Source organism: Acinetobacter sp. MYb191, assembly GCF_037572605.1.
Taxonomy (GTDB): Bacteria; Pseudomonadota; Gammaproteobacteria; order Pseudomonadales; family Moraxellaceae; genus Acinetobacter; species Acinetobacter johnsonii.
Genome location: NZ_JBBGZP010000008.1, coordinates 1 through 115343, shown reverse-complemented (window position 1 = coordinate 115343; position 115343 = coordinate 1). Strand labels below are relative to the sequence as shown.

Sequence of the window (115343 nt, the reverse complement as noted above, 5' to 3'; positions counted from 1 at the left end):
ACCAATCTCTTTTGCTCTCACAGCCTAAATCTTGTAGCTGATCACCTTTCAATGCCGTGAGTATCGCATTGCCCTGCTCATCGACTTTAAACTCAGCATATTCTGCCTGCTGATAACAATCCGCTAAACCTTCTGCAAATAAGAAACTTCTCGACGCAGGATAAAGCTCGCTATAGCGATTATTCGGGTTTTGTAAAATCAGTCGAGCTGTACGAACATTTTTCGGCAACTCAAAATAGCTATGGATCACGCGCCTCTGTGAATCGAGTTCAACATAAGTGAGCACCGAAGATTTGTTCTTAATCACTTCATCAAAATAATGACCTGAAAAAATCTGATCTTCTTGATTGCTGTTGGCTTGGCTGGTGCTTTCTGGACTCAAATGTTGAGGCGCAAAATAAAGTTGATAATTTAGGGCCATATAATCCCCCTGAATAATCGAACGCGGGTCTACAGGTTGCAAGCGCACATACATGGTTTGACTATTGTTTAAGTGCCATTCATTTTTAAAAATTAAGCCTAAAAATACCGCAATACTCAATAATGCCAAAGCAAGAGGAATCATTTTCTTCATATGCCGAACTCCTCTTTTTGCTTAAATATCGTCAAGCTCAATGTCAGCAAAAGCAACATCAGGCCAGACAGGAACATGCTTAAACTTTTAATCAAAAAAGTTACATCGAGGGAATAATATAAAAAACCTAAAATTACAGCGAAAGTTGCCAGCGCAAATCCATAGATCACTTTATCTTGTGTTTTTAATGCCCATGAAATGATGGCCAAACAAATAAAAATATCGAAATAACCATAAAAAATCAGTCCTGCTGTAAAAGCAGTCAAAATAAAATGCGCAAATAAATGAAACTGCTTTTGAATATGTAGAAAGACAAACAGTACAAACCATAAAATCGGTAAGCCAAAAGCCAATATCGGAATGTGCTCAATTTTCGCTAATTCGTATTTCCCAAATAAAGTATAAAAACCCATGGAAAATAGAATAATCCCAAGTGCCGCAAGCAATAAACTGCGTTGATATTCAATTGGCTGTATGAATTTTATAGCCAGAATTCCCAGATAAAAAACATAATTCCACAGTGCTAAATAAACAAAATTTTCAACAATATTGCGCCAACTGAGATGTGCATTAATATCCCAAATACACGCCACACCTGCCGCATATAAACCGAAAATTTGAACAAAGACAAAGAACCAATGTGTTCGCATGAAATAAGCGAGTGCTAGAATCGCCAATTGTAAAAATAGAATAGGAAGAATTTGATTCATTAAATCAACGGTATGAAAGATCACCGCAATTTGTCCTGCAACCCAGAGACAATAAGCGAATTGTCTTAAAAATAAACTTTGTTTGGCTTTTAACAGATAAGCCGCCAAAGCCACAAAGACAACGCCCATAATCAAAGAGAAATTCCCCCAAAAGGTCAGCATCAATGTAGCAAAGACGATGCCCGCAATCCAAGCTCCCACAGCAAGTGGAATAGCATTGAACCGACTATGTGGAATAAATTTAATCAACATGTAAGTGATGAAAGCAAACCACGCAAAAATAATCAGTGCGATAAAAAATAATTCAAAAATTTCATTATGACCAAACCACTCCGTCACCGTCTTCACAATGATCAAGGTAAAGCTAATGCCCAAGCCAACGGCTGAAAGTGCACTACACAACTGATCTTTATTTTGATAATAGTAAGCCAGTGAAATGCCCAACAAGATAAAAGACACGATGAAATAAAGCATGCTTTTATCCGCATAGAGATACATCGCCATATGCCAAATCGAGAGAATGGCAAACCACAGTAAGAATAAATAACGGAGTTTCGAATAATATTTATTGCAGAAATAGAATTGAATCAGTGCAAATACATGAATACTGATTAAAAAGAGATCTGGATATTGATCCCCCCAAAAGGTTTGTATAAAAAACAGAAACAATGCTAATTGGCTGGTAATACATAAAAGGAAAAATACACCGATATTCGGACGATATAACCACGGTAAAAGCAGCACAGACCAAAGTAAAAATAATAAATAGCTGTCAGCACCCGTTTGATAAATTTGACCAATCACAGCCAAACTTAAACCAATCATCAAAGCACAGATACTTTGTAAACATTGCACGAGAAAATCATGTTTTGTCAGCCACAGGCTAATAACTGCGCTGAGTAATAATAACAACTGAGGAATAGCCAGCTGAATAGTCTGTGGCAACATAAACCAATTAGCAGCAACCAAATACAACATACTGACCGCAATGAGTGTAAAACCAAAAACTTGCAGATGCTTTATAAAGGATTCAGCACTCCAAGGGTAATCATATTGTTGAATTTTGATCAATTCTAACTCCTCACTCTTATTTTTATCTTGATCATTTCAAACCATTCAAACTATAGAAAAACTTCTTATTAATGTTTATGGTTTTTCTCAGATATTCTTTTTTGAACATTAAACTCATACTAAATGAAATCATGCGCAGAGAGTGTTGGTCTTTAGCAAAGCTATAGCAAAAATTATTCTATGTATAAAACTGATCATTCTAAAACTCCCCCTGTTTTTCTAAATGTTTAGCACTATAATGGAGTTACATCGCTTCAGGGCGGGGTGAAATTCCCCACCGGTGGTAAGTTCAGTTGATGACTCAGACTGAATCAGCCCACGAGCTAGCCAAGCAAAAATAATCTGTTTGGCTCGCAGATTTGGTTTAATTCCAAAGCCGACGGTATAGTCCGGATGAAAGAAGACGACGTGACCAATAGAATCTCAGGTACAAACCTATGAGGATTTATTGCTACGCCAATTTTTCAAAGTCCTGAAATGTTCAACCGTACTTCAATTTTACGCGAGCGTTTCAATGTCTAGTTTGATTCAACCCGAAATTTTCTTTTCAGCCCTTTCTCCAGCTGAACAACGTATCCAACAAGCTTTAGAAGATATCCGCCAAGGCAAACCTGTTTTGGTGATGGATGACTTTGACCGTGAAAACGAAGCCGACCTCATTGTAGCTGCCGAAACTCTCACCGTCGAAACGATGGCACGCATGATTCGTGATGGCTCTGGCATTGTCTGTTTATGTCTGACCGATGAATTGGCCGATCATTTAGACCTTGTGCCTATGGTGTCAGATAACTCAAGTCAGTTTAAAACAGCATTCACGGTGACCATTGAAGCTGCAACTGGTGTGACTACTGGTGTGTCTGCACAAGATCGTACCACCACAGTCAAAGCAGCAATTAAAGATGGGGCTGTTGCCAGCGACTTAAACCGCCCTGGTCATGTATTCCCGCTTCGTGCACGCCAAGGCGGTGTACTCACCCGTCGTGGTCACACCGAAGGGACCATCGATTTAGCACGTTTAGCAGGCTTAAAGCCAGCAGGTGTCTTGTGTGAACTGACCAATGCCGATGGAACTATGGCCTCTGGCATTCAAGTGTTGGCATATGCGCAAACGCATCAGTTGACTGTGATCACCATTGAAGAATTGGTGCAGTATCGCATTAAACACGGAGTCTAATTTTTACGCTCCCCCATCAAAAAGCCTCCATATTGGAGGCTTTTTGATGCAGTACCATCAGCATCAAGCAAACACAGTATAAATACCGTAGAGTGCAATACTGACCAATATCGCACCACAAACGCCTAATAACTTATTGTACAAAGCGGACTGCGATAGTTTATTAAAACCCAAATAAACCAAAGACAACGTGCTGAAGTCTAGAATAATCCAGAGAATGGTCAACAGTACAAGGCTGACATCGACATCACTGGTTACCCCAATGAACTGTGGGAAAAATGAGGCAAAGAAAATAATATCCTTCGGATTTGAAATACCCACCAAGAAACCTTGCTTGAAGCCCCCCTGCACCGCCTTTAGTTGTACAGGCGATGTTTCTGTTCCTTGTGCAATTGCTTCTTTTAAAATTTGAAAACCAAGATAGGCAATATATACGCACCCTAAAATCTTAATCGCATTTAACCAATGCTCTGCAATGTTTAAAAAGCCTTTTAAGATGAGCACAGATAGTACAATAAGAACCAAAGAGGCTAAATTCGTCCCAAAAATGGTTTTTAAGGCTTGTTTATATCCACCTTTTAGACCTGCACTAGCAACCAACAACATCACTGGGCCAGGTGTTGCAATCATGACCACCACAGCCGTACAGTACAACGCCAGTTCAAATACATTCACCATCGAAAAACCCTTTTCCCCCAGTCACTCTCGCAAATAGCTTAGATATGCGGAGTATTCTTTTTATTCAAACCAAGAGGACTTATTCGTCCTCTTCCATATGGATGAGATGTTGTCGAATTGCATCAGCACGCAAAAATGCCAAATCATAACTGGCTGTAGCAAGTGCAAGAACACGGCGCTCAAACTCTTGCCAAATCGGTTTCACTTGGTGCGCTTGAATACCTAAACCACTTTCTTCGGTAAAGTTCTTATTTTTTTCACATACTTTTAACGCATGATAAAGCTTCCGCCCTTTTGATGCATCGGGACGTAAACGAACACGTTTAGATAAAACAAAAGCTTCTACCTGCTGCACATCAGCAAAAGGCAACATAGGCACTAAAATTTGATCTAGTTGTGCATCTAAGCGTTGCCAAACTGAACGATGCTGCTCTGAAGTGTAGGTATTCCACTGAATCACTTCATGATTAAAACGACGACAACCACGACACACAGAATCACCAAATACCGTTGAACAACGCCCTGCACATGGGGTCAAAGAGGCAATTCGACGATCTGTACTCAAAACATACTCCTGTTAATAAACGCACCAAAACAAAACGGATTTTGTCTTTGGCAACTGAATATACACGCTCCCCTACCACTTGAGAAGCCATTTAAAATGTTTACTTATCTCGCATCTTGATTCAATTCCATGTAAAATGTGCGCCTTAAAATTATCTATCAAAATACATTGGAGTACTCCATGAACGCTACTGTAGAACAGCTTGCACCTGTAGAACAGCAAGCGACGACTGGTTGGGTTGTTGCCGCACTTTATCAATTCAAAGAAGTTCAAGATCCTGCTGATCTTCAACAACGTCTTTTAGACTTGGTAAAAGCCATCAACCTATGTGGTACTCTGATTGTAGCGGGCGAAGGCATTAATGGTACGGTTGCAGGCGACCGTGCCGCGATCGATATGATTCATCAATTCCTTCTGAATGAAGGTTTTAAAGAAATGGAATACAAAGAGTCTGACAGTGCAGACAAACCATTTCGTAAAATGAAGATTAAACTTAAAAAAGAGATCGTGACTTTAGGCGTTGAAGTAAAGCCACGTGATTTAGTCGGTCACTACCTTGATCCGAAAGAATGGAATGACCTGATTGCTCGTGATGACGTCATTTTGATTGATACCCGTAATGACTATGAATACAAAGCTGGAACATTTAAAGGTGCTATTGACCCGAAAACAGAAAGCTTCCGCGAATTTCCAGAATACGTTAAACAAAACCTTGAACAGCACAAAGATAAAAAAATTGCGATGTTCTGTACAGGCGGTATCCGCTGTGAAAAATCGACCTCTCTTCTTCTTCAAGAAGGTTTCAACGAGGTTTATCACTTAAAAGGCGGCATCTTAAAATACTTAGAAGAAACTCCTGCTGAACAAAGCATGTGGGAAGGCGAATGTTTCGTTTTTGATGGCCGTACTGCTGTCACTCATGGTGTTGAAGAAGGCCTTAACATTAAGTGTCATGCTTGTGGTTGGCCACTCCTTCCAGCTGAAGCAGAAGAACCTAGCTATGAACATGGTGTGTCATGCAAATACTGTATCGACAACACCACAGAAAAACAAAAAGAAGGCTTCCGTATGCGCCAATCACAGATTGCTGCGGCTAAACGTAAACGCCTTTAAAATCATTCAGATGATTTAAGTCAAGAATAAGCCCTCAAATGAGGGCTTATTCTTTTATGCAGTTCGCGTTTTTTAAAAATATTTAACAATTTTGTCACAACATTGAACTCAATCTGAGCCATACTGTATAAATAATAAGCTAAAGTGGTGCCCTGAAGGTCTCCACATAACAATAAAAATGACATGCCTAAACGACGAAAATAGGATGATTGCCATGCATAAAATAATCATGCCACGCCATCGCACACTGATTCGCAATGCCGCAGCAAACCGTATCGAGCAATATCACAGTACCAGCTTCAACCAAATCAAAGCCAAGCTTGAACAGCGCACGCATTTATTTATCGTGGTTTTGGGCATGTTGATTGGTTCAAGTATCGCGCTCGGCATTGGTTACCATCTAAGCTCAAATCTTTTAAATTATACATTGCTCAGTTTAATCCCAGTTGCGCTGGCCTATAGCTTACGTAAAGTCTATATTCACACGCTAACCCATACCCGTTTCGATGAATAGAAAACAATACATTTCAATTCTTTACCCACATGCGATAAGTCCTTAAGATAACTTATCGCATTTATTTTTATGGTCTATATGAACCTCACTGCATGGATCATCTCCGTCATGGAACAATTGGGTTATTGGGGAATAGCCTTACTCATGTTTCTTGATAATGTTTTTCCGCCCATTCCTTCTGAAATTATCATGCCTTCGGCAGGTTATGCCGCATCACAAGGCGAGTTGGTTTTAATTGGGGTCATTATTGCAGGATGTATTGGTTCACTCTTTGCCGCAGCAGTGCTGTATTGGATCGGTTATCAATTTAAACAAGAGCATATTTTCAGATGGGTCGACCGCTATGGTAAATATCTGTTTATCAAATCTGCCGATGTGAAAAAATCCTTAGATTGGTTTGAGCAGTATGGTCACCGTATTGTATTTTTTGGTCGTATGATTCCTGCAGTGCGTTCACTGATTAGCATCCCTGCGGGGATGAGCCGTATGCCCTTTTGGAAGTTCATGTTTTATAGTGGACTCGGTACAATTATCTGGACAACATTTTTAGCAACAGTTGGCTATTACTTTGGTGAAAACCAAGCACTGATGCATCAAATTTTTAGCAAAGTCGGTTATGTCATTATTGCCATTGTCGCTGTGATTATCCTTTGGTTTTTATATCGCAGGCATTTGCGTAAAACACGCGGATAATAATTTATTTTGGGGAAATACATGAAACACTATTTACTGCATTTTGCGGCGGTATATAGCATTGCTTTGGTGCTGTTAATCACCGTACTGGTCTTTGGTTTAAACCTTGGCGGTTTAACCTTAATTCCGACCTTAGTGGCTTGTGCACTAATTGGTGTCGGGCACTTCGTAAAAAAAGAACACCGTGTTCCAAACAATCATGAAAAAATTCAACTGGTTTGGGGCTCCAGTGCTGTCGCAATTATCATCGGTAGTTTCTTTGTACTTTTTTTAGTACTAATGAATCCCAATGCTGAAGCGATTATGAAATCCGTCGATAATGCCGGCATTGGACTCACCGCTGTCGTTATGCTGTGTATGGTCGCGATTCATGGCGCTATTTTTCATATTGCCTATGGTTGGTACGCAGACTATTGTTTTAAAAAGTTACCATAAAAAAAGCACCTCGTTTGAGGTGTTTTTTTATGCTTGATAGATAACGATCAAATGCCGCACGTGATTAGTGCTTTTGAGCGGAAAGTGCCATTAACTTTGTTTGGCTGGCTCTCATTTCTTCAATCAACCAATCTTTAAAAATGACTTTATTTGGATCATCCTCAAAAGGAGATGCAGAAAGTAAATAATAAGCAGAGCCATCTTGCACAATCGGGCTAAGCATATCTAACATTTGAAAATCGAGCTCTTTTTCAATCACATAAGCTGAAACTACTGTTGCACCCAACCCTGCTAAAGAGGCCTCTATACATAAATAGAAATGTTCTAATGCTACTTTTTGAAAATGCGTAAACTGAGCTTTATATGCATCCTTAAATTGTGTCCAAAGTTTAGGTCTCGAACTGGAAATAAACAGCTGAGACATCGGGGCTAAATGATTGTGACGCGATACACAAACCATATGCTCATCTGCCATTTTTTCGCTATAAATGGCCTTGCCCCAGTCAAAATCATTGCGCCTTAAGGCCAAGTCGATGTTTTGCGCTTTAAAATCCGCTTCTCCACCCGCTGTTAACAAACTGATATCAATCTCAGGATAACGCAGCTTAAATTGGACTAAGCGCGGAATCAGCCATTTCATGGCGATGGTCGGCTCACAGGATAAGATTAAAGTCTTCTTCTCATTCTTCTTTTCTCTTGTCATCTGCACAAGACATTGGTCAATCTGAGGAAAGATCTGCTCACAACAATCAAACAGTGTTAGACCATCCCCCGTCAGCTGTAACTTTTTGCCGTCGCTAATAAATAAACGACGTCCCAGTGCCTCTTCCAAATTTTTTAACTGCTTACTGACCGCCCCTTGAGTGACAAAGAGTTTTTCAGCAGCGACGGTTACACTGTCATAGCGAGCGACATAATAAAAAAACTTAAGAGAATTCAGTGATAAGCGTTCAATCATTCCAAAAACTCATCAATAGCAAAGAATTAAAATCGATTTTCACTATAGCAAATATATGAAAAATATATAAATCCCTTTAATTCAACCCGAACAAGGATCAATGAGTGAATGAAATTATAGCGATTGTAGTTATCACCCTACTTGCAGTCATCAGTCCTGGTGCTGACTTCGCCTTGGTCAGCCGAAATAGTTATCTGTATGGGCGTAAACAAGGGATCTATACCGCATATGGTATTGCTTGTGCTGTATGGATCCATTTTAGCTATAGCGTACTGGGGCTCAGTTTCTTAAAGCACTACATTCCGAACCTATTGCATATCATTCAGTATATTGGCGCGCTGTACCTGATGTATATCGGGTACAAAACATTTACCCAACAGCAAATTAGTGACCATGCCACTCATACCTTGCTGCGCACACGGCAAGCATTTATACAAGGTTTTCTAGGCAATAGCTTAAATCCCAAAACTACGCTATTTGTGATGAGCATCTTTGCACAGTTACTGCGAGGCAATCATGGTCTGATGCATTTAATTGGTTATGGCATGTTTATCTCGGCCAGTCATCTACTATGGTTTTTGCTCATTTCACTATTCTGTTCAACCCCAGTGATCCGAAATAAAATTTTACGCAAACAAGTGAGTATTAACCGTGTCATCGGTACCGTACTCGCAACTTTAGGACTTTGCTTATTACTCACAAACTAAGCATGAGTAGTACCTGCGTTTAAACACTAAAATTTGAGCATAAAAAAACGTCCTCTAGGGACGTTTTTTTATTTGCTTACTAATGCCTACGTCGCTGATGTCACGACGCAAGAACAATTATGCTGGCGTATGATACATGAGATAAAGTTCGTTTAAGTTCTCTGGAATTTCTTCTGCAAGCTCATCCATTAACTGACCGTTACGACGGAAAGTTTCCATTTGCGGATCTTCTTCATCAATCCCACTAAATACCATAATTGGTAATGTAAGATCGACCAGTTGCTCTTCAAACTCAGGCGTGAACCATGCATCTTCATTGAGGAACATTGCATCGACAAAACCAACGCTCCAATCCCCTAAACTTGACTCAACATCTGCCTCTTCAATTTCAAAAGGAAATTCAATCCCTTCTTCATTGGCAAGGTTTTGACGAATAGACTCAAGCCAAGCTTTCACTTGCGCGATGATCTCGGCAGGCACTTTTTTTTGATTATTATCAAAAAGTTCATCCAACCATTTTGCAAAAGTAGGACCAACTGCAATTGCACACAAGAAACCATGAGTCGCTGCAAAATCTAGACCATACTCATTTTGGTCACCATCTAGATATTCACTCAATAAGTCTAAATCTAAAGCACTCATTTCAAATCCAAATTCAGAAACTGATTAGGGCATTAGCATAGCATTTTCAGACACGATGCTACATCTGATTTTAGTCTTCTTCGTCGTCAAAATCGTCGTCATCGTCGATGTCGTAATCAAAATCTTTAAGCTCACGTTCCAAACGGCGCTGTGCAAGAAGGTCATCAATCAGGCGACGTTTTTCTAATGATTCTTTCGCACTAATTTTACTTGATGACTCATCAAAATTAACATCATCATCAGCGTAGTTATCATCTAGTTCAAAATCTGTAGAAGACACTAAAACTACCTCATAGTGAAAAAATGTGAAGGGTCTTAGCCGCTATTTATATGGGTTACAGAACCTTGTCAAGTTTTATTTGCATTTAGAGCAATTAATTTGATTTTTAGTCTTTATTTCTAACCAATTTTTATGGCATGATATAATCCACCCTGCGTCTTTGTAGTTTACGACTTTAAATGGTCACATAAAATCCAAATCTTTTCAGATTTCAAATTTGGGTTTTGAACTTGAGTACGCTCGGGATGAACTTGAAAACAACAAATTCACCCCCATCTAAATCACTGAATTTATATTTTTAATATTTTATCAGGCAGCTTTTGGCTGACTATCCCTGATGGAATACGCAGTTATTTACAAATAAGTTTATGAAGCGAATTGTGCCCAGATGCACAATTTTCCACTGCCACAGATTCAACGAAGAGTAAGCAAAGATGAGCGATATGACTTCCCCTACTTCACAAGTAGCGGCTCTGATTAGCCGAGGCAAAGAGCAAGGTTACCTAACTTACGCTGAGGTTAACGATCATCTCCCAGACTCGATCACTGAAAGCGAACAGATTGAAGACATTATTCAAATGCTTCAAGACGTCGGTATTCCTGTGCACGAACGTGCGCCTGAATCTGATGATGCAATGTTTGAAGGTGGTAATGAAGCTGCCGATGAAGTTGCTGAAGAAGAAGCTGCTGCTGTTCTTGCCTCTGTAGAAAATGAGCCTGGTCGTACCACTGACCCTGTCCGCATGTATATGCGTGAAATGGGTACTGTTGAACTGTTGACGCGCGAAGGCGAAATCAGTATTGCAAAACGTATTGAAGAAGGGATTCGTGACGTTCTTCACTCGATTGCTTACTGGCCAAATGCGGTTGAAGTGGTATTACAAGAATACAAAGATTATGAAGCAGGCGAACGTCGTCTTGCAGACATCCTTTCAGGTTATTTAGACCCTGAAACTGATGAAGCTATTCCCGAAGTCCTCGAAGAAGAGTCTGAAATTGATGAAGAAGATGATTCTTCAACCAAGTCTACCAAAGATGTGAAATTGGATGACGACGAGGAAGAAGAAGAGTCTGAAAGTGATGATGATTCTGAAGGTGAATCTGGCCCAGATCCTGAAATTGCCAAAGCGCGTTTTGACGAACTGACTGCGGCTTGGAAAAACACCCGAATCATCATCGAGAAACATGGTCGTTCAAGCAAAGAAGCAGAAGACGCTTTAGAGTCACTTGCAACTGTGTTTATGATGTTCAAATTTACACCACGTTTATTTGACATCATTTCAGAAATGATTCGTGGTACACATGAACAAATCCGTACCTCTGAACGTGAAGTAATGCGCTATGCAGTACGTCGTGGTCGTATGGATCGGACTCAATTCCGTACCTCTTTCCCAGGCCAAGAGTCCAACTTTGCTTGGTTAGATGAACAAATTGCGAAAGCTTCGCCAGACCAAAAAGGCTATCTTGAAAAAGTACGTCCTGACGTTTTAGCGTTCCAACAAAAAATTGCAGACATTGAAAAAGATTTGGGCCTTGATGTTAAAGGCATCAAAGAGATCTCAAAACGTATGGCTGTAGGCGAAGCGAAAGCACGCCGCGCGAAAAAAGAAATGGTTGAAGCAAACTTACGTTTGGTAATTTCGATTGCGAAAAAATACACCAACCGTGGCTTACAATTCTTGGACTTGATCCAAGAAGGTAACATTGGTTTGATGAAAGCGGTAGACAAGTTTGAATACCGTCGTGGTTATAAGTTCTCAACTTATGCAACGTGGTGGATTCGTCAGGCCATTACTCGTTCGATTGCCGACCAAGCACGTACCATTCGTATTCCAGTACACATGATCGAAACCATTAACAAGATCAACCGTGTATCTCGTCAACTTCTTCAAGAAATGGGCCGTGAACCAACACCTGAAGAACTCGGCGAACGTCTGGAAATGGATGAAGTTAAAGTGCGTAAAGTGCTGAAAATCGCCAAAGAACCAATTTCGATGGAAACACCGATTGGTGATGATGAAGATTCGCATTTGGGTGACTTCATTGAAGACAGCAACATCACCTCACCTGTCGATGCTGCAACGTCTGAAGGCTTAAAAGAAGCAACGCGTGAAGTGCTTGAAAACTTGACTGAACGTGAAGCGAAAGTCTTGAAAATGCGTTTTGGTATCGACATGCCAACGGACCATACTTTGGAAGAAGTAGGTAAACAGTTTGACGTGACGCGCGAACGTATTCGTCAGATTGAAGCGAAAGCACTGCGTAAATTACGTCACCCTTCTCGTTCTGAACACTTACGTTCATTCCTAGAAAACGACTAATTGATACCGATACAATGGAGACTTGAAATTTAATCACGAGTCTCCATTAAGTATTTAAGAGCAACACCTAACGCCTGCAGTTTCGCAGGCGTTTGAAATAAGGGGGACTGACGCTCATGACTATGTTAGACCGTACACCATCACGTGAATTACAAGAACATCTTTGGGTATTTCCTATGGACTACCCAATCAAACTCATTGGCTTTGCCAGCACTGAGTTACATGTTGCAGTGGTTGAAATTTTAGTCAAACATTTTCCAGAGTTTGATGGTGAATCGATCCAAGTCCAACCATCACGCACAGGTAAATACCATTCTTTAACTGCCCAATTGCGTTTTGAAGAATTAGAACAAGTTCATCAACTGTATGCAGACCTTGCGGCTTGTCCGTTAATTAAAACGGCGCTGTAATTCAAATGATGTATCAATGAGACACGCTTACGAGCGTGTTTTTTTGTGCTTAAATTTTTGATCTATTGAATTCAGCTTATTCACTGAAGAAATCCCCCTACGCTCTAGATCTTTTCTTTATAATTTCAGACATACTTTTTGTTTTATAAGGACGCAAGTGCCGTGTCAGATGCCGTTCTCAAACCACAACTCATTATTCGCCAGTTTGATAATTTAACTTCATATGCTGACCGCTTTGTAGAAATGAAAGCACTGACTGAACAACGGGATGTAGACACACCAGATGAACTTTGGATTTTGCAACATCATGACGTGCTCACCCAAGGTCAAGCTGGAAAACCTGAACACATCCTCATGAGCAGCAACATTCCCGTGGTACAAACGGATCGCGGAGGGCAAGTCACTTGGCATGGTCCTGGTCAGTTGGTTGCCTATTTTATGTTTGACCTCAACCGACTTGGTTGGAACGTCCGCACCTTGGTGTCTTATGCTGAAAACCTAATGATTGAGTTACTCAAAAAATATGAGATTGAAGCCTATGCCAAACCTGATGCACCCGGAGTGTATGTCGATGGACGCAAGATTGGCTCATTGGGTTTTAAAATTCGTAAAGGCCGCAGTTATCACGGTTTATCCTTAAATATTGACTGTGACTTATTTGGGTTTCACACCATTAATCCATGCGGCTATGCAGGCTTAGAAATGGTGCGTATCTCAGACCTCAAATCAGACTACCCGCGTTTTGAAAACTTATGTGCTGACATTATTGAAACTTTACAGCACAGCGGTTACTTTAAAGAAGTTCAAGTACAGCATATATAAAGGCTTTGCTTTTCATGGAAAAATAAATTAGAGTATTTACTCTAAACTAATAATTATTTTTAGAAAGGACAACAGCGAGTGATTAACGTAAATTCAGTGAAACCCGCTCTGCAATTGACCTATGTCAAACTTATGATGGATGTGATTGGCCGAGGATTGGTCATGGCCAGCCAAGTCGATAGTGAAATTCAGCAGGAAGTTGCCAAATTTCCAGCCAATTTCACCTTATCGATGAATGTTTTTCCAAACGGCCCGGCTTTTTTAGCCAAAGTGACCGAAAATCATCAACTCGAATTACTTACTCCGGGAAGTTTAAAGGCAGATTTAACCATCACCTTTAAACATCTAAGTCATGCCTTTTTGGTGTTTTCATTTCAAGAAAGTACAGCACAAGCTTTTGCGCATGACCGTATGATTGCAGATGGCGATATTTCCTATGCAATTCGCCTCGTCCGCTGTCTAAATAAAATGGAATCCTTGATTTTGCCAAAAATGGTTGCAGAACTTGCAGTCAAAGAATACCCAACTGAATTGGGCTTAAAAGAAAAACTCACTGGTGCTGCAAATATTTATCTCAAAGTAGCCCAATCATATTTAAAACGGAGTGCATAACATGGCGAAGCCTTATTACGAATTTTTCTGTCCTGTAAAAGTGATCGCTGGTCATGCTGCTTTAGAACACATTCCGTTTGAACTGGCAACATTAGGCGCAACCCGACCTTTAATCATTACCGACAAAGGTGTTCGTGCCAACAATTTACTTGCACCCATTGAAGCGGCTTTTGAGTCTACCGATGCGGTGATTGGCGCAATTTTTGATGATGTTCCACCTGATTCAAGCTTAGAGACAGTACGTAAAGCGGCCAACTTATATCGTGAACACCAGTGCGATGCGATTATTGCTGTCGGTGGCGGATCGGTGATTGATACCTCGAAAGCCACTAATATTTTGGTGTCTGAAGGTGGTGATGACTTACTCAAATACTCTGGGGCACACAACCTACCTAAACCACTCAAACCCTTTTTTGTGATCCCCACCACGTCAGGTACAGGTTCTGAAGTTACCATGGTTGCGGTGGTGTCTGATCCAGAGAAAAATGTCAAACTGCCATTCGCATCGTACTATTTAATGCCACATGCTGCGATTCTCGATCCACGTATGACCCAAACCCTGCCACCGCACTTAACCGCGATGACCGCAATGGATGCCATGACCCATGCCGTTGAAGCCTATACATGCATGGCACACAATCCGATTTCAGATGCCTATGCTACGGCTGCAATTAAGAAAGTCAGCAACTACTTGTTTAATGTGCTGGATAATCCAAACGATGCCAACGGCCGCTTAGAATTGGCTCAAGCCTCAACTATGGCTGGCATTGCATTTTCAAACTCGATGGTGGGCCTTGTACACTCACTTGGACATGCCTTAGGTGCAGTGGCACACTTGCCGCATGGACTATGTATGAACCTGTTCCTCCCTTATGTCCTTGAATTTAACAAGGAAGTGAATGGAGACAAGGTTGCAGAGCTCCTGTTACCACTTGCAGGGCCAGACATTTATGCGCAGACTCCTGCCCACTTACGTGCAGACAAAGCCATCAGCACATTACTCACCATGCGTGATCGCTTATTTACCCTAACCAAGTTACCCCGTACCTTGAGTGAAACAGGAAAAGTGACCTTAGAACAACTCGATGAGGTGGCAGAAAAGGCCCTCAACGATGGTTCAATCATTTACAACCCGAAAGAAGCCAGCTTAAAAGATTTAAAAGCAATTTTAGAAAAAGCTTGGTAATTCATAAAAAATCAGCCAATATAGCGACAATCTTAGCCTGATGCTTTTTTAAACATCGGGCTTTTATTTGCCATAAGGAATAATGCTTTCCTTATACCTATTGGCATAAAAACTGCTAAAAAATCTGAAAAAGTTACTGACAAAAGCGGCCAAATTAATGTAGATTGGCGCACTTTTGAAATTAAACACAGGGGGGATCGTTCGTCTCAAACGATCCTTATTAAACATGACTGATCCTTGATCAACGATTAAGAGGATAACGCCGTTGACTAATATTTCTGGGACTCAATCGGCAGCTAAACTGCAAAAAACGCTAGGTCTCTGGCACATCATTATTATTGGTTTAGCTTATATTCAACCAATGACATTATTTGATACTTTCGGTTTAGTATCAGAAGAAAGTCATTATCATGTGCCAACGTCATATATCATTGCTTTAATTGCAATTTTATTCACGTCGATCAGTTATGGTCACATGATTCGTCGCTACCCTTCCTCGGGTTCAGCCTATACCTATGCGCAAAAGTCCATCCATCCGAATGTCGGATTTATGGTCGGTTGGTCATCATGGTTAGACTATTTATTGTCTCCAATGGTCAACATCATTCTTGCCGTGATTTACCTTGAAGCCTTATTCCCTGATGTAAACCATTGGGTCTGGGTGGTTGGTTTAACTGCATTTATGACCGCGGTCAACTTACGTGGTGCACGCTTCGTTGCAAACTTTAATGGTTTGATCGTTTTTGTGCAGTTGGGTGTGATTGCTTACTTCACGTGGATGGTTTACAGCTTGCTTGCTGGTGGCGTCAACGCAGATGGTACTTTGGTCAATGCTAAATATCAGTTATGGAGTTTAGAGCCATTCTGGAATGAGCTTACTTCACTGGGTGCCCTGATTACAGGTGCAACTTTACTGTGCTTCTCATTCACAGGTTTTGACTCGCTCAGCTCGCTGGCAGAAGAAACAAAAGATACCGAGAAAACTCTACCTAAAGCGATTTTCTTAACGGCACTCTTGGCCGGTGTGATCTTTATTATCAGCACCTACTTCATGCAGATTTACTTCCCGAACGATCCAAAGACTTACTTTGAAGATGTTGCTGCAACACAGCCTGACATTTTACAAGCCGTCGGTGGCGTTGCGTTTAAAACGGTGGTGTTGTATTTCGCAATTGTAACTGTTATGGCATCGGGTATTTCGGCACATGCAGGCGTTTCACGCTTAATGTATGTGATGGGCCGCGATGGCGTGATTAACAAGAAGATTTTTGGTCATATTAGTCCGAAAAGCTTCACACCGTCTTATAACATTCTCATTGTAGGTGCTGTAGCATTAACCGCTGGCTTCATGGACTTAGACATCGTCATTTCGATGATCAGCTTCGGTGCATTAACTGCATTTACCTTTGTAAACTTATCGGTGATTTCAAGATATGCACTGCGTGATGGCCGTACAAAGAATATTAAAGATATCTTTAGCTTTGTGATAATTCCAATGTGTGGATTCCTCAGTATCTTTGCCATGTGGCTAGAAATTGAAGAAACCGCGTTGAAATTCGGTTTATGGTGGGCAATGTTTGGTATTTTATACTTAGGTTATAAAACCAAAGGCTTTAAGCAACCTGCACCACAACATAATTAATTTGACGATCCGCTCTAATCTTTCATTCAAAAACAAAAAGACGCCAAGTGCGTCTTTTTCTTTTTTAAACTAGAGCTAAAAAACTAGCCCTTAAATTGTTTAGTCATTTTAGCAATACGTTGTGCATAGGCTTTTGTGGTTTCGAGATCCCCGGCTGGGATTTCATCCGTACTTGCATCCGATGGTGATTGCACCAACAAGCCTACAGAACCACCCAAATTATTTACATCTTGACGGGTTGCCGCTTTACTATTGGCAGGCAATAAACCCAAGCTTACCCAAATACCGCCATGCTGCGATGCAAGTGTTTGTAGTTGAATTAAGGTCACTTGCTTATCACCATTTAAGCTTGCGCTATTGGTAAAGCCACCGAAAATTTTATCTTGCCATGCGCGAGTAAACCATTTTTTTGAAGATGCATCGGCAAACTTTTTAAATTGCCACGGCGCAGTGCCCATATAAGTTGGTGCACCAAATACAATTGCATCAGATTGATCCAGTGTCAGCCAATCTTGCTCTGGAATGTCTCCATTTGGGTCAATCTCCACCAAATTTGCACCAATTTCTTGCGCAAAAGTTTGTGCAATCACTTTGGTATGTCCATAGCCTGAATAAAAAACCACTGAAATATTCGACATTTTAGTTTCCTCTTTTGAATTAGTTGATTGGCATCGCTGCGTCAATCATGATGCTGTGCCACGTAAACCATTAAAAATAAACAGTATGAAATATCTTAAACACTTGCCTGATCGGGCTTAAGTTTCACATAACTTGCAACTTCATCGCTTAGGCCCTGCTTCAACTGCTGGGTCTTTTCACCGACCAAAACTTCATACGCATTTTGCTCGATGCCTTGAAAGATTTCTTGAGCCACTGTTTCCGGCGCAATCTTCGGAATGGGTAATGAACGAGTCAGATCGGTGTCAATAAAACCCACATGCACCCCCATGACCTGAATATTAGATTGAGACAACCACTGACGACTTGAGTTGGTATATGACCATGCTGCTGCCTTGGAAATGGCATAACTGGTCAAAACAGTGCTTGGCTCCCAGGATACATCCGAGAGAATATTGACCACATAAGCCTGTTGTTTCTTTTGCAAGATCGGAGCAAAAATTTGCGTCACTCGCATCAAGCCCAACAAATTGGTTTCCAAAATCTTTTGCGTAGTCGTGATAATATTGGCATCGACAGGATGTTCATTCAAAAGCGCAATGCCCGCGTTATTCACAAGAATTGTGGTATCTGCGCACTGTTCTGCTGCCTGCTGAATAGATGCTTCATCATTTACATCCAGTTGAATCGGGATAAGCCCCTCTTCCTGAAAGTTACCGATCTGGCGCATACCCACATAGATCTTTCTAGCACCCTGACGACGTGCCTCCCGAGCGATGGCAAGTCCTAAGCCACGATTCGCACCCGTAATAAAAACAACACCCTCTGAAACTTTCATCATGTGATCCATCCAATTGCCAGTATCTTGCGAAAGCGTAGTCTGATGACAGTGCTGCATTAAGTCTGTATTCATGATACACTTATGAAACCTAGTATCAATTAGTTACCACTTGGTAACTGGTCTGATTGATTGTTTCAAATTAAGATAGAATGTAAAAGGAGCATGGTTAGAAATGAATAAGCCAATGAAATTTAATATTTTTCATCCAGATTGTCCTGCTCGTCTTTTTTTTGAAAAATTTGCAGACAAGTGGATTTTATTGATTGTGTATACGCTGGATCAAGAATCACAGCACTTTAATGAGCTTAAGAAAAATGTTTTAGGTATTTCACCTAAAGTGCTGTCACAAAAATTAAAGATCTTAGAGCGCGATGGTTTTTTGACGCGAACCATTCATGAAGACAATGTGATTCGAGTGGAATATGCGTTAACTGAAATTGGCAAAGACTTTGCTCAAAATGCCTATCAAATGAAAGATTGGGTCGAAGCCAATATGCTTAAAGTTTTAAAATCCAGAGCTGGATTCGATCAAAAGCTAGAAAAAACAGAGCCCGCTTAAGCGGGCTCTGTCACAGTAATTTGATTAGGCTAAAGGCTTAAAACCCTGCTGACGCCATGCTTCATACACAATCACGGCTGTCGCATTGGATAAGTTCAAACTGCGCGAGTTTTCAGCCATTGGCAAACGAATCCAATGCTCTTTTGGAAATAACATACGAACCTGTTCAGGCAGACCACGCGTCTCAGGTCCCATGAGTAAAGCCACGGGGCGATTCAAATCCGAAGTATGCGGGGTTTCCGTTCCTTTGGTGGTTAGAGGATAAATCGCGTTTATATCGACACCTTTTTCAGCTAAATTTGCTAAACACTCATCGAATGTTTCCCAAATTTGCATGCGCGCCCACTCATGGTAGTCCAAACCTGCACGTTTAAGTTTTTTATCATCCAGTTCAAAGCCGAGAGGCTTAACCAAATGCAGCTGCGCTCCAGTATTGGCACATAAACGAATGATATTGCCTGTGTTTGCAGGAATTTCGGGCTCGTATAAAACAACATGGATCACAGCTTTTCTCTACTCTTTCAATATGGCAAAAGTTAATCTTGCCACTGTAATTGTTCACGCAAGCTTACTACATCACCAATGATGGTCAATGTAGGCGCTTGAATATGATTTTCTTCAACTTTTGATGCGATATCCGCTAAGGTCCCGACCACCACTTTTTGTTCTGGCGTGGTACCTTTCGAGATCAAAGCAACGGGCATGTCTGGGCGCTGCCCATGCTCAATTAACTTTTCACAAATTTTTTCTAAACCAACCAAGCCCATGTACAGCACAAGCGTTTGATTCTGATAGACCAACTCATCCCACGGTAACTCAGGCGAACCTTCTTTTAAATGTCCCGTAAGGAAACGCACGCTTTGCGCATATTCGCGATGTGTCAGTGGAATGCCTGCATAAGCCGAACAACCCGACGCGGCAGTAATCCCTGGCACCACTTGAAATGGCACACCCGCGGCAAAAAGCTCTTGAATTTCTTCACCACCGCGACCAAAGATGAAAGGATCACCGCCTTTTAAACGGCAAACACGTTGACCTTTTGAGGCATATTCTACCAACAAAGCATTGATGCCTTCTTGCGGTACAGCATGGTTTGAGCGAGCTTTACCCACATAAATTTTTGTTGCATCGCGGCGGCAGAGTTCCATAATCGCGGGGGAAACCAAACGATCATAAATCACCACATCGGCTTGTTGCATCAAACGCAATGCTTTGAGGGTCAGCAACTCAGGATCACCTGGACCTGCACCAACCAAATATACCTCACCTTTCGGCGTTTTCCACTCCAACAGCGCTTGCTCGATTAAACGATCTGCTTCTACAAGATTGTCATGAAAAACCTGTTCTTTCAGGGGACTTGCATATAAGTCTTCCCAAAAAACACGGCGCTCGTCAGGATTGGAAATCTTCGCTTTCACCGCTGCACGCCATTTTCCTGAAAACTCAGCCAGCTTACCCATCCCATGTGGAATACTGGTTTCAAGCTGGGTTCGAATTTGGCGAGATAAGACGGGGGATGTACCATTGCTGGCCACTGAAATCACCAAAGGCGAACGATCGACAATCGCAGGAACCATGAAACGGCAATGCGGTGGATCATCCACACTGTTGACCAGTATTTTCAGCGCTTCACAGTCATCAAAGACTTGAGTATTCACCGCATAATCATCTGTTGCAGCAATCACTAAACGGTAGTCATTGAGTTGAATCTGCGCAGGATATAGCGCTTGGATATATTGCCCTTGGCTTTCTTCAACCAGTTGCAATAAATTTGCTTCAATATCAGGAGCAATGATATGAATCACCGCTCCTGCTTTATGTAACAACACTGCCTTACGGTAAGCAATATGCCCACCACCGACAATCAGACAAGGTTGCTGTTGCAACTTTAAAGAGATTGGAAAAATATCCACACACGACCTCAATGAGTTTTATCTGACTGTCTTAAAGCAATTATTGTGCACAAAACTGTGCAGTACATCGACTTTATTAGTCAATGTACTCAGCGCCGCCCATATAAGGACGAAGCACGGTCGGAATTTCAATCGAACCATCAGCACGTTGGTAGTTTTCCATGACCGCAAGTAAAGTACGGCCCACAGCCAAACCTGAACCATTCAGCGTATGCACAAATTCAGTTTTCTTTTGGTCTGCACGGTAGCGTGCTTTCATACGACGCGCTTGGAAGTCACCCATGTTTGAACATGAAGAAATTTCGCGGTAAGTATTTTGACTTGGTACCCAAACTTCAAGATCGTAAGTTTTAGTTGCACCAAAGCCCATATCACCACCACAAAGAATGATCTTACGGTACGGTAAACCAAGTGCTTTCAAGATCCCTTCAGCATGACCTGTAAGCTCTTCAAGTGCTTGCATTGAGTCTTCAGGTTTAACAATTTGCACCATTTCAACTTTGTCGAATTGGTGTTGACGAATCAAGCCACGCGTATCACGCCCATATGAACCTGCTTCACTACGGAAACATGGGGTATGCGCTGCATATTTCAATGGTAAACGGTCTGCATCAATGATTTCATCACGCACAAAGTTGGTTACAGGGACTTCCGCAGTTGGGATGAGGTAATACTCTTTTTCACCTTGTAATTTGAATAAGTCTTCTTCAAATTTAGGCAATTGGCCTGTACCACGGAGTGAGTCAGCATTGACTAAATACGGCACGTAAGCTTCGGTATAACCATTTTCCAAAGTATGTGTATTCAACATGAACTGTGTAATCGCACGTTGTAAACGAGCAAGTGGCCCTTTGAGCACGCTGAAACGAGAACCTGTCAATTTGGTCGCTGTTTCAAACTCAAGACCACCCATCCACTCACCAAGGTCAGTGTGGTCTTTAATTTCGAAGTCAAACGTACGCGGGGTACCCCATGTGAGGATTTCCACGTTATCGCTTTCGTCTTTTCCTTCAGGAACAGACTCATCTGGCAAGTTTGGAATGCTGAGTGATTTCGCTTCGAGTTCAGCTTGTAACTCAGACAAAGCGACTTCTGCAGCTTTGATTTCATCACCAATCGCTGACATACGCGTCATAATTTCAGATGCATCACCACCAGCTTTTTTAATTTGGCCAACTTGTTTTGCACCCGAATTACGTTCAGCCTGAAGAGATTCAGTTTTGGATTGAATCTCTTTACGGCGAGCTTCTAGTGATGCCCATTCTTCAACATTCAGTTGTACACCACGTTTTGCTAAGGCTAAATTTACAGCCTCAATATTATTTCTGAGTAATTTCGGGTCGATCATAGCCAATCTTTTGCAAAGAAAAAAACTGGCTATAGTGTAAGCGCTTCAGGCCGAAAAATACAGTCACGCGATCACTAGCTGTGGCTTATTACAGCAATTTTCATGGCTTTTCTTTGCTCGCTTTTTCTCGTTCAGCTGCATAATCGACAAAACTTGGCAAATATTCCGCCTTAATTAAGCCGCTGGCTTGTTGATACGGTAAAACCAATTCAGACATCCCTTCTGCATAAGATGCTAATTCATATAAGGGATAGACAAATACCACACCTTTGGCACTCATATAATAATTGTCGGTCAGCTTCAATTGCTCGCGTGAAATATTATGATCGGACAGCCACATGCTATTGGCACTATACAATGCATCTAATAATTGCGATTCAGTCTTGTCCACCACAATGTCACTCAGCGCAACCCGTTTTTTCGTTGCCAAATCTAAGGTGATGTATTCATTGTGATACATGCCATGTGCGGCACGCGCTGGGTAGTGATAATACATCAAGACAAAATCAGCATATTTTCCACGCTGCGCCACATAACGGACATCAGACAAAGTTTCACTGAGCATGTTTTCATCAATCTGTGGCTTAGCCTGCTTCGAGCTTTCAAACGCCACAGGATTGGCTTTTTTCATCCGCTCATCAAAATATTGATTGATCCATGGGACATTGGTTTCCAAGCTGTACAGTTTGTATTGGGTACATCCTTCCTCATCACAAGCAATAGAATGCGCCAATTTTAATGGTCGAACTTTTGCCTCTATCAATGGCAAGGTCTGCGCGACTTGAGCTGGTTTAGTTGTCTCTTCACTTTTTGCAGCGTTAATGTCATTTTGTGGCTGACATGCGCTGAGCAATCCCGCGCACAACATCATTGCGAAGACAGATCCAATTTTATTGTTATGAAGTAATATCATGATTTACCCGCAGTTAAGTATTCAATAGCACAGACTATACAAAGCACAGCCATAACTTCCCACCACGTTATGTAACTGAACTTGATCCAATAAAAAACCACCCGAAGGTGGTTTTGAACAACAGACTCATATTATTGGTCAATTATGTCTGTACCTTTAGGCGGAGTAAAATTAAAGGTTGAAGCTGGAATATTGGTATTTACCTTGGTGTTATTAAAACGCACATAGGTTGTTTGTCCCAAAGAATCCTCTAAGATCATTAGCGTCGGTGCATTTTTCGCACCAAAACTGATCGTTAAACTTTGAAACGCACCATCATCGCTTTTTGGGTACAAGGTATAGTAGGTTTTGCTCTGATTTGGTTGCGTAATACGGTATGACTTACGAATCTGCTCCGTATTCCCTGACAATAATAGTGCAGGTGTATTCGCCACCTGTTCATCTAAAGTTTGACGAACCGCTTGCTGTAAGTCTGGATCATAAATCCATACCGTTTTACCCGAAGTTACAATGGTTTGTTTCGCAGGGCTTGTGGTTTCCCAATAGAATTTCCCTGGACGCTCAACTTTCATCACCCCTTTAAAGGTCTGATTCATGTGCTGGGCTGATAAACCTTGTTTCTTCGGCGCTTTAGATGAATTGGTGACTTTGGTGGTTTGTTCAAAGTTAGAACTGATACTTTGGATACCACTCAACTGTTTCACTAAACTCGTCGTCGCTTGTTGCTCCGATGCTGCAACCGGAGCTGCAAATACTGTACTGCTCATAACAGGGCCAAGTGTTACTACCCCCACTGTCATTGCATATAAAGTCTTACGAAGCATTTTCATAATCTCACCTTTTATAATTTGCGCAGTCGCAATTCGTTAGATGAGCTATCTTAAATCAAATTTTATGGCTAATAATTGAGAATATAAGAAGATTTGTATATTTATTAGTGCTTAATGTTGTGAAATATCCATCATGATGAAGATAAGATGTGCTCTTTACATATAGAAAAGCCTCTGAATGTGCAGAGGCTTTTCTAACTAAGGTTAAGAATTATCACTGTCATTTCCATTGCCAACCAATTGCCGCACCTGCGCCGAAATCACCTTCGCTATTGGTTGTTACAGCTACTTTGTATACATATTTGTTACTTTCAGTCACACCACTGAGACCAAAAGCATAACCTTGCTCACCTTCCCATGTACCCACACCAGCACTCAACATGTTGTAGCCAGCATCTGTCGGTTGCGGTAAAGATGCTATTGCGATACTTGATGCTACTGCTGCATAGGTTCGATCTTCAAGTTTTCGCATGTCTCTGTTCAAGGCATTTACACGGCTATCGGTATAAGCATTTGCTTGGTTGAGAGTTTGTTGCCCAACTTGGTTCACATAAGTTTTTGCTTCATTCAGAATGTAGGTGTCAGCAGCATCCATCACTTCTTTAGAAATACCATTGGTACCGTTTGTACCTTTAAGGCTGGCCAACCATTGAGTAATGCTACCCTCAAAGCCATTACCAACTGCAACATCATAAGCACTAAAACCTGTTGCACCTGTCATCCCTGTATTACCCATATCGCCTTTTAAGCTCGCGAGCCATTCAGTGATGGTACCGTCAAAACCATTAACTTGCGCAACTTGATAAGCATTATATCCTGTCGCTCCCGTTTCACCTTGCACACCTTGGATACCTTGCTCACCCTGTAAGCCTTGGAGGCCTTGTTCACCTTGTGCTCCAGTATCTCCTTTCACACCTTGTAAACCTTGTTCACCTTGCGCTCCAGTATCTCCTTTCACACCTTGCAAACCTTGTTCACCTTGCGCTCCAGTTGCACCTGTTGCTCCAGTGTCACCTTTCACACCTTGTAAACCTTGGAGACCCTGTTCACCTTGTGCTCCAGTATCTCCTTTCACACCTTGTAAACCTTGTTCACCTTGCGCTCCAGTTGCGCCTGTTGCTCCAGTATCTCCTTTCACACCATCAAGACCGTTAAGACCATCTACGCCATCCTTACCATCAATACCATTGCTTCCGTTAATGCCATCTACACCATCTTTACCATTAAGGCCGTTAAGACCATCTACACCATCTCTACCATCAAGACCATTGGTTCCATTAATGCCATCTACGCCATCTTTACCATCAAGACCGTTGATTCCGTTAATGCCATCCACACCATCTTTACCATCTAGACCGTTGATTCCGTTAATGCCATCTACACCATCTTTACCATTAAGACCGTTAAGACCATCTACGCCATCTTTACCATCTAGACCGTTGGTTCCGTTAATGCCATCTACGCCATCCTTACCATCAATACCATTGGTTCCGTTAATTCCATCTACGCCATCTTTACCATCAAGACCGTTAAGACCATCTACACCATCAATACCATTGGTTCCGTTAGTGCCATCTGCACCATCTGTTCCTTGCAAACTCTCTAACCATGCCTCCTCTGTACCTATAAAACCATTGTTCACAGCTACCTGATAAGCACTATCACCATCAGCCCCTGCAGGTCCTGCGGGTCCTGGTATTCCACTTCCGGGACAACTACCTGTATCTTGATTAGAGTTACACGAACCTGCAAAAACATTTGTATTCGCTGTCATTAAAATCGCACTTAAAACAAGCACGTTCATAGCAAACCTTTGTAGACAATGGTTTGGCTTAAGTGTTTGTAGATTCATTGCAGCAGAAACTGCAGTACTAATATGAGTATGTTCTTGTTTTAAGTTCTGACCAGAGACTTTCGTTATCTGGCTGTCTGGATTGCCCAAGACATTTGTATCTATTTTGTTCATATCTGTCTGCCTTTCTTTTAGTTTTGTTTTTTTATTACACTCCTATTTTTTGTGATACACATCACCATTTATTGGTATTTAGTGCTTTATTTCAAAATTAAAAATGCAAGAAAAATAAGCTAACCATATGAATAGACGAAAAAAAACCCACAAAATGTGGGTTTTTCTTACTATTAAAACTTACGCTTCAACAGTTACGTAGCGACGGCCAAACTGACCTTTCACTTCGAATTTTACTACGCCGTCAGCGGTTGCAAACAAAGTATGGTCACGGCCCATACCAACGTTTTGACCTGCGTGGAATTCTGTACCACGTTGACGAACGATGATGTTACCAGCAGTCACAGATTGACCACCGTAAATTTTAACACCAAGCATTTTAGGGTTCGAATCACGACCGTTCTTAGTCGAACCACCGGCTTTTTTAGTTGCCATGTCTCATTACTCCTCGTGATTAGCCTGAAATAGCTGTAATTTTCAACTCAGTGAACCATTGACGGTGACCTTGTTGTTTACGGTAGTGTTTACGACGACGCATTTTTACAATACGGATTTTGTCGTGACGACCATGGCTAACTACTTCAGCAGTTACAGTAGCGCCAGCAACAACTGGAGCACCGATTTGAATGCTTTCGCCATTTACTAGCATTAATACGTCATCAAACGTAATAGTTGCGCCAGTTTCAGCTTTCAACAATTCAACTTTAAGGGTTTCACCCTCTACAACACGGTGCTGTTTACCACCGCTTTGGATTACTGCGTACATAATGTACTCCAAACATGCCCGTGTCGTCGTGCCGATAAAGGAAGATATCGATCTTAATACGAACGCCACTGGGGTTAATCAAGGGCAAGGATTTTAAGTGATATTGACTCAAACAACAAGAGATTTGCCGAACTTATTAGACTAAATTAACGATTATTTAATAATCGAGAAAAACTCAATCAACAAATTACAGTTCAACTCTGGCTTGACTTTGCTTACAATGAAATAGATTTTTAAAATCAATCCGCTATAGTATGGATGAATTGATTTTTTAAAATGTAAATAAGCCTACAAATGCAGTACGCTTATACATTGGGGAAATAAGGAACTGTCTTTAGTAAAATATAGCCTCGCACGCTAGCGAGTCTTATTTATGATTGAAATGAATCATTTAGACATGTATCCCTATTTACACAATACTGGTAATGCTGATTTTTATCACTTTATATAGATGAGGCCGCTCTTCAAATGACCATCGACTTTAAGCAAGATATTCTCGCCCCTGTAGCTCAAGACTTTGCCACGATGGACACATTTATTAATGAAGGCATTACCTCTAAAGTGGCATTGGTCATGGCGGTGAGTAAACATGTGGTTGAAGCAGGTGGTAAACGCATGCGTCCCATTATGTGTTTATTGGCTGCCAAAGCCTGTGGTGCAGAAGACCTGGAACGCCAGCGTAAACTTGCTGCCATCATTGAAATGCTGCATACCGCAACCTTAGTTCATGATGATGTGGTCGATGAATCTGGCTTACGTCGTGGTCGCCCAACGGCCAACGCGACTTGGAATAATCAGACCGCAGTACTGGTTGGTGACTTTCTAATTTCACGTGCCTTTGATTTATTGGTCGATCTCGGTGATATGACCTTACTCAAAGATTTTTCTACAGGGACTTGTGAAATTGCCGAAGGTGAAGTGCTACAACTTCAAGCACAGCACCAACCTGAAACCACAGAACAAACGTATTTAGATATTATTCACGGTAAAACGTCACGTTTATTTGAACTGGCAACTGAAGGGGCTGCCATTCTTTCTGGGACACCGCAGTACCGTGAACCACTACGTTTATTTGCAGGCCACTTTGGCAATGCCTTTCAAATCATTGATGATATTTTAGATTACACCTCAGATGCTGAAACATTAGGTAAAAATATTGGCGATGATTTAATGGAAGGCAAACCGACTTTGCCGTTAATCTCAGCATTGAAAAATACAACGGGTGAAGAACATGACATTGTTCGTCGAAGTATTGCGACAGGTGGAACAACAGATCTTAATCAAGTCATTGCTATCGTAAACAGTTCTGGCGCACTAGATTACTGCCGACAACGGGCGCATGAAGAAACCGAAGCCGCACTTCAAGCATTACGGGCTTTACCTGACAGCCAATATCGTCAAGCACTGGTCAATTTAACCCAACTGGCTTTACATCGAATTCAATAACAAATGATGCTTTAAAATGTTTTTAACTTGCCTATGCATATAAAATTTAATGATCTTTTCTCTCAAATGCAGCAACAGCTTGAGCAACCTCAAGCTGTTTTAAATGATCAACTTTTAATTGAGTTGGTGGAACGTATTCGTCCAATAGATGCGTATCAAACCGATGAAATCCATCACAAATTTCAGGCGCTCATTCAAGCATTACTCATTACACCCGATGCCGCATCGACCTTACAAAGCTTTGTGCTGCGGCTTATTTCCCAATATAAACAAACCAGTCTTTATGCCGATACAGGTATCTTGTCTTTAGATGGGTTTTGGAACCAATTGTCACAGCGTTTAGGGGCACATTTTCTCCCGCTGATTAATGACGAAACTCAACTACAAGATTTAGTCCGTCGCGTTTTCCCCAACCGAAGTGATAAATATTGGCTCGATAACATCCGGGACAGTGACTGGCTACAACTGCTGAACCTGCTCAATCACGGGCATGCCAATCAAAAAGAAAAAGTCAAAATTCGCAGTGAAGTGATTAAAGCCATTACGGTGCTGTCTTATCGGATTAGTGGTATTGGTTTATATCCAGAGTTTATTAATGCGCATCCTGAACTGACCGAATATGAATCGCCTTTTTTAGTTCAGAACCGCGAAATTATCGAGTTTATTCAACAGTATAAAAAGGCACATCAAGAGGCAGAAACCTCGAGTGTGGTTGCCCCACCCGACGCCTCTCAAGCACTGGTCATGATTGAGCAGTGTCGTGATGTAGTATTAAAAATTCGCCGTGCGACCAAACGCATTGGGGTCAGTGTCAGTTTAACCTATCTGATTTCCTTACTTGAGCAATGCTTAGACCGCGTCGAATTGTTGCTCAATTTAATTGTAGAAGAAGGCGAAGCACACTATGAAGCGGTGAGTCTGCTCTTAGTCGACATTACGGCTGCGATTTATAGTGAACGGAGTGTACGCTCTTTACTGACGACCAATAGTGAATTGATTGCTTTACAGGTGACTGAAAATGCTAGTAAAACGGGCGAACACTATGTAAGTACAGACAAACAAGGCTTTTTAGCCATGTATAAGTCCGCAGCGGGTGCGGGTGTCATCATTGCAACCATGGCCACCCTGAAAATATTGTCGGCACGGATGATCATGGCACCGCTCATGCAAGCCTTTGTTTACAGCATGAATTACTCATTGGGGTTTATGCTGATTCATGTCTTGCACTTTACCGTAGCAACAAAGCAACCAGCAATGACAGCGGCGGCACTCGCGGCAACCGTACAACAGCGCAAAGGTTCAAAAACAGCGCAAATTGCTGAATTAGCAGCGCTGATTATTAATATTATTCGCACCCAATTTATTGCTATTTTGGGCAATATCTCAATTGCCATCCCTGTTGCCGCGTTTATTACGTGGGCATGGGCAACTGGCATGCATGAACCGCTACTCAACCATGCAAAAGCGGCGAAAGTTTTACATGACTTAAACCCTTTTACCTCTTTGGCTATTCCGCATGCCGCCATTGCGGGTGTCTGTTTGTTTTTATCGGGACTTTTGGCAGGCTATTTTGACAATATGGCGGTTTATCGCAAAGTTGGCCCTCGCTTAAAAGCACACCCTCGTCTCAAAACGATCATGGGGCAAGAACGACTCGATAAATTTGCAGGCTATATAGAACGCAACTTAGGTGCGTTGGCGGGTAATTTTCTGTTCGGGATTATGTTAGGAAGTATGGGAACCATTGGTTATATTTTGGGCTTACCCCTAGATATTCGCCATATTGCCTTTGCTTCAGCAAACTTCATTCAAGGTCTGATGAATATTAATGGTAGTCCTGAGATTGGCTTGATTATTGTATCTTTCCTCGGGGTACTCGCTATTGGTCTGACAAACTTATTTGTTAGTTTTACCCTCACGATTATTGTGGCTTTACGTGCACGTCGGGTACGTTTTGAACAGTGGAAACCGTTAGCAAAATTGGTTTTAACCCATTTTCTAACGCGACCAAGTGACTTCTTTTGGCCACCGAAAGTACCTCTTGAAGTTGATGAAAGTTCGAACAATACAAAACACCATACAAAATGATTTTGTACCGATTTTGAGCTCTTGTTACACTGTGAACAAAATTTTATACATGATTAATCAACACTTGAATTAAAGTGTACTGATGAGTACACTTTAACCCAGTAAATAACCGCGCTTAAATCGGTTGAAATGACACGAGTTCCAGCATGCCTTACTTGTTGCTTTTTATCGGTATTATTTTATTTATAATCAGTGCATTAGCTCTAATCATTCAACCACTCACAGCTTTAGATCTGGCGATGGTCGAATATTTCAGCACATTAAGAACTGAGCCTATAGATAAACTTGCAATACTTTTATCGGCACTCGGTGGCATGCCGTTTGTATTATTTCTAACCACTCTATGGTGTTTCCATCGTGCATGGTATAAAAAGTATAGAGATGTTGTTTTTATTGGTTTAGGCGTTGTTGGAAGTATTGCTTCTGCTTGGTTACTTAAATTTCTAATTTCAAGACCACGCCCACCAGAAATGTTTCACCTAGTGACGAGCTATGGTGCTTCCTTTCCGAGTGCGCACAGTATGTATGCTGCCACTTTGGCGTGTCTTGCCATTTTCTTAAGTCGACCATTTCCTGCACATCGTTATGTTGTATGCATTGCTCTTTTATGGATGCTGATGATGGGAATTTCAAGAGTCTATCTTGGAGTACACTTCCCATCCGACGTTCTCGCAGGTTGGAGCATTAGTATTATCTGGATTTCACTGCTTTACATCTTGTGTGGCAGATATACCCAATTAAATACAAATTATTTTTAGATAAGAATCTAATCGAGGTGGAACAATGATGTCGGCAAAGCTTTGGGCCCCAGCCCTTACCGCTTGCGCATTAGCAACGAGTATTGCACTTGTTGGTTGTAGCAAAGATCCAAAGGATGCGCAGCAAGCTGGCGCTTCTCAACAAATGCCACCTACTGAAGTCGGTGTCATTGTTGCACAACCGCAAAATGTAGAACAATCTGTAGAGTTATCTGGCAGAACCACGGCATTTGAAATCTCTGAAGTTCGCCCACAAACGAGTGGAATCATTCTAAAACGTTTGTTTGCGGAAGGCAGTTATGTACGTGAAGGCCAGGCACTTTATGAACTTGATTCTCGTACCAACCGCGCAACATTTGATAATGCCAAAGCAGCATTATTACAACAAGAAGCGAATTTAAGCACACTCAGAACCAAACTGAATCGTTATCAGCAACTGGTTTCAAGCAACGCTGTTGCGAAACAAGACTATGACGACTTAGTGGGTCAAGTAAATGTCGCTGAGGCACAAGTCGCAGCAGCACGTGCTCAAGTTAAAAATGCTGAAGTGGACTTAGGTTATTCAACCATCCGCTCACCAATTTCAGGTCAAACCAACCGCTCTACAGTTACTGCCGGTGCTTTGGTGACTGCAAACCAAACAGAACCATTGGTGACGATTCAACGTTTAGACCCGATCTATGTTGATATCAACCAATCGAGCTCTGAACTTCTTCGTTTACGTCAACAATTGAGTAAAGGTAGCTTAGACAGCAGTAACAACACCCGTGTGAAGCTGAAACTTGAAGATGGCAGTGACTATCCAATCGAAGGCCGTTTAGCGTTCTCTGATGCTAGTGTCAATCCAGATACAGGGACAGTGACGATTCGCGCGGTATTCCCAAACCCGAATCACTTGTTGCTTCCTGGTATGTTTGCCAATGCACAAATCGTTCAAGGCGTAATCCCGAATGCGATGTTAGTGCCGCAAATTGCAGTCACTCGCACACCAACAGGTCAAGCGATGGCAATGATTGTGAATGACAAAGGCATCGTAGAGCCTCGTCAAATCACCACAGTTGGTATTCAAGGCCAAGACTGGATTGTGACTGAAGGCCTTAAAACAGGTGAAAAAGTTATTGTTGACGGAATAGCGAAAGTTAAAGCTGAACAGAAAGTTGTTGCGAAGCCGTATCAACCTAAAGCAGCAGCACCTCAAGCTCCAACAACGGATGCTAAAAAGACAGAAGCTGGTGCGAAAACTGAACAAAAAGCTACTTCAAACGCATAAGGGGTAGACTGAATGGCTCAATTTTTTATTCATCGCCCCATTTTTGCGTGGGTGATTGCACTGGTGATTATGTTGGCGGGTATTCTCACGCTGACAAAAATGCCAGTTGCCCAATATCCGACGATTGCACCGCCCACGGTGACAATCTCTGCAACTTATCCGGGTGCTTCTGCACAGACTGTTGAAAACACGGTCACCCAGATCATTGAACAACAAATGAATGGTCTGGATGGTCTACGTTATATCTCTTCAAACAGTGCAGGTAATGGTCAAGCGTCTATTAACTTGAACTTTGAACAAGGCATCGATCCTGATATTGCTCAAGTTCAAGTACAGAACAAACTGCAATCGGCAACGGCGCTTTTACCTGAAGATGTACAACGTCAAGGTGTAAAAGTCACCAAGTCTGGTGCGAGCTTTATGCAGGTTCTTGCATTTTACTCTCCAGATGGAAGCCTATCTGCGTCAGACATTAAAGACTATGTAAACTCAAACATCTCTGAACCGCTTAGCCGTGTTGCGGGTGTGGGTGAACTTCAAGTCTTTGGTGGTTCATACGCAATGCGTATTTGGCTAGACCCTGCCAAAATGACCAGCCTACAAGTGACACCAACTGATATTGCAGCTGCGATTAATGCGCAAAACTCGCAAGTGGCGGTAGGTCAGTTAGGCGGTGCACCATCTGTGCAAGGTCAAGTGCTGAACGCAACAGTGAATGCTCAAAGCATGTTGCAAACCCCTGAACAATTTAGAAATATTTTTCTAAAAAATACAGCTTCAGGTGCTCAAGTTCGCTTGGGTGATGTTGCGCGTGTTGAACTCGGTTCAGATAACTATCAATTTGACTCTAAATTTAATGGTAAAGCTGCGGGCGGTGTTGCCATTAAACTGGCAACAGGCGCTAATGCACTAGATACTGCTGCGGCTGTTGAAGAACGCTTAAGTGAACTACGCAAAAACTATCCAGATGGTTTAAAAGATCAACTGGCTTATGACACTACACCGTTTATTAAGTTGTCGATTGAAAGTGTTGTACACACATTAATTGAAGCTGTCGTGTTGGTGTTCATTGTCATGTTCTTATTCTTACAGAACTGGCGTGCTACGGTTATTCCAACATTGGCTGTTCCAGTGGTTGTCTTGGGTACATTTGCTGTCATTAACATCTTCGGTTTCTCAATCAACACGCTCACCATGTTTGCGATGGTCTTAGCCATTGGCCTTCTGGTCGATGATGCGATTGTTGTGGTGGAAAACGTCGAACGTGTCATGCAAGAAGAACACCTCGACCCTGTGGCTGCGACCGAAAAATCAATGCAACAGATTTCTGGTGCCTTGGTCGGTATTACCAGTGTATTAACTGCGGTATTCGTACCGATGGCATTCTTTGCGGGGACAACGGGTGTTATTTACCGTCAGTTCTCGATTACGCTAGTTACCGCAATGATTTTGTCACTGATCGTGGCATTAACATTCACCCCTGCCCTGTGTGCAACCTTGTTAAAACAACATGATGCAAACAAGCCAGAAAGTAATAATATTTTTGCGCGATTCTTCCGTTGGTTTAACAGTAGCTTTGAAAAAGTTGCCGTGAAATACCAAGGTGGTGTCAACCGCATGACGCACCATAAAATATTCTCTGGTGTGGTTTATCTACTGGTGCTTGCAGGTTTATTCGGTCTGTATAAAGCCTTACCTTCTTCATTCTTACCAGATGAAGACCAAGGCGTCGTCATGACTTTAGTTCAGCTTCCACCAAGTGCAAGCCTTGAACGTACAGACAAAGTCGTGTCTAGCATGACGGATTATTTCCTGAATAAAGAAAAAGAGCATGTAGAGTCGATCTTTACAGTTTCTGGTTTCTCGTTCACAGGTGTCGGTCAAAACGCGGGTCTTGCCTTTATTAAACTGAAGGACTGGAGTGAGCGTACGACACCTGAGTCGCAAATTGGTGCCATCATTCAGCGCGGCATGTCATTAAACATGATTAAAGATGCATCTTACATCATGCCATTACAGTTACCTGCAATGCCTGAGTTAGGTGTGTCGGCTGGTTTTGACATCCAGTTGAAAGATGCAAGTGGTCAAGGTCATGAGAAATTGATTGCTGCACGTAATGCTATTTTAGGTATGGCTGCACAAGACAAACGTCTTGCAGGCGTCCGTCCTAATGGTCAAGAAGATACACCACAGTACCAAATCAACATTGATCAAGCGCAAGCGGGTGCAATGGGTGTGAGTATTGCGGATATCAATACAACCATGAGCATGGCTTGGGGTGGTACCTATATCAATGACTTCGTTGACCGTGGTCGTGTGAAAAAGGTATACGTCCAAGGTGAAGCAAATACACGTATGATGCCTGAAGACTTGAACAAGTGGTATGTGCGTAATAGCAGTGGCACGATGGTTCCTTTCTCAGCATTTGCAACAGGCGAATGGACTTATGGTTCACCACGTCTAGAGCGTTATAACGGTGTATCTTCTGTAAACATCCAAGGTACTCCAGCACCGGGCGTAAGTTCGGGTGATGCGATGCTCGCGATGGAAGAAATTATTGCCAAGTTACCGTCTATGGGCTTACAAGGTTTCGACTATGAATGGACAGGTTTATCTTTAGAAGAACGTGATTCGGGCAATCAAACAGGTCCGCTCCTTGTTCTTTCGATGCTTATTGTCTTCTTATGTCTTGCCGCATTGTATGAAAGCTGGTCTATCCCTGTTTCAGTATTGCTAGTTGTACCACTAGGTATACTTGGTGCATTTGCATTGACATGGTTAGGTATGATCATTAAGGGCGATCCAAACTTATCGTTTAACATCTACTTCCAAGTTGCAATTGTTGCCGTGATTGGTCTTTCTGCGAAAAATGCGATCTTGATCGTAGAGTTTGCAAAAGAGTTGCAAGAACAAGGTGAAGACTTGTTTGATGCAACCCTTCATGCTGCAAAAATGCGTTTACGCCCAATTATCATGACCACCCTTGCTTTCGGTTTTGGTGTCCTTCCGCTTGCCCTTTCAACAGGCGCTGGTGCAGGTAGTCAACACTCGGTAGGCTTTGGTGTCCTTGGTGGTGTAATTAGTTCTACACTGTTGGGTATTTTCTTCATTCCAGTATTCTTTGTTTGGATTCGTAGTATTTTCAAATACAAACCTAAGAAACAAAATAATCAGGAGCAAACATCGTGATGCAAAAAGTATGGTCTATTTCAGGTCGTAGCATTGCGGTATCTGCACTTGCGCTTGCTTTGACTGCATGTCAAAGCATGCGTGGTCCAGAACCCGTCGCTCAAGCGGATATCCCAACAGGATATATTGGTTCAACGACAGGTCCATCTGTTGCAGAACAAGGCTATAAAGACTTTTTTGCTGATCAGCGTTTAGTCCAAGTCATCGAGTTAGCACTAGCCAATAACCGTGACCTCCGTACGGCGACTTTAAATATTCAACGTGCTCAGCAAGCGTATCAAATTAGCGAAAACAACCAACTGCCAACCATTGGTGCAAGTGGTAGTGTGCTTCGCCAAGATACACTCAGCAGCAACAAACCCATGACAACGTATAATGTTGGCCTTGGCGTAACTGCGTATGAATTAGACTTTTGGGGTCGTGTTCGTAGCTTAAAAGACAATGCTTTAGACAGCTATTTAGCGACTCAAAGTGCACGTGATGCAACACAAATTTCGTTGATTGGTCAGGTTGCACAAGCATGGCTGAGCTATTCGTTTGCCAATGCCAACTTAAAACTGGCAGACCAAACCTTAAAAGCACAGCTTGAATCATACAATCTGAACAAAAAACGTTTTGATGTGGGTATCGACAGCGAAGTCCCTGTACGTCAAGCGCAAATTTCGGTTGAAACCGCACGTAATGACGTTGCGAACTACAAGACTCAACTTGCACAAGCACAGAACTTACTCAACCTGTTGGTGGGTCAACCTGTTCCTGCAAACTTATTGTCTCCTCAACCTGTGAAACGCATTACCCAAAGTACGGCGTTGACAGCGGGCTTGCCAAGCGACTTGTTAAATAACCGTCCTGATATCCGTGCTGCGGAATATCAATTGTCTGCTGCGGGTGCCAATATTGGTGCTGCAAAAGCACAGTTGTACCCAACCATCAGCTTAACAGGCACAGCGGGTTATGCATCGACAGATTTAAGCGATTTGTTTAAATCAGGTGCCTTTGTCTGGTCACTTGGCCCAAGCTTGGATATTCCAATCTTTGACTGGGGCACACGTCGTGCCAATGTGAAGATTTCAGAAACTGACCAAAAAATTGCGTTGTCAGATTATGAAAAAACCATTCAAACCGCTTTCCGTGAAGTGAATGATGCCTTGGCAGTACGTGAAAATATTGGTGACCGTCTAGCAGCGCAACGTCGTCTGGTAGATGCAACCAACACCACCTATAAGCTTTCAACGGCCCGCTTCCGTGCAGGTATCGATAACTACCTCACCGTACTTGATGCACAGCGTACATCGTACTCAGCGGAACAAGGTTTGTTATTGCTTGAACAAGCAAACTTGAACAACCAAGTTGAAGTGTATAAAACCCTCGGTGGCGGCGTAAAAGCTAATACGTCTGATCAAGTGGTGAAACAACCTTCATCTTCAGATGTGAAATACAACAAAACAGCAAACTAAGGTTTGCAACATCAAAAGCTCACTTCGGTGGGCTTTTTTATTGCTTTTTGCTGAGCAATTTCCTATCTTCAAAGATAATCAAATCATTTGAATATTGAACATTATGCTTTTAAGTAACCTTGAGTCTGTTCCTGGACATACCATTTCTCAACAACTGGATGTGGTCTATGGCAGTACGGTTCGAAGTAAACATGTCGGGCGCGACTTTTTGGCAGGGTTAAAAAATATTGTCGGTGGTGAACTCACTGCCTATACCGAGCTTTTAGAAGAATCCCGCCAAGAAGCCATGAATCGTATGATTGCAAAAGCACAAGGCTTAGGGGCCAATGCCATTGTAGGTATTCGTTTTTCAACCTCAAACATTGCCCAAGGTGCCTCTGAGTTATTTGTTTATGGCACTGCGGTCTGTGTCACGCCGTTAGACAACCATCTCCCCGATCCATTTCCAACACAGGCCTAAGCGATGGAAAGTTTAGTTTTCCAACTGCTGATCTTTGCGGTGCTGTTTAGCGTCGGTTTTGGCTTTGGTCGTTATAACGAGCGCAAACATTTAGCGGAGCTTGAACAGAATGAGAAACGCCTCGCCTACATTACCATGGGGAACTTACGCAAAGTAAGCTTCGAGCAGTCTGGGCACATGATCAGCAGCAATGTGGTGATTTCTCATGATTATTTCAAATATGTACTGGCTACCGTGCAAAACTTTTTGGGTGGTAGACTCACCAGCTATGAAAGTGTCGTCGATCGTGCCCGTCGTGAAGCTATTGTCCGACTCAAACTTGAAGCGGAAAAACACGGCGCAACGCATATCGCTTGTATGCGACTGGCGACCACAGAAATGGGCATGCAAGGTGGTATGGTCGAAGTCTTTGCTTATGGGACTGCCATTCAAAATCCTTAAACAGCCACTATTAGCCAATCATCCATTCACTAAACTCAAACAGCATGAGCGTTCAAAATAGCTCATGCTCGCTCACCTTCTATCGTACATTCGGATGGCAGATTGCTCACTAGAGCATAATTCTCTACACTGAACACAATAAAAATGGACATTACCTACACTGTAAATAGGTCACAGATAATGAAATCTTTAGCACTGAAAATAAGTATGGCTGTACTCAGCATGATTCCACTTGTAGCCAAAGCTGAATTAATTGTACTGGCATCGCCTCAAAGTAATGATGCGTACTATGCAAAAATGATTGATGATATTTTTGATTTTCACGTCGATTATGCAAAAAAAATTATTAAAAATGGAGACAATGTCGTTGTTCTGACGGACAAAGGCCTCTACCCCGACTATGTCAAAGCCTTGGGCAAAAAGCATGTGGCAATCGCACCGATGCATGACATTTGGATGCGCGACTTCACCAGTGCCAATCCAGCTCAACCCGTCATGTTCCGCTACACGGCGGCAGGACAAGGTGGCGCTAAAAAAGGTCAGGCCATTTCAGATGAAGTGCAAGACGAATTTAAATACTACAGCCAAAAGGCTGGCTTACAGTTTACGCAAAGCAAACTGTTGAATGATGGCGGAAACTGGGTTGAAGATGGTTATGGTAATGTCGTCCTCAGCACCAAATTCCTAGCGGATAACGAGCTCACCGAAAGCGAAGCCCGTAAGAAACTCATGGCGCTGACGGGTGCAAAGCAGATTGCGTTCATTGAAGCCGATGAACAAGGGGGCTTGGAACATGCCGATGGCGTGGTCAGCTTTGTTGACCAAAACACCTTGGTGATTAACTCTTACCCTGAAGATCCCGACTATGCCAAGCAACTCAAAGCAGATTTAAAGCGCGGCATTCCCAATGTTAAAATTCGTGAAATCATCACCCCTTATGATGGCAGCGAAATCTACGATGAAAAATTTGGTTCTGCATGTGGCCTATACACCAATATGCTGGTGACGCCTGAACGGATTTACTTCCCGCAATTTGGGATTAAAGAAGATGCTGTCGCTTTACAGCAAATTCGTAGCGTAACCAAACGTACTGTTGTTCCAGTACAGTCTTCTAATGTCTGTCATATGGGCGGCGGTGTACGTTGTATGTCTTGGCAAGTTCGTGGGAAAAATGCGGAATTGTTCTTAAACTATTTAAATAAAATCAGTAAGTAGTACAGTGCGGCTCCCCTATCAATACATGGGGGGATGAGATATGTGAACATCATGATCCCAAAAAGCAGGTGGAAGTGACTTTCCTCCTGCCTTTTTCAATTTACTTCACTTTCATCTTACGAATCATTTTATACAACGTTGTAGGCGATAAACGAGACACCAGAACACCCATTTTCTCTTTGCGACCGCCGACTACGATGTATTCTTCACCTTTAAGTAATGCACTCACCACCGTTTGCGCAAAAATATCGGGTTCTAAACCATTTTCAATCGCTTCGTCTTGATGACCCTGTGGTTTACCCTCGCCATTTAAAGCATTAAACGAGACATTGGTTTTAACAAAGCCAGGGAAAATCACCGATACATCTACGCCCTCATTGGCCACTTCGGCACGCAGGCTATTTGCCCACATATGAATGGCAGCCTTGGCTGCTGAATAGCTGGCACGGTACTGCGTCCCCAACAACCCCGCAACACTCGAAACAAAAGCAATACGGCCAGATTTTTGCGCTAAAAATGTCGGCAGAACGGTTTTGGTTAAAAACACTTGTGAGAAATAATCCACTTCCATAATCGCACGTTCAGTCTGCATGCTGGTGTCAGCAATCAAGGCACGCTGGCTTAACCCCGCATTATTAATCAGCCAATCAATTCGACCTTTTTTCTGTAGCACTTGCTCATAGGCATGGCGAACTTGAGCTTCGTCGGTAATGTCGGCACAAATGGAAATGTGTTGATCCGGATTCAGCAGCCCGACACGAACTTTTTCGAGTTCGTCAAACCGTCTTGCCGTGAGTACCACCTCTGCCCCTTGTAAAGCACATTCTTTAGCCAGTGCCTCACCTAACCCTGAAGATGCCCCCGTAATCCACACCACTTTAGCGTCTAAACTGTTTAACTGTGCCATGTCCTTATTGCCTCATACCGAAGTTTTATTTGCAGATTGATCATTTAAAAAAGTCAGGAAATGATCGAAATATTGACTCATCATCTGCGCATCATAGATACGCCCTAACTTATCAAAACGTTTATAGCCCAACTGAGTCGTTAAGTTAATCACCCCATTTAGTGTTTTATCGACCACCAGATTAAATTTAAGCATTTTTTTCGGTTCACGGACCAGACTGGTCACCCCTTGATCGACAATTTGCGTAAACACCTTCAAAGCTGGAGCAACATAACTGTTATTGCCTTTCTCCATCTGTTCCGCACAACCCAAAAGTTCAGTGACTAAGGTTTTTTCGACTGGGTAGCTTAAAAAATGTGTGCTCTCGGTGTCATACATCATTTGCTCTAGATAATTCACCATTGGAATTAGACGGTCATTTGAAAAAAAAGACACGGACCACGGCATGTACTTACGCATAGTGTCCACAATGTGCTGAATAATTTTCTCAGACTCCCCATCGCCTGAGGTAGACAAGCGTGCAAGATCGCCAAAGACTTGATCAATCACTTCACATGAAATATCCGCTAAAACCTCACCCAAAGGTTTGGCAAGACTTTGGCTTTCGCCGGCATTAAGCTGTTGATGAATGTGAGCAAAGCGTTGGTGAGTTTCAGGTTTTAATTTTAATGATATTTGATAAGTCATAGTGATCCCCCCTTTTTTTGATTTTTACTGCGAACAAAGCGCACTCTAGGTTTAGACACATCATAAAGCGCTCTGCATCATGTCGCAATTGCTAGATCAACGCATTTGCTTTACATGCCCCCATTTGCGATTTCTTTGCTACAATAGATGCAATTTTTTATCTACTTTTGAACTGTTTGAACTATGACTGATTCAGCGCAAAATATCGCTACAACTTACGATCCGACCGAGATCGAGAAAAAATGGTACCAAACTTGGGAAGAGCGTGGCTATTTCAAGCCCTCTGAAAAAGGTGAGTCATTTTGTATCATGATTCCGCCGCCAAACGTCACCGGTAGCTTGCACATGGGTCATGGTTTTAACAATGCCATTATGGATGCCTTAACACGCTACAACCGTATGTCAGGTAAAAATACCTTATGGCAACCGGGTACAGACCATGCGGGTATTGCCACGCAAATGGTGGTTGAACGTCAATTGGGTGCTCAAGGTGTCAGCCGCCATGACCTTGGCCGTGAAAAATTCATCGAAAAAATCTGGGAATGGAAAGAGCAATCAGGCGACACCATCACCCGTCAAATCCGTCGTTTAGGTTCATCAGTCGATTGGTCGCGTGAACGCTTCACCATGGATGAAGGTCTATCGAATGCCGTAAAAGAAGTGTTCGTTAAACTGCACGAAGACGGTTTGATTTACCGTGGAAAACGCCTAGTAAACTGGGACCCGAAACTACAAACCGCGCTTTCTGACTTAGAAGTTGAGTCGGATAAAGAAGAAGCAGGTTCCCTGTGGCACTTCAAATATTTCTTTGAAGATAAAAATCTACGTACCCATGATGGCAAAGACCACATCGTTGTCGCAACCACACGTCCTGAAACATTGTTGGGTGATACTGCTGTTGCTGTGGCACTAGATGATGAACGCTATACGCACCTTGTAGGTCAGAACATTATTCTACCAATTACAGGTCGTGCTGTTCCAATCGTTAAAGATGAATATGTGGATAAAGAATTCGGTACAGGCTGTGTGAAAATCACCCCTGCACATGACTTTAACGACTATGAAGTCGGTAAGCGCTGTGAACTTCCAATCATCAACATCTTCAATAAAAATGCAGAAGTATTGGCTGAGTTTGAATATATCGCGAAAGCGGGTGAACAAATCTCGAAAACCATTGCTGCCCCTGCGGACTATATTGGTTTAGAGCGTTTTGAAGCACGTAAAAAACTGGTTGAACAAGCAGAAAGTGAAGGCTGGTTAGATCAAATTCAACCATACACCTTGAAACCACCTCGCGGTGACCGTTCAGGTGTGATCGTTGAACCATTATTGACGGATCAATGGTATGTAAAAATTGCACCATTGGCGCAACCTGCCATTGAAGCGGTTCAAGACGGTCGTATCAAGTTTGTGCCTGAGCAATACAGCAACATGTACATGGCGTGGATGAACAACATTCAAGACTGGTGTATCTCTCGTCAACTTTGGTGGGGTCACCGTATCCCCGCTTGGTACGATGCTGAAGGCAACATCTATGTGGGTCGTGACGAAGCTGAAGTCCGTGCCAAAAACAACATCCCTGCTGATGTTGTGCTTAACCAAGACGAAGACGTACTCGACACATGGTTCTCTTCTGCGCTGTGGACATTCTCAACTTTAGGTTGGACTGGCGATGCCAAGAAAGATGCGGAAAACTATTTCCTCAATACTTTCCATCCAACGGATGTATTGGTGACTGGTTTTGACATCATCTTCTTCTGGGTTGCTCGTATGATTATGTTTACGATGCACTTCATGAAGAATGAAGATGGTACGCCACAAGTCCCGTTTAAAACGGTATACGTTCACGGTCTAGTTCGTGATGGCGAAGGTCAAAAAATGTCGAAGTCTAAGGGCAACGTGCTTGACCCACTGGATTTGATTGACGGTGTTGACCTTGAGACTTTGGTACAAAAACGTACTACAGGTCTAATGAACCCGAAACAAGCGGCGAAGATTGAAAAATCAACCCGTAAAGAGTTCCCAGAAGGCATTCAAGCCTATGGTACGGACGCAGTTCGTTTCACATTCTGCGCACTTGCCAACACCGGTCGTGACATTAAGTTCGACATGAAGCGTGTTGAAGGCTACCGTAACTTTGCCAACAAAATCTGGAACGCAACCCGTTTCGTGATGATGAACTGTGAAGAGCAAGTGATTGGCACTGAAGTTCGTCAAGACCTTTGGGAATTGCCTGAACAGTGGATCGTAAGCCGTCTGCAAAAAGCCGAAGCTGCGGTACAACAAGCCTTTGCAACTTACCGTTTAGACTTGGCTGCACAAGCAATTTACGAGTTCATTTGGAATGAATACTGTGACTGGTATGTCGAACTGACGAAACCTGTTCTGAACGATGAAAATGTATCGGTTGAGCGTAAAGCTGAAGTTCGTCGTGTACTTCTTGCGGTGATGGAAGCCTCTTTACGTCTTGCACACCCAATCATGCCGTATTTGACTGAAGAAATTTGGCAGACGCTTGCACCGAAACTTGGTATTTCTGCTGAAACGATCATGCTGGCGCAATACCCTGTTGCCAACCCTGAGCGTGTAAACGAACAAGCTGAAGCAGATATGCAATGGCTGCAAGGTTTGATTGGTGCAGTACGTAACATCCGTGGTGAAATGGGCTTAGGAAATGCACGTTTATTACCAGTTCTTCTACAAAATACCACTGAAGCAGAAAAAGCACAGATTGCGCGCATTGAACCATTGGTGAAAGCGTTGGCAAAAGTTGAAAGCATTACGTTCTTGGCTGATGCTGAGCAACCGCCATTGTCTTCTTCTTCTGTTGTAGGTCACGTGTCTGTCTTTGTTCCAATGAAAGGTTTAATTGACCCGAAAGCAGAATTGGGACGTTTGCAGAAAGACTTAGACAAAGTGCAAAAGCAACATGACGTCATTGCAGGCAAACTTTCTAATGAAGGTTTTGTAGCCAAAGCACCTGCGGCTGTGGTTGAAGGTGAGAAAGTTAAACTTGCTGAGTTTGCTGACCAATTAGCGAAAATTAAGCAAAGTATGGAGCAGATTGCTGCGCTTTAATTTATTGCTAAGCAGTTAAAAAATAAGCTAAAATCCCCTCGAATTCGAGGGGATTTTTATGCCGATACTTTATAACTTAGAACAAAATAAAAACTTTCTTAAATTTATTGATGATGATTTTAAGCTAGAAGATAAAAATATATATACTTTTTTGGTAGGCAAAAACTCTGTTGGAAAAAGCAGGCTTTTAAGAAGCATTATAATTCACGCTCTTGAAGAAAATAGATTCAATCAAATTATAGCTTTATCTAATACCCAATATCATAAATTCCCCGCATACCATGAATTACCAAGCAAAGATATTTGTATTAATAGCAAATATATAAGACTATCTTTTGAGGCTCGAACACCAATATTCTCGAGTAGATATGATTATAAAAAAAGAAATAACTACATTAATCCACAACTAGAATATATACTCAATTTCTTCGAAAAATATGAAATTAGATTTCGCAGGAATCTAAACACTAACATTAATTTCACTCAATCTATTGAAGCATTTATAACCAAATCCTCTTTGAAAGAAAAAAATTATTATAATCTACTTACCATTCTCGATTTTTTAAAACTTGATCATTATGTAAAATGTACTTTAATACCAATACATGGCTTTTCAAGTAATGAAATTAGTAAAAAAATTGAAAAATATTTTCAAGAATCAACAGATATTTCTATTGAAGAATTTGAGATTTTTCGAAATTTACGTGATAGCTTACATGACTTTAAGAGTTTAAAAACTTTTGATTTACTTCATTTAAGTTCATTCGAATTAAAAAGTATATCATTATTGATAGAATTAGGATTAGTAAGAGTATATAAAGTTTCTTTTTCTAAAAATAAAAACATATTTAATTATAGTGATTTAAGCTCTGGAGAACTTTCAGTTTTAAGCTTGATTTTGGGACTAACAGCTACTATTAAAGACGACTCACTAATTTGTATAGATGAACCTGAAATAAACTTACATCCTCAATGGCAAGAAAAAATAATCGAATTAATTGAACTAGTTTCAGAAAATTATTATGGTTGTCATTTTTTTATAGCCACCCACTCGCCACAACTAATTTCTGGAATTAAACAAAATAATAGTTTCATTTTAGATTTATCAAATAATCAGTTAAAAAATATAGGTACATTTAAAAATAGATCTTCAGATTTTCAATTATCTGAGATTTTTAATTTCCCTGGTAACAACAATGAATACTTAATTAGAAAGTTAATTATTATCTTAAATAAATTAAATACTGAAATTGATTTCTACCTAGATGAAGAAAGCAAAGCCCTGCTCGAACATTTAAGAAAATTAATCAAATATGAAAAAATAGATAAAGAAGATAAAGTATTTATTCTTTTCAATCTTATAGCTAGCTATAGAGGATGAAATGGAAATTTTTGTAATACCTGCAGAACTTAAAAGTTTTATAGATAGCTACGATAAAACAAATTATCAGTTATGGAATGATGAGGAAAATAAGGATATTAAAAATTTTCGTTCAGTAATTCGTAATCACTATTTATCTGAACAAAAACTCACTTGTTTCTATTGTAAGCAATATATTTTTTCTACTAATGGTTTGCATTGGCAAGTTGAGCATATTTTACCAAAATCTTTATTCCCACAATTCCTACTTGAACCTAAAAACTTAATTGTCATTTGTCCTGACTGTAATAGGGAAAAAGGAAATCAAAATCCTCATGTAGATGGTGACAGAGTATGTGGTCAACAAACATATCCAAGTGCCAGTGGTCGTTTTAAAATTATTCATCCATTCTTCGATAATTATGAGGAACACATTAAAAGAACTCGCTCCAATCATTGTGATTATCCAGACCACTACTTTTTCGAAGCGTGCGGTCCAAAAGCAAAAGCTACTTTCAGAATATTTGATTTAGATCGATTTAATAGAAATTTTGCAGGATTTCCAGATATGAGCGGTAAACAAGTTCAAACTATTGACGATCTTATCGAGCTTGACTTATCAACAGCTACATTCGAACAAAAACAAGAAGCTATCCTTAGAATTACCCAATCTATGAGAAGATAATTTATCCCCCACCCCAACCCTCCCCCATAGGGAGAGGGAGCCTCATTTAATTTAATACCAGCATGAATTTCTCAATGGAATTCCCTCTCCTGAGCGAGTTTTAAAGCACTGCTTTAAAACAAAGTGCAAGTGAGGGTTAGGGAGAGGTCTGTTTTAATTCAGAACATCTCCACCACAAGTCCTCCAATACCACATCTGTCCGACTCAAAACATCATAATTCCAATACCGCACCACACTTAAATCCAAAGCCTCTAAAAACTTGGTTCTCTCGGCATCATATTCAATCGCATCATTCGTTCCATGCTGACTACCATCTAACTCAATGACCAAACCCAGTTCATGACAGTAAAAATCTACAATATATGGTGCAATCACATGCTGACGACGAAATTTAAGATTCATAAATCGTTTAGCTCGAAGTAGTTGCCACATAAGTTGTTCTGCATCTGTGGCATTGGTTCGCATGGTTTTGGCGAATTCCAGTAATTTTGGGTCTAGTTTCATTTTTTATTTTCCATTTTAATTACCCGCACCCCAGCCCTCTCCTATAGGGAGAGGGAGCAATCATTTGATTTCATGCCTATGTGAATTTCACAATGGAGTTCCCTCTCCTTTCAGGAGAGGGTTAGGGAGAGGTGCTTTCAAAGGCTTACAACACCCCATGCCCCAACAACATCTCCACCCCACTCACTTTTGTCATATGCTTTAAACGTTCTTTTTCCCACTTCAACTGCTGTTTTAACTCAGCAGCATCCTTATCTATTACCTTATACACATCACTCATTTTGAGTTGCTTGGTATTAACATGACTGCTCAAGTGAAAAGTCGTAAAGATCTCCTCTAACTGACTTTGTAAACTCTGACTCTGCGCTTCCAAAGACAACTGATAAAACTTCACTTGTTCAGAGCTTAAAGGCTTTGAGCTTAAACCCTTATTGGTCTCTAGCTGTAACTGAAGTTTCAATAAATAAAATAAATCCTGCGCTGTATGAGCTGCATTGACCTTCTGCAAAAGTTCGGTCTTCTTCAACTTCTTCGCTTCATCAGGCTCACGGTCAGGATGAATCATCGCAGTAATTTTTAAATATACGGTTTTCAACGACTGCCCTGTCATTTTGGCGGCTTGCTCACGCTTTTCTTGTTGTTTTAACAGCTTGGCACGTTCTCGTTCTGCTTCATACTGGGCAGAATTATGTTCATAATTTTCCCAGTCCAGATCCACGTTTTGTTCTACCGTTTCAGCATCCTCATGAATTTGTATTGAGTTTGCTTTGGCTTTCTTCGCGCGTATATGCTCTGCATGCTGCATATAGAAAGTATCAATTTTCTCTACTTGCTCTTTCTGCGCTGAAGTTAGCATTTGTGATTTTTTTAGCATCTTGGCTAAAGCGGCTATTTTGGTGTCAATCTGCGCCAGATCAACTTTGCTAAAGCCATCGCTGGCTAAGTGATTCCACAGGGTTTCGAGCTGTACAAATAACACCGTATGTAACTCTCTATAAACAGGTAAAAGCTTGCTACGTGTATAGTTTTGAATGTCGGCTTGCGCATTTTTCCATGTCGCCAGTTCTTGTTTTTGTTGTTCAATCTGATCAATTAAGCGATTTAATTTTTTCTGCTGCGGGCTAAGCCTCGCCTCTGGCTGAGCCGTCATTTTTAACGCTGAAGACATAACCCATCCAACCCAGTACAAAAAAGAAATTATAGCGCGATCTGAGTGCACAAGCAGTGATCTCTCTTTAAACCAAGTTTAAATCTGAGTGATTCAAATTTTAAATAAAAAAGCCCATCATTCGATGAGCATTTTATTGAGTGAAATAGCTTTACCAATAGTTTTCGACCGCGATATTTCCTTCACCACGGCGGTTCATGGTCAGGCCACGTGCTTTCAGGGCTTCTTTAGTGTCTTCGACCATTTGCGGGTTACCACACAGCATCACATGGCTGGTTTCAGGGTTCAGACTCAAACCAACTGCTTTTTCAAGCTCACCACTTTCAATCAGTATAGGTAAGCGGTCATGTAGTGGCGCATGCGGATCACGGGTAATAATGGGCACAAACTTAAAGCCCGTATGCCCTTCACCAAAGGTCTCTGCAATTTCTTGAATGCGTGTTGCATAGGCCAGTTCAGAGGCTGTACGTACACTATAAACCAGTGTAATGCTCTCGTACTTCGACCACGTCTCAAAGTCTTGCAACATCGAGATAAAAGGTGCAAGTCCTGTCCCTGTGCCCAGTAACCATAAGTCTTTTGGTAACGGCAACTGATAACGCGCCAAGGTCAAAAAGCCGTACGGGATCTTTTCGAGGTAGATCTCATCATCGACTTTTAAGTGTTGTAAATTTGAGGTAAATGCACCTTCAGGCACCACAATCGAGAAAAACTCTAAAGTTTCATCAAAGGGAGAGGACACCACCGAATACGCTCGAACCACCAATTCATCACCCACTTTGATGCCAATACGGGCAAATTGTCCTGCGGTAAACTTAAAATGTGCAGGTCGCGTCATAGTGAAGCTAAAAAGTGTATTGGTCCAACGGTGTACGGATAAAACCTTTTCTAGGCTAAATTTTTCAATTGACATGATTTCAGCGTGGCATCAAAGACGTTGCTCATGTTAGCATGACCACATAATTTGTTAATATTTTTTAAATGTTAAGGCTATATTCATGCGCATGACTTTACGCCAGTTGGCGGTTTTTGTAGCAGTTGCTCAAGAAGGCACAGTAACCAAAGCCAGTGATGCGGTTCGACTCACCCAGAGTGCTGCGAGTATGGCTTTAGCAGATCTAGAAGACGGTTTGGGAGCTCCTCTGTTTGACCGTCTAGGTAAGCGTCTTCAGCTCAATGATCTGGGTCGTTTCCTGCTGCCACAAGCTTTAGAAATTTTGGGTCGCTGTGATGCTTTCGAGCAAGCCGCTAAAGGTGAGTTACAAAGCATTGATTTGCGTTTGGGTGCAACCCTGACCATCAGTGACTACCTCATGCCTGACCTAATGGCTGATTTCTTACAAATTCAGCCTCAAGCCCATTTACAACTGCAAGTTGGTAACACCCGTCAAATGATTGAGGCGGTGAATCAGTTCCAACTAGATTTGGCTTTGATTGAAGGCTCTTGTCACTTGCCGCAACTGCAATGTATTCACTGGCGTGACGATGAATTAGCGGTCTGCTGTGCACCAGATCATCCTTTGGCGCAGTTAAATCGTACATTAACGCCTGAAGACTTTAAATCGGTCGAGTGGATCTTGCGCGAAGAAGGTTCAGGTACGCGTGAAGTATTTGATAACGCTATTTTAAAAGACTTGCCTGATGCCAATATCCGTCTGACCTTGGGTCATAATGAAGCGATTTTAAAAATCGTGGCGGGTGGTTTAGGGATGTCCTGTATTTCAAAGCTGGCAACTGAACCTTTGCGCGAAAAAGGCCAGTTGGTGGTACTTGATACGCCGTTCTGGTCTCTAACACGTCCACTGTTCATGTTGGTACATCGTCAGAAGTACCAAGGCCCAGGACTCAAAGCCTTTATGAAATTCTGCGAAAAATAAGTAAGCAAAAAGCACCCGAGGGTGCTTTTTTTATTTCCCAAATTGGCGCTCACAAGGCTCACCATCATTGTTCCCATCCATTTTGGTATTTGGACAATTCCTTAAGAAATAAACCGCTTCTTCATAAGAACGCATTTGGGAGCAATGGGTTCGTCCATCGCATTTAAACTGTCCAGTGCTGACAGGTAAACGACCATTTTGTTTATCAATGCTCTGCGTCACACGTTCCGAGCGAGGTTGATTGGTCTGATGCAGACCTGCATCTAAATTACGCTTCCCTTGCTCAGATAGGATTTGATCGGGCAACTTTCCTAAAGCTTTACGCTGTTCTTCTACAATCTGTTGCTGCTCAAGCATCAACTGTTCAGCTTTACGCTGTTTTTCTGCACTATAACTTTGATATTTCCCATAGGTCAAAAAGCTCAATACCGCGACGATAATGATGCCAATCACGGTGATGATGGTACTTTTATGTCCCGCCTCATGGTAACGTGGCGAGGCTTGGGTATGCGCTTTTTTCTTATTGGGTGATGTCGTTGCTTTGCTTTCTGAGGACAGACCGAGCCGCTGGATATTGCCAGCCTTAAACTTGCCTTGGTCTTCTACAATCATAAACTGAAGCGCTTCACCAATCTTGGGTTCAATGTTGTGCTGTGGCAAATCTTTGATATGAAAAAATACATCATCAATATCCCCCTCCACCTCAATGAAACCAAAACCACGTGAGGTACTAAAGCTTTTGATTTTTCCTTTCAGAAACATAAACTGCTCTATTCAACTGTATTTTTCGTATTGTAATCAATAAAAAAGAGGCTAAAAAGCCTCTTTTCTTCAAAATGCAAAGATTAATCTTTGCACGATTGAACTCTGAATCAACGCTGACTTAGCGTCTAAAATTAGACAATAAATCCGTGGTAATCGATTTATTATGGCTTGAGACTTTCGATTTCTTGGCTTTAGCAGAGTTGTCTTCAACCCGCTCAATTTTAATCGCTTTATAGCGGTCGCCATTTTCAACCACATTAAACTTCACGCGTTCATTGCGTTTCGGCTCACCTGAGTCTGCAGGAAAATCCGAGATATGAAAAAATACGTCGCCTTCAGGTGAGGAAATAAAGCCAAAACCTTTGTCAGCGTTATATTGTTTAACTTTTCCTTGATATTGCTCGGCCTTCATAAACAGATCCTAATATGTACACGCTGTGTTGTAGTATATAAAAAAGAGGCTATAAAAGCCTCTTTTTGCTGGGGCTCAATCTTAATCTTTTTGAACTGAACCAAAGATTTTATCGCCCGCATCGCCTAGACCTGGCACGATATAACCATTGGCATTTAAGCCTTGGTCAATTGAAGCCGTGAAAATAGTGACATCTGGGTGCGCATCCAAAACACGTTTAATGCCTTCAGGCGCCGCAACCAACACCATCACACGAATGTCTTTACAGCCACTTGCTTTCAATACATTAATTGCAGCAACCAATGAAGAACCCGTTGCAAGCATTGGGTCGATAATCATCGCTAAACGGTTTTGTACATCTGGAACTAATTTTTTGTAATAAGTACGTGCTTCAAGTGTTTCTTCATCACGCTCTAAACCCAGTACAGACACTTTGGCACTTGGAATCAGGTTTAAAAAACCATCCAACATACCAATACCCGCACGTAAAATTGGCACAACCGTGATTTTTTTACCCACAATGCGATCTACCGTTACTTTACCATTCCAACCATCAATTTCATGGTCGCAAACAGGTAAATCTTTGGTCGCTTCATAGGTCAACAGCATGGTCACTTCCTGAGCCAGCTCACGGAAGTTTTTAGTGCTGATATCTGCACGACGAAGAAGACCAAGCTTATGACGAATCAGTGGATGACGAATTTCATGGATAGCCACGGGAGAGCACCTAAAAGGTAAAATAAAATTCCTTACATTATAAAGCTTTTTATCGTGCGATAAAAACAAAAAAGCCCCCAATTGATGGAGGCTTTTTTGTTAAAACGAAACGTTTTTAAAAATTAGTGCTGTTGAGAAAGCATAAAGTGGATTGGAGATAGAATCTCTGACTGGAGTGCTAACTTGATAATTGGATCTGGATAGATACCAATCACAAGCACTGCTGCCGCAGCTAAAAGCACCATAATACCACCCACTTTTTGGCCCCAATGATCCACAGCGTCTACACGAGGTGCATCTGGTGGTGTCATGTACATGACAACCATCACACGGAGATAGTAGTACAGACCAATACCAGAACCAACGATGATCATCGCAGCAAGGAACCAGTGCTGAGTCGTTACGGCAGCCATGACCACAAGGAACTTACCAATGAAGCCCGCTGTCAATGGAATACCCGCAAGCGATAGCATCATCACGGTTAATACGGCAGTCAACACTGGACGACGCCAGAATAGACCACGGTAGTCCGCTAGACTTTCTGCTTCGTCTACGTTGTTGTATGGACTAGACATCAATGCAACCGCACCGAACGCACCAATCGTAGTTAACACATAAGTGATCACATAGACAGATACGTTACCAAGGCTTGCATAAGTCATGCTGATTAAACCAATCAACAAGTAACCAAAGTGCGCAATTGAAGAGTATGCCAAGATACGTTTCAAGTTCACTTGTTTCACTGCAAGGAAGTTACCCACCAAGATCGATAACACCGCAATCACGGTTAAGATCGTCACGATTGAGTCAACAAGAATCGCACCTGAAGTAAGGATGTAACGTACAAACAGACCAATCGTCGCTACTTTTGCAGCTGTAGCAAGGAATGTTGCGATCGGAGTTGGTGCACCTGCATAAACGTCTGGCGTCCATTTGTGGAATGGCGCTAAAGACAGTTTGAATGCCACAGCAAAAACAATCAGGCCTAAACCTAAAAGTACCATTGGCTGTTGGATGTTTTGCATTAACGCTTGAACATTGTCATAGAACGACATTGAACCTGTGTACGCGTAAATATAAGCCATACCCATCAACAACATTGCCGAAGCTGTTGCTGAAAGCACCAAGTACTTCACCCCCGCTTCTAAAGACTTAGAGCGCTGGTGTGTATAGGCCAATAAGCCATATACAGGAATCGACATCAACTCAAGGCTAATGAAGAACGATGCATAGTGAGAGCTTGCTACCATTAACATTGCACCAGTCACTGATGACAACATTAAGATATACAGTTCTTCACGATTATCTTTATAGCTTTCAATATAAGCATGCGACAGAGTACAGCATGCCAAAGCAGCAATTAGAATAATTACTTGGTACAGCAAGGTGAACGCATCCACCATGAACATACCCATCACGTTCGCAGGTTTAAAAGCACCACCGAACATTGTGAATAGTACATATGCTGCTGCAAGGTTTAAGCCCACCACTGATGCTGTCGCAATTATGTTATGGTTACGCTTAATTGCAGTAAGAATCATCACGACGATCGTTGTTAAAGCAACGATCATCACAGGAGCTAAAGGCATAAGCTCAGAAAATGACATTGTGAAGTTCATGACTTATTGCATCTCCACATTTTCGAGTTGAACTGTTGCTTGACTCGCAACGTCAACTACTTCTTGTACAGGAATGTAGCTGTTCGCTAACCACGCCATGCTTGAATTTGAAATATCAAGGAAGCTTTGTGGGTACAAACCAAGCCATAACAGACCGAAAGCACAGATTAACAAGATCACTACTTCACGCGCATTTAAATCTTTCAATGGATTGTTGTAGTGCTGCTGTTGTTCTTCGTTTGGCGTACCAAACAACGCTTTGTGGATCAGAATCAAGCCATAAAGACCTGCAAATACTAAGCTTACTGCTGCAAGAATAGTAAACACTGGGAATTTTGCATAAGAACCCATCAAGATCAGGAACTCACCAATGAAGTTACCTAGACCTGGAATACCTACAAGCGCCGCCACGAAGAACATGAGGAAGAATGCAAGATATGGGAACTGACCACGCATACCACCCATCAAACGCATATCACGTGTATGAACACGCTCGTACACTTGACCACACATAATGAACAATGCAGCAGATGACAAGCCATGTGCCAACATCATGATCATCAAACCTTGGAAGGTTAAAATATTACCTGCGTAAATCGCAAGTAAAACAAAGCCCATGTGTGAAATTGACGTGTACGCAAGTAAACGTTTCATATCGGTTTGCTGGAAAGCACACCAAGCACCGTAGAAGATCCCGATTAAACCAAAAATGATCGCGATGTCTGCAAACTGTGCAGAAGCCGCTGGGAAGAATGGAATCACAAAACGTAGTAAACCATATGCAGCCGTCTTAATTAAGATACCTGCAAGGTCAACCGAACCTGCTGTAGGGGCTTGCGCATGCGCATCTGGTAACCAGCCATGTAATGGGAAAACTGGAAGTTTTACCGCAAAACCGACGAATAAACACAGCATGAATGCAAAAGCAACAGCGGGTAATTCTTTGTCTAAAGTATTGGCTACAGCTAATAAGTAGTTGTAATCAAAACCGATCATACCCGTCATCATGTAACCGTAAACCACAAGGCCTAGGATACCGATGAGCATGATAAGACCCGCTACTTGTGTGTAGAGGAAGAATTTGGTTGCAGCATAAACACGTGACTTACCTTCTGCCCCTTTATGACCCCAAAGTGCGATCAAGAAGTAGATAGGTACAAGCATCATCTCCCAGAAGAAGAAGAACAAGAACATGTCAATCGCTAAGAATACACCGATCACACCACCTAAAGACCATAAAAGGTTTAAGTGGAAGAAACCAACATTCTTTTGAATTTCACCCCAAGAACAGCCGACAGCCAACACACCTAAAAGTGCAGTTAAGCCCACCATTAATAGAGATAGACCATCCACCGCTAAGTGGATGTTAATGCCTAAAGTCTGAATCCATGGCAACATGAATTCAGCAGACCACGATGGCACTTTCGCGCCAAGTTCGTAGTTAAATGTACCTGTCTGCCATAGCGCAACAGTTAAGCCCAAAGTAATGAGCATACCCACTAACGCGATATAACGCGGCAGTTTGTCGTCGAGTTTGTCGACTAACCAACAAATAAAACCAGCAATGAACGGAACTAAGATCAGCGCGGGTAGAATCCAGTTGTTTGTGATTTCCATCTTATTTCCCCACGATCTGAGTGACGATCAAGACCATTAGCAATACAAAGATACCTAATGCCATGCTTGATGCGTAATCACGCAATGAACCCGTTTGACGTGAACTTGTGAAGCTATGACCACCTTTTACAAGTGCAGGCAAGACTAACCACAAGCGATCAATTGGATCACGACCTAAAATCTTCGCAATAAGCAAATATGGTTTCACAAAAACGATGTCATAAAGCGCATCGAAGCCCAGTGCATTACGGCAAATGTTTGCAAGACCTGCACCCAATGACGTTTTAGCAAAGCCTTTCACTGCGTTATAAGCAAACGCGAACAAGACCACACCAATCACTAAACCAACCAATGCAATACCCACAGCAGTCCATTCAGCGCTATGCATGCCATGTTCTAAAGCTTCAGGAATCACAAATGCTGGAATTTTTGCTGCATTTAAAATGCTTTCCACAGGTGCTTTAAGTGCCGCACCGACGAAAGTTGAAAGTACAGCAAGAATCGCCAAAGGACCCCAGAAGGTAATGCCTTTAATTGCATGATACGGCGTATTTTCTTTACCAAAGAACACAACCCAAATGAGGCGGAATGTGTAAATCGACGTTAAGAAAGCACCTGCTACACCCACCCAGTACAATGAGTTATACACTGCGATTGATTCGCCTTGCACCCAAACTGCACCCAAGATCGCATCTTTCGAGAAGAAGCCCACGGTGAAGTATGGAATCGCGGCCAATGCGCCGCCACCAATGGCGAAACAAGCAAATAGGAATTTGTTCTTGTAGAACAAACCGCCCATCTTGAAGATGTTTTGTTCGTGGTGGTAAGCCAAAATCACTGCACCTGAAGACAAGAACAATAATGCCTTGAAGAATGCGTGAGTCAGCATGTGGAACAGGCCTGCTTGATAAGCTTCAGCACCCACTGCCATAAACATATAACCCAGCTGACTCATCGTTGAGTAAGCCAAAATACGTTTGATGTCGGTTTGAACCAATGCAGCAAAACCAGCCACTAACAGCGTTACCGCACCTGTGATTGAGATAAACATCATCACTTCAGGTGCCATTTCAAACACGGTGTACATACGGCAGCACAGGTAAACACCGGCAGTTACCATCGTTGCAGCGTGGATCAATGCAGATACAGGTGTAGGACCTGCCATTGCATCGGCCAACCATGTTTGTAATGGGATCTGTGCAGATTTACCTGCCGCACCCAAGAACAACATCAGTGCTGTCCAAATGGTTAAAGATGAACTTTGTGTCATCACTGTTGGTGCAGCTGCAACCACTTCTGCAATGTTTAAAGTACCGAACTGTTGGTAAATTAAGAACAAAGCGATCAGTAAGAAAACGTCACCAACACGTGTTACGGTAAATGCTTTAATTGCTGCAAAACCATTTGCAGGGTTTTGGTAGTAGTAACCAATCAGCAAGTAAGAGCATAGACCTACGCCTTCCCAACCTAAGAACAATAACGCTAAGTTATCGCCCAATACGAGCAGCAACATGCTGGCAACGAACAGGTTGAAATAAGAGAAGAAACGCGCGAAGTCTTCTTCACCACGCATGTACCATGATGCAAAGATGTGAATAAGGAAACCCACACCTGTCACCATACCCATCATGAGCAGTGATAAACCGTCAAGATGTAAGCTAATGCCTGGGCTTAGGTTGCCTACATTGAACCATGTCCAAAGATGTTGAACATAAGTCACTTTGCCATTATTAACAAAGTCTAGACCAGCGATCAAAGCAACCAATGCAGAAAGGCCAACCGCTCCCACACCAATAATGGCAGCGACATTTTCAGGAAGCTTGTTGCGACCTGCCGCTAAAAGGACAAAACCAATGAGCGGGAATAATACTGTTAAATATAAAAAACTCATCCGCGCATCTCACTAGCAGCATCCACATCCAAGTGATGGAAGCGATGGTAGAACTGAAGGACGATCGCAAGACCAATACAAGCCTCTGCCGCAGCAAGCGTTAAGATCAGAATAAACATGATTTGTCCGTCTGGTTGTACCCATGCACTACCAGCCAAAACAAACGCAAGCGCAGCTGCGTTCATCATGATTTCAAGGCTCATTAACATAAATAATAGATTGCGTCGCACCATTACACCGTAAAAACCCAGTGCAAAAAGAATGGTTGCAACAATCAAACCATGTTCTAAAGGGATGTTGCCCATTATTGTTTGTCCTCTTCTGCACCTGGTTCACGTTTGCCAAGATGGAATGCTGCAACCAACGCAGCAAGCAATAACATGGCAGCAACTTCAACCAATAATAAATAGTGAGTAAAGAGTGCTTGGCCAACGACTTTTGGACCCACAACTTCAGTACCCATAACAGGGCCAGCCGCTGTGTAGTCAGAGCCGAGCATCCACACCAACACCAAGCCCATTAAGAAGCTCATGAGTGCTGGATATGCCCAAGCAGACGATGTTAACCATTTACGCTCTTGTTCAACGGTGTGTTGACCAAGGTTTAACATCATCACTACGAATACGAATAACACCATGATCGCGCCTGCATAGACGATGATCTCAAGCGCGCCAGCAAATGGCGCACCCACGATCATAAACATGCCTGCAACTGCAAGAAGTGACACGATCAAGCTTAATAAAGCGTGTACAGGATTCGCGTTGGTCACAACACGAATCGTAGAAACAATGGCCACAAGTGCCATCAAATAAAATGGCCACATCATGGTAATAAGCTCCGTACATCAACTGGTGCGCTTTCACGCTGCGCTTGACCTTTGTCTTTTCCAGTTACAGCCATACCAGTTACACGGTAGAAGTTGTAGTCTGGGTATTTACCAGGACCTGAAATGAGTAAGTTTTCTTTCTCATACACCAAATCTTGACGAACGTATTCACCCAACTCGAAATCTGGAGTCATTTGAATTGCAGTCGTCGGACATGCTTCTTCACACATACCGCAGAAAATACAGCGTGAGAAGTTGATACGGAAAAACTCCGGATACCAACGACCATCTTCTTTTTCTGCTTTTTGTAGTGAAATACAACCAACAGGACATGCAACTGCACATAAGTTACACGCAACACAACGTTCTTCACCATCTGGGTCACGTGTTAACACGATACGACCACGGAAACGTGGTGGAACAATTTGTTCGGCTGGCACTTCTGGGTAAAGAATGGTGTCACGTTTACGTGTCACGTGTGAGAAAACCATCCACAGTGAACGTACGATTGACCCGAACCCAGCTAGAATTTTATACATTTTATTCTCCCTGCCCTTACCACAGAATCACTGCGCCAGTAACTAATAAGTTAACTAACGCTAATGGTAAGCAAATCTTCCAACCAAAGTTCATCACTTGGTCATAACGCGGACGCATAAGTGAACCACGAGCCAAGACAAACATCATCACAAAGAATGCTGTTTTGATGATGAACCAGAATACTGGTGGAATGAACGGAATATCGATGTTAAATGGCGCTAACCAACCACCGAAGAATAGCGTTACGATCAATGCAGAGATCAGAACTACGTTGACGTATTCCGCAACGAAGAACATCCCCCATTTCATACCGCCGTACTCGACGTGGTAACCTTCCGCCAATTCTTGTTCTGCTTCTGGTTGGTCAAATGGGTGACGGTGAGTTACCGCAACACCTGCAACCACGAAGATTAAGAAACCTAAGAACTGTGGGATGACAAACCATACATCTTTTTGTGCTTCTACAATTTCACGCATGTTGAATGAGCCTGCAATTGCAACCACACCCATCAATGAAATACCCAAGAACACTTCATACGAAATGGTTTGAGCTGCAGAACGTAGACCACCAAGCAATGCATATTTGTTGTTTGATGACCAACCACCAAACAATACCGCATAGACTGCAATACCTGCCATTGCCATAAAGAACAATAGACCGATGCTCATGTCTGCAACACCTAAGTATGGTGATACAGGAATAACCATGAACGACATCACCGCTGTTGCCATGGCAACAGCAGGAGCTAAACGGAAAGTCAGTTTGTCAGCAAACTTTGGTGTCCAGTCTTCTTTGAACATGATTTTCAACATGTCGGCAACGATCTGGAACATCCCCCCAGGACCTACACGGTTCGGACCATAACGGTCTTGCCATAAGCCCAGTAAACGACGCTCAATAAAAGACATCAACGCAGCGATGAGTACTACAACGAGTAAAATCACAATCGCTTGAATGACTGAGTAGGCAATTGGCCAGTTCTCAGCCCAAAGCGGCGTTTGACGGATTAATTCTTGTTGCATGAATTACGCTCCTACCGCGACTGATACAGGCTCAGCAAGTGAAACCGTAGGTGCAAGACCAACTGGATAACCAATATAACCTGTAGGTAAATAATCAATCACTTGAACTGGAAGTACGATCGAAGTCTCGCCTGCTTTCACAGTGATTTTTTGACCATCTTGAACATTCAAACGAGTTGCATCTTGCTCACCCACTGCAAAGACCGCTTCAGGAATACGCGATTCCATAGCAGGTGTTTTCACAGTAAATTCACCAGAAGCAAAAATGTGATGCATCGGCACTAAACGGAAGCTTTCAGGGTTTGCAACCACAACCGCTGGAGCAACGAAAGTACGTGCTGGACGCTTCGCTAAACGATCGAATAAACGCACACCAGAATCACCACCTTTTAAGTGACCACCCACGTTATCTTGGAATTTATTCCAAGCTTGCGGTGAGTTCCAACCTGCAGACCATGCAAATGGTACAAGTGGAGATGGAGTCTGGTTCCCAACATAACCTTCCATAGAGAATGTTAATGCCGAGTCGATATCTGTCGGTTGTTTCGGTTCATGCACGTTCAATGGTGCACGCATAGAGGTACGACCAGAGTAACGACGCGGTTCACGCGCAACTTTCAAACCATGGACACGGAAGCCCGCATCTGGAGCCACATCTTGAATCGCAGCAAGTGCAGGTACGTTTTTCGCAACTGACTCAATCACGTCATCAAGTAAGGTCCAAGAAATCGCTTTGCCCTTCACGCCGGTTTCAATGGCATGTAACCAGCGCCAAGATTCTTTGATCGCCAGTTCAGGTTTGTAGTAGCTCGGGTCATACACTTGGTAGAAACGTTGTGCACGGCCTTCCTGAGAGACAACCGTACCATCGCCTTCAGCAAATGACGCAGCAGAAAGTACGATATCCGCTTTCTTCACAGTTTCAGTTTCAGAGTGATCTAAAACAATCACATCTTTACCAGAAAGTGCTGCTTCAACTTGTACCGCAGGTAAACGACGGAATAGATCATTTTCAACGATCACAACCGTATCATAGTCTTGCGCAAACGCTTGTTCTAAGCTTTGGCCACCGAAGATTGCTAAGCCCATAGAGTTCACTTCAGGAACCGTCAAGCTTAAGCCAACATTTCCACCAAGGTTTTGCGCGACTTGTGCAGCAGCTTCCATGATGGATGCGTCTTGTAAACTTGTACCTGAAATGATCAGTGGTTTCTTCGCCGCTTTCAGTGTATCTGCAATGTTCTGAGCAAATGCTTTCGCATCATCCGCTAGACCAAGAATTGCATCACCTTTCACAGCAGCAGCAACGGCAAAACCTAAACGAGCGATGTCGTTTGGAGAAGCAACCACTTCACCTGCGGCAACATCAGCTAAGCGTGTTTGTGTTGCAGCGAGGATGAAAATCGGTGATTTCGCATCTTGAGCAATACGTTGTAGCGGCTCTGCTAACCAGTCTTGGGTACGACGTTCCGCAGCCATTTCTTTGGCTTTGTTTTTCGCCGCTTGACGAACAGACAACGCCATACGTGGCGCAGTTTGTGTTAAGTCTTCACCCAAAATAAGCACAGCATCATAGCTTTCGATTTCACGCATACCTGGGTTATATACACCCTCTGTTTGCATAATCGATGCAGCCAATTCAACCAAGTTTTGCTCTTTTTGAGACATACCCGTTGAATAGTTCTCTTGGCCGACTAACTCGCGAAGCGCGAAGTTCGACTCAAGTGATGCACGTGGAGAACCAATACCCAAAACTTTTTTGCCTTGGATATTTGCAATCACCGTATCTAATGCCTGATCTACAGAAACTGTAGTGACTTCAGCACCATCACGGAACTGCGGTTGACGTGGACGATCTGCACGGTTCACATAACCTGTACCAAAACGACCTTTATCACAAAGGAAGTATTGGTTCACTTCACCGTTAAAACGGTTTTCGACACGACGAAGTTCGCCATAACGCTCACCCGGAGAAATATTACAACCCGAAGAACAGCCTTGGCATACGCTTGGCGCATACTGCATGTCCCACTTACGGTTATAGCGTTCTGAGTGAGTTTTGTCGGTGAATACACCTGTAGGACAGACTTCAGTCAAGTTACCCGAAAATTCAGATTCTAAAGTACCTGACTCAGGACGACCAAAGTAAACACGTGACGCACTTGCATACACACCAAAGTCTGTACCACCGGCATAGTCGTTGTAGTAACGAACACAACGGTAACATGCGATACAACGGTTCATTTCGTGTGAAATGAATGAGCCTAGCTCTTGGTTATAGTGCGTACGCTTAGTGAAACGGTAACGACGACGGTCGTGTTGAGTCATCACGGTCATATCTTGTAAATGACAGTGACCACCTTCTTCACAGACTGGGCAGTCGTGTGGGTGGTTGGTCATCAAGAACTCAACAATTGACGCACGGAAGTCTTTCGCTTCTTTGTCTTCAATCGAGATGTAGGTATTGTCAGATGCAGGCGTCATACATGACATGACTAAACGACCACGCGTATCTTCAGGATTCGCGTATTGAGTCACGGCACATTGACGGCAAGAACCGACAGAACCTAAGGATGGATGCCAACAAAAGTACGGGATATCAATACCCAAAGACAAACATGCTTGCAGCAAGTTCTCTGAGCCATTGACTTCGTACGATTTGCCATCGACATGAATTGTAGCCATAGTCGAATTCCTTAAGCTTGTTCTACGTTGCTAGTTTGCGCAGCAGCATTCACTACTTTTGCTTCAAACTCGCCACGGAAATATTTGAGTGCACCCATCAACGGTTCCATTGCACCTGGAGCATGCGCACAGAAAGTCTTACCAATCCAAAGCTTACGAGTAAGTTCTTGTAAGTGATCGATATCTTCTTTCTTACCTGTGCCATCTTCCAATGCTTTCAGTGCTTTCACCGCCCACGGTAAACCATCACGACAAGGCGTACAGAAACCACATGACTCACGTGCAAAGAATTCTTCTAAGTTACGAGTCGCTGAAACCATACATTGCGTTTCATCAACCACCATCAGCAAACACGTACCTAAACGTGAACCTGCTTTCATGATGCTCTCAGCATCCATCGGTAGATCAATGTGTTCAGCAGCCAAGAAGTCTGTAGACGCACCACCCGGTAACCATGCTTTAAGCTTTAAGCCATCACGCATACCGCCCGCATAGTCTTCAATGACTTCACGCGCAGTTGTACCAAATGGAAGCTCCCAAAGACCTGGGAATTTCACCTTGCCAGATGCACCATAAATTTTTGTGCCTGGATCTTTCGACTTACCCGCAGATAAGCCGATATACCATTCAGGGCCACGCAACATGATTGCTGGTAAGTTGTTGTAGGTCTCTACGTTGTTAACAATCGTAGGACGACCCCAAGCACCTGCAACTTGTGGGAATGGCGGTTTCGTACGTGGGTTTGCACGGCGACCTTCAAGCGAGTTGATTAATGCAGTTTCTTCACCACAGATATAACGACCCGCACCGGTGTGCACATGCAACTCGAACTTCCAGCCAGTTCCAAGGATGTTTTCACCCAAATAACCTTTTGCACGAACTTGCTCAAGTGCTTCATTTAAGTAAGCAGCCGCTTCAATGTACTCACCACGAATGAAGATATAACCATGGGTTGCTTCTAGCGTATACGCTGCAATCAACATCCCTTCGATCAATTGGTGAGGAAGTTTTTCCATCAACAAACGGTCTTTAAAGGTCCCTGGTTCCATCTCATCGGCATTACAAATCAGGTAACGTGGCCCTGAATTGTCATTTGGCGCCATCAAAGACCATTTGATCCCTGCTGGGAAGCCTGCACCACCACGACCTTTTACGGTCGCAGCTTTAATCACTTCAAGCACATCTTTCGGCGGCATGGTGATTGCTTTTTTCAGACCCGCGTAACCTTCAAGCGCTTCGTAATCATCTGCATTACGAACGTGCTCTTGTTTACTCAAACGCCAAGTTAATGGATGCGTTTTTGGGTTACCTTCGCCATAAATTGGTTTTGGTTCGGTATTCATACATACTTCTCCAATAACTGTTTCACTGAAGAAACTTCAACCAAACCGTGAGTGTCTTCATTCACCATTAAGGTTGGGCCTTTGTCACAGTTACCTAAGCAGCAAATCGGCAGCAAAGTAAAACGACCATCAGCAGTCGTTTGACCAAACTGAATGCCTAACTCGCGCTGAAAAGCTTCTGCTAAAGTTTCCGCACCCATCAAGAAGCACGCGATCGAGTCACAAAGTAAAATGACGTTACGACCCACGGGTTGACGGTAAATACGGTTATAGAAAGTTGCAACACCTTCCAAATCAGCAACACTGATTGTCAATAACTGAGCAATGGCGTTTAGCTGCGCGTCATCTACCCAGCCATTACGGCGTTGTACACACTTCAAAGCATCCAAAGATGCTGCACGTGGGTACGGATAGTGACCAATGTGATGTTCAATTTCGTGGATTTCGTCCGCAGTCAAAATCCCTTCAACATTCACGCGTGGCTTTTTATCAGTCAAAATCATCATAATGCGTTTACCCCTTAGCGATCCACGTCAGCCATAACGACGTCAATTGTCGCTAAATAAATGATCAAGTCAGATACCAGACTGCCATTAATCACAGAAGGCATTTGCTGTAAATGCGTGAAAGTCGGTGTACGAATACGGGTACGGTAACTCATCGTTGACTTGTCTGAAGTCAAGTAGTAATTCGACGCACCTTTGACTACTTCCGCCATTACAGATGCTTCACCTGCAGGCATTACAGGACCCCAAGATACGCTTAAGAAGTGCGTAATCAAGGTTTCAATGTCTTGTAAAGTCTTGTCTTTTGGTGGTGGAACAGCCAATGGATGGTCTGCTTTGTATGCACCAGAAGGCATGTTATCTAAACATTGCTTCACGATTTTGAGTGATTCTTCAATTTCACGGAAGTGAACAAGAACACGTGCATACGCATCGCCTTCGTACTCAAGTGGCACATTGAAGTCGTAGTTTTCATAGCCACTGTATGGGCGATATTTACGAACATCGAAGTCAATACCTGTTGCACGTAGACCAGTACCAGTTACACCCCAAGCCAACGCAGATTTCGCGTCATATTGAGCCACGTTACGCGTACGACCTACAAACACAGAGTTTTTAAGCGCTGCTGTGTAGTATTCATTCATACGCTTCGGCATCCAATCTAGGATTTCACGTATCAGATGCTGCCAGTTGTTTGGTAAGTCATGCGCTGTACCACCGATACGGAACCATGCTGGATGCATACGGTAACCGGTGATTGCTTCAATCGCGTCATAGATTTTTTGACGATCCGCAAACATGTAGAAGACTGGCGTCATACCGCCAGCATCTTGAATCGCAGTACCGATATACAATAAGTGGTTATTGATACGGAACAATTCAGACATCATGACACGGATACATTGCGCGCGATCAGGTACAGTAATGCCCGCCATTTGCTCCACACCCATCACATAAGGCATGTTTTGCGCACAACCACCTAAGTAGTCCACACGGTCGGTATAAGGAATGAATGAATGCCAAGTTTGACGTTCAGCCATCTTTTCCACACCACGGTGGTGATAACCGATATCAGGCACACAGTCTTTCACTTCTTCACCATCCAACTGCAAGATTACACGGAAAGCACCGTGCGCAGATGGGTGGTTCGGACCTAAGTTCAAGAACATGAAATCTTCGTCGTCATTACCGCGCTTCATACCCCAATCTTCAGGTACGAAACGAAGGTGTTCCTGTTCGTAATCCTGCTTCGCTTGGTTCTGCATATACGGTGTATATTCAGTGGCACGTGCAGAGTATTCCTTACGAAGTGGGTGACCTTCCCAATAGGTTGGCAACAAAATACGACGGAGCATTGGATGCCCTTCGAAATTGATCCCGAACATATCGTAAGCTTCACGTTCGTACCAATTGGCATTTGGCCAAATGTTGGTTGCAGTTGGAAGATTTACATCATTTTCATTCAATGCAACTTTGATACGAATATCACTATTACGCTCAAGCGATAATAAGTGATAGAACACAGTAAAGTCAGACGCAGGCAAACCGTCGCGGTGTGTACGTAAACGTTCATCTACCGCAGACAAGTCAAACAACATCACGTATGGACGTGACACTGTACGCAAGAACATTAAAACTTCTTGTACGCGCGCGCGCTCAACCCAGACCGTTGGAAAGTCTTCAAAAGTCGTTTGCACATAGAAGTTCTCGCCAAATTTGGTTTTGAGCTCTTCTACAATTGCAAATGCTGGGCGTGAATCAACTTGCGCTGACTCTGGCATAGCGTTTTCAGTTTCAGCCATTGGCTTGGCTTCCTATTTAATACAAATTCATTCAACCTAAACGACAACTACACCCAGACCGGGTGCATCAAAACAACTGTCGTTTAAATTATTTAATTTCATCCATAGAGCGTAAGTTTTTCACTGCAATACGTTCAGCATTCTTACGGTCACGTTCTGGCATCATCTTTGGCTTATACACTGGCTTAAGATCATCACCAATCACGGCAGAAAGTGGACGGCGCTCTAATTGAATTTGGTCTTGTAACAACATTAATGCTTGGATTAATGCTTCTGGACGGGGTGGGCAACCAGGAATATAAACATCGACTGGGATGATTTTATCCACACCTTGTACAACTGAATAAATATCGTACATACCGCCAGAGTTTGCACATGCGCCCATTGAAATAACCCACTTCGGTTCCAACATTTGTTCATATAAACGTTGAATAACTGGAGCCATTTTAACGAAACATGTACCTGCAACAATCATCAAGTCAGCCTGACGAGGTGAAGCACGGATTACTTCGGCACCGAAACGCGACAAGTCATGCACGCCAGTTAAAGTCGTTGCATACTCTACGTAGCAGCAAGATGTACCAAAGTTAAACGGCCAAACTGAGTTCTTACGACCCCAGTTCACTGCTGTATGTGCCACGTCCTCTAAACGAGTCATGAACACATTTTTATTCACTTCTTCTTCAAGCGGATCCGTTACGATTTGACGCTCTTGAAGTGGATATTGATCAGCATCCGGATTCGCACGGGTTAATGTATATTTCATCCCGAGTTACTCCTTATCAGACGATTTAGTCGGTGACTTATCTTTCACACGACCAGATGATTGAGCTGGGATTTGACCTGTAGGGTCCATAACCAACTCTTCAATTGAATTAAAGCGAGTGATTTCTGCAAGATTCATATTTGGAGAACCAACTTTAGGTTTAATCCCTGCTGCTTTACGTTTGTCAGAAGGAGACCAGTTAAGCGCACCAGTAGACAACTCATAAACCAAACCAACGAGTAAAACTAAAATAAATACTGCTGCAGTGGTGAAACCCACCCAACCCACTTCACGAACCGATGTAGCCCATGCGTAAAGGTAAAGCGCCTCTAAGTCGAATACGACGAAGAAGATTGCAACCAAATAGAACTTTGCTGACAGGCGGATACGTGCGCCACCAGCACCAACCACACCTGATTCAAATTGCTCTTGCTTTGCACGACCCCATGACTTACCCCCAAGGAGTAATGGGACAGTGAGCATAAAGACGCAAAGAAATGTAACGCCGATCACGAAGGCAATAATTGCCCATTCGTATGGAGTAATGGCACTCATGCGGGGATAACTCCTGGCAGGCCTAATTTATTAACAAAGAATGCATGTATTGGCCTTCAAATACACCAAACACAAAATTAATCCCGCCAATTGTACCCGATTGCTGACGTAAGTTGCTAGCTTATAGACCTTCGTCTTTAGGATGATTTCTCTTCGTTTTTTGAGATTTTTTCGATGAAAGCCCTTTTATTTCGAAACCAATCGCTTTATCTAATAAAACACTACTATTCTATTATTTTTCCAAATTTTGACATTCAAACCAAGCTTATAAAGCATTTTTCAGCCTCATTCCGATAACAATCAGACAATCAGCAGTTTAAAAAACTCAGATCAACAACCGCAGCATTTTGCTTATTTAAAAACCACAAAAGTAGATTAAGTCACTCATATTTTTTGTATTTTTTTGCAAATCACCCCAATCAATTAATGCACTTGGCTTTTTCTTGTGCTATTGATATAGACAACCAACAACAAAGAATAAGGAGCACCACATGAGTCTGGAATTCACCCATAAACCTAACTATTTTTTATTTGCCCAGTTGCTTATTCGCCATGTTGAAACTTATGTTCGTAAACACCCCGATGCCAATAATGCCATCTTTGATTTACGCGACATTTATGAACTTTTTCGCCAAGACAAAGCTTCAGCCACCACCAACCTTGATGGCATTATGAATATTGTGGATGAATATAAAATTGAAACGATTAATGGTGATCAGAAGCTCATTAGCCGTTATGGCATAGATACCCAAAACAACTCATTATTGATTGACTTTAATGCAGATGCGCTTGAAAGCCTAAAACAAGGCAAACAGATTATTTCTCCCGATGCCAGCACCCAAGAATAAGTCAGCATGAAAAAATAAAAAAGCACCGAAATTCGGTGCTTTTTTATTTTCAATGCTTAGCTTTTTGAGTCTGTATTATCTTTAACACTATACTTCTTTTTAGACTTACTAAAGCGATGTGCCGGCCATGTCATGGTAAAACGTGCACCACCTAGACTTGGACTCTGATCCACTTTAACGCTACCACCAAACCAATAGGCAATTCGGCTCACAATCGACAAACCTAAACCATAGCCACCCGATGCTCGAGTCCGGCTATCATCCAAACGCGCAAAGGCTTCAAAAACGCGCTCTCGCTCAACTTCTGGAATACCGGGCCCATCATCTTCAACACAAACATAGGCCATACCGCTCTCATTAATACCACCACTGACCAGCACCTGATGGTCGCCATAACGAACCGCATTACCAACCAAGTTCTGCACCACGCGGTGTAAATAACGACGTTCAGCTTCAACCTTTAAGGTTAAAGGAGGAGCATTTAAATGAATTTCTTTCTGGGTTTTTAGTGCTTCCGTCTCAACCACCACCTGATCTAAGACTTCAAACAATACAATGTTTTCAATATCGAGTGATGGTGTGCCCTGCTCCAACTTGGCGTAGGTCATGATTTCATCAATTAAGGTATTTAAAGCCTCAATGTCTTTATCAATCATATCGACTTGCTGAAGACGGTATTCATAATCATCTTCTTCAGCCAGCATTTCCATACCAAAACGAATCCGAGCAACGGGCGTACGAAGCTCATGCGATACTGCACGCATCAGCTCGCGCTGCGCCTCGATGAGTCGCTGAATATGGTCTGACATGCTGTTATAGCTATTTGCTAGACTGGCCATTTCATCCGTGCCGTCGACAGGCAAACGTAGGGTCATATCACCTGCTTTCATACGGTTTAAACCGTAATTGACCTCACGCAGTTTACGCTGCATCGGTACAAGCAAGCCATACACCCCCAAACTGAGTACAAACAGGCTCAACAAGGTAATCCCTGCTGCGAGCTGAAACGGCATCCAGTTGAAAATAGGCACAGGCCCCAATACCAAAACCTTGCTCGGTGAACTTGGTAAAGGTGGAGACACAATAGAAATGGTAGTGCCACGCACAGAAGCACTATCACGATATAAGATCACGCTATGATCTAAACGCAAACGACCAATCTGCTCCGACTCTAAAGCCAGATTTTGTACTTCTTCAATTTGTACAGGATAAGAGAAATGTTTCTGTACTTTTTCCAAGTACTCTTCTTCTTGGCCTGGGTAATACACCAGATAATCTAGGATAAAAATCGGGAGTGCTTTCATTTGCAGCTCACCAATTTTATCTACTTTAATATACAGTAAATGATTCGGATCATCTTTTAGACCAATGATCAGGTACGCCACTTGCGTTTGCGCATCATAACGCACAGCCGCTTTACGCTCACTGATCCGCTTTAACTCTGCACGACTCAAATCCACTTTATCGGCTGGGATCATATTAATCGGCAGTTCAAGCAAATCTGAAGCATCTGAAATCCAGTCTGCTTTTTGCTGTGCATTGGTCTGACGGGATACACCTTCACTAATAATAAAGGAAATCCCGTCCGTCAAAGACTCGCGATATTCTTGCACTCGCTGATAGTTAATAATTTGTACAAGCAAATATCCCATGAGGGCAACAATAGCGACCAGCACTACCAGCCCAGCATAGATACGCAAGAATATACTGTGTTTGAACACTAAAAATGTCCCGTTTTAACGAATCAAATAAACGGCTTAAAGACCATTGGTTTCTTTTACAAATAAGTAGCCTTTACTACGTACCGTTTTAATACGTTTTGGATTTTCAGGATCATCACCAATTTTTGGACGAATACGCGAAATACGCACATCAATTGAACGGTCTTGACCGTCATATTCGATACCACGTAAGCGTTCGAAAATGTCTTCGCGAGAAAGAATGCGGCCTGCATTTGAAGCCAACAACCACAATAAGTCATATTCAGCGCTGGTAAAGTCAACCAACTCACCATTTAAAGTCACTGAACGACCACCGTTATCGATCACCAGATCATCAAATTCGATACGCTGTGCAACTTCATCTTCAGGTGCTTTGTCAGTACGACGTAATAAGGCACGAATACGTGCAAGTAAAACACGGGGCTGAACTGGTTTTGCCACATAGTCATCTGCACCCATTTCTAGACCAAGAACTTGATCCATATCTTCGGTACGTGCAGTCAACATCAAAATCGGTTGATGATAATGTGGACGAACTTCACGGCAAATGGTTAAACCATCTGCACCTGGAAGCATCACATCCAACACCACCATATCGGGTTGTTCTGCAATAATACGGCGAATGGCACGGTTACCATCGGGTTCTACCCCAACCTCAAGACCATTACGGATCAGGTACTCTTGAGTTAAGCGAGCTAGGCGCTCATCGTCTTCTACGATTAAAATTTTTGGTAACTTTTCTTCTTGGCTCATGGAGTGCCCCTTTATTTTGACGACTTAACGTATCCTTTAAAATCCAAGGGATACGCTCTGATATATTTTGCAATATACACACGTTTACATTGTAAACAAGATCTTGTTCACCAAACTGATACATCAAAGTAGCATTTTGTTATACATTTTTTCAGCCTCCAAATGAGCGCTTTCTCGCGTTTGCTGTATATCCAACCAAAGCAAAAGAAACGTTTCTTTACAAAATGGCGATTTTTCATACCAAGCCACTGTTTGAACAGTTTATAACTCACTCATTCGTCTGTTTTGAACTTATCCACAATGTTATCTATAAGCACTTAAACCGAGCTTTGTTATGCTATCGCCTTGTCTAATAAGGCTTAATACAAGAATCATAAAAAAGGGATCTTTTTGAGATCTTTTCGAGACCAGATCGATCAAAATATTTAATAAAATGTCAATATTGATCTACCCTGAATTTTCCCGTATCTTGTGTTCAATTAATTTTTAAACCACTAGGTCTTGTGTTTAAACCTCAAACACTGTGGCATAAAAATTGCCCAGTTCAAACGGTCCATAGACATAAAAATAGATGACAAAATGGAGCTATGCTAGCATGAGCGTATCGAATTCAACCCCTGGTCAAATTCAGGTGATTAAACGCACTGGAGATGTTGCCAGCTTTGACGCAGAAAAAATCTCTGTTGCCATTGGTAAGGCATTTTTGGCTGTTGAAGGCCAACAAAGTGCTGACTCAAGCCGCATCCACGATCGTATTTCTCAACTTACCGAGATGGTATTAAATACGTTCAGTCGCCGCCTACCTTCTGGCGGTACAATTCACATCGAAGAAATCCAAGACCAAGTTGAACTTGCGCTGATGCGTACAGGTGAACAGAAAGTTGCTCGTGCGTATGTCATCTACCGCGATCAACGTGCTGACGCACGTAAACAAGCAGGTGAAAACCATCACCCGACCTTACAAATCACTGACGCCAATGGTCAGCTTCAACCGCTTGACATGCGTAAGCTTGAAGCGACTGTAACAAAAGCGGCTGAAGGTTTAGAAGGCATCAATGTTCAAGCGATCATCGATGAAACCATCAAAAACCTTTACAACGGTGTAAAAGCATCTGACATCGCAACCACGATGATGATGGCAACACGTACACGTATCGAACAAGAACCAAACTATACCTACGTGACAGCTCGCCTACTTCGTGATGAATTGGTCGCAACGGGTTTAACTTTCCTTGGCTTGTCTGAAGACACAGCTGAAGGCGATGCTTTAGAAACTTTCCTGAAGAAAGGTATTGAGCTAGACCTACTTTCACCAGAGCTTCTTAACTTTGACCTTGCAAAATTGGCAGCAGCGATTCAACCAGAACGTTCAAACCAATTTACGTACTTAGGTCTACAGACATTATTTGACCGTTACTTCATCCACTCAGATGGCGTGCGTTTCGAATTGCCACAATTATTCTTTATGCGTGTTTCGATGGGTCTTTCACTCAACGAAGCAAACCGTGAAGAACGTGCAATCGAGTTCTACAACCTATTGTCGAGCTTCGATTACATGGCATCAACGCCTACCCTATTTAACTCAGGTACGCTACGTCCACAGTTGTCGAGCTGCTACTTGACCACGATTGATGATGACCTGTATGACATTTATGGCGCTATGCGTGATAACGCAATGTTGTCTAAATGGGCAGGCGGTTTAGGTAATGACTGGACGCCAGTTCGTGCATTGAACTCGTATATCAAAGGTACAAACGGTAAGTCGCAAGGTGTTGTTCCATTCCTTAAAGTAGCGAATGATACTGCTGTTGCAGTTAACCAAGGTGGTAAGCGTAAAGGTGCAGTGTGTGCATACCTTGAAACTTGGCACTTGGACATCGAAGAGTTCCTAGAGCTACGTAAAAACACCGGTGATGACCGTCGCCGTACGCATGACATGAACACCGCAAACTGGGTTCCTGACTTATTTATGCAACGTGTTTTTGAAGATGCTGAATGGACACTGTTCACGCCGTCTGAAACACCAGATCTACACGACTTAATGGGTGCAGAATTCGCTGAGCGTTATGCACACTATGAAGCGATTGCGAAAGAAACAAACATGTTGCACAAGAAAATCCGTGCAAAAGATTTGTGGCGCAAAATGCTGTCGATGTTGTTTGAAACTGGTCACCCGTGGATCACATTCAAAGACGTATGTAACTTACGTTCACCACAACAACACGTTGGTGTAGTTCACTCTTCTAACTTGTGTACAGAAATCACATTAAACACAAGCAAAGATGAAATTGCGGTATGTAACTTAGGTTCGATCAACCTTGTACAACACGTTCAAGGTGGTGTGTTAGACCGTGAAAAGCTTGCACGTACAGTAAAAACAGCGGTTCGTATGCTCGATAACGTGATCGACATTAACTACTATGCTGTGCCACAAGCGAAAAACTCGAACTTGAAACACCGCCCAGTGGGTATGGGTATCATGGGCTTCCAAGATGCGCTGTATGAAATGCAACTCGCTTATGGTTCTGATGCAGCAGTAGATTTTGCTGATGAATCAATGGAAGTGATCAGCTACTACGCAATTTCAACATCAAGTGATTTGGCTGTTGAACGTGGTACTTATGAGACATTCAAAGGTTCACTGTGGGATCAAGGTATCCTGCCAATTGACTCGCTAGACCTTGTTGCTAAAACACGTCCTGAGCGTATGTTTGAAGTTGACCGCACTCAACGTTTGGACTGGGACACTTTACGTGCCAAAGTTCAAAAAGACGGTATGCGTAACTCAAACGTGATGGCGATTGCACCTACTGCGACTATTTCAAACATTTGTGGTGTGTCTCAATCGATTGAGCCAACATTCCAAAACTTATATGTAAAATCGAACCTGTCAGGCGAATTCACAGTGATCAACCCGTACCTAGTACGTGCGTTGAAAGACCGTGGTCTGTGGGACTCTGTGATGGTGAATGATCTGAAACACTTTGAAGGTTCAGTTCAGAAGATTTCTCGTATTCCTGAAGAGCTTAAAGCAATCTTCGCGACGGCATTTGAAGTTGAGCCACGCTGGATTGTGGATGCTGCATCACGTCGTCAAAAATGGATCGATCAAGCGCAGTCTTTAAACCTTTACATCTCTGGTGCAAACGGTAAGAAACTTGACTTGACCTATAAAATGGCTTGGTTACGTGGTCTGAAAACAACGTATTACCTCCGAGCTTTAGGTGCAACTTCTGCTGAGAAATCAACCATTAACACTGGTGCATTGAATGCAGTAAAACCTGCAACTGTAACGGCAGCGCCTGTTGCAGCAGTTGCTCAGGAAGTTAAACCAGAAGTGGTTGCTGAAGATGAAGGCTTCGGTCAAGCAGCTCCAGTGCCAATGGCGTGTTCAATTGACAATCCAGACTGTGAGGCTTGTCAATAATAACCTCCCCTAACCCCTCCTAAAAGGAGGGGAATTACACCAAACTTATTGAGGTGTGAAAGTCCCTCTTTTAAAAGAGGGATTTAGGGAGATTAAAAAATTAAAGACAATCTAGGAAATCACCATGCTCCATATGACACATAACTATATGTTAGGTCTTGCGACCTTGGTGACTTCCTTTGTGGTTTTGTTTTATATGCCAATTGCCTACTTTTGGGTAAAAGCAAACCAAACCAAAAAGCGAAAGCAAAATAAGTCGTGAGAATCGCGTTCTGTGCACAGTTTTAGAACAACGATTGGCAAAACTTAATTTTGCTTTCACAAATTAAGCGTATAGTAAGACATCTCAGCAATGCTGGATGTCGATAAAAGATATAAAGCAACGTAGAGAGAATTGATATGTCTATCCTAAGTTGGGACGATTTCGAAGATGATTCGCAAAAACCGGCTGCACCTGAACACAAGTCTGCGCCCATCGAACCGCAAAAAGCGGCTAATCCGCAGATGGTATCTGCTGCAGAGCAACCACAGAAGAATGTGGCAACTGCACAACCCGCTTCAACCCCTCGAAGCCGATCAACAAATCCAGCCGATCCGTTGGCAAGAGCATCTAACGCCTTAGAAAGTTTAGATGTTGCTCCTGGTCTAGAAGAACTAGAAATGGGTGCACAACGTGTACAAGTTGACGACAAAGCGATGATTAACTGTCGTGCGGACTTAAACCAACTTGTACCGTTCAAATACGAATGGGCTTGGCAGAAATATCTAGACGGTTGTGCAAACCACTGGATGCCACAAGAAGTCAACATGAACCATGACATCGCGCTTTGGAAGTCTGAAAATGGCTTAACTGAAGACGAACGTACCATTGTTATGCGCTCTCTTGGTTTCTTCTCTACTGCAGACTCATTGGTTGCAAACAACTTGGTATTGGCAATTTACCGTCACATCACCAACCCTGAATGCCGTCAGTACATTTTGCGTCAAGCGTTTGAAGAAGCTATTCACACTCACGCTTACCAATACTGTATCGAATCTTTAGGTATGGATGAAGGCGAAGTCTTCAACATGTACCGCGAAGTTCCATCAGTTGCGCGTAAAGCGGCTTGGGGCTTGAAATATACGCAGTCTTTAAGTGATCCTACTTTCCAAACAGGTACACCTGAAAACGACCAAATTTTGCTGCGCAACTTGATCGCGTTCTACTGTGTTCTTGAAGGGATCTTCTTCTACTGTGGTTTCAGCCAAATATTGTCGATGGGCCGTCGTAATAAGATGAATGGTGTTGCTGAGCAATTCCAATACATCTTACGTGATGAGTCGATGCACTTGAACTTTGGTATCGATATGATTAACCAAATCAAGATCGAAAACCCAAGCTTGTGGACTGCTGAATTCCAAGAAGAAATCATTCAAATGATTCTTGAAGGTACGATGCTTGAAATCGAATATGCGCGTGACACTATGCCACGTGGTGTATTGGGTATGAATGCTGCGATGATGGAAGAATATTTGAAATTCATCTGTAACCGTCGTTTAGCTCAGTTGGGCTTACCTGAGCAGTTTGCTGGCGTGAATAACCCATTCCAGTGGATGTCTGAAATGATGGACTTGCGTAAAGAGAAGAACTTCTTCGAAACGCGTGTGACAGATTATCAGACTGGCGGTGCGTTGAGCTGGTAAGGTAAAACCGTCACCTTGAACGACACATCAGTTGTCATAGACAACCTAGAAAAAGGCTGCAATTTGCAGCCTTTTTCTATTAGAAACAAATTATGGTAATTCTTTGATCATACTTATTGAAAACAAATATTCTTGATGGTCATCACTAAATTTCCAGAGCCGCGTACTTTTGTACTTTAATTTTTTGCACAGTGCAAAAATGCTTTTTATTCAAAATCACATATCACCAGCTGCCAATAAATCATGATGTTTATCACAATATATTTCATTATACTAAGTATAATGCATGTCATTATTAATGCTTACAAAAACCCATAAAGGTATATCGACCAATGATTTTGGGGCTAGTTTGTTATTTAAAAATGAATCTACTATCTTTCTTGGGCTATTCAAGCATTTCATTATAAGATCTAATAGAGCTTCCTACATCTATTTCTTTTACTATGATTTCTTTTAGACATTCACAGATATATATTCTATTTAAATTAAATTTCATTAACTTATACTAACTCATACCTCACTTTGAACAAAAATAAGAAAGCATAATTTTTATTATTACGTTTTAAAACTCCAAACTCATGGAAATATCGCCTTGTTTGGGGTCGTAAGTAAAATCGACTAAATTCCATTTGTGATTTTCTTTATTCAAAACAACTTTAGTAGGATGTTCTACACAGAAATTATTATGCTCTAATTTATATTTTTTCATGAATCTTTTCAAAATCTTAGAGTTAAACAAGTCTTTTTCAAAAAACTCTGTGGTTTGAAAAAATATATAAATCATATTTTCTGTTTTCAGAAATACTTTCAAATCAACCATATCACTTAAATAAATTAGCTGATTATAAAAGTAGTGTTGTTTGCCATTTATTGATTCTTTTTTCAAAAAATTTAAAGCATGAATATTAGCCAAATCAATAGTTAAGTTATCAATTTTTAAAATTTTTTCATCCAATATAATTTGTAAATTCAATTTATTTTCCATATTTAATTATTTTACCTGTTGAAGTTAGATTTTTTTATCTGAGTTTTCAATAAAATATTAAGTTCCTCCTCGACAGCTATAAAAAATTTTGACCTTTTTATGAGTTAATATTTCCTCTAAATCTTCTATCGATTTTGCGCTGTGATATCCATTACCATTAACCCATCAATGAGTAAGCGGGGGAGATTGTTACGATAATGCCCCAATTGAAAGCTTCTGGGGGAATACTTAAAAATGGGTTGATTCATCATTGTAACTATAAATCAAGAGAAGAAGCGAAAGCGGATATTATAAAATACATAGAGCTATTTTATAATCAGCAAAGAATCCAAAAAGGGTTAGATTTTAAAACACCGAATCAAATGGCAGAGGACTTTTACAAGTTAGCTGTATAGAATCTCCCAAGTGGAAGTCTCCTGTAATTTCAGCACACATCAATAAACAGATGGTCTAAAGATAAGGTTGCTGTGCTTTGAGATTTCCCAGTTGAATCTGAGCCTGCATCATCAACACCTAAATGAATCCGGTAGGGTTTTGTTTGTTGCCTTCCCAGTTCTAAATCACTATAGCCAGGTTGATTACGTTGCTCTGAGGGTTTTATTTTAAAGTCTGCCTCAACAGTCGGCACACGTTTAAAGTTTTCTAAGCCTTGTTCAATATCCTGAATATTTTAAATATCCCCAGAGCGAACAGGCAAGGCATTAAATTTATGAGCACGCTTTGACGTCTCTTGAACAAATTGAATTTGATCTACCTTCCCAGCAATCACTTGTAGTTTAATCTCACCCGAGGCAATATTTTGTTGAGGTAGCAGCATTCGGGTAGTGACATAACCATGACTAATAATACTGTTTTGAATCAAATCTAAAGCTTGGTTTAAATCTTGTACGCCAATACATCGGCCAATGAGATTATGTTCACCTTGCGTGACGGGGCGCATAGTAAAAGTAAATTGATGCGCATCCTCCCCCATCAACACAAATTTTTTAATTTCAAACATACATCTTCACTGTTTGATTTTAGATATTGCAGTTATGTTTGGGTTTGAAGTTGTTTTTCTAATCCCGTTTGCACTACAGCTTCGGGCTGTAATTGCTTTTGTAATGCTTCATCACGTTGTTTCTGGCGCTGAACGGCATCTATTTATAAGTCTGGACGTAATTGTGGGTCAGCTGCATAAGCCGAACAACTTAATAAGCTTAACATAATGAATATTTGGTTTTTTTTATTTTTTTAAATACATATTGAACATAGTGTAAGATAGTTTTATTGAATTACTACCAATTGATATAATTATGTAAACAAAAAATATACTTAACAAATCAATTTAAATAAATGCTTAATTTATCTATATTTTATTTTTTATTAATTAACGACATTAAATACATACTACACCCTTTTTATCCTAGTAATGTTAATAGAAACTTTTTATGCAAAAAAACTAAAGAAAATAAAAAAGAGATGCTCATGCTTTGGGAAAAAAATGAGCACATAAAACTTAATATAGGGCTAAATTTTGTAATACATAAAAATGATATTTACCACACAAAATAATTTATGAACTCAAAATAATTGAATAAGAATCTTTAAACTCTCCTTCAATCTAGCTTACAGACCGTATAGAAGGCTCTTTTACCAACCCTCTTCCTAATTAAATTTGACTTTAGAGGGAACCGTGTAGATTAGAATCACATATCACCTGCCGCTAATAAGTCATGATGCTTTTTGCAATAAATTTCATTATACCAAGTATAATGCATATCATTATTCACCCTCACTGAAATCCATTCAGGTAAATCATTCAAAGATGTTATATTTATTTTGTTTTCTAAAAAAACAAATCTGCTGTCTTGTTCTGGCCATTCAGGAGTTTCATTATAAGATCTAATAGAATTTCCTAAATCTATTTCTTTTACCATGATTTCTTTTAGACATTCACAGATATGTACTTCTTTATTTCCAATTTTCATATTTTTCTCACTTTACCCTCTTTAAAATTTTTACGCTCAGCTTTTTCAACATAAAACTGTGTCCCACCACCAGAATATGTATGTGGATCTTTCCATACGGTATTTCCATCATCATCCTTAAATGTAAAATTAGAATTAGCCTGAGCTTTACCTTTTGCTACACATAAATCTTTTTGAAGAATAAATGCTTTAACTTTAGTTCTCATATCTCTTGGTTTACTTTCAGCCCAATTCCATCCAGGTGTTACTTGTACTAAATCATGATATTTTTGAGCACTACCTTTAGATTGGTTAACAGTTGCAATAGTTACACCATAACCTAACCCCCCAGGTTCTAAAGCATAAAGTACTGTGCCCTTTTTTATAACCACATTTGTATAAGAATCTACTCCATCATAAGAATTATAAGGCTGACCAGGTTTTTGTCCTTGAAAAGCCTTAGCTTCAGCTGCTGGATTTCTCCCCTCACAAGGATTACCTGGACAAGGTTTCTTCTTAGGTGAACCTCCTCCTCCCTTCCCACTACTTCCTTTCGAACCTTTTACTCTTGCTAACCCTCTCGGATCAACCCAATCAATAGGATTCGGCGCATAAGCATAAACATTATGCCCACCTAAAAGCCCAATTGGATCTTTAGAAATAAAGCGCCCTACGTAAGGCGAGTAGTAACGATGACGGTTATAATGAAGCCTTGTTTCTTCATCAAAATACTGCCCTTGGAAGCGAATATTATTTGAAATGATTTCACTATTTTCAAAGAAGTTTGATTTCACTTTCTCTGCTTTACATTCACCCCAAGCTTTATATTGTGCCTTCCAAATGATCTGACCACTAAGATCACTCATCTCTTGTGGAGTCCCCAAATGGTCACAGTGATAGAACCAAACATCATCAAAGCCTTGACTACTCTGAGTCTTCTTCCAAAGTAAATCACGAGTAAAACTATATTTATCATCCCAAACAGGTGTTGTATGCACCTGTATAGGCGTTTGATAAACAGCTTGAATTAAGGGAATAAAGCTGTCTTTTTCATAAATATAATGCTTGGTATATGACTCATTTGACTCATATGCTAACGTATCACCATCCCATCCATAAACAAAATCCAGCTCTTGACCTGTATGATGGTGCTTACTTCTTTTTGCTAAACGTCGCCCCATCGCATCGTAACGATATTCAGCCGTATATTCAGTATTACGACTTCGAACCAAACGACCTAAAACATCCCAAGATAAGTTTAAATCCCCTTGATTTGATTTTTGAGCAGTCAACTGTCCATAAGCATCATATTGATATTGTTGATCTAAATATTGACGAACAACATTATTGACCAATTTCAAATAGCCATACTGGTTTTCATCTGTTCTACGTTCGTGAATTTGATTTTGCTGTTCCAGATGTCGATCTATTAAATTACTCGCAGGGTCAAAACTAAATTTTTCTTTACCTAATTTCGACGTTGCTTCAAGTAAACGTCCAAGTGGATCATATCTGTAATGAATATCACCACGACGGCTGTCCTGAATTTGAGCAAGCTGACCAGATTTATCATAACGATAGACACGTGATAATAGACTTGTAGTGTCTTGAACAGCATTTTGTTCTTGTTGCAATTGTGCATTTGCATAGCCATTTTCATGGCCTTGTACGATTTGTTGCTGACTCAACCGTCCTTGTTCATCAAAGTGTTCAAATTGGCTTAAACCGTTTGCATAATGTCGTGCAATTTCGCGATGCAAATCATCGCGTTCGAAGCTGACAATATCTTGGCCATTTAAAATTAAGCTATGGACATGACCCGTTCCATAAGTCAACCAATCAATATCTTGTCCATCTGGGCGTATCGTTTTAATACGGTCATTGATTTCATCGTAGCCATGTTTCCACACCGCTGTCATATGAGTTTTATTGTCTTGAATATGCTCTCGAACTAAATTACCCACAACATCGTAGAACCACTCAACCTTACTCTCAGCATTTTTTGCCAATAAAATTTGGCCATGACTGTTATAGGCAAACTCTTCTAACTGCTGTTCTTCTAATTCATTTTGACCTTTGTATCCAAAACCAGAAGTACGTTGTTCAAGTCGCCCCATACTATCCATAACGAAGTGCTGAATACGATCTTTTGGTGCCAGCTTTCCAGACAAGTTTTGCCCTTGAAGCATTGCAACTTCGATACTGGTTTGAAGTTGACCATTTGTCTCGTCATATTGATACTGGGTTTCTTTGCCATCAAAATCAATTTCTTTGATTAAACGACCAGCTACATCATAAAAGAACTCAAAGGACGCACCATTTTCATTGATTAATCGTTTGAGTCGGCTTAACTTGTCCCACTCATATTTAATCTTATACCCCAGAGGGTCAATACGATAAGAAATTAGACCTGCTGGGTCATAGTCATAACGTGTTTTTTTCCCAGTTGGATCGATATACACCAACAGTCGGCCTTCGGCATCATGAATAAAATGTTCTTCTAATACATCGCTATATTTAATCTTTTCTAGTTGACCAAACGAGTTTAATGGTAAACCTTGTTCAAGAGGTTCTCTTGTTTCAGCCGTAAAATCACTATAAAAATATTCAACTTTATTTTTTAAAGCATTCTCTACTGAAGTCACTCGCCCTCTGAGGTCATACTCCCATTTTGTTTCTTTACCTGAACAGTCGGTATAACTGATTAAGTTTCCTTGGTCATCATATTTTAATTGTTTGCTTCCACCTTTCGCATCTGTGATTTGTATAGGAAGACCCATAGCATTGTAGTTGTACTTTGTTTCTCTTTTTAACGGATCAATTTCTTTTATTATGTTTCCTGAGCCATCATATTCTTTAAACCAACGACCTTGTTCAGCATCCACCATACCAATGAGTTGATCCTGATCATCATAGTCATAGTGGATAGTCGCCCCATCAGGTTGGGTAATTGTGGTTAAGTTGCCATTCTCATCAAATTCATATTCATTGACGGCTGCGTCAGTATCAATATGTCTAACTACACGACTACATTCATCTCTGAAATACCATTCTTCCAGCCCATCAGGATAAACAATACGGTAGGTATAACCATCAATATCATAGTAATATTCTGTTTCATTACCATATGCATCAATAACATAGGTAAGACGAATATTCTCATCCCACTCTAAGCGAACCTCAGAGCTACCATCATCTGCCCATTCATGATATGCCTTAGAAGTCGGTGCAATGCCATCGTATTCTAAATTCATACCGCGACCTGTAAGATCGGTATAACGTGTTATAAGATGATGATGATATTGGTAATAATAACTTGCGCCATTTTCAGTAATGGCTTCAATTAAATCGCCTTTGTCATTGTAGTTATAGCTTGCTAGTGGACGTTTTAATTCTCCCTTTTCAATTGCCCAAACATCTTCAACCTTACCTTGACTATTTATGCTAAATGCGATGTGTAGCAACAATTGGGATTTATGTTTAATTAAAATATCTGAAATATAAGACTTATTATTGATCTTATGGTCATAACGAACTGCTGCCGTCATTCCATTTTTATACTCAATTATTGATAATCGGTATTCATCATTATATTTTTCAAAGATGTGCTTCTCATCTGTACCAAATGAAATCATTTGTACATTTTCAGAAATCACACTGTAATAAAATCCTTCCTGTTGATCATGAATACTTTCCCCAACATTAATATCCGCTAAAGCAATTGGGCGCGCATCTGCCCCAATATACTGCAACCCTTTTAATTGACGGATATGTCCTTCTTTCTGTTCTGTTTCTTCTATATATTCTGTTTTATTAATAATGCGTGACATAAATGGCGTAAACCAACGCGCTCCAAACTCACCATCATCCAGTTGATACAAATTTGAAGCGTAGGTTCTAGAGAGAACAAAGCTAGACAAAGCAAATTCATATGCATCTACATGAGTTAAGAATTCAGTTCCTAAAGCATAACTGATACTTCTTTTAGTTTTAGTCACTGGCTTGGTTTTACTTCCATTTACACCAGTTGTATTCAGTGGACAACTATCATTCGGATTGTTATTGGCACCCTTCTGATTTTGAATAGTTTCCAATTCCCCACTTGGTCTTTTTTTATCTTTCTGTGAAGTTTGATTCGGTTTAATTGCAACCGTCTTTTTTGCCTTCTTCAGTTTAAAGTTTTTTGCAGCTATCGAAAGTTTTTGTAATAACCAAGAAAAACTCATAGCTGTATTTGGATCGGCTAAAGGCGCTAATTTTGACGGTACAGTATTACTAAATTTTCTGAAAACTCCAATTTGCTTGTTAATCAAGGCTTTTGTATCTGATCCTATGAAATAGGTTGCAGTACCAGCTCCTAAATTTCCATACTCTTTTCCAACAGCAGAAAGACCACTCGCTAAGAAAGAAACACCATGTGAAAATGCTTTTCCAGTATCACGAAAAATATTATCACCAGCTTTAGATAAACTGGCTTTTGCATTTTTAATGTCACTCCTTGAATTAAAAAATTTTCCAGTTAAAATTTTGCTCATACCATCAGCAAAATTATTGCCAAGCTCTTTAGCTTTGCCACCACAATCATTAACTGTCTTTTTAACTAAAGGCTGTGCCTTATCTGCAAATTTATCCAGCTCCCCTGCTACACGCTCATTAACATGATTAGTTAATAATTCAATAATAACATCAGGTATTTGTTTAGTTAAATTTTTGGATTTCAGTGTTTTCAATGCTGGTCTAAGCGCTGTGCGAGCTGCGGCCATCCCGGGAGGTAAAGGAATCACTCCAACTAAATCAATTCCTAGGTTTAGCCAATCAGGGAATCCTGGATTTGGCTTCTTCGTAATTTCAATGACATCATAAACAGCATCTGTTAATGAAATAATATTTCCTATTACTGGTAAGCTTCCTGCAACATTTTTAAGAGTATCTAAATCAACAACACCCCCTGTATTTTGCTTTAGCCATTGATTAATTTTTTTTGTCCCAGCATTCACATCTGCCATTTTAATTGTATTAATTGGTGCAACTGCTGCTTTTCCAGTATTACTTCTCGTACTTACTTTCGTTTGTTGTTTCTGCGCTGTTTTTGGTGGATTAGCCATTCTTCTAATTCTCAATTCTTACTTAAATGTTAAATTCATAGCGTTCATCGGGTTACTATTGATCAAAGTTGTGCTTTGACCCGTGGTATTTGAAGCTTTTTGTCTTAATGGATTTTTGATTGGTTCTAGGCTATTGCTAGCAACAACTCCTTGCACCCTATTGGCTATACTTTGCCCTTTAGAATTTTGTCCAAGTGCTTTGGGTGCAAAGCTGGCGATTTGATTGGTCAACTGCGTTTCAGCACCTTGTTTTAGCATTGGGAGCAATGTCTTTGCCCCTCCATCTTTCAACATGCTGGCTGGTCCAATTGTTTTCTTAATTGTCTCAGGATTGGTAAATGCTTGACCTAATGTTTTCTTCGCTTCACTTACTGCATTTTTTAGTACAGATTCAGCCTTCCCCATTAAACTTTGTGCATCAGGATCATTTTCATTTGGCCACATAGGTGGTCGTTTAAAGTCACTCGCTTCATCCCATGGATTACGTTGATCTTCTTCAAATACAACTTTGGCTGCGCCTGTCGCCAATCCTGAAACACGGACAAAGCCTTTATCATCCAGTTGCCCTTTAAATTGCTTACCAAGTGAATCAGTAACGGTATAGCCGCCCTGTTTAACAAAATCGCCATGTGCATAATCATGTAATAACTCAAGTACCCCCTGACCACGCTTCGGTGGTGGTGGTAAACTTGATTTGATACTCGCTGTCGCTCCACTTTGGAACACATGCTGTGTTGCATTCACTCTAAATTCACCGCCTGTTTTCAGGGAAATCCCTGAACCATTTAAGGTGATTTGTGATGTAGCCCCTGTGATGACAATCTCTTTAGGACTACTAATTTCGATACGGTCCTCAGTCGAGGAAATAATGATGCCTTTTTTAGCAAGTATATCCAATGCATCGGACTGTGCCTGAATTTCAACTTTACTTTGTGCTGCAACGGCTTTGATGCCACCTTGTGCAGCAAACAAGCTCAGTTTATTTTGCGCCTGAGCAATCCAGTTCTTTTGAGTGCTGAAGTTGATACTATCGCCTGCAATCTGATTAATTTGTGAATCAGCAGAGAAATGAATATCTTCAGCTGTACTTAGGGCAATTCCGTCAGGTGAATTGAGCAATAAAACTGCCTTTTTGAATTTTGCAATTTTTTGTTCGAGTTGTTCTGCAAATTCTTTAAGCTGCTCAAGCGATTCAATTTCATCAGTCTTTTGATTTTTAGCAATATCACTTAAAGCTTTACTGTTAGTCTGACTGGCTTCTAGTTGTTTCTTGGCAACTTCAGCATCTAGATGCTCACCTTTGGCTTGATCTTGTTTATACGTGGAAACAAGTAAGCCTTGTCCAGCACGGACGGCTCCCCACTGGTCAGTACGCAGTTCAAAACCTTCACCTCGCCCTTCACTCGTGTCCGTTTCTTTAGGATGACTCAAATTCCCTAAGTTCAGTTGTGTCGCACCATGACTGCTTTGCAATTGGGTACTGATCTGACCCGTCGTGTCATCAAAACGTAGTTGCCCAAAGCCCTCTCCTTGAACCTCTTTTGATCGGATCCCTGCCAGTTTTTTGGTATCAGGTAGTTTGCCTGTATTGTCAAACTTGCTTGGATGACGTTGTGCTTCATGGATGCGCCCCACGACAAAGGGTCTGTCGATATTGCCATCAAAGAAGTCGATAACTACGATTTCACCAATACGCGGTAAGAAGCGTGCACCATAACCTTCACCTGCCCAAGGTGTGAGCACATCAACCCAAGCAGAATCCGTGTCATTGTCATTTGAACCTGCACCGCCATCGTGAGTATTGTCTTCACTACGCGTGAACATGAAACGGACTTTAATACGCCCCCATTCATCCACATGAATTTCTTCACCACTCGGTCCAACCACTTTCGCGCGTTGTGGTGATGCAATAGGCCGTTGTCGCAGAGGATTGTACTCTGGAACAATAGTGATATTACGTCGTTGTAAGACGAGGTGATTGGCTTGGCGTTCGTCTTTATTATTTGTCGTAATTTCAGCCTGTTGCCAATTGGTTTGTTTCAGCAAAGCTGTGATTTGATCGGTCAAATCTTTAGGCAAATTATTCTGATTATAGAATTTTTTAGATGTGATTAAGAATTCTTTGTCTGAACCACTATGCTGATCAATTTCAGGGTGTTCGTTGAGTTCAAACCAGTAACCCACTTGTGCATCTCGTACAGTCGAGGTAGCCATAAATTGCTTAGCTTGTAAGTCGTAATAATGACCAAGGTTTTGATTAAACTTTTCAATCTGACCATTGCCTGATTTGGTCGTTCCATCTTCACCTTTAAGGTCTTGTATCCATGCAGGTGAGAAATGCCATGCTTGCTCTAAACCTAGGCTGGCGTTGTCTTGATTATCACTATGGCTATGTTTGCTTTGAACTGAACCCGCACCTTCTTCTACTTCTAAAGTATTTGCTTGCCAATGTTGAATATGGACAGATGTTGGTTGTATAGAACGCTGCCCGACAAAATTTGTAATCGAATCACTGCTTTCTACAGCACTGCTACGATGGAAGCGAATATTCTGACGCTCTAAACTTTGATATTGGGCATTGTCATCAATCAGTCTAAGTTTTTGTGGCTGAATAGGTTCACTTGAACTGGACACTTTGAGCTGAGATTCATCAATAAGCCAGTTAATCCCCTCTGAAGAGAGCAGCCTTTGAATAAATTCACTATCCAACTCATTCGCTTGCATAATAAATGGGCGTACATCATATTCTTTGCTTAACCCACTTTTATCCAAAATCAAACTTGAAGCAAATAAGGGACTACGTTGCTGCCACTCGGCAAAAATGGTTTGAACCACATCAACAACAGACTTCGCCATGAAAACTCTAGAATTACGTCGATGCTTCCATAAAGCTGTCGGGTCTTCCACGGTTAAACGGTATATGGTTAAAGCGCCATCGCTTGCCCCCACATCCGCCTTAGTGATGATGCCCGAAATACGATTGAGTTCTGATTTATCAGTGACAATATCGACAGCCACCTGACTACCAATAAATTGCTTTAACGGAATATGAGCGGAGGTAGATAAGCAAAGGAGCTGTAACTCTATACCTGCATTCAGTTCATGCGTTCCATCTATGCGCTGAAGGAATACTTGTTCGTTAAGCGAGGTATTGCTGAACTGAATATGAATGGCACGTTTTTGTGCAGTAAGTCCAAGTTGCTCTATTGCAGCGTAAATATTATTGGGCATCGTTATTATTAAATTTTAAGTTGTGGCTGATTGTACAAAAGTCTCAAAAAATTTCTTTAATTTTTTGTAACTTTAATAAATTTTTAAATTTCAGAGCCTTTTTTTTTCAATAAATGACCGATCCATCTGTAATTTTATATTTCAATTTTTATAACTTTGATATTATCCTACCCATATTCAGCTTAACCTAACTCATTCCTTTATCCACTCTAGAAATATTAAAGTTTTTCAGTTAATACCAAACCACTAAAATTTTATTTTTTTCATACTGGTTTGCAATTTACTCAACCTTCATTTAACCCGTTAACAATTACAGCCTTCTACATAACCCGCAATTCTTGAAGCTGTTGCTTATCAGGCAATATAGGCACTCCCCCATAGATACATAGCCTACTGGCAATAGCTTATACATAGAAGCAATTGAGCTGCTACTGACAGAGAGTTTAGATCATCACCTTATGCAGGATAAATGCAAGTTAAGTACATCAATTATTATTCGGAAAAAAGACCCAGTTATTCACGTCAGATGTTTGAATTAAGATCCAGCCAGCTTATGTATATCAATATATGGCATAGAATTAACTACAATGGAAAGATGAGAAAAGCTGAATGCAAAATTATAAAAATAATAGTTTATATTATAAGTTATACGTGTGATTTATTGATTATCTCTGCACATTTCAACGGTTGTATTGGTCACGAATTAAATGAAGCTTGTAACTTTTCAGATTTGGTATAGTTCAAATACATTAAGTTATACATAAAAATTAAAAACTGAGTGTGTATAGTTTCTTTGAATCATCCTATTTTATAATATGTTTTATCCTCAATCCTTTTGGCTTTAACTCCCTCAATTCACATAAACAACGAAAATGATTTAAACCCTATTTTTAAATAGTTTAACGTCAAACCTCCCAAGACTTGATCATAAAAAGCACCATTAGCTCCCCTATACACTTGTTTTGGTGCAACTCTAAAAACACTTAGAATCACTCAATTAAACTAAAGTTTTAATGTTAAACTATTGATTTATAGAGATTATAACCAAAGATAAATCAAATTGATTAGATTGGCATAGATTCTGCATTTTTGTATTCCATCATGTATACAAGTTGGAATGCAAAAAATGAGTCAGAACATATGCATTGGCTGGACACTTCAAGAATGGCAAACCGCTTATCTCAACCAAGATATTCATCTTGAAGAGTTAATCGACTATGTAGCGCAATTACCACAACCTGATCATGCATGGATTTCACTTGCTACTACAGAAATACTTTCCCAACAAATTGAAGCCTTAAAGCAAAAAGCAGATCAAGCCACAGACCTCAGCAAAGATTTGCCTTTATACGGTATTCCATTTGCAGTGAAAGATAACATCGACGTTGCTGGTTTTGTCACAACGGCCGCATGCAAGGCCCTGACAACTGTTGCTACGCAAGATGCAGAAACCATTCGCCTGCTTAAAAATGCAGGGGCAATAGTTGTGGGAAAAACCAATTTAGACCAGTTCGCAACTGGTCTCGTCGGAACACGCTCTCCTTTTGGCGCGGTCAGCAACACGTTTAATGCTGACTATGTCAGTGGTGGCTCTAGCTCTGGTTCAGCCAGTGTTGTTGCTCGTGGCTTGGTGCCCTTTGCACTCGGAACAGATACTGCAGGCTCTGGACGTGTTCCTGCTGCATTTAACAATATTATTGGGCTAAAACCGACTAAAGGTCGTTTTTCAAATCGTGGGCTACTCCCCGCCTGTAAAAGTTTAGACTGTATTTCGATTTTTGCATTAACGGTAACAGATGCCGACTCCATTGCCCAAACGGTAGAACACTACGATGCGCTAGATAGCTATTCACGCCAGCACCCCAAAACTACACCTGCGAAACTCTCGGCTAAACCACATTTTGCTATTCCCAAAAAACTGGAATTCTTTGGAGATGACCAAGCTAAATATGCCTTCCAACTGGCTGTAGAGCAGTTAAAAGTTCTAGGTGCTGAAATTACTGCAATTGATTTTTCATCGTTTGAACAATTGGCAGCCCAACTCTATCAAGGCTCATGGGTGGCAGAACGTACAGCGGCGGTTGCCGAGTTGTTGGTACAGCTGCCTGAGGTTTTCGATCCGACAGTACGTGCAATCATTCAAAAAGGGCATGATTTTAGTGCAGTTGATGCCTATAACGCGGAGTACTTAAAGCAAGACTTAAGCCGAAAAATTCAAGATACTTTGGCCCAATTTGACGCATTGATTGTTCCCACCTCTCCAACCATTCACACCTTTGCGGAAATGGAACAGTCACCGATTAGTCTGAACTCTGAGTTTGGGACTTATACCAATTTTACCAACCTTGCCGATTTAAGTGCCCTCGCTCTGCCCGCGGGTTTCCGCACCGACGGTTTACCTTTCGGCATCAGCCTAATTGCACCTGCTTGGTATGACCAAGCCCTGATTGAATTTGGGAAAATTTGGCAGACGCATTTGAACTTAAAGCTGGGGGCTTTAGACCGATATGCAACCATTCCGACGCCACAGAACACAGTCTCTCCACATCATATCCGTGTTGCGGTGGTTGGGGCACACCTGACAGGAATGCCGTTGAACTTCCAATTGCTCACCCGTGATGCCGTGCTTGTGGAAACCACGCATACCGCTGAGCACTATGCCTTGTTTGCACTGAATGGCACGATCCCGCCTAAACCCGGTCTAGCCCGAGTCGATGAACACGGTCAACAGATCATTGTTGAACTGTGGGATGTACCCACCGCTCGCTTTGGAGAATTTGTCGCAGAGATTCCGACACCACTAGGCATGGGCAACGTCGAACTGGCAGACGGTCGATGGGTGAAAGGTTTTATTTGTGAACCTTATGGCTTGAACGATGCCGAAAACATCAGTCACTTTGGCGGTTGGCGCGCCTATATCCAGCACCGTAACAATTCAAAAGTAGAACAAGCTTAGTCAAATTTAGGAATTTTAAAATGTTTAAAACTGTATTGATTGCTAACCGTGGCGAAATTGCCGTACGTGCAATTCGCACTTTAAAAAAACTGGGGATGACCAGTGTAGCGGTATATTCAGACAGTGACCGTTACGCACAACATGTCAAAGATGCAGACATTGCCATTGCTCTAGACGGCTTAAAACCATCCGACACTTATTTAAGCATTGAAAAATTGATTCAAGCCGCTCAAAAAACGGGGGCTGAAGCTATTTTCCCAGGCTATGGCTTTTTATCAGAAAGTGCTGAATTTGCAGAGGCTTGTGAGAAAAATAATATTGCCTTTATGGGGCCAACCGCGACACAAATTTTAGAGTTTGGTTTAAAACACCGTGCGCGTGAACTGGCGGCGACTGCACAGGTTCCTATGACACCGGGTACAGGCTTACTTGAAAGCTTAGATGAGGCAATTTCTGCGGCTACAGAGATTGGTTACCCCATCATGCTGAAAAGCACCGCAGGCGGCGGTGGTATAGGTCTTACCCGCTGTAATAATGAACAAGCCTTAGTTGAAGCTTATGAAAGCGTCAAACGTTTAGGCGCACAATTTTTTAAAGATTCGGGCGTATTTTTAGAACGTTTTATTGACCGTGCGCGTCATGTCGAAGTTCAGATTTTTGGTGATGGTCAAGGTCAAGTGGTTGCATTAGGTGAACGCGACTGTTCATTGCAACGTCGTAACCAAAAGGTAGTGGAAGAAACCCCAGCGGCTCATCTCCCCGAAGCCACACGTCAAAAAATACACCAAGCAGCAGTTGAACTAGGCAAATCGGTCAATTACCGCAGCGCAGGTACGGTCGAATTTATTTATGATGCTGCACGCGATGAATTTTACTTCCTTGAGGTCAATACCCGACTACAAGTAGAACACCCTGTCACTGAGATGGTGACAGGTTTAGACCTGATTGAATGCATGCTTAAAGTCGCTGCGGGTGATGCACTGGATTGGACGGCACTTAGCAACATCCAACCGCTAGGTGCGGCGATTGAAGTGCGTATTTATGCAGAAGATCCAGTTAAGAACTTCCAACCCAGCCCGGGTGTACTGACCGAGGTCGCATTTCCAGACAATTGTCGTGTTGATACATGGGTTTCAACAGGGACAGAAATTTCGCAATATTTTGACCCGATGATTGCCAAAATCATCGTACATGCGGATACCCGTGCACAAGCCATTGAGCAACTAAAAAGTGTACTCTCTCAAACTCGTTTAAATGGTATCAGCACCAATTTAGACTATGCACATAGCGTGATCTCTGATGAACGCTTTGCACAAATGCAAATCTGGACGCGTTTGCTAGACGACTTTGACTACGTACCGAATGTGATTGAAGTACTCCAAGCTGGCACGCAAAGCTCAATTCAGGACTTTCCGGGACGTGTTGGCTATTGGGATATCGGTGTACCACCATCGGGTCCTATGGATGACTATGCTTTTCAATTGGCCAATCAAATTGTGGGGAATGATGCTAGAGCAGCAGGTTTCGAATTCACTCTGCAAGGTCCAAGCCTCAAGTTCCACCAAGACAGTGTGATTGCACTGACAGGTGCGCCATGCCCTGCTCAACTGGATGATAAGCCCGTAACCTTTTGGCAACCGATTCACATTTGCGCAGGTCAAGTACTTAGCTTAGGACAGGTCGAGTCTGGTTGTCGTAGCTATTTAGCAGTGCGTCATGGGCTCGATGTCCCCCTATATTTGGGCAGTCGTTCGACTTTTGCTTTAGGTAACTTTGGCGGGCATGCAGGACGTGTACTTCGTGCAGGTGACATGATCAAACTCGTCAACACAACCCACCCAAATAGCGATACCCCTTTAGCCCCTCAAGAACCACAAGCTCTATCTTCTGCCCTCATTCCAAGCTACGGCAAAGAGTGGAAAATTGGCGTTCTGTATGGACCACATGGTGCACCTGACTTCTTTAAACCCGAATATATTGAAGAGTTTTTTGCCTCCGAATGGACCGTACACTTCAACTCCAACCGTTTAGGCATCCGACTATCAGGGCCAACACCAAGCTGGGCACGTGAAAATGGCGGTGAAGCAGGGCTCCACCCATCCAATGTCCATGACTGTGAATATGCCATTGGTGCGATTAACTTCACAGGTGACTTCCCTGTCATTTTGGCCAAAGATGGGCCAAGTCTAGGAGGTTTCGTTTGCCCTGTAACCATTGCCAAAGCTGAACTTTGGAAAGTGGGTCAGCTTAAAGCCGATGATAAAATCAGCTTTTATCCTTTAACTGTTGAACAAGCCAATGCCTTAGAACAACAACAAATTGAACGGATCGAAAACTTTGCCCACGCAGCCCTTAATTCTGAGCCGCCAAGCAGTGACATTCCGCCATCCGCAATTCTTGCCAGCTTAGAGGCAACTGACGTGTCTCCACGCACGGTATACCGCCAAGCGGGTGACAGCTATATCTTACTGGAGTACGGTGACAACGTTTTAGACTTGGCCCTGCGCTTGCGCGTTCACCAGCTCATGCAACTCATTCGCGCAGCCAATATTAAAGGCATATTGGAACTGTCGCCTGGTGTACGCTCGCTGCAAATCAAATATGATGGACTCACGCTTCCACAGCATCAATTGATCGAATTTCTACTCAAACTTGAACAGCAAATGGGAGATTTAAGCCAAATTAAGATCCCGTCACGGATCATCCATCTGCCGATGGCATTTGAAGACAGTGCAACTTTAGGTGCCGTTGAACGCTATCAAGAAAGTGTCTGTGCCAAAGCGCCTTGGCTACCGAACAATGTCGATTTTATTCAACGCATCAATGGTTTAGACAGTCGTGAGCAAGTCAAAGAGATTATTTTCAATGCCCATTACCTGATTTTAGGCCTTGGTGATGTCTACCTCACCGCCCCATGTGCAGTACCGATTGACCCACGCCATCGCCTATTAAGTTCAAAATACAACCCTGCCCGTACCTTTACCGCTGAAGGCACCGTAGGCATTGGCGGGATGTATATGTGTATCTACGGTATGGATTCGCCAGGTGGCTACCAATTGGTTGGGCGCACCCTACCCATCTGGAATAAATTTAAAAAGAATAAACAGTTTGGTGACAAAGAATGGTTCTTAAACTTCTTTGATCAAATCAAATACTTCCCCGTATCAGAGTCAGAGTTAGAGCAATGGCGTGCCGACTTTGAAAATGGTCAAACACAAATTCAAATTGAAGACACTGAATTTGACTATGCCGCGTACTTACAACTCCTTGAGGATGAAAAAGACAGCATTGCCGAGTTTAGAGCACAGCAACAACACGCTTTTAGTACTGAAGTGGGCTTATGGAAAGAAAGTGTTGATCATCAAGAACATCTGATTGCAGAAGTACGTGATGAGACCGACTACAGTGCCTATGCAGCGCTACATGCTTCGATGACCGGTAATATTTGGAAAATATTAGTGGAACAAGGTCAGATTGTGAAAAAAGGTGAAACCATTGCTATCATTGAAGCCATGAAAATGGAATTACCGGTGTACGCTGCGGATGATGGTACTGTCAAAGCCATTATTTGTCGGGCTGGACAAACCGTTCATAGTGGTGAGCCTTTGGTTTATATGGAATAGTACATGCCGAATATGACACGTGCAGGTTCAAGTTCAGACAATTTGTCTGAACTTGTTTACCAGCAAATAAAGAACGATATTTTTGATTTCAAATTGATGCCAGGTGAACGTTTTACCGAATCCGAAATCGCCTTGAACTATCAGGTCAGCCGCACGCCTGCACGGCAAGCACTATATCGACTGCAACAAGAAGGCTATGTAGAGGTGGCATTTCGTAGTGGCTGGACTGTCCGTCCGTTGAACTTGCAATACTACGATGAGCTGTATGAGCTACGCATCATGATTGAGCAGTATGCAATTCGAAAGTTATGCAGCAGTGCATCTCAGCCATCGAAGGAAATAAAACACTTGCACAAGACTTGGATGGTTGCACCTGAGCAGTATCTGTCAAGTTTAAAAGCTATGGCGAAAATTGATGAAGATTTTCACTGTGCATTGGTTCGGGCCATTGGTAATCAAGAAATGATCAAAATTCATCAAGAGGTCAGTGAAAAAATTCGCATTATTCGTCGCCTCGATTTTTCAAAAATGGATCGGATTGCAGCCACCTATGCGGAGCATCAAGCCATTTTGAATTATATAGCACAGCAACAGACAGAGCTTGCCGTTGAAAAGATTAGCGCTCACATTCAACAAAGTCGAGATGAAGTAAAAAAAATTACCTTAGGTATGCTCAGTCAGCATGCTGTTGTGAAAACAAGTCGCTAAGCGCTCGATCAGCATTCCACTCTCCAATAAAAAAGGCGCTTCATGCGCCTTTTCTTCAACCTTTGGACTTAAGCAGGAATACGTAGGACTTGGCCTGGGAAAATATCATCTGCATCTTTCAATAGTGGACGGTTGGCCTCAAAAATTTTATTGTACTGGTTGGCATCACCATAAAATGCTTTGGAAATTTTCGATAAGTTATCCCCCGATTTAACCGTGTAGAACTTACTTTCAGGTTCAGGGCTCGCCACAGTGAGTTGATCATCGACTTGTGCCACATGGTCAATATTACCGACAGCTAAAACAATCTTTTCTTTATCGGCTTGGGTCTGAACTTGCCCTTTCACGGTCGCCAAATCTGTGGTGGAGTTATAGCTGACTGAAAGTCCCGTCACAGGTAAGCCCAATGCTTTGATATGACCCAATAACTTGTTGGCAATTTCTTGAGCAGATGGCTCTGCTGGAGTGGTTGGTGCGGCTTGAGGCTCGGCTGCTGCTGTGTTTTTCTTACCAATGCCTTTAACAAAATCAAAAAGACCCATGTGTATGCTCCATCTTGTTATATCGGTGTTGTTATATTGAATGCTCAAAAATGAGACACCCTTTTTTATACCCAAAAAAGACAACAGATTTGGTAGCGAATAGTCCTCTTAAGGTAAAGCTTTGTAAGTTACCCGAGTAAATAGCAGATTTTAAAGGTGAGTTAGGCGCTTTGCATTTTTGAAAGGCATAAAAAAGCCACCCAAGTGGGTGGCCTTTTCATTCAGCAAAGCTGAAACAATATGTATTAACCTAGTTTCTTAGAAACGTAGTCAATCGCAGATTGTACAGTTGTGATTTCGTTAGAATCTTCATCTGGGATTGTGATGTCAAAGTCGTTTTCGAAAGACATAACAAGCTCAACAAGGTCTAAAGAGTCAGCACCTAAGTCATCCATGAAAGATGCTTCGTTTTTGATTTCTTCAGCCTTAAGACCAAGTTGTTCTGCAACTGCTTGCTTGATGCGTTGTTCGATATCGCTCACAGGAATTCTCCTCATTGCTTGTGGCGTTTTTAATGCCGTTAGTTTAATTGAATCTTTAAAATTTTGAAAGTTTATCCATCAGCCAATTAGCTCATGTATAGACCACCATTTACATGCATTACCGTACCAGTAATGTAATTTGCTTTGTCTGATGCCAAGAAGCTCACCACATTTGCAATATCTTGTGGATCACCTAAACGGTTCAAGGCCACTTGATCGCTCATTTTTTTACGGATGTCTTCGCTTAATTGCTCAGTCATTTCTGTTGCAATAAAACCAGGCGCCACTGAGTTTACAGTGATTTGACGGCTGCCCATTTCTTTTGCAAGGCTACGGCTAAATGCTTCAATACCAGCTTTCGCTGCTGAATAGTTGGCCTGACCTGGATTGGCAAAATGCGCAACCACAGAACTAATATTAATAATTCGTCCAAAACGTGCTTTGGTCATACCCTTTAAAACGCGTTTCGACAAACGGTAAACTGCTTTTAAATGGATATTTAAAATGTCATCCCAGTCATCTTCTGACATACGAAGTAACAAATTATCTTTGGTAATCCCAGCATTGTTCACCAAAACCAACACAGGGCCATAGTTTTGTTCAATGTCAGTGACAAGCGCATCAATGGCAGCACCATCACGAACATCGAGCACTTTACCTGCACCGTGTTCACCGAAGCTTGCAGCAAGTTTTTCTGCACCTGACTCAGATGTCGCAGTACCCACAACAAAATAACCGTCTTGAATAAGTTGCTGAGCGATGGCAGCACCAATCCCTCGACTTGCACCTGTCACGAGTGCAATCTTGCGTTCCTGTGTCATGCAATTTTTCCTTCAGCCACTAAAATGGCATTTAGTGCATCTTCCAAGCGTGATTTACTATCGAGTGGAAATGCTTTTTCAATATTAGGTAGACGTTTTGCCAAGTTTGCCAAAACATTGCCTGGACCACACTCTGCAACATATTGGATCCCTTGATCCTGAATAAACTGCATGGTTTTGGTCCACTGTACAGACTCATATAACTGAGCGGTAAGTGCTTGGCGGACTTGTGCTACATCTGTAGCAATTTCCGCGCCCACATTTTGTATTACAGGTATGCTAGGCAGCTCAATGGCAGTTTGTTCCAAAGCTTCTGCGAACTGTTCTGCAGCAGGCTTCATCAATGAACAATGCGATGGAACAGAAACTGGGAGTGCAATCGCTTTGCCGCTGTTTTCTTTGGCTAAAGCCATGACTGCTTCAACTGCTGCTTTTTCACCAGCAATCACTACTTGACCTTGAGCATTGTAGTTAGCCGCTTCAACTGAACCTTCAGTTTGACCCGAAACTTGTTGGCATAAAGCAACAACTTGCGCATCATCTAAACCTAAGATGGCCGCCATTGCGCCCTTACCCTGAGGTACAGCACTTTGCATTAACTTGCCACGCAAGTTTACCAGCTTGACTGCATCGCCTAAGCTTAGGCTTCCTGCTGCAACCAACGCACTGTATTCACCAAGTGAGTGTCCCGCCAAATACTTGGGTGCAACACCACCAAGTTCTAACCATACACGCCACAAAGCAATGCTGGCAGTTAACAATACCGGTTGGGTAAATTCAGTTTGGTCTAAACCTTCACCAGATTGTGCAATGTGCCACAAATCGAATCCAACCGCTTTAGAGGCTTCTGCAAATGTTGCTTCAACACTGGCAAATTGTTCTGCCAATTCAGCCAACATGCCAACCTTTTGTGAACCCTGACCGGGAAATACAAAAGCTGTTTTTGTTGCCTGAGCGACTTGATCAAGTTGTTTCGCAGACATAAAAAAGTCCTTTCTTGTCTTTGCTCTCGTTTATGGAGCGAAAATTTAACACTTAATTTAGGTCGATGTAATTGCCAAATACAACAAAAACAGCAGCGATAAAAATTCGACAACAAAAAAAGGGAGCTTTACGCTCCCCTTTTTTCGACTAAGCTTTAAGCTTAATGCTTCGACAATTATTCAGCAGATGCTTTAGCTAATAATTGACGACCACGGTAGATACCATCTTTAGATACATGGTGACGACGGTGAATCTCGCCAGTAGCTTGGTCTACAGTTAATGCATTCTCGGTTAAAGCGTCATGTGAACGGCGCATGTCACGGCGAGAGCGACTTTTACGGTTTTGCTGAACGGCCATGATGGCTCCTTACAAATCGAAAAATATGGATCAGAACAAATTCAGTTGTCTTATACGGAAGAGTATAACACAAAAATTAGTTAAGTTTACCCTTCAAACTTGCCAAAACATCAAACGGATTATCCCGCTTTTCTTCAACAAGTTCTTCAACGGCAGGTTGGTGCTTATGTTCACAAGCATCATGCTTAGCAGACAAAGGCATCAACAATAACAATTCATCTTCTATCAGAGACAGTAAATCAGCCGTCGCAGGCGCATCATAGCTACCTTTTGTCGTTGCTTCACTTTCACCTAAGACGATGAAATCAGCATCCTCATCCAAGCGCTCTATCAGTGACTCATCATCCACTAGAGCTAGATGAAAATCTGAAACGAGTTCAATGTTTACCGTGCCTAAACAGCGCTGGCATTCCATTGGAACGTTCGTTTCAACGTGACCATCTAGCCATACAATACGATGATACGCATCCATTGATAGCTTACAGTCTATGTTAATCAATTGATCATCAATTGATCCAACAGCTTCACGGGCTATACGAGCAAAGCGAGACAATGGCAGTGTTCCTGACCATGTAAAGCCTTGTTCGGCCCATTTAAACGGCTCAATCTGTGCCGGAAAGGTATTTGCTGACATAATTAAGGCGGCAATTCTACAAATTCATCAGTACTCTGTCAAAGATTAAGATACAATTTTGTACTTATTTAGACAGACCATTTGGGTAACTTAAGTCATGCATCTGTTGCAGCCGCAAACAGAAGTGAGTATTTCATCACTTGTGAGCACAATTTCAACTGTCGATTCTGACATTTCAAACCGCCAAGTGCAACTCTCGACGTGGGAGAATTTGTGTACAGAAGCAGAACAAGTTGATTGGCTCATCTTACACTTTAATCGTTGGTTTTCCCACCTGAATGTCAACTTGGTTAAAGGTGACTTTGAACCTGAATATTTTCCCGCTATAGACAGCACCCCTGCACGTATCCAATTTGCCCATGGTTTTTTTAATAGTGCATTGCATGAAATCAGCCATTGGAGCATTGCAGGAGATAAACGCCGTCTACTCCCCGACTTAGGCTACTGGTATGCACCCGATGGTCGTACGGCTGAGCAACAAGCTTTATTTGAACAGGTTGAAATTAAACCGCAAGCCATTGAATGGTTATTTGCCACAGCTTTTGGTCGGAAGTTCCGTGTTTCCTTAGACAATCTGACTGGTGAAGGGGGTGACGGCAACCGCTTCAAAGACCATGTTTTCGCTCAAGTTCAGGCTTATTTTTCAGGACAAGCCCAATTACCGCGCGATGCGAAACACTTCATTAACTGTATTTGCTTATGTACTCGTGCTGGCAAAACATTACAGAGCAATGAATTTCAAAGAGAAATGCTCGACTAAATTTAGCACGATTCACATTTTGGTCATTGAACATCACCGAGATAAAGCGCGATAATGTTGAAAAAACCATCAGGAGATAAAAACGATGCTTCATTTAAGAGTCCATCCTGATAACCCTCAAGCACGCTCCATCAGCCAAGCAGTAGAACGGATCCGTGCAGGCGATGTGGTGGTGTACCCGACCGATGCCGCTTATGCCATTGGCTGCCAGATTGGGAATAAAAATGCCATGGAGCGGATTGCTCAAATTCGCGGCCTTGGGGCCAAACATCAATATGCCATCATTTGTGCAGATCTATCCGATATTGCCACTTATGCCAAAGTGGACAATGCTATGTATCGTTTACTGAAAAACAATACACCAGCCGTGACCACCTTCATTTTGCCTGCAACCAGTGAAGTGCCTAAACGCTTGATGCATCCGAAGAAAAAAACCATTGGTCTACGTATTCCAAGTAACCCTGTGTGCCAAATGTTACTCAAAGAGTTGGGTGAACCACTACTAACCAGTACATTAATCCTGCCGAATCAGGAAGAACCGCTGGATGATCCCTATGATATAGAAATGCAACTATCAAAACGAATTGATGTGTTTATCGACAGCGGGCTGGGCACCTTGAACACCACCAGTATTGTCGACTTATCAGGTGATCACCCTGAAGTGATTCGCCGTGGGCTTGGTGATGTCAGCGCATTTGAATGATGCGCTACATTTATTCGCTAGTGAAACTGAATCTCACATTCTCAAGAGATCAACATGACCCTGTTTATGGTTTTGCTCAATCTCAATCAATTTCCCGAGCAACATAATTTATATGTGCAGCGTCCTTGGACGCTTGAGTCCGAGACTTTGGTGCAAAGCCCGAGTTCAATCAACTGCATTATGCGGGAAGATAATCCGTACAGCTATTTTCTGCCGATCGCGACCATCCAACAATACTTTAAATATCTTGAACCCAAAAATCTCTGCCTGCAAGACAGCTGTCAGCGCATCATTGAATTTGCGCTACAAGCACCTGAGTAAATCGTGGATGAATCTTTTCCTTGGCGTCAACTGACGCATTTATGCATATTTTGGACACACTTTACATCCCTAGGCTTTCAAATTAGTACACATCTATAAAAATTAAAGCACTTCACCTGTGCGGCTTTAGCGCTCACAAACGATGTTACTGCAAAGAACCATCTTCATTTTAAAGTGCGGAAAAAACAGCCAAGTCCATTCTTTTGAGTGGTTCATCTTCCGAAGCAGTTTGCTACTGTACGGCCAGAACATCAAACATACTTCGCCGTACATTGACGATGGATCGTCATGGGCATGAAAAACAGCCACATCACAATCAAATCAATAAGGACAAAAAAATGCCGAACCAAGGGAATATAACAAGATTAGGTCTGTTTGCAGTTTCAACTAATCAAAAGCATTTAAGCCAATCCATCACATTCAGTTTCCAACTATTCAAGTTTCCCCCAAACAGCTATCTCAGCTTCGTTTAAATCGAGCCTGCAACAGGTTGCATGAGATGAGGCAAAGTTGAGAAAGCCTCATGTCTGGAGTTCTAACTCAATCGGAATACCCAAACATCTAAGCCTTTTTATTCTGTAGGTCTTTTCTTTCTACTTCGCATTTTCGCGCATTTTTTTCAAAACTAAATACGGTTTTTCAACACCACAACAAGGAAACTTTTAATAAGGGATTGTATATGAACAAGAATAGACCATTAAACTCAATACCGAAACCACTGACACGCATCCTCACCTTGGTCGCAGCTATTACAGCATCACATGTCGCTTTAGCCGCACCTGAAACCCAAAGTACAGCACCTCAAGCCCTCAATCAGACAGGCTTGGTCTTACCCCAACCCACACCCACATTTAAAGGGGTGATTAAAGAAACCTTTGAAGGCTCTAAACAAGATTTCCCTCAACCTGTAAAAGCATCTAAAGACGCACCCAATGTGGTGGTGATTTTGTTAGATGACTTGGGCTTTGGACAAGCTGGCACCTTTGGGGGGCCTGTACCGACGCCTGAAATGGATGAGCTTGCAGACGATGGGGTGATTTTCAATCGTTTTCATACCACAGGGATTAGCTCTCCAACACGTGCAGCGCTTTTAACGGGACAAAACCCACATCAAGTTGGAGCGGGAACCATTACCGAACTTTCAACAGGTTATCCGGGATATAACACGATATGGCCCAAGGAAAGTGCCAGTGTGGCCAGAATCCTTAAAGACAATGGTTATGCCACTGCGGCATTTGGTAAATGGCACAACACCCCTGACTGGGAAACATCCCCAGTTGGACCTTTTGAACGCTGGCCAACAGGTCTCGGTTTCGAATATTTTTATGGCTTTTTTGGTGGTGAATCGAGCCAATGGGAACCACAGCTGATCCGCGGGGTGACACCCGTTGAACCCACTAAACGGCCAGAGCAAGGCTATAACCTGAATGTTGACTTGGTTGATGATGCAATTGGTTGGATCAATCGTCAAGGCTCAGTCTCTCCAGATAAGCCGTATTTTGTCTATATGGCACCCGGTGCCGTCCATGCACCACTGCATGTCAATCAAGAATGGATTGATAAGTTTCAAGGCCAGTTCAACCAAGGTTGGGACAAAGTCCGTGAAGAAACCTTGGCCCGTCAGAAGAAATTGGGCATTGTTCCTAAAAATACCGACTTGACGCCTCGCCCAGACAGTATTCAAGCTTGGACTGCTCTGAGTGCAGATGAGAAGCGCTTGTTTGCAAAACATCAAGAAGTCTTTGCAGGTTTCCTCGCACAAACAGATCATGAAATGGGACGTTTGATTAAAGCCATCAAGAAACTTCCTGATGCAGACAATACCCTCATTATTTTTATTGCGGGGGATAATGGTGCCAGTGCTGAAGGGACGTTAACGGGTACTATCAATAACCTAATGACTCAAAATGGTTTTCCAGATACCGTTGAAAATCAATTAAAACATATTGATGAAATTGGCGGACCAAAGCACGAAAACCAATATCCTGTCGGTTGGGCATGGGCTGGCTCGTCTCCATTTCAATGGATGAAACGCGTCCCTTCTCACTTCGGGGGAACACGCAATGGCATGATCGTTTCTTGGCCTGCAAAAATTAGAGCCACGCATGCGATCCATAACCAATTCCATCATGTTTCCGACATCACCCCAACCATTTTAGAAGCAGCCAATATTCCGCAGCCCAACTTAGTAGATGGTGTAAAACAAACGCCAATGTCTGGGATTAGCATGGCATACAGTTTCAATGATGCAAAAGCCAAAGATCAGCGTCATACCCAATACTTTGAAACGGGTGGACATAGAGCCATCTATCAAGACGGTTGGGTTGCCTCATCCTTCCATGGCGTACCGTGGAAGCTCAGTGGCTCTTTAGGCTTTAAAGATAGTCCATGGGAACTATACAATATCAAACAGGACTTTTCCCAAGCGCATGACCTAGCAGCCAAAGAGCCTCAACGCTTAGCAGAAATGCAGAAGCTATTCGACCAAGAAGCAGGCAAATATGGCGTTTATCCGTTAGATGATCGTTTTGTAGAACGTGCTTTTAATCCGGAGCGCCCTTCTTCGGTTCGTGGACGAAAGCAATTTACCTATTCAGCAGGCACCACGCGTCTGCCTGAAGGCAGTGCTCCACCCATGTATCAACGCTCGCATAGCATTAAGGCTGACGTTGTCATTCCTAAAAGCGGTGCCAATGGTGTAATTGTGGCTGAAGGTGGTTCAGGAGGCGGCTTCTCGTTGTATTTGGAAAATGGCATACCTGTGTACGAATACAACTTCTTTGCCCAATCGTATTATCGGATTGCTGCCACCAAAGCATTAGCACCGGGGAAACACAGCATCGTCGTAGATTATCAACAGACTCCGCGTGAAGGTCGACATGGTATTGGCGGACCTGTGACCATCAGCGTCAATGGCGAAACGGTTGCCCAAGGTCAGGTTGAAAAAGTGGTTCCTTATCGCTTCTCCGCAACTGAAACCTTCGATATCGGTATGGACTTAGGCTCAACCGTTTCACCTCGCTACAATGAAAAAGCGCCGTATGCATTCACAGGTCAAATCGATACCGTCACAATCGATTTAAAAGACTAAATATTTTTAAACACGACGATCTGAGATTGATCAACACCCCAAAATTTGAGACTTCAAAGTCTCTGAAGTTGGAGCAGCGCTGAAATACGTTCTTCGTATTTCAGCGCTATTCTTTAAGGTATTCATCCAATGCCTATTTTGTAGACTGCTTTTGAGATTCATAATGCCGCACTATGCAGCCCCATCTAGCTACTTACAATAAATCGATTATTTTTCAAACCACAGGACTAGGCCCTAAGTATGTCATGTTCTCTTAAACCCAACCCATTTCTGCAGATTTAGCTAAGACATCAGCAGATAAAAAGCATCACAAAAATAAATACTCTCTATTTATTTACAGCTTTTTTTGTTATTTGGTCGGTGAAATCATGTATTCACGCCGCAATTTGTTTTACACTAAGCCCTATTAAAATTATGTATTTTTTAAATCACCTCTACTTTTTCTCCTTAAGTACTGATTCGAAAAAACATAATCATGCCTTTGAAAATTCGCGTGGCCAATAACTGTAATGAATCAATCCGTCCATAATGCCATGGAAGATCTTCCACAAATCCGTGTTATGGATGAGTGGCATGACTCCATCCCCGAGGATTTATATATTCCTCCAGCCGCATTTGAAATTCTTTTAGAGCATTTTGAAGGACCACTCGACTTTCTGATTTACCTGATTCAAAAAAATGGCTTCGACTTATTACAGTTAGATATTGCTCCGATTGCAGCGCAATACCTGTCTTATATGGATGCCATGAAGTCGCTTAACATTGAGCTGACAGCAGACTATATGGTGATGGCCGCACTCTTAGCTGATTTAAAGTCACGTTTGCTGTTGCCAAAAGCACCCAATACAATCCAAATTGAAAAAGATCCAAAACAAGAGCTGATTGACCGTTTAGAAACTTATCTCCGTATTAAACAAGCGGCTGAACGCTTGGGGCAAATGCCTATATTAGAGCGAGACACCTTCTCAACCAATGTCAGCTTAGGCCAAACTCTAGACAATAATGACGGTCATGATGTGCAACAGCTGCGTGATGCACTGTTCTGCGTGTTTAACCGACCTGAGCCGATCACCCATCAAATTGCACAAGAACCAGTTTTACTTGAAGAACGCATGGCTTTTATTGAAAGCAAAGTCGCTTCAGGTGAAGTTTTAGTTTTTGAATCTTTGCTGCGTCCCATCCAAGGTCGCATGGGCATGGTCGTGACGTTTATGGCCATTTTAGAGTTAACTCGTCAGCAACGTATTCAAATTGTGAGTTCAGGTGTTGAAGCACCGCTTTCGATACAAGGAGTCAAAAAATAATGTTAGAACAAACCACTCCTGTAACGAATGAAGACAACTTGCATGAAGTATTGATGCAGTTAGAAGCGATTATTTTTGCCAGTGATGCGCCTGTTTCACTTGCGCGATTGAAAGAATCGTTCCAAAATCAATATAGCAAACAAGATTTACGCCAGTTTTTACAACAACTTGCCATGTTACAACATGGTCGTTCGATTGAACTGATTGAAACTGCTCAAGGTTTTCGTTTTCAAGTTCGAGCAAAATACCGTCAAATTGTTGCACAAACATGGCCAGAGCGACCAACTCGTCTCTCGCCATCGCTACTCGAAATGTTGGCCGTGGTTGCCTATCATCAACCCGTCACTCGAGCAGATATAGAACAAATTCGAGGAGTCTCAAATAACAGTCAACTGTTACGAACGTTATTTGATTGGAACTGGATTAAAGAATCTGGTTTTCGTGAACTCCCAGGAAGACCTGCGTTGTTAGTTACGACGCCCCAATTTTTAAATGCATTTGGCCTAAATTCTTTAGGTCAGTTGCCTCCCCTGCAGGATGCCAAGGAAGCTTTTATGGCGCTCGATGCGAATGCACCGAAGTCGTAAATAGGTGAACTGTTGATGATAATTTCTAAGGTTATGCTGTCATGAGTGAAAAGTTGCAAAAGGTACTCGCACGAGTTGGTTTGGGTTCTCGCCGTTATATGGAAGAAGTCATTGCCGCTGGTCGTGTGAGTGTCAACGGCCAAGTTGCCCAAGTAGGCGAACGTATTGAACCAGGTGATGAGCTTCGCATCGATGGTCGTAAAGTATCGTTCCAAATTGAAGATGAAATTCGTCGTCGTGTTCTGATTTACTATAAACCAGAAGGCGAAATTTGTTCACGTAACGACCCTGAGTCACGTCCAACGGTATTTGATCAATTACCTGCAATCGCGAATGATCGCTGGGTGATGGTGGGTCGTCTGGATATTAACTCAACAGGTCTACTATTGTTCACAAATGATGGTGAACTCGCGAATCGCTTGATGCACCCATCAAATGAAGTTGAACGTGAATATGCTGTACGTGTTATGGGTGAAGTGACGCCTCAAATTAAGAACAACATGCTCAAAGGTGTGGTGTTAGATGATGGCCCAGCGAAGTTTGAGTCATTCTCTGAAATTGGCGGTGAAGGGATTAACCGTTGGTATCAAGTGGTGGTAAAAGAAGGTCGTAACCGCGAAGTACGTCGTATTTTTGAATCGCAAGGTTTAAAAGTCAGCCGTCTACTCCGTACACGTTATGGCACGGTTATTTTACCGCGTGAATTACGTACGGGTCGTTGGATGGAGTTGGACAAAAACGACATCGACAACTTAACCAAAGCGGTTGAGCTAAAGCCGCGCCAAGGCACTGGTTTATACGGCATGGCAAAACGTCGTACTGAACGTATGCAAGAAAAACCAATGGCTGCGCGTCGTGGTGGTTTCTTACGTCAACAGCGCCGTGACAATGAAGATGAAGGCCAACAACAAGTGAAGCCAGCCTTCAATCGTGAACGCCGTGAAAATCCAAATGGACATAGCCAGCGTCGTCAGGACAATGCACAAACAGGTTATGGCCAACGTGAACCACGCCAAAACTCAGGCTATGCACAACGTGACAGCCGTCCAGAGAACTTTGGCAACAAAGGCACCTATGGTCAACGCGACGCACGTGATGAAAATGCGCCACGTAAACCTTTTGGAAATAAAGGCTTTAAGAAGTTTTAATTTTTAAAGTCAAAATTTGAGCCACTTTCGAGTGGCTCTTTTTATATGTATTTACGCTGCACAATAAGCCTTCTTTCTGTGCTAGATCAGAAAAAAGCTGCAAGCTCCTCATAAAAAACGCCCAACCTATTGAGCGTTTTTATTCTCCCGCCAACAGCCACCACCCATTCATGACACACTTTGTGGAATAGCACTGAGTAAGCGTTTGGTATATTCATGCTGTGGAGACTGGTACAAGTCATCCGAATTGGCTATTTCCACCAAATCACCATGGTTCATGACCATGATTTGATCTGAAATATATTTCACCACTGATAAATCATGTGAAATAAAGATATAACTCAGTCCAAATTCATCCTGTAAATCTTGCAGCAAATTCAGTACTTGAGCTTGTACCGAAACATCCAAGGCCGAAACCGACTCATCACAAATCAAAACCTCAGGTTTTAAGGTTAAGCAGCGGGCAATGGCAATACGTTGACGCTGTCCGCCTGAAAACTCATGTGGATAACGATAAAAAGCCTGTACAGGTAAGCTCACGCGTTCCAACAAGTCCAAAGCCATCTGTTTGCGTTCAGCATCATTCGCCCCGATCCCATGCACTTGCATCGGCTCCATCAAAATCTGCCCGATGGTAAAACGTGGATTGAGTGATGCATAGGGGTTTTGGAAAATGATTTGAATCTTGCGTTGATACCGAGCAAACTCTTTTTCTGACATGGCCAAAATATCTTGGCCTTCAAACAGCACTTTTCCTCCTGTCGCCTCCTGTAAACGCATCAGCAATAATCCGATGGTCGTTTTCCCCGAACCAGACTCACCAACCAAGCCCAAAGTCTTGCCTTTTGCCAGTTGGAAACTCACACCTTTGACCGCTTGAAACTCCTCTTTGCCGAATAACCCTTTACGACTATAAAATGACTTTTTAAGGTCACGCACATCTAAAATGATCTCTTCTTGGCCAGTTAAGCCGCGAGATCTTTGTTGAAGTGACTCGACATCGATGCTATGCGTTTCAATATAGTCATCACCCTTTTGCTGCATGAAATCACTGATCATGGGCAAACGCATGGGACGTTTGGACAATTGTGGACGGCAGTGTAACAACGCTTTTGTATAGACATCTTGAGGGCATTCAAGCACATCTTTAACCCTGCCTTGTTCACGAATTTGACCATGCCGCATTACGATTACCTGATCGGCAATTTCCCCGACCAAAGCCAAATCATGGGTAATAAACAGCATCGACATTTGATGCTTCTTCCGCAACGACTCCAGCAAATCTAAAATTTGCTTTTGAATGGTGACATCCAGCGCTGTTGTCGGTTCATCAGCAATCAATAGTTTGGGTTTACACGCAATTGCCATAGCAATCATGACGCGCTGCTGCTGCCCACCCGACAACTGCCCCGGATAAGCATCAATCTTGGTTTCAGGAGATGGAATCCCAACTTCTATCAAGAGTTCCAAAGCACGTACACGCGCCTGCTTACGACTCATGCCCAAATGTAACTGCAAAATTTCTGCAATTTGTGAACCTACCGTAAACACAGGATTCAGTGATGACATCGGCTCTTGAAAAATCATGGCAATATCTTTACCGCACTTTTTCCGCATTTCACGGCGTGGTAAATCGAGTAGGTTTTGCCCCTCAAACAGAATTTTACTGTCCGAAGCAATTTGACTGCTTTCAGGAGATAGTAGTCCCATAGTCGCTAGCGATGTGACCGACTTCCCACTGCCTGACTCCCCAACCAAGGCCACAGTGGTATTCACTGGAATACTAAAACTGATGCCTTTGACCGTTTCAATGTACTGCTTTTCTTCATTTTTAAAGCTGACACGCAAGTTTTCCACCTGAAGTAAGGCTGGCGCTGTCATATGATTAAGTTCAGACATTCTCATGCTCCTATTTCAGTTTCGGGTCTAATGCATCTCGCAGTGCATCGGTAAACATTGAAAATGCAGTGACCAGAACCGCCATTGCTACCGAAGCGGCCGCTAACTGCCACCACTTGCCTAAAATCAACTCACTTTGAGCCTCATTCAGCATACTCCCCCATGACACCACACCAACAGGGACACCAAAACCTAAGAAGCTCAAAATCACTTCTGACTTAATAAAGGCCACCACTAAAATTGACATTTGAACCAGTGCAATATGACTAACATTGGGAAATATATGCACAAAGATGCGTCGGCTATGACTCACTCCAATCGCTTTTGCCGCCAGCACATATTCCCGCGAAGTATGCTTCATATATTCGGCACGAATTAAACGATATACTCCCGTCCACCCCGTTAAACCCAAAATCAAAACAATGGATAAAACGCCTTTTTGTTGTAGTACTGCGGCAATCGCTAAAACCAAGAGCAAATAAGGAATCGAAGTAAAAATGTTATAAAACCAGTTCAAAACATCATCGACCCAGCCACCAAAGTAGCCCGAAATGGCACCTAAAACCGTGCCAATCACGACAGCAAGAAAAGCTGCGACTAAGCCAACAATAATTGATGTTTCTGCACCTTTAATGGTTTTCAGTAAAACACTTTGTCCCCATTTGTCGGCACCTAAAATCAGGCTTTGCTTTAGTTCCGCTTGCTGATCTAGTAAATGACCATCCAGCGCTTGGTCAATCTCTTTCATATCTTCGGCTAAAGGATCAACAACCCCATAGTAATCAATTGCCCCCCCCACACCCTGTTCAGCAGCAATTTCTGCGTTGAGCTCACGAATGACATCTTTTAAAGGATCAACAGGGTTTTCAGGAACAATCTCTTCAACCTTTTGCGCTTCACTTTGCGTAGCAGGTATCGCAGCAGCCCCCATAAACGTAGGTGGTGCATAACTTACAGCGACTTCTTTGTTCCAGTCTTTTGCAATTAAGCCAGTCGATGACAAAATTAAAAGTACAAAATAAAACAGTACGATTAGGAGTGAAAACATCGCGATTCGATCGCGTTTTAAACGGCGCATGGCGAGTTGCCATAGCCCTGTAGATGCTGTTGTAGGTTCAGCAGTATCTGGTTTTCTTTTAGTGAGAACACTGAGCATAATTCACCTACTTCAACTGTACACGTGGATCGACCCATTTATAAATCAAATCGGCAATCAAGTTGAAAAACATCGTTGCGAGAGCAACGTACACAGTAATGGCTTTAATCACAGGAAAATCACTACGCTCTACTGCAATAATTACTTCACGACCAATGCCCGGAATACCAAAGAAACGCTCAATCAAAAATGCACCAATCAGCAAAGCAGGTAAACTTGCCATCACGTCTGTAATAATTGGAATCGAGGCATTACGTAGCACATGCACACCTAAAATGCGCCGTTCGCCAATCCCTTTGGCACGTGCAGTACGAACATAGTCTTGATTGACTTCATCCAAAACAAAACTACGATACAACCTTAAAGTCGGGGCAATACTGACCACCAACATGATCAGAATAGGCAATAAAGCATACTTAAACAGGTTTTCACTAAAGCTATCGCTCCAGCCTTGGACTGGAAACCAGCTCAGCTGATAGGCAAAGACATACTGAAAAACAATGATATACACCAAGATACTGATCGACATGCCAATCGTACACAGCATCATCACCATACGATCCGTTAAACTGCCACGTACGGCTGCCACCGCCAAAGCCAAAATAATAGAAATAATAGTTTGTAAGATCGTCAGTGGAATGAGCAAAGTCAGTGAAGGCCCGAGTCGAGTCATGATGATTTGCGATACTGACTCTCCTGTACTCCAACTTAGCCCATAATCAGAAGTCAAAATCTGCTTAATGAAAATCCACAATTGCACATAATAGGGCTGATCGACCCCAAGCTGCTGTCGGATATTTTCAATCTGTTCAGGGTTCGACATTTTCCCTGCCAAAATATAGGCAGGGTCGCCACCAACCCAGTTAAACAAGAAGAAAATCAGCAACACCACCCCAAGCATGGTCGGGATCATTTGCCAAATTCGACGAATAATATATGCCAGCATAAAAATGCCCCTTATTTCACCCGTTGACCGGTAATTTCATCGAAAAAGGCTTTGTTATCAGGTTCACGACCCAAAAAGTCTTTGACCAATGCTTTGGCAGGTTTTTGACCACCTTGGGACAAAATGGTTTGACGATAGTGCTGTCCCACTTCAGGGTTATTTAAGTTATCACCAAAGGCTGAAAGCATGTCCAACGCCATCACTTCTGACCACATATAACCGTAATACCCTACTTGATAACCGCCCATGATATGACCAAACTGCCCCGGAAACTCGGTGGTTGGAACATAGCCCAAGGCCGTTGCGCCTTCCATTTTTTCCCAAACCTTTAAGGGCTGAACCTCTTGTGCATCACTGCCATGTAGCGCCATGTCATACTGCGCATACAACGTCTGACGAGCATAATGCAAACCACGCCCATAACTATGCACGGCATTGAGTTTGGCAATCAGCGCATCATCCACGCGTGGACAGTCAGGTTTACAGTAATCTGCCACCTTTGACAAAGTCTCTTTACGTCGTGCCCATTCTTCATACATTTGTGAAGGTGCTTCGACAAAGTCTCGCTCAACCGAAGTTCCTGACTGAGATGAAAAACGTGTGTTGGATAAAATGCCATGCAGCGCATGACCAAACTCATGTACAAAAGTTTCTAACTCATCGCTATTTAAACCATTGCGGTTAAAGTTAGTGACCAGTGCTGAAATCGGTTTGCGTCCAGTTAGGCTACTGCCGCCATAAACACCCCACACAGCAGCATGTCCATATTTACCTTTACGTGGAAATTTATCCATATATAAGCCGCCGAGCAGTTGCCCTGTTTTGGCATCGGTCACATCGTAATATTCCACTTCATCTTGCCAAACCTCGACTTTGGCAGGCTTAAACTTGATGCCATACAGGTTTTCAGAAATGGCAAATAGCCAGTCTTGAGAGGCTTGCGTTGGAAAATACTGACGTAGCTGTTCTTGGTCGACCTGATACTTGGCTTTACGTAATTTTTCACTCCAATATGCTTCGCTCCAACGCTCAATACTGGCTTGCTCAACAGGGATATTTAAACTTTGTGCTTTAAACTCACGTAGAGTTTGGACTTCCTTTTTCTCTAGGGGTGCTACGGTAGCATGTACCTCTGCCAAGAATTTATTCACGGTTTCAGGCGTTTTCGCCATCCGGCTTTGCAGTACCCATTCGGCATAACTGGACTTGCCAAATAGTTGTGCTAACTCATAACGTAGGTCCATGGCTTGCTTCAGCAGCGCCAGATTTTTCTCGCCACCACGTCGGGTAAATGCAATTTGATAACGCTTACGTGCGTCATCGTTATCTGCCAACTCCATAAAAGGACGATAATCGGGATACTCAAAACCGAGTAAATAATTACCTTTGTCATTTTTCTTTAAGCCGTCGATATAACTTTGTGGCAGGCCTTTTAGCTCATCAGAGGTAAATTCGAGTTTTTCAGGATTATCACGGACATTACGCGCATACTCTTGTTCAATTTTTGCCAGTTCATCAAAAATCGCTTTTAAGCGTGCTTGTTTATCTGCTGAAAGCTGTATCCCTGTTTTTTCAAAACCTTCCAAAATATCTTCACGGAACTTGGCTTCAATTGGATCAGCAATTTTTATTTTCTTAATTTGTTGATATAGCTTTGGATTCTGATAAACATCGGTTTGGAATTGGCTAATTTTAATTTCACAGTCTTCAGCCGCTTTACGCAGTGCTTCATCTGGGTCAACATTGCTATACAGACCAATCGGGCCGTAAAAATCTTCAAATGATGCAAAAATACGATCCCATTCAGCCAATACAGGCGCTGCTGCCGTTTCGTTTTTAAGGGGCTTATTTTCAAACGTTTTAAGTTGCTTTTTCACATCAGCAATTTTGGCATTACACATTGCAGGGATGTCTTTAGCTTGAAAGCTGGGTAATGTATGGCGCTGTGCTGTTTCCGCCAAAGCCATCTGACTCATCCCTAGGCCCAACATGCACAATGCAGTGAATTTAAAATGTTGCTTTTTCATCATGACTCCAGTTTTGTTTAATTTCTATTTCTTCAAATCAATATCGATATACATCCACTCTGCGGGCAGTATGGGATGCTTTTTAAAACCAATCACACGCGGTTGTGCCAAGATATTGCGGTAACGCGCGCCAATCACCTGTACAGGCATATACACTTCCAGCAGACGTGACATTTTGGCGTAGATTGCATCGCGCTCTGGGCTTGGTATCATCTTTTGGGCTTGTTCATATAGGCGGTCATATTCAGGAATTTTGGCGCAGCCATTGTTGGTGATTTTGATGTTCTTACCATAAAACAACTGCATAAAGTTATCTGCATCTGGGTAGTCTGCAATCCATGCCGATGTCTTAAACATGGTTTTACATTGTTTTTCTAATTTCAAAGCCTCAGCAAAAGGCATCGACTTGGTGGTCATTTTAATTTTGATACTGTCTAAGGTTTTCTTCCAAAACTCGGCCTGTTGTTGACTGCGTAAATTATTGCCCGAAAGCGTCATCTCAATCACCAAAGGTTTCCCATTCGGCTGAGTACGCCAACCATCCGCAGCTACTTTATAGTGATAACGATCTAACAATAAATTTGCCGCTTTGACTGAGTAAGGAATACTGCTTCGATAATTGGGATCATAGCCCACCACACCACTTGGAATCGGTGCTTGCAGTTTTTGCGCATCACCTTTTTGTAAAATATTGATGTAGTTATCGGCTGAAAAAGCCATTGCCATAGCGCGGCGCAGGGCAATTTTATCTTTACTTAAGCCACCGACCACTGGGTTTTGCATGTTCCAATAATGATAGTCAATCGAAGGATCGGTGATCCGTGACAGCTGTACGCCTTTTTTAACCAATTCCGGTTTTAGTTTTCCATCTTGCAAGGCTTGAACCGTCAACTCACCATCTAAGGCAAACAAATCCACTTCATCTTTAATAAAGGACAACCAGCGTGATTGACCCTCTTCCATTACCTGAATATCAATCTCCCCAATTTGTGGCATCTTTTTGCCTTGCATGGCTTTGACAATCTTTTGGTCATCAGGCGTACTGGCCTTAAAGTTCCAAACAAAACTTCGGAAATCAGGATTGGCCTTTAAAATAATCCGAGAACCTGGCGTCCAACGGCTGAGCATATATGGCCCCGTTCCTATTGGATGCCCCATCACAAAACCCGCTTTGTCACGATATTTTTCGATGACTTCCCGTGCAACTGCACCTGCAGGCTGATGCGCAAGCAACATTGGAAAGTTCTGATCAGGGCTGGTCAGGCGAATAACCAAGGTATAACGGTCTGGTGTTTGCAAGCCCGCGACAGATTGGTCGTAATTAAATTTCCCCGTTTTCTGCGCCTGTTTCTGCAAAGTGTCCATCCCTAAGATTCGCCCATCGAGCAGCCAACTGTTGGGTGAACGCAAACTCGGATCCAGTAAACGCTTAAAGGTATACACATAATCAGCCGAGGTCAGCTCACGCTTTTTACCTTTAAACACTGGGTCTGCAGCAAAATAAATCCCCTTTTGCAAACGAATGGTATAGGTCAATCCATCCGCGCTCACCTCGGGTAAAGCTACAGCTGTTCGTGGTACCAATTTCGCAGGTGAGGCCAAATAATCATAGGTAAACAAAGTTTCAAAAATCGAACCGTTGACATGCGCCGAGTACAAGTCATGCACGCCCGCAGGATCAAAGCCTGTTTCAGCCACAGGAAAAACATAACGTAAAACTTTTTTCGGGTCGGCAGGACTTTGCGCAAAACTGGAAACTGAACTACTCAGCAGAATGCTGCCTGCCAAAATTCCCAAACCCCATCGTTTCAATTTCTGATTTAGATCTCTCATTTTGTTCTACATCTCAATTATTTTTTTATGGGCTGAATATCCAAATACTGCCAATTGGTATTCATCATCGGATGTGCTTTAAAACCCTGAACTTGTGGATGTAACAACCAATTTCGAATACGACTGTTATGAATAATCCATGGATTATCGGCTTCAATTTGACGACTGAGTTTTTCATAAAATGGCAAACGCTGAGGTGGTGGGAGTGCCATTGCTTGTGTATAAAGTGCATCATAGGCTTTGGACTGGTAGCAACTGAGATTGCCCTGAGCCGAATTGGGCCCATACAGCAGCTGGGCAAAGTTTTCCCCTTCAGGATAATCGGCAATCCAAGCCCCACCCCAAATCATGTATTTACATTGCATCGCTGCTTTTAAATTGTCAGCAAAGTTACTCACCACAAAGTCAGCACGCAGACCAATCGCATCTAAATTTTTCTTCCACAGTTCAGATTGAATCACCGAACTGGAACTGTTTTCAGTCATAAACTTGAGCGTTAAAGGCTGACCATTCGGTAGTCGGCGATAACCATCTGCTCCCTTCTTATAACCGAAACGATCCAGTAATTTATTCGCCAAGAGCGGGTTATAGGCCACACTACTGCGATAATTCGGATTAAAGCCTTGTACCCCCTCAGGCACCAGCATCTCCGACTTCACCGCCTGCCCTTTATACAGTTGTTTAATGGCTTCTGCTTGGTTATAAGCCAGACTAATCGCACGTCTTAATGCAACTTTTTCAAGCCCAAAACCGCCTACTGTAGGGTCTTGCATATTAAACATGGTGTAGGTGATTTCAGCGTCTTTATTGGGGAAATGTTGAATACCTTGCTTGACCAGTTCAGGTTTGAGTTGATTACCATTTAAAGCCTGTGGTACCGCATTGGAAGTCAGTTTGTCAAAGTCGAGTTGTCCCGATTTGAACGCGAGCCAGCGAGATTGTTCTTCCTCAATAATACTGACGCTGACTTTGCCGATTTGCGGCATTTTTTTGCCTTGCATTTCTTTGACCAGACGGTTGTCCCAACTCGAACCTGTAGATTTAAAATTCCAAGTAAAACCACGATATTTCGGGTTGGCCACCAGTTCAATACGACTCCGCGGTACATATTTACTCAGTTGATAAGGTCCTGTCCCCACCGGATGCTGCGCGATTCGGTCCCCATAAAACTCCACCACTTCCCGCGCTGTTCCGCTAAATGTGGCATAAGCTAAGATATAGGGGAAATTATAGTCAGGACGGGTCAATGTGATTTGTAGTGTGTATTTATCGATGGCTTTTAAACCCGAAATCGCGGCATCGTAATTAAACTGACCTGTTTTCTTGGCTTGAGTAACAGCTGCATCGCCACCGACAATTTTGCCCTCAATAAATGAATAGGTCGGTGAGCGGTTTTTCGGATCCATAATCCGCATCATGGAATAAATATAATCCTGCGCGACCAACTCCCGCGGCTTGCCTTTGAAGGCCGCGTCATCGCTAAAATAAATCTTGGGCTGAATTTTAAAGATATAGACTTTGCCCTCTTGTTCTATTTTTGGCATCGACACTGCCGTATTTGGAACCAATTGAGCGGGGCGCGCCAAATAATCGTATTTTAAAAGTGGTTCAAAAATGGCTTGGGCAATACTACCACTATAAAAATTATAGGTTTTAACCGTATCAAAACCATCATCAGGCGCTTCATAAGCGATATTTAATACTTTGTTTGGATCTGCAGGCGACTTTGCATAGGCAGAAAAGCCAAAACCCATCGCAAGGGATAAAGCAGCAAGCTTCAGTTTTTTTGAATTCAAGTTCATACCTATACACATCTTTTTTTTAAGCAAGGTGATCTCATGCCATCCATGTTCAATGTCAGTGTTTTATTTTTCAGACAACACTGACAAAAATTTAAAACATAAACCCTTGTTTTATAAATTAAATTTTAATTATCAAAATTTAAAAAACGGTCATGGGCAAATATTCACCTCTGCAACAAAGCGAATATCATGCCACGCCTATTTTTTTATCATTCTAATTTAACATTTTGTAAGAAAAATATATGGATATTAATTAGTTATAAATGAGAGGTTCAACCCACATCGGAACATTTTGCCAATTAGTAGCTATTTTTAAATATTCAATTTAAATAAACTATTGCACAGATTTAATACACCAATGATTCAAATTCGAACATCTCAAGAAATACAAAAAATCAAATAAAACATCGTAAATATTTATTTATTAAAAATAAATA

96 protein-coding genes, 2 pseudogenes and 1 riboswitch (1 of these 99 running past the window's edge) are annotated in these 115343 nt (G+C 42.1%); of the genes and pseudogenes, 41 read left to right on the top strand and 57 right to left on the bottom strand.

Annotated elements, in window-relative coordinates; all coding sequences use genetic code 11:
* Together WH214_RS03710 and WH214_RS03705 are read right to left on the bottom strand one after the other, a co-directional pair.
* Positions 1 to 574, bottom strand: partial view of a GDYXXLXY domain-containing protein gene (locus WH214_RS03710; RefSeq protein WP_339422317.1) — the 5' portion only. The gene continues 29 nt to the left of window position 1, outside the view; only the first 574 of its 603 coding nucleotides appear in the window; the start codon lies at positions 572 to 574; its stop codon lies beyond the left edge, outside the window.
* Positions 571 to 2355: a DUF2157 domain-containing protein gene (locus WH214_RS03705; RefSeq protein WP_339422316.1), complete on the bottom strand. Its 1785-nt coding sequence runs from the start codon at positions 2353 to 2355 to the stop codon at positions 571 to 573. Before WH214_RS03705 ends, WH214_RS03710 begins: the two co-directional genes overlap by 4 nt.
* 247 nt (positions 2356 to 2602) lie before the next feature.
* A riboswitch (FMN riboswitch) is annotated at positions 2603 to 2764 on the top strand.
* 105 nt (positions 2765 to 2869) lie between these two features.
* Here WH214_RS03705 and ribB point away from each other — a divergent pair.
* Positions 2870 to 3529 (top strand): 3,4-dihydroxy-2-butanone-4-phosphate synthase, encoded by a 660-nt coding sequence (ribB, locus tag WH214_RS03700; RefSeq protein ID WP_004695499.1) that lies wholly within the window; start codon positions 2870 to 2872, stop codon positions 3527 to 3529.
* 63 nt (positions 3530 to 3592) lie between these two features.
* Here the strand turns inward: ribB and WH214_RS03695 are convergent, their stop codons facing one another.
* Positions 3593 to 4207 carry a LysE family translocator gene (locus WH214_RS03695; protein ID WP_445206348.1) on the bottom strand — a complete coding sequence of 205 codons (615 nt, stop codon included), beginning with the start codon at positions 4205 to 4207 and terminating at the stop codon, positions 3593 to 3595.
* A gap of 79 nt (positions 4208 to 4286) precedes the next feature.
* Complete coding sequence (locus WH214_RS03690) at positions 4287 to 4772, bottom strand: DUF1289 domain-containing protein (protein ID WP_004982805.1); 486 nt, start codon at positions 4770 to 4772, stop codon at positions 4287 to 4289.
* A 180-nt stretch (positions 4773 to 4952) separates the two neighbouring features.
* Between WH214_RS03690 and trhO the strand changes: the two genes are divergently transcribed.
* From trhO to WH214_RS03670, 4 genes are all read left to right on the top strand, one after another.
* Positions 4953 to 5885 carry an oxygen-dependent tRNA uridine(34) hydroxylase TrhO gene (trhO, locus tag WH214_RS03685; protein ID WP_339422315.1) on the top strand — a complete coding sequence of 311 codons (933 nt, stop codon included), beginning with the start codon at positions 4953 to 4955 and terminating at the stop codon, positions 5883 to 5885.
* A gap of 214 nt (positions 5886 to 6099) precedes the next feature.
* On the top strand, positions 6100 to 6399 hold the full coding sequence (locus WH214_RS03680) for a hypothetical protein (protein ID WP_010327316.1): 300 nt from the start codon (positions 6100 to 6102) through the stop codon (positions 6397 to 6399).
* A 78-nt stretch (positions 6400 to 6477) separates the two neighbouring features.
* Entirely contained in the window at positions 6478 to 7092 is a 615-nt protein-coding gene (locus tag WH214_RS03675) for a DedA family protein (protein WP_339422974.1), read from the top strand.
* Between the two features lie 21 nt (positions 7093 to 7113).
* The gene (locus WH214_RS03670) at positions 7114 to 7527 is read left to right on the top strand and encodes an ABZJ_00895 family protein (RefSeq protein WP_339422314.1); all 414 of its coding nucleotides are present in this window, start codon (positions 7114 to 7116) and stop codon (positions 7525 to 7527) included.
* A gap of 64 nt (positions 7528 to 7591) precedes the next feature.
* Here the strand turns inward: WH214_RS03670 and WH214_RS03665 are convergent, their stop codons facing one another.
* The gene (locus WH214_RS03665; RefSeq protein WP_339992872.1) at positions 7592 to 8485 is read right to left on the bottom strand and encodes a LysR family transcriptional regulator; all 894 of its coding nucleotides are present in this window, start codon (positions 8483 to 8485) and stop codon (positions 7592 to 7594) included.
* A gap of 104 nt (positions 8486 to 8589) precedes the next feature.
* On the opposite strand from WH214_RS03665, the gene WH214_RS03660 reads away from it, so the two are divergent.
* The gene (locus WH214_RS03660; protein ID WP_339422312.1) at positions 8590 to 9192 is read left to right on the top strand and encodes a LysE family translocator; all 603 of its coding nucleotides are present in this window, start codon (positions 8590 to 8592) and stop codon (positions 9190 to 9192) included.
* Positions 9193 to 9309: 117 nt separating this feature from the next.
* Here the strand turns inward: WH214_RS03660 and WH214_RS03655 are convergent, their stop codons facing one another.
* Together WH214_RS03655 and WH214_RS03650 are read right to left on the bottom strand one after the other, a co-directional pair.
* Positions 9310 to 9834 (bottom strand): YecA/YgfB family protein, encoded by a 525-nt coding sequence (locus WH214_RS03655; RefSeq protein ID WP_004695482.1) that lies wholly within the window; start codon positions 9832 to 9834, stop codon positions 9310 to 9312.
* A gap of 70 nt (positions 9835 to 9904) precedes the next feature.
* The gene (locus WH214_RS03650; RefSeq protein ID WP_004982817.1) at positions 9905 to 10114 is read right to left on the bottom strand and encodes a PA3496 family putative envelope integrity protein; all 210 of its coding nucleotides are present in this window, start codon (positions 10112 to 10114) and stop codon (positions 9905 to 9907) included.
* Between the two features lie 434 nt (positions 10115 to 10548).
* On the opposite strand from WH214_RS03650, the gene rpoD reads away from it, so the two are divergent.
* The 6 genes from rpoD (at position 10549) to WH214_RS03620 (ending at position 17107) form a co-directional block, all read left to right on the top strand.
* Positions 10549 to 12435, top strand: coding sequence for an RNA polymerase sigma factor RpoD (rpoD, locus tag WH214_RS03645; protein WP_339422311.1), 1887 nt, complete (start codon positions 10549 to 10551; stop codon positions 12433 to 12435).
* Between the two features lie 122 nt (positions 12436 to 12557).
* The gene (locus WH214_RS03640) at positions 12558 to 12845 is read left to right on the top strand and encodes a YbeD family protein (protein ID WP_010327321.1); all 288 of its coding nucleotides are present in this window, start codon (positions 12558 to 12560) and stop codon (positions 12843 to 12845) included.
* 162 nt (positions 12846 to 13007) lie between these two features.
* A complete protein-coding gene (gene lipB, locus WH214_RS03635) occupies positions 13008 to 13667 on the top strand; it encodes a lipoyl(octanoyl) transferase LipB (RefSeq protein ID WP_005400378.1) in 660 nt (219 codons plus the stop codon).
* A 132-nt stretch (positions 13668 to 13799) separates the two neighbouring features.
* Positions 13800 to 14279 carry a hypothetical protein gene (locus WH214_RS03630; RefSeq protein ID WP_216076700.1) on the top strand — a complete coding sequence of 160 codons (480 nt, stop codon included), beginning with the start codon at positions 13800 to 13802 and terminating at the stop codon, positions 14277 to 14279.
* Between the two features lies 1 nt (position 14280).
* Positions 14281 to 15465 (top strand): iron-containing alcohol dehydrogenase, encoded by a 1185-nt coding sequence (locus WH214_RS03625; RefSeq protein ID WP_339422310.1) that lies wholly within the window; start codon positions 14281 to 14283, stop codon positions 15463 to 15465.
* Positions 15466 to 15730: 265 nt separating this feature from the next.
* On the top strand, positions 15731 to 17107 hold the full coding sequence (locus tag WH214_RS03620) for an APC family permease (RefSeq protein WP_339992870.1): 1377 nt from the start codon (positions 15731 to 15733) through the stop codon (positions 17105 to 17107).
* 83 nt (positions 17108 to 17190) lie between these two features.
* On the opposite strand, the gene WH214_RS03615 is transcribed toward WH214_RS03620, so the two are convergent.
* A complete protein-coding gene (locus WH214_RS03615) occupies positions 17191 to 17745 on the bottom strand; it encodes a flavodoxin family protein (protein ID WP_126037569.1) in 555 nt (184 codons plus the stop codon).
* A gap of 95 nt (positions 17746 to 17840) precedes the next feature.
* Positions 17841 to 18623: an SDR family NAD(P)-dependent oxidoreductase gene (locus WH214_RS03610; RefSeq protein ID WP_339422973.1), complete on the bottom strand. Its 783-nt coding sequence runs from the start codon at positions 18621 to 18623 to the stop codon at positions 17841 to 17843.
* A 115-nt stretch (positions 18624 to 18738) separates the two neighbouring features.
* Here WH214_RS03610 and WH214_RS03605 point away from each other — a divergent pair, with 115 nt between their 5' ends.
* The gene (locus tag WH214_RS03605; protein ID WP_004695464.1) at positions 18739 to 19125 is read left to right on the top strand and encodes a winged helix-turn-helix transcriptional regulator; all 387 of its coding nucleotides are present in this window, start codon (positions 18739 to 18741) and stop codon (positions 19123 to 19125) included.
* Positions 19126 to 19149: 24 nt separating this feature from the next.
* Here WH214_RS03605 and WH214_RS03600 read toward each other — a convergent pair whose 3' ends face one another.
* The 8 genes from WH214_RS03600 to rplU form a co-directional block, all read right to left on the bottom strand.
* Positions 19150 to 19629: a tRNA (cytidine(34)-2'-O)-methyltransferase gene (locus tag WH214_RS03600; protein WP_010327328.1), complete on the bottom strand. Its 480-nt coding sequence runs from the start codon at positions 19627 to 19629 to the stop codon at positions 19150 to 19152.
* A 32-nt stretch (positions 19630 to 19661) separates the two neighbouring features.
* A complete protein-coding gene (gene cysG / locus WH214_RS03595; RefSeq protein WP_339422309.1) occupies positions 19662 to 21038 on the bottom strand; it encodes a siroheme synthase CysG in 1377 nt (458 codons plus the stop codon).
* A 76-nt stretch (positions 21039 to 21114) separates the two neighbouring features.
* Positions 21115 to 22386: a serine--tRNA ligase gene (serS, locus tag WH214_RS03590; protein WP_004695457.1), complete on the bottom strand. Its 1272-nt coding sequence runs from the start codon at positions 22384 to 22386 to the stop codon at positions 21115 to 21117.
* 100 nt (positions 22387 to 22486) lie between these two features.
* Complete coding sequence (locus WH214_RS03585) at positions 22487 to 23299, bottom strand: RsiV family protein (RefSeq protein WP_339422308.1); 813 nt, start codon at positions 23297 to 23299, stop codon at positions 22487 to 22489.
* Between the two features lie 131 nt (positions 23300 to 23430).
* Positions 23431 to 24129: an outer membrane lipoprotein chaperone LolA gene (gene lolA / locus WH214_RS03580; RefSeq protein ID WP_004695452.1), complete on the bottom strand. Its 699-nt coding sequence runs from the start codon at positions 24127 to 24129 to the stop codon at positions 23431 to 23433.
* A gap of 220 nt (positions 24130 to 24349) precedes the next feature.
* Positions 24350 to 26095, bottom strand: coding sequence for a YadA-like family protein (locus WH214_RS03575; protein WP_339992866.1), 1746 nt, complete (start codon positions 26093 to 26095; stop codon positions 24350 to 24352).
* Positions 26096 to 26275: 180 nt separating this feature from the next.
* Positions 26276 to 26530 carry a 50S ribosomal protein L27 gene (gene rpmA / locus WH214_RS03570; protein WP_004695443.1) on the bottom strand — a complete coding sequence of 85 codons (255 nt, stop codon included), beginning with the start codon at positions 26528 to 26530 and terminating at the stop codon, positions 26276 to 26278.
* A 19-nt stretch (positions 26531 to 26549) separates the two neighbouring features.
* The gene (rplU, locus tag WH214_RS03565; protein ID WP_004651211.1) at positions 26550 to 26861 is read right to left on the bottom strand and encodes a 50S ribosomal protein L21; all 312 of its coding nucleotides are present in this window, start codon (positions 26859 to 26861) and stop codon (positions 26550 to 26552) included.
* A 468-nt stretch (positions 26862 to 27329) separates the two neighbouring features.
* On the opposite strand from rplU, the gene sdsA reads away from it, so the two are divergent.
* The 9 genes from sdsA (at position 27330) to WH214_RS03520 (ending at position 39185) form a co-directional block, all read left to right on the top strand.
* Positions 27330 to 28307 (top strand): All-trans-nonaprenyl-diphosphate synthase, encoded by a 978-nt coding sequence (gene sdsA, locus WH214_RS03560; protein WP_339422306.1) that lies wholly within the window; start codon positions 27330 to 27332, stop codon positions 28305 to 28307.
* Between the two features lie 33 nt (positions 28308 to 28340).
* Entirely contained in the window at positions 28341 to 30395 is a 2055-nt protein-coding gene (locus WH214_RS03555; RefSeq protein WP_339422305.1) for a site-specific recombinase, read from the top strand.
* A 146-nt stretch (positions 30396 to 30541) separates the two neighbouring features.
* On the top strand, positions 30542 to 31153 hold the full coding sequence (locus tag WH214_RS03550) for a phosphatase PAP2 family protein (RefSeq protein ID WP_234964739.1): 612 nt from the start codon (positions 30542 to 30544) through the stop codon (positions 31151 to 31153).
* Positions 31154 to 31178: 25 nt separating this feature from the next.
* The gene (locus WH214_RS03545; RefSeq protein ID WP_168158188.1) at positions 31179 to 32423 is read left to right on the top strand and encodes an efflux RND transporter periplasmic adaptor subunit; all 1245 of its coding nucleotides are present in this window, start codon (positions 31179 to 31181) and stop codon (positions 32421 to 32423) included.
* 12 nt (positions 32424 to 32435) lie between these two features.
* A complete protein-coding gene (adeJ, locus tag WH214_RS03540; protein WP_339422304.1) occupies positions 32436 to 35612 on the top strand; it encodes a multidrug efflux RND transporter permease subunit AdeJ in 3177 nt (1058 codons plus the stop codon).
* Positions 35612 to 37069, top strand: coding sequence for a multidrug efflux RND transporter AdeIJK outer membrane channel subunit AdeK (gene adeK / locus WH214_RS03535; RefSeq protein WP_339422972.1), 1458 nt, complete (start codon positions 35612 to 35614; stop codon positions 37067 to 37069). Before adeJ ends, adeK begins: the two co-directional genes overlap by 1 nt.
* Positions 37070 to 37172: 103 nt before the next feature.
* Positions 37173 to 37529, top strand: coding sequence for a YbjQ family protein (locus tag WH214_RS03530; RefSeq protein ID WP_339422303.1), 357 nt, complete (start codon positions 37173 to 37175; stop codon positions 37527 to 37529).
* A 3-nt stretch (positions 37530 to 37532) separates the two neighbouring features.
* Complete coding sequence (locus WH214_RS03525) at positions 37533 to 37970, top strand: YbjQ family protein (RefSeq protein WP_339422302.1); 438 nt, start codon at positions 37533 to 37535, stop codon at positions 37968 to 37970.
* 180 nt (positions 37971 to 38150) lie between these two features.
* Positions 38151 to 39185 (top strand): agmatine deiminase family protein, encoded by a 1035-nt coding sequence (locus tag WH214_RS03520; RefSeq protein WP_339422301.1) that lies wholly within the window; start codon positions 38151 to 38153, stop codon positions 39183 to 39185.
* 100 nt (positions 39186 to 39285) lie between these two features.
* On the opposite strand, the gene WH214_RS03515 is transcribed toward WH214_RS03520, so the two are convergent.
* Both WH214_RS03515 and WH214_RS03510 read right to left on the bottom strand, forming a co-directional pair.
* Positions 39286 to 40092, bottom strand: coding sequence for an SDR family NAD(P)-dependent oxidoreductase (locus tag WH214_RS03515; RefSeq protein ID WP_078389117.1), 807 nt, complete (start codon positions 40090 to 40092; stop codon positions 39286 to 39288).
* A 12-nt stretch (positions 40093 to 40104) separates the two neighbouring features.
* Positions 40105 to 40779, bottom strand: coding sequence for a hypothetical protein (locus WH214_RS03510; protein WP_078389116.1), 675 nt, complete (start codon positions 40777 to 40779; stop codon positions 40105 to 40107).
* A 183-nt stretch (positions 40780 to 40962) separates the two neighbouring features.
* Between WH214_RS03510 and WH214_RS03505 the strand changes: the two genes are divergently transcribed.
* Genes WH214_RS03505 through WH214_RS03495 form a run of 3 tightly spaced genes read left to right on the top strand, consistent with a single transcriptional unit; the run spans position 40963 to position 45902 of the window.
* A complete protein-coding gene (locus tag WH214_RS03505; RefSeq protein WP_339422300.1) occupies positions 40963 to 43857 on the top strand; it encodes a valine--tRNA ligase in 2895 nt (964 codons plus the stop codon).
* A 58-nt stretch (positions 43858 to 43915) separates the two neighbouring features.
* Positions 43916 to 45238, top strand: coding sequence for an ATP-binding protein (locus tag WH214_RS03500; RefSeq protein WP_339422299.1), 1323 nt, complete (start codon positions 43916 to 43918; stop codon positions 45236 to 45238).
* Position 45239: 1 nt separating this feature from the next.
* Complete coding sequence (locus WH214_RS03495; protein WP_339422298.1) at positions 45240 to 45902, top strand: HNH endonuclease; 663 nt, start codon at positions 45240 to 45242, stop codon at positions 45900 to 45902.
* 136 nt (positions 45903 to 46038) lie between these two features.
* On the opposite strand, the gene WH214_RS03490 is transcribed toward WH214_RS03495, so the two are convergent.
* The 3 genes from WH214_RS03490 to WH214_RS03480 form a co-directional block, all read right to left on the bottom strand.
* The gene (locus WH214_RS03490) at positions 46039 to 46407 is read right to left on the bottom strand and encodes an endonuclease domain-containing protein (RefSeq protein WP_339422297.1); all 369 of its coding nucleotides are present in this window, start codon (positions 46405 to 46407) and stop codon (positions 46039 to 46041) included.
* Between the two features lie 145 nt (positions 46408 to 46552).
* Positions 46553 to 47575 carry a molecular chaperone DnaJ gene (locus WH214_RS03485; RefSeq protein ID WP_339422296.1) on the bottom strand — a complete coding sequence of 341 codons (1023 nt, stop codon included), beginning with the start codon at positions 47573 to 47575 and terminating at the stop codon, positions 46553 to 46555.
* A 151-nt stretch (positions 47576 to 47726) separates the two neighbouring features.
* Positions 47727 to 48488 (bottom strand): ferredoxin--NADP reductase, encoded by a 762-nt coding sequence (locus tag WH214_RS03480; RefSeq protein ID WP_339422295.1) that lies wholly within the window; start codon positions 48486 to 48488, stop codon positions 47727 to 47729.
* 85 nt (positions 48489 to 48573) lie between these two features.
* On the opposite strand from WH214_RS03480, the gene gigC reads away from it, so the two are divergent.
* Positions 48574 to 49452 (top strand): LysR family transcriptional regulator GigC, encoded by an 879-nt coding sequence (gene gigC, locus WH214_RS03475; RefSeq protein WP_010327351.1) that lies wholly within the window; start codon positions 48574 to 48576, stop codon positions 49450 to 49452.
* A gap of 30 nt (positions 49453 to 49482) precedes the next feature.
* Here gigC and WH214_RS03470 read toward each other — a convergent pair whose 3' ends face one another.
* The 16 genes from WH214_RS03470 to WH214_RS03395 all read right to left on the bottom strand — a co-directional run bounded on the left by WH214_RS03470 (position 49483) and on the right by WH214_RS03395 (position 66519).
* Positions 49483 to 50214 carry a cold shock domain-containing protein gene (locus tag WH214_RS03470; RefSeq protein WP_339422294.1) on the bottom strand — a complete coding sequence of 244 codons (732 nt, stop codon included), beginning with the start codon at positions 50212 to 50214 and terminating at the stop codon, positions 49483 to 49485.
* A gap of 121 nt (positions 50215 to 50335) precedes the next feature.
* Positions 50336 to 50629 carry a cold shock domain-containing protein gene (locus WH214_RS03465; RefSeq protein WP_005400349.1) on the bottom strand — a complete coding sequence of 98 codons (294 nt, stop codon included), beginning with the start codon at positions 50627 to 50629 and terminating at the stop codon, positions 50336 to 50338.
* Between the two features lie 81 nt (positions 50630 to 50710).
* Complete coding sequence (gene upp / locus WH214_RS03460; protein ID WP_004695401.1) at positions 50711 to 51346, bottom strand: uracil phosphoribosyltransferase; 636 nt, start codon at positions 51344 to 51346, stop codon at positions 50711 to 50713.
* Between the two features lie 122 nt (positions 51347 to 51468).
* Positions 51469 to 52965, bottom strand: a complete 1497-nt coding sequence (nuoN, locus tag WH214_RS03455) for an NADH-quinone oxidoreductase subunit NuoN (RefSeq protein WP_339992857.1) — start codon at positions 52963 to 52965, stop codon at positions 51469 to 51471.
* Between the two features lie 3 nt (positions 52966 to 52968).
* Complete coding sequence (gene nuoM / locus WH214_RS03450) at positions 52969 to 54576, bottom strand: NADH-quinone oxidoreductase subunit M (RefSeq protein ID WP_171065421.1); 1608 nt, start codon at positions 54574 to 54576, stop codon at positions 52969 to 52971.
* 7 nt (positions 54577 to 54583) lie between these two features.
* Positions 54584 to 56473, bottom strand: coding sequence for an NADH-quinone oxidoreductase subunit L (gene nuoL / locus WH214_RS03445; protein ID WP_339422293.1), 1890 nt, complete (start codon positions 56471 to 56473; stop codon positions 54584 to 54586).
* Entirely contained in the window at positions 56470 to 56778 is a 309-nt protein-coding gene (nuoK, locus tag WH214_RS03440) for an NADH-quinone oxidoreductase subunit NuoK (protein ID WP_004695395.1), read from the bottom strand. The genes nuoL and nuoK overlap by 4 nt, the downstream gene beginning before the upstream one ends.
* Complete coding sequence (gene nuoJ, locus WH214_RS03435; protein ID WP_171056751.1) at positions 56778 to 57296, bottom strand: NADH-quinone oxidoreductase subunit J; 519 nt, start codon at positions 57294 to 57296, stop codon at positions 56778 to 56780. The genes nuoK and nuoJ overlap by 1 nt, the downstream gene beginning before the upstream one ends.
* Positions 57296 to 57838, bottom strand: a complete 543-nt coding sequence (gene nuoI / locus WH214_RS03430; protein ID WP_004651038.1) for an NADH-quinone oxidoreductase subunit NuoI — start codon at positions 57836 to 57838, stop codon at positions 57296 to 57298. The genes nuoJ and nuoI overlap by 1 nt, the downstream gene beginning before the upstream one ends.
* A 16-nt stretch (positions 57839 to 57854) precedes the next feature.
* The gene (gene nuoH / locus WH214_RS03425; RefSeq protein ID WP_004695391.1) at positions 57855 to 58862 is read right to left on the bottom strand and encodes an NADH-quinone oxidoreductase subunit NuoH; all 1008 of its coding nucleotides are present in this window, start codon (positions 58860 to 58862) and stop codon (positions 57855 to 57857) included.
* A gap of 3 nt (positions 58863 to 58865) precedes the next feature.
* Positions 58866 to 61547, bottom strand: a complete 2682-nt coding sequence (nuoG, locus tag WH214_RS03420) for an NADH-quinone oxidoreductase subunit NuoG (RefSeq protein WP_339422292.1) — start codon at positions 61545 to 61547, stop codon at positions 58866 to 58868.
* 11 nt (positions 61548 to 61558) lie between these two features.
* Positions 61559 to 62890: an NADH-quinone oxidoreductase subunit NuoF gene (nuoF, locus tag WH214_RS03415; protein WP_339422291.1), complete on the bottom strand. Its 1332-nt coding sequence runs from the start codon at positions 62888 to 62890 to the stop codon at positions 61559 to 61561.
* Positions 62887 to 63396 carry an NADH-quinone oxidoreductase subunit NuoE gene (gene nuoE, locus WH214_RS03410; RefSeq protein ID WP_004982912.1) on the bottom strand — a complete coding sequence of 170 codons (510 nt, stop codon included), beginning with the start codon at positions 63394 to 63396 and terminating at the stop codon, positions 62887 to 62889. The genes nuoF and nuoE overlap by 4 nt, the downstream gene beginning before the upstream one ends.
* A 14-nt stretch (positions 63397 to 63410) precedes the next feature.
* On the bottom strand, positions 63411 to 65198 hold the full coding sequence (gene nuoC, locus WH214_RS03405; RefSeq protein WP_339422290.1) for an NADH-quinone oxidoreductase subunit C/D: 1788 nt from the start codon (positions 65196 to 65198) through the stop codon (positions 63411 to 63413).
* A gap of 88 nt (positions 65199 to 65286) precedes the next feature.
* Positions 65287 to 65964, bottom strand: coding sequence for a NuoB/complex I 20 kDa subunit family protein (locus tag WH214_RS03400; protein ID WP_004695382.1), 678 nt, complete (start codon positions 65962 to 65964; stop codon positions 65287 to 65289).
* Between the two features lie 6 nt (positions 65965 to 65970).
* Entirely contained in the window at positions 65971 to 66519 is a 549-nt protein-coding gene (locus WH214_RS03395; protein WP_262470827.1) for an NADH-quinone oxidoreductase subunit A, read from the bottom strand.
* Positions 66520 to 67010: 491 nt separating this feature from the next.
* On the opposite strand from WH214_RS03395, the gene WH214_RS03390 reads away from it, so the two are divergent.
* Positions 67011 to 67367, top strand: a complete 357-nt coding sequence (locus WH214_RS03390; protein ID WP_339422289.1) for a hypothetical protein — start codon at positions 67011 to 67013, stop codon at positions 67365 to 67367.
* 56 nt (positions 67368 to 67423) lie between these two features.
* Here the strand turns inward: WH214_RS03390 and bfmS are convergent, their stop codons facing one another.
* Both bfmS and bfmR read right to left on the bottom strand, forming a co-directional pair.
* Positions 67424 to 69088, bottom strand: a complete 1665-nt coding sequence (bfmS, locus tag WH214_RS03385) for a sensor histidine kinase BfmS (protein WP_339422288.1) — start codon at positions 69086 to 69088, stop codon at positions 67424 to 67426.
* A 36-nt stretch (positions 69089 to 69124) separates the two neighbouring features.
* Entirely contained in the window at positions 69125 to 69841 is a 717-nt protein-coding gene (gene bfmR, locus WH214_RS03380; RefSeq protein ID WP_004695375.1) for a response regulator transcription factor BfmR, read from the bottom strand.
* Positions 69842 to 70436: 595 nt separating this feature from the next.
* On the opposite strand from bfmR, the gene WH214_RS03375 reads away from it, so the two are divergent.
* The 3 genes from WH214_RS03375 (at position 70437) to WH214_RS03365 (ending at position 74951) form a co-directional block, all read left to right on the top strand.
* On the top strand, positions 70437 to 73268 hold the full coding sequence (locus tag WH214_RS03375) for a ribonucleoside-diphosphate reductase subunit alpha (protein WP_004695373.1): 2832 nt from the start codon (positions 70437 to 70439) through the stop codon (positions 73266 to 73268).
* A gap of 124 nt (positions 73269 to 73392) precedes the next feature.
* Entirely contained in the window at positions 73393 to 73530 is a 138-nt protein-coding gene (locus WH214_RS03370) for a hypothetical protein (RefSeq protein WP_339422287.1), read from the top strand.
* Positions 73531 to 73667: 137 nt separating this feature from the next.
* Positions 73668 to 74951, top strand: a complete 1284-nt coding sequence (locus tag WH214_RS03365; RefSeq protein WP_339422286.1) for a ribonucleotide-diphosphate reductase subunit beta — start codon at positions 73668 to 73670, stop codon at positions 74949 to 74951.
* Positions 74952 to 75513: 562 nt separating this feature from the next.
* On the opposite strand, the gene WH214_RS03360 is transcribed toward WH214_RS03365, so the two are convergent.
* Positions 75514 to 75924 (bottom strand): hypothetical protein, encoded by a 411-nt coding sequence (locus WH214_RS03360; protein ID WP_339422285.1) that lies wholly within the window; start codon positions 75922 to 75924, stop codon positions 75514 to 75516.
* Between the two features lie 193 nt (positions 75925 to 76117).
* Here WH214_RS03360 and WH214_RS03355 point away from each other — a divergent pair.
* Positions 76118 to 76331, top strand: a pseudogene (locus WH214_RS03355) (IS3 family transposase); the annotation flags it as partial.
* A gap of 44 nt (positions 76332 to 76375) precedes the next feature.
* Here the strand turns inward: WH214_RS03355 and WH214_RS03350 are convergent.
* The 4 genes and pseudogenes from WH214_RS03350 to WH214_RS03335 all read right to left on the bottom strand — a co-directional run.
* A pseudogene (locus WH214_RS03350) lies at positions 76376 to 77142 on the bottom strand (POTRA domain-containing protein); the annotation flags it as partial.
* Between the two features lie 482 nt (positions 77143 to 77624).
* Positions 77625 to 77906 (bottom strand): hypothetical protein, encoded by a 282-nt coding sequence (locus WH214_RS03345; RefSeq protein ID WP_228716260.1) that lies wholly within the window; start codon positions 77904 to 77906, stop codon positions 77625 to 77627.
* The gene (locus WH214_RS03340) at positions 77903 to 82990 is read right to left on the bottom strand and encodes an RHS repeat-associated core domain-containing protein (RefSeq protein ID WP_339422284.1); all 5088 of its coding nucleotides are present in this window, start codon (positions 82988 to 82990) and stop codon (positions 77903 to 77905) included. Before WH214_RS03340 ends, WH214_RS03345 begins: the two co-directional genes overlap by 4 nt.
* Positions 82991 to 83008: 18 nt before the next feature.
* The gene (locus WH214_RS03335) at positions 83009 to 86221 is read right to left on the bottom strand and encodes a type VI secretion system Vgr family protein (RefSeq protein ID WP_339422283.1); all 3213 of its coding nucleotides are present in this window, start codon (positions 86219 to 86221) and stop codon (positions 83009 to 83011) included.
* A gap of 1126 nt (positions 86222 to 87347) precedes the next feature.
* Between WH214_RS03335 and atzF the strand changes: the two genes are divergently transcribed.
* From atzF to WH214_RS03320, 3 genes are read left to right on the top strand one after another with little or no spacing between them, the layout of a single operon-like run.
* On the top strand, positions 87348 to 89177 hold the full coding sequence (gene atzF, locus WH214_RS03330; protein ID WP_339422282.1) for an allophanate hydrolase: 1830 nt from the start codon (positions 87348 to 87350) through the stop codon (positions 89175 to 89177).
* A 20-nt stretch (positions 89178 to 89197) separates the two neighbouring features.
* Positions 89198 to 92800 carry an urea carboxylase gene (gene uca, locus WH214_RS03325; protein ID WP_339422281.1) on the top strand — a complete coding sequence of 1201 codons (3603 nt, stop codon included), beginning with the start codon at positions 89198 to 89200 and terminating at the stop codon, positions 92798 to 92800.
* Positions 92801 to 92803: 3 nt separating this feature from the next.
* Positions 92804 to 93508, top strand: coding sequence for a GntR family transcriptional regulator (locus WH214_RS03320; protein ID WP_339422280.1), 705 nt, complete (start codon positions 92804 to 92806; stop codon positions 93506 to 93508).
* A 68-nt stretch (positions 93509 to 93576) separates the two neighbouring features.
* Here WH214_RS03320 and lysM read toward each other — a convergent pair whose 3' ends face one another.
* From lysM to WH214_RS03290, 6 genes are all read right to left on the bottom strand, one after another.
* On the bottom strand, positions 93577 to 94050 hold the full coding sequence (gene lysM, locus WH214_RS03315; RefSeq protein WP_094148253.1) for a peptidoglycan-binding protein LysM: 474 nt from the start codon (positions 94048 to 94050) through the stop codon (positions 93577 to 93579).
* Between the two features lie 245 nt (positions 94051 to 94295).
* Entirely contained in the window at positions 94296 to 94532 is a 237-nt protein-coding gene (gene acpP / locus WH214_RS03310) for an acyl carrier protein (protein WP_004695351.1), read from the bottom strand.
* Positions 94533 to 94618: 86 nt separating this feature from the next.
* The gene (fabG, locus tag WH214_RS03305; protein WP_339422279.1) at positions 94619 to 95353 is read right to left on the bottom strand and encodes a 3-oxoacyl-ACP reductase FabG; all 735 of its coding nucleotides are present in this window, start codon (positions 95351 to 95353) and stop codon (positions 94619 to 94621) included.
* Entirely contained in the window at positions 95350 to 96336 is a 987-nt protein-coding gene (fabD, locus tag WH214_RS03300; RefSeq protein WP_339422278.1) for an ACP S-malonyltransferase, read from the bottom strand. The genes fabG and fabD overlap by 4 nt, the downstream gene beginning before the upstream one ends.
* Positions 96337 to 96512: 176 nt before the next feature.
* The gene (rpmF, locus tag WH214_RS03295; protein ID WP_339992849.1) at positions 96513 to 96695 is read right to left on the bottom strand and encodes a 50S ribosomal protein L32; all 183 of its coding nucleotides are present in this window, start codon (positions 96693 to 96695) and stop codon (positions 96513 to 96515) included.
* A gap of 76 nt (positions 96696 to 96771) precedes the next feature.
* Complete coding sequence (locus WH214_RS03290) at positions 96772 to 97329, bottom strand: YceD family protein (protein ID WP_004982945.1); 558 nt, start codon at positions 97327 to 97329, stop codon at positions 96772 to 96774.
* Positions 97330 to 97426: 97 nt separating this feature from the next.
* Between WH214_RS03290 and WH214_RS03285 the strand changes: the two genes are divergently transcribed.
* From WH214_RS03285 to rluB, 7 genes are all read left to right on the top strand, one after another.
* Positions 97427 to 98089, top strand: coding sequence for an elongation factor P hydroxylase (locus WH214_RS03285; protein ID WP_339422277.1), 663 nt, complete (start codon positions 97427 to 97429; stop codon positions 98087 to 98089).
* A gap of 85 nt (positions 98090 to 98174) precedes the next feature.
* Complete coding sequence (locus tag WH214_RS03280; RefSeq protein ID WP_218289038.1) at positions 98175 to 98792, top strand: L-threonylcarbamoyladenylate synthase; 618 nt, start codon at positions 98175 to 98177, stop codon at positions 98790 to 98792.
* Between the two features lie 54 nt (positions 98793 to 98846).
* Complete coding sequence (locus tag WH214_RS03275; protein ID WP_339422276.1) at positions 98847 to 99113, top strand: hypothetical protein; 267 nt, start codon at positions 98847 to 98849, stop codon at positions 99111 to 99113.
* 679 nt (positions 99114 to 99792) lie between these two features.
* Positions 99793 to 102204, top strand: a complete 2412-nt coding sequence (locus WH214_RS03270; RefSeq protein ID WP_339422275.1) for a sulfatase-like hydrolase/transferase — start codon at positions 99793 to 99795, stop codon at positions 102202 to 102204.
* Positions 102205 to 102713: 509 nt separating this feature from the next.
* Entirely contained in the window at positions 102714 to 103508 is a 795-nt protein-coding gene (locus WH214_RS03265) for a segregation and condensation protein A (RefSeq protein ID WP_062034053.1), read from the top strand.
* Positions 103508 to 104095, top strand: coding sequence for an SMC-Scp complex subunit ScpB (scpB, locus tag WH214_RS03260; protein WP_125274363.1), 588 nt, complete (start codon positions 103508 to 103510; stop codon positions 104093 to 104095). Before WH214_RS03265 ends, scpB begins: the two co-directional genes overlap by 1 nt.
* A gap of 41 nt (positions 104096 to 104136) precedes the next feature.
* Complete coding sequence (gene rluB, locus WH214_RS03255; RefSeq protein ID WP_445206347.1) at positions 104137 to 105243, top strand: 23S rRNA pseudouridine(2605) synthase RluB; 1107 nt, start codon at positions 104137 to 104139, stop codon at positions 105241 to 105243.
* A 168-nt stretch (positions 105244 to 105411) separates the two neighbouring features.
* On the opposite strand, the gene WH214_RS03250 is transcribed toward rluB, so the two are convergent.
* Genes WH214_RS03250 through WH214_RS03225 form a run of 6 tightly spaced genes read right to left on the bottom strand, consistent with a single transcriptional unit; the run spans position 105412 to position 114912 of the window.
* Entirely contained in the window at positions 105412 to 107142 is a 1731-nt protein-coding gene (locus WH214_RS03250) for an ABC transporter ATP-binding protein (protein ID WP_339422274.1), read from the bottom strand.
* Positions 107143 to 107152: 10 nt separating this feature from the next.
* A complete protein-coding gene (locus WH214_RS03245; protein WP_339422273.1) occupies positions 107153 to 108298 on the bottom strand; it encodes an ABC transporter permease in 1146 nt (381 codons plus the stop codon).
* A gap of 7 nt (positions 108299 to 108305) precedes the next feature.
* On the bottom strand, positions 108306 to 109244 hold the full coding sequence (locus WH214_RS03240) for an ABC transporter permease (protein WP_339422272.1): 939 nt from the start codon (positions 109242 to 109244) through the stop codon (positions 108306 to 108308).
* A gap of 11 nt (positions 109245 to 109255) precedes the next feature.
* A complete protein-coding gene (locus WH214_RS03235) occupies positions 109256 to 111271 on the bottom strand; it encodes a M3 family metallopeptidase (protein ID WP_339422271.1) in 2016 nt (671 codons plus the stop codon).
* 24 nt (positions 111272 to 111295) lie between these two features.
* Complete coding sequence (locus tag WH214_RS03230) at positions 111296 to 113104, bottom strand: ABC transporter substrate-binding protein (RefSeq protein WP_339422270.1); 1809 nt, start codon at positions 113102 to 113104, stop codon at positions 111296 to 111298.
* A 17-nt stretch (positions 113105 to 113121) separates the two neighbouring features.
* Positions 113122 to 114912, bottom strand: coding sequence for an ABC transporter substrate-binding protein (locus tag WH214_RS03225; RefSeq protein ID WP_339422971.1), 1791 nt, complete (start codon positions 114910 to 114912; stop codon positions 113122 to 113124).
* Between the last annotated feature and the right edge of the window lie 431 nt (positions 114913 to 115343).

Coding starts and splice junctions, on each gene's coding strand:
- ribB (WP_004695499.1), top strand. CDS start 2,870: ATGTCTAGTTTGATTCAACCCGAAATTTTCTTTTCAGCCCTTTCTCCA.
- WH214_RS03695 (WP_445206348.1), bottom strand. CDS start 4,207: ATGGTGAATGTATTTGAACTGGCGTTGTACTGTACGGCTGTGGTGGTC.
- trhO (WP_339422315.1), top strand. CDS start 4,953: ATGAACGCTACTGTAGAACAGCTTGCACCTGTAGAACAGCAAGCGACG.
- WH214_RS03680 (WP_010327316.1), top strand. CDS start 6,100: ATGCATAAAATAATCATGCCACGCCATCGCACACTGATTCGCAATGCC.
- WH214_RS03675 (WP_339422974.1), top strand. CDS start 6,478: ATGAACCTCACTGCATGGATCATCTCCGTCATGGAACAATTGGGTTAT.
- WH214_RS03670 (WP_339422314.1), top strand. CDS start 7,114: ATGAAACACTATTTACTGCATTTTGCGGCGGTATATAGCATTGCTTTG.
- WH214_RS03665 (WP_339992872.1), bottom strand. CDS start 8,485: ATGATTGAACGCTTATCACTGAATTCTCTTAAGTTTTTTTATTATGTC.
- WH214_RS03655 (WP_004695482.1), bottom strand. CDS start 9,834: ATGAGTGCTTTAGATTTAGACTTATTGAGTGAATATCTAGATGGTGAC.
- rpoD (WP_339422311.1), top strand. CDS start 10,549: ATGAGCGATATGACTTCCCCTACTTCACAAGTAGCGGCTCTGATTAGC.
- WH214_RS03640 (WP_010327321.1), top strand. CDS start 12,558: ATGTTAGACCGTACACCATCACGTGAATTACAAGAACATCTTTGGGTA.
- WH214_RS03630 (WP_216076700.1), top strand. CDS start 13,800: ATGATGGATGTGATTGGCCGAGGATTGGTCATGGCCAGCCAAGTCGAT.
- WH214_RS03625 (WP_339422310.1), top strand. CDS start 14,281: ATGGCGAAGCCTTATTACGAATTTTTCTGTCCTGTAAAAGTGATCGCT.
- WH214_RS03615 (WP_126037569.1), bottom strand. CDS start 17,745: ATGTCGAATATTTCAGTGGTTTTTTATTCAGGCTATGGACATACCAAA.
- WH214_RS03610 (WP_339422973.1), bottom strand. CDS start 18,623: ATGCAGCACTGTCATCAGACTACGCTTTCGCAAGATACTGGCAATTGG.
- WH214_RS03605 (WP_004695464.1), top strand. CDS start 18,739: ATGAATAAGCCAATGAAATTTAATATTTTTCATCCAGATTGTCCTGCT.
- serS (WP_004695457.1), bottom strand. CDS start 22,386: ATGATCGACCCGAAATTACTCAGAAATAATATTGAGGCTGTAAATTTA.
- WH214_RS03585 (WP_339422308.1), bottom strand. CDS start 23,299: ATGATATTACTTCATAACAATAAAATTGGATCTGTCTTCGCAATGATG.
- lolA (WP_004695452.1), bottom strand. CDS start 24,129: ATGAAAATGCTTCGTAAGACTTTATATGCAATGACAGTGGGGGTAGTA.
- WH214_RS03575 (WP_339992866.1), bottom strand. CDS start 26,095: ATGAACAAAATAGATACAAATGTCTTGGGCAATCCAGACAGCCAGATA.
- rpmA (WP_004695443.1), bottom strand. CDS start 26,530: ATGGCAACTAAAAAAGCCGGTGGTTCGACTAAGAACGGTCGTGATTCG.
- rplU (WP_004651211.1), bottom strand. CDS start 26,861: ATGTACGCAGTAATCCAAAGCGGTGGTAAACAGCACCGTGTTGTAGAG.
- sdsA (WP_339422306.1), top strand. CDS start 27,330: ATGACCATCGACTTTAAGCAAGATATTCTCGCCCCTGTAGCTCAAGAC.
- WH214_RS03555 (WP_339422305.1), top strand. CDS start 28,341: ATGCATATAAAATTTAATGATCTTTTCTCTCAAATGCAGCAACAGCTT.
- WH214_RS03550 (WP_234964739.1), top strand. CDS start 30,542: ATGCCTTACTTGTTGCTTTTTATCGGTATTATTTTATTTATAATCAGT.
- WH214_RS03545 (WP_168158188.1), top strand. CDS start 31,179: ATGATGTCGGCAAAGCTTTGGGCCCCAGCCCTTACCGCTTGCGCATTA.
- adeJ (WP_339422304.1), top strand. CDS start 32,436: ATGGCTCAATTTTTTATTCATCGCCCCATTTTTGCGTGGGTGATTGCA.
- adeK (WP_339422972.1), top strand. CDS start 35,612: ATGCAAAAAGTATGGTCTATTTCAGGTCGTAGCATTGCGGTATCTGCA.
- WH214_RS03530 (WP_339422303.1), top strand. CDS start 37,173: ATGCTTTTAAGTAACCTTGAGTCTGTTCCTGGACATACCATTTCTCAA.
- WH214_RS03525 (WP_339422302.1), top strand. CDS start 37,533: ATGGAAAGTTTAGTTTTCCAACTGCTGATCTTTGCGGTGCTGTTTAGC.
- WH214_RS03520 (WP_339422301.1), top strand. CDS start 38,151: ATGAAATCTTTAGCACTGAAAATAAGTATGGCTGTACTCAGCATGATT.
- WH214_RS03515 (WP_078389117.1), bottom strand. CDS start 40,092: ATGGCACAGTTAAACAGTTTAGACGCTAAAGTGGTGTGGATTACGGGG.
- WH214_RS03510 (WP_078389116.1), bottom strand. CDS start 40,779: ATGACTTATCAAATATCATTAAAATTAAAACCTGAAACTCACCAACGC.
- WH214_RS03505 (WP_339422300.1), top strand. CDS start 40,963: ATGACTGATTCAGCGCAAAATATCGCTACAACTTACGATCCGACCGAG.
- WH214_RS03500 (WP_339422299.1), top strand. CDS start 43,916: ATGCCGATACTTTATAACTTAGAACAAAATAAAAACTTTCTTAAATTT.
- WH214_RS03495 (WP_339422298.1), top strand. CDS start 45,240: ATGGAAATTTTTGTAATACCTGCAGAACTTAAAAGTTTTATAGATAGC.
- WH214_RS03490 (WP_339422297.1), bottom strand. CDS start 46,407: ATGAAACTAGACCCAAAATTACTGGAATTCGCCAAAACCATGCGAACC.
- WH214_RS03485 (WP_339422296.1), bottom strand. CDS start 47,575: ATGTCTTCAGCGTTAAAAATGACGGCTCAGCCAGAGGCGAGGCTTAGC.
- WH214_RS03480 (WP_339422295.1), bottom strand. CDS start 48,488: ATGTCAATTGAAAAATTTAGCCTAGAAAAGGTTTTATCCGTACACCGT.
- gigC (WP_010327351.1), top strand. CDS start 48,574: ATGCGCATGACTTTACGCCAGTTGGCGGTTTTTGTAGCAGTTGCTCAA.
- WH214_RS03470 (WP_339422294.1), bottom strand. CDS start 50,214: ATGTTTCTGAAAGGAAAAATCAAAAGCTTTAGTACCTCACGTGGTTTT.
- WH214_RS03465 (WP_005400349.1), bottom strand. CDS start 50,629: ATGAAGGCCGAGCAATATCAAGGAAAAGTTAAACAATATAACGCTGAC.
- nuoN (WP_339992857.1), bottom strand. CDS start 52,965: ATGAACTTCACAATGTCATTTTCTGAGCTTATGCCTTTAGCTCCTGTG.
- nuoL (WP_339422293.1), bottom strand. CDS start 56,473: ATGAGTTTTTTATATTTAACAGTATTATTCCCGCTCATTGGTTTTGTC.
- nuoK (WP_004695395.1), bottom strand. CDS start 56,778: ATGGGCAACATCCCTTTAGAACATGGTTTGATTGTTGCAACCATTCTT.
- nuoJ (WP_171056751.1), bottom strand. CDS start 57,296: ATGTGGCCATTTTATTTGATGGCACTTGTGGCCATTGTTTCTACGATT.
- nuoI (WP_004651038.1), bottom strand. CDS start 57,838: ATGTATAAAATTCTAGCTGGGTTCGGGTCAATCGTACGTTCACTGTGG.
- nuoH (WP_004695391.1), bottom strand. CDS start 58,862: ATGCAACAAGAATTAATCCGTCAAACGCCGCTTTGGGCTGAGAACTGG.
- nuoG (WP_339422292.1), bottom strand. CDS start 61,547: ATGGCTACAATTCATGTCGATGGCAAATCGTACGAAGTCAATGGCTCA.
- nuoF (WP_339422291.1), bottom strand. CDS start 62,890: ATGAATACCGAACCAAAACCAATTTATGGCGAAGGTAACCCAAAAACG.
- nuoE (WP_004982912.1), bottom strand. CDS start 63,396: ATGATGATTTTGACTGATAAAAAGCCACGCGTGAATGTTGAAGGGATT.
- nuoC (WP_339422290.1), bottom strand. CDS start 65,198: ATGGCTGAAACTGAAAACGCTATGCCAGAGTCAGCGCAAGTTGATTCA.
- WH214_RS03400 (WP_004695382.1), bottom strand. CDS start 65,964: ATGAAATATACATTAACCCGTGCGAATCCGGATGCTGATCAATATCCA.
- WH214_RS03395 (WP_262470827.1), bottom strand. CDS start 66,519: ATGAGTGCCATTACTCCATACGAATGGGCAATTATTGCCTTCGTGATC.
- WH214_RS03390 (WP_339422289.1), top strand. CDS start 67,011: ATGAGTCTGGAATTCACCCATAAACCTAACTATTTTTTATTTGCCCAG.
- bfmR (WP_004695375.1), bottom strand. CDS start 69,841: ATGAGCCAAGAAGAAAAGTTACCAAAAATTTTAATCGTAGAAGACGAT.
- WH214_RS03375 (WP_004695373.1), top strand. CDS start 70,437: ATGAGCGTATCGAATTCAACCCCTGGTCAAATTCAGGTGATTAAACGC.
- WH214_RS03370 (WP_339422287.1), top strand. CDS start 73,393: ATGCTCCATATGACACATAACTATATGTTAGGTCTTGCGACCTTGGTG.
- WH214_RS03365 (WP_339422286.1), top strand. CDS start 73,668: ATGTCTATCCTAAGTTGGGACGATTTCGAAGATGATTCGCAAAAACCG.
- WH214_RS03345 (WP_228716260.1), bottom strand. CDS start 77,906: ATGAAAATTGGAAATAAAGAAGTACATATCTGTGAATGTCTAAAAGAA.
- WH214_RS03340 (WP_339422284.1), bottom strand. CDS start 82,990: ATGGCTAATCCACCAAAAACAGCGCAGAAACAACAAACGAAAGTAAGT.
- WH214_RS03335 (WP_339422283.1), bottom strand. CDS start 86,221: ATGCCCAATAATATTTACGCTGCAATAGAGCAACTTGGACTTACTGCA.
- atzF (WP_339422282.1), top strand. CDS start 87,348: ATGAGTCAGAACATATGCATTGGCTGGACACTTCAAGAATGGCAAACC.
- uca (WP_339422281.1), top strand. CDS start 89,198: ATGTTTAAAACTGTATTGATTGCTAACCGTGGCGAAATTGCCGTACGT.
- WH214_RS03320 (WP_339422280.1), top strand. CDS start 92,804: ATGCCGAATATGACACGTGCAGGTTCAAGTTCAGACAATTTGTCTGAA.
- lysM (WP_094148253.1), bottom strand. CDS start 94,050: ATGGGTCTTTTTGATTTTGTTAAAGGCATTGGTAAGAAAAACACAGCA.
- fabG (WP_339422279.1), bottom strand. CDS start 95,353: ATGACACAGGAACGCAAGATTGCACTCGTGACAGGTGCAAGTCGAGGG.
- fabD (WP_339422278.1), bottom strand. CDS start 96,336: ATGTCTGCGAAACAACTTGATCAAGTCGCTCAGGCAACAAAAACAGCT.
- rpmF (WP_339992849.1), bottom strand. CDS start 96,695: ATGGCCGTTCAGCAAAACCGTAAAAGTCGCTCTCGCCGTGACATGCGC.
- WH214_RS03290 (WP_004982945.1), bottom strand. CDS start 97,329: ATGTCAGCAAATACCTTTCCGGCACAGATTGAGCCGTTTAAATGGGCC.
- WH214_RS03285 (WP_339422277.1), top strand. CDS start 97,427: ATGCATCTGTTGCAGCCGCAAACAGAAGTGAGTATTTCATCACTTGTG.
- WH214_RS03280 (WP_218289038.1), top strand. CDS start 98,175: ATGCTTCATTTAAGAGTCCATCCTGATAACCCTCAAGCACGCTCCATC.
- WH214_RS03275 (WP_339422276.1), top strand. CDS start 98,847: ATGACCCTGTTTATGGTTTTGCTCAATCTCAATCAATTTCCCGAGCAA.
- WH214_RS03270 (WP_339422275.1), top strand. CDS start 99,793: ATGAACAAGAATAGACCATTAAACTCAATACCGAAACCACTGACACGC.
- WH214_RS03265 (WP_062034053.1), top strand. CDS start 102,714: ATGAATCAATCCGTCCATAATGCCATGGAAGATCTTCCACAAATCCGT.
- scpB (WP_125274363.1), top strand. CDS start 103,508: ATGTTAGAACAAACCACTCCTGTAACGAATGAAGACAACTTGCATGAA.
- rluB (WP_445206347.1), top strand. CDS start 104,137: ATGAGTGAAAAGTTGCAAAAGGTACTCGCACGAGTTGGTTTGGGTTCT.
- WH214_RS03250 (WP_339422274.1), bottom strand. CDS start 107,142: ATGTCTGAACTTAATCATATGACAGCGCCAGCCTTACTTCAGGTGGAA.
- WH214_RS03245 (WP_339422273.1), bottom strand. CDS start 108,298: ATGCTCAGTGTTCTCACTAAAAGAAAACCAGATACTGCTGAACCTACA.
- WH214_RS03240 (WP_339422272.1), bottom strand. CDS start 109,244: ATGCTGGCATATATTATTCGTCGAATTTGGCAAATGATCCCGACCATG.
- WH214_RS03235 (WP_339422271.1), bottom strand. CDS start 111,271: ATGAAAAAGCAACATTTTAAATTCACTGCATTGTGCATGTTGGGCCTA.
- WH214_RS03230 (WP_339422270.1), bottom strand. CDS start 113,104: ATGAGAGATCTAAATCAGAAATTGAAACGATGGGGTTTGGGAATTTTG.